Raw genomic sequence first — 115,343 nt, forward strand, 5'->3', positions numbered from 1 at the left:
GCGTATCCCAATCAGATTTTAGCGGTGACTTTTACCAATAAAGCTTCAAGAGAAATGAGCGAAAGAATTGCCAGCCTTATAAATAAGCCAGTCGAGGGATTATGGCTGGGAAGTTTTCATAAAATATGTGCAAGGATGTTAAGGCAAAATGCTACACTTGTCAAATTAACCTCTAATTTCACCATTCTGGACACAGATGATCAATTACGCCTAATCAAGCAAATTACACCCGCTTATTCAATCGACACAAAAAGAGTATCCCCACAGTTAATTCTTGGTACAATCCAGTTCTGGAAAGACAAGGGTTACTCACCGGATAATTTGCCTAATGATGAAATAAATAAATCCGGAAATTCCCTAATCAAGACAATTTATGCCCATTATCAAAAACGCCTGCGGGAAATTAACGCATGTGATTTTGGCGATCTTATGCTGCATATGTTTAATATTTTTAGCCAGCATCAACATATCTTGGAAAAATATCAGCGTTATTTTACGTATATTATGGTTGATGAATATCAAGACACCAATATGATACAATATTTGTGGTTAAAATTATTAGCCCAAAAAAATGGACAAGAAGCCAATATTTGCTGTGTGGGAGATGACGATCAATCCATATATTCCTGGCGTGGGGCAGATATAACCAATATTTTGAGATTTGAAAGGGATTTTCCAGGGGCTAAAATTATCCGTTTGGAAAATAATTATCGTTCAACCTCCTCTATCCTTGGTGCCGCATCAGGCTTGATATCATTTAACTCGCAACGATTGGGAAAAACTCTTCACGCTGCCAATGCCACCGTTGAAGGAGAAAAAGTTAAAATTCTCTCAACCTATGATTCCGATGAAGAGGCAAGAATCATTTGTAAAAATATTATTGATTTTCACAAAAAGGAACAACAATTTGGCGATATGGCAATCCTGATGCGTACCAGTTCCCAAACCCGTCCTTTTGAGGAATGCATGATTAGATTGGGAATACCCTATAAAATCATTAGCGGGGTAAGGTTTTATGAACGTGCTGAAATACGCGATGTCATCGCTTACATGCGCACTGTCGCCCAGCCGTCAGATGATTTGGCATTTGAAAGAATCATTAATGTTCCGAAACGCGGAATTGGCAAAGCCGCCCTTCAGAAATTGCATCTGCTTTCCCGAGAATCCAATATTTCCCTAACGATGGCAGCACAGCAAGCATTAAATCAGGGAATAATCAGGGGTAAGGTAGCGAGTGAACTGAATCAACTGATGCTTCAACTTGAAATGGCAAGATCCACGAGTGAAAAAGGTGGTCATTTCAAAGCGATTGATGACCTGATTCATCATTGCGGCTATATTGAGATGTGGCAGCAAAACAACTCTGTTGAATCAGAAGGCAGACTTGAAAACATCAGGGAACTTTTCCGGGCGATGTCCGAATTTCAATCTTTGAATGAATTCTTGGAGCATATCTCTCTTATAATGGATAATGATGAACTGAGTGGAGATGACAAGGTCAATTTAATGACACTTCACGCCGCCAAGGGCCTTGAATTTGATACGGTTTTTTTGCCGGGATGGGAGGAAGGCCTTTTTCCCTCACAACGCACACTGGATGAAAATGGATTGAATGGCTTGGAAGAGGAAAGACGTTTGGCTTATGTTGGCATTACCCGTGCCAGGCGAAATCTGGTGATATCCTATGCCGCAAACCGCCAGATTTATGGAAACTGGCAATCAGCAATTCCCAGCCGTTTCATTGAAGAATTACCCAGCCAGTTTATTGTAAATCCGTCAATCAGAATCAATAGAAACCATAGTAATCCAAATTATTTTGATAATTTGAATTTTGGAAAAAAAGAAAAAGGAACCCGAGACACCATTTCTTTTGGAAATATTTTTACACCGAATAAACAACGTCAAAATTTGCCAAAATCTAAAAATATTCCTGTAGGTGCCCGTGTGTTTCATCAAAAATTCGGTTATGGAACTGTATTAAAGACTGAACAGAATAAGCTTGAAATCAATTTCGATAAAACCGGAATTAAAAACGTTATAGACAGCTTTGTGACGGAAACATCATGACATTAAAAACTAAACGACATGCCAATGCGCTTGAAACCATTTCACTAATTGTTCCAGAAAAACATATTGAAATATTTGAACAGGCCCTGAACACGGTTTGCCCGACCGTAGGGATATTTGAGGAAAATGAAGACAAGAATCTTTGGCGATTGGAAGGAATCAAGGATACAGGCTATGGAGATAAAGAGCTTAACAATGCAATTACGTTAGCAGGCGGCCTTACCCAGTTCTTTCCAGAAATCCAAAAACATTCCACTGAAACAGAAGGATGGCTTGCAAAAACATATGAATCTTTTCCTGCTCAAAAAGTGGGTAATATGTTCATTATTCGTGGCACGCATTTAAACGATCCAATCTCTTCTTCACGTGTTGTTTTAACCCTTGATGCAGGTGTGGCTTTTGGATCTGGTGAACATGGTTCAACTCGTGGATGCCTAATTGCCCTTGAAAAGATCGCTTATAAAAAACCTCGTAAAATTCTTGATCTTGGATGTGGTTCAGGAATTTTGGCAATGGCTGCAGCTGCCTTATTCCATCAAAAGGTTCTGGCTGTTGATATTGAACCATGGTCCGTTCGAGCTGCCCGAGAAAATGTTAAAAGAAACAAACTGGGGAATTTCGTCCATTGTGAGGTTGGTAATGGTTGGCTGACACCTTCAATTCGAAAGCAAGCTCCATATGATCTTGTTTTTGCCAATATTCTTGCACGCCCCTTATGTAAAATGGCCAGAAATCTAGCCAGAAATTTACAGCCTGAAGGTATAGCAATATTATCGGGTCTACTTGTATCCCAAACAGCAATGGTATTGTCCGCACATCAAAAACAGGGTCTGAAACTTGAAGACAAAGTTTCACAGGGACATTGGGCGACATTAATTCTTAAAAAACCGAGAGAAACATGATTCAAATCCGCCATGCATTAATTACGGATCTTAACAGTATCCTCCAGATCGTTAATCGAGAGATTATTTATGGAACGGCTTTCTGGATGACAAAAGTCCGCACCTATGATGAACAGCTAGTATGGTTCGAAAACCATGAAAAAGAGGGATTCCCGATTTTTGTTGCCGTCAATGAACAGCAAAAAATCCTCGGTTTTGCAACATATGGACATTTCAGGGCCTATGACGGGTATAAACATACTGTTGAGCATTCGGTTTATCTGATTCCGGAAGCCCAGGGTCAAGGACTTGGCAAAAAACTGATGAAGCATCTTGTGAATTATGCCTCCCAAAATAATGTACATGTCATGGTCGCTGCCATAACCGCCAATAACCAGGCCTCGATACGATTACATGAATGGTTCGGATTCAAACATGCAGGTATCTTACCGCAAACAGGAATAAAATTTGAAAAATGGCTGGATCTATTGTTCATGTACAAAATAATAAATTAAGATCATTAATAACCTTGAATAAAATCATCTTATGCAACATACAGAAAAACTGTCTTCGCTTCGTTCCATACTAAAAAAAGATCATCTTGACGGATTTATAATCAATCGCGGGGATGAATTTCTCAATGAATATGTCGCTCCTTATGCCGAACGCCTTGCGTGGTTGACTGGATTTACGGGAAGTGCAGGCATAGCTGTTGTATTGCCGGATAATGCTGCTGTATTTTCAGATGGACGCTATATTCTTCAAATGCAACAGCAGCTTGACCAAGAATTATGGGAATATCATCATATTTCCCATAAATCACCTCTTGCATGGGTCTTAGATCACAATCATCTGCAAAAATTAAAATTAGGATATGACCCAAGATTAATGAGTCAAAAAAACTTGGAATCACTACAAAATAATAAAATAAGACTTGTTCCAATAACTGATAATCCAATAGACACACTTTGGCTGGATCAACCAGACTATCCTAATCAACCTATTGAACCTCATCCTCTGGAATTTTCTGGTTTATCACATCATAATAAAATTGAAAAATTGCAAAAAGAACTACTTTTCAACAATGAAGATGCTTTTATATTTTGTGATCCAGCCTCTATATGCTGGCTTCTTAATATTCGTGGTTCCGATGTTCCATATAGCCCTATCCCACTTGTTTTTGCAATTTTATATAGAGATCATGTATGTTTATATGCAGATCAGGAACAATATTCCGAAACACTGTCAGATTTTCTTGGTCACACTGTAAAATTATGTTCACGAAATGATATATATTCAGATTTAAGAAAAATCACATCTTTTGTCATAGGATTGGATAAAAATCAGACACCGATAGGATTTATTCAACTTCTCGAAAAACAAGAAATATCAATTCATTATCGTACAAATCCCATTCTGTTGCCCAAGTCATGCAAAAATCAAGTTGAACAAAAAGGTGCCATAAATGCCCATATCAGGGATGGTATTGCAATGTGCCGTTTTTTATTCTGGCTTGAGAAACAAGGTATTGATAAATCCGAAACTGTAGTGGCAGAAAAACTCAACCAGTTCAGAATAGAAACCGGGGGAAAATTTTACAAAGAGGAGAGTTTTCCTGCAATCTCTGCCACCGGTTCCAACGGTGCGATTATCCATTACCAAGCAACAAAAACAAACCACTCGATTATAAGGGAAAATCAGCTTTACCTTATTGACAGTGGCGGGCAGTACAAAAACGGAACCACAGATATCACCCGCACCATTTGGATGGGGAAAGAATTTGCCCCCTCCTCAATTCGTGAACAGGCAACAATGGTTCTAAAAGGCCATATCGCACTTTCATCAGCCGTTTTTCCAATTGGAACAACAGGGAGTCAACTTGACGTATTGGCACGTTACGCTTTATGGCAGAACGGTTTGAATTATGATCACGGAACTGGTCATGGTGTGGGAAGTTATCTTTCCGTACATGAAGGTCCCTGTCGAATATCATCACAACCCTTTCCTATTTCCCTAAAAGAAGGAATGATTCTTTCCAATGAACCAGGATACTATCTTGCTGGACATCATGGTATCCGTCTTGAAAATCTTTTACTTGTTTGCAAGGCTCCTTATGATAACTTTTTGAAATTTAAACCCTTAACGCTTGTCCCTTTTGACTGGAAAATCATAAATTCAACTTTGTTAACCCCACAGGAAAAAAATTGGTTAAACAATTATCATAAACAAATTACCGATTTGATCTATCCTCATCTGAATAAAAACGAGCAAACATGGCTCATGAAAATGTGCACGTTCATTTGATAGTTGATGCCTTTATTAACCCCGAGATCGATGATAAAAATATATGAAATTAACATAGATTTAATTTTTATTTAGAATCATTCAAAGGTACAATTATGTCAAATCAATCTCTAATTCCAGCCACCCTTATCCCAGGCGATGGAATAGGTCCCGAAATTGTTGGTGCAACTATCGAAATTCTCGATGCCATTCAGGCACCATTCAAATGGGACAGACAACTTGCGGGCATGGCTGGCGTGGATGCATCAGGCGATCCATTGCCTCAGTCAACAATCGAGAGTATTCACAAAACTGGCCTGGTATTGAAAGGACCCCTGACAACACCTGTAGGTAAAGGTTACCGTTCAATCAATGTTACCCTACGCAGGGAATTCGGACTTTATGCAAATGTTCGTCCCACCAAAACTCTTATTCAGGGTGGCAGATTTGATAATATTGACATTGTTGTAGTACGTGAAAATCTCGAAGGTTTTTATGCTGCCATGGAAAATCATATCCCTGTTGATAATGATCTGAAAGCTATCGCCACATGTGCAGGTTACACCTCACGTAAAGAATGCCGGAGAATTGTTAAATTTGCCTTTGATTATGCAGTGCAAAACAATCGTAAAAAGGTTACACTTGTTCACAAGGCCAATATTCTTAAAGAATTATGCGGTCTGTTTCTTGAAGAGGGTCGCAAGGTTGCCAAGGAATACGAAGGCAAAATTGCCTGTGAGGAACGTATTGTTGATGCCTGTTCGATGGAACTGGTTATAAAACCCGAAACCTACGATGTAATCGTTACAACCAATCTCTTCGGGGATATTCTATCAGACCTGACATCAGGTTTAACAGGTGGGCTGGGTCTTGCACCAGGCGCTAATATCGGTGAAAAAGCGGCAATGTTTGAGGCTGTTCATGGTTCCGCTCCAGATATAGCAGGTAAAAACTGCGCCAATCCTATCGCTGTGTTGAGAGCCGCAGCCTTAATGTTGAAACATGTTAAGCGTGACGATCTTGCAAAAAGAATTGATAAGGCAATTCATAAGGTTGTTGTAGAGGATAAAGTCAGAACCCGTGACTTGGGAGGTGATGTAACTACGAAAGAAATTACGGCGGCATTAAAACAAGCTGTAGCTTAATTTATCATAATCTTCGATTTATATAGATTTTCTTACAGGCATTTTGTAAAATATATTTACAGTTTTAAATAAGTTCATTTCAAATTTATTTACTTAATTTCTTGGAATGGTAATTGTTACACTTATTTACAAAATATTCATATTTAGGAGATTATAATTATGGCTAAATGTTGCAAAAAAATCTTTAAAACCCTTGTTGGTTTGGGATTTGCTGCATGTGGAACAAGCAAGGTTTTAGGCGCTAGCATCCAAGAAAAAAGATTTTCTGAAATGAATTGGTCTCAAACCAATATGAAAATAGTTGGTGGCCTTGAAGTTGCTGGGGCATCAATGCTTTTATGCAAAAAAACCTCTAAATTGGGCGCTCTTACCCTATTGGCAGCTGCAACATGCATGTTTGCTGCAGGTTTGAAACATAAAAGAAAACAGGATCTCGCTCTTGATGGTGTTGGTATCTTTGCAGCTCTCTCGCTTTTACGGTGTAAAAAAAATTAAAATCTGAATCTTAATGCCCCTTTTATTTAAGGTTAAATTACTTTAATAAAAGGGGTTTTAATATATATCTCAAGGATTTTGATGCGAATTTCTCCTAAACGTCCGGTAAAATCTGTCATTTCCATTTATTTTTTCTTGATACTTGCAAATATATTTGCATGGATTTGGGCACTGAAATCATTTTACCAATCACCTCTTCTTCTCAACACAGCGTTTTTGGCTTGGGTATTCGGTTTACGTCATGCAGTGGATGCAGACCACATTGCTGCCATTGATAATGTTGTCAGACAATTTACCCAACATAAAAAACCTTCCCTTGCCACTGGATTATGGTTTGCTCTTGGTCATTCAAGTATAGTTATTCTTTTTTGTCTGCTCGTTGCAACTTTTGCCAATCGGTTCAAAACACAAATTGATGAATTCCAATTAATTGGTGGCACCTTAGCGACTTTGGTATCCGGCAGTTTCTTGTTGATCATAGCATTTATCAATTTTTTTATATTTTTGAAAATTTGGAAAATATTCAAAGATTTTCGTGCAAATAAATCCTATTCAATCGAGGATATGGATAATATACTCGCTTCAAGAGGATTTTTATCGAGAATTTTAAAACCCGCCTTTCGCATGGTGTCCAAGGAATGGCATATGTTACCATTGGGTTTTCTTTTCGGTTTGGGATTTGATACTGCAACCGAGATCGGTTTATTGGGAATTGCCGCCATACAGGCAGCTAAAGGCATGGCCACGTGGGATATTATGGTTTTTCCGCTTTTATTTACTTGCGGAATGACCCTGATTGACACTACAGACAGTATTGTTATGACAGGTGCTTATAATTGGGCATTTAAAGAACCACTAAGGAAATTATGGTATAATCTAACCATGACTGGCCTTTCAATTTTTATCGCGACTGTCATTGGTGGAATTGAAATTCTAGGGTTGTTACAGGAAAAATTCAAGCTTTCCGGATTTTTTTGGGATCAAATTCAAGAATTACAAGAAAATCTAGGGTCTGCAGGTTTTATAATTATCAGTATATTTATACTCTGCTGGATCTCATCCTTTACAATATTTCATAAATTTAGGAAAGCTACCTAATTATTCATTACATTTTACCCAAGATTGCTGACAGAGCATTTAGATCCTGTTGTGAAGGATCATCATTTACCCTGGATCTTCTTGCATTGTAATTATCCAGCAATTTTTGTTTCTGATTTAACTGCTGTTGCGTCAAACTATGATTCGCTCGAGCATCCTGCAATTTTTTCCGTGCAGCCCAAGCCTGATTATCTATTTGAGTCAATTGATTGCGTCTTTGTTCTAACCTGGACTGCAATTCAATGGATTGTGAATGAGCCTGAGCCGCATTTTGTTGCTGGTTTACCGCATTTTGCTGTTCATATTGCAATTGATTATTCAAATTCTGGGAGCGTTTATTATAACCATTACCAACAGAACATCCCAATCCGCTAAAAAAATTTGTTTTATCAGGATCACAACTTTGAGGATTGGAACAGTTCGTTAATATCATGAATGAAGTTAAGGGTATGATAAATTGATAGAATTTCATTAATAAATCCTTTTGAAAATTTATTTTAATCAACCTGCAGGTTGATTGTTCATGCCATTCACTAGAATATTCTCGGCATATTTTAAACGGCTAACTGCTGCATCTGTTGATTGTGCTTCCTGCTCAAAACGATTATCATGAGCTATCTGAGCGTATTGGTGCATTTGGTCACTTTGTTTAGAATAATAATTTATCTTATTGTTTAATTGGGCTTTTTGATTATTAAAATGAGATAATTGTTGTTTATATTGTCTAACAGTAATTTTTTTTGATGCTATCTGTTTATTAAGGTTTGCCAGTTGTCTCTGTAACTGAGCAACCTGCAGCGATGCCTGTTGCGCGTCATTACTTGCATTCAAAGCTATCTGATGAGCGGCGGCAATTTGTTTGTTTAATTGATCTTCCTGTAACTGCTGATTTTCTGTACGATGTGCAACAGCATATCCAGCACCGGTTCCCAATGCCGCTCCACTTAATGAACCAATCAAAGCCCCCTTACCATGACCAGCCAAACCTCCCACCAAAGCCCCAAGAGCTGCACCGCTCAATGCTCCTGTCCCAAGCGTTTGATTGAATTGGGAATTTCTTTGCATTTGTCGATTTTGTTCGGGAGATAGATTTGGATTATAGGCAGGTGTACATGCCATTAATGAAAAACAGGAACAGCCAATAATAATTTTAGTAAAATAGGATCTGGACATACGTTACCTTAATATTTTATTAAATACTAATAATCTAAACCAAATGGGTTCATGATCCAATCCTTTAATAAATTTTGGAATCACGATAATTGTTGTAAGGTGATAATTATATCATAAAAGAGATATTTATTTATACTATTTGAGTTAACTGGCCTATAAACATTCAGATTTGTTCATTTCATATAAAAGTACAATACGCATGTATGAATACCCTTTTTTAAAAAAAGTAATATTTCAATTTTTTCTCACATTTTTATCATCTTTGGCACTTATTACAATGACTTCAGCATCAACATCACATCCTTTTATTGAATTAAATAATCAAGGAAAACTTCAGGGATATTTTGATAACCAACTAGCTATTTTCAAAGGGATTCCGTATGCCACGCCTCCTGTTCGTTCATTCAGGTGGTTTCCCCCACAGCCTGTTCAGCATTGGCAGGGAATCAAAACAACCACTGAATATGGACCAAATTGCAGTCAGTATCCCAATCGATGGGATAAGAAAGAAACCTTTCCTATAACAAGCGAGGATTGCTTATATCTTAATATCTGGATGCCAAAATCCTTTTTTGAAAAAAACGAAACTCCAAAAAAATATCCTGTAATGGTCTGGATTCATGGCGGTGGTTTTGTTTCCGGCGGAAGTAATCAGGAAATCTTCGATGGCAGTTCAATGGCAAATGAAGGGGTTATAGTTGTCACTTTCAATTATAGACTTGGACGTTTTGGTTTTTTTGCACGTCCGGACTTGCAGCAAGAAAATGAGGAGAACAAATGGGCAAACTATGGAATTATGGACCAAATTGCAGCTTTACAATGGGTACAGAAAAATATTTCCTCTTTTGGGGGGGATAGCGATAATATCACCTTATTTGGCGAATCTGCAGGCGGCGCCTCAATTATATCCCTAATGACCATTTCAGAGGCAAAAGGTTTATTTAATAAGGCCATTATTCAATCTGGAACAGGGCATTCACGCTTTTTCCCACCCAGAACCATTGATGACGCAGAAAAAACAGGCCTAAATTTCGCAAAAAAAAATAATATCCAAAACGATGAATATGCATTGGAAAACTTGCGTAAGCTACCTGCTGAAACCATTGTAGATAAATTGAATTTAGATGATCTACAACCTGACTATTTTTCAGGATTGGTTATTGATGGTATCATGTTGAAGCAATCCCTTGATAGTGCTTTTGAAAAAGGTGATTTTTACCCTGTTCCTACATTAATCGGTGATACGAGTGGTGATGGTTTTATGATTAACCAATCCGGTTTGAAAGATTTGGCAGAAAAGCTGGGAATGAATATAGAGGATCTCAATAAAATTTATAATCCGAATGGAAAATTATCCGAAACCAGAATTTTGCATCAATTTATGGCCGATATTCAAATTCTTGAACCGACCCGGTTATTGACACAACAAATTGCCAGTAAAAATGTTCCTGTCTATCGCTATCGTTTTTCCTATATCACCAGTTCGGCCCGTCCTTATACTTCCTATGGGGCACCTCATGCATCAGAATTACCCTATGTTTTTGGAACGTTGAACAAAGTATACTCATCCTTGACACCTCAAGACAATGCCATGTCAGAAGCAATAAAAAAATACTGGGTCAATTTTGCAAAATATTCAAAACCTAAAGTAGACGGATTATCGGAATTTTCCGAATTTAAAATTCATCCTGATAAATTACTCAATTTTTCAACAACCGGTATCAAATTTGAAACTGATCCATTTCAATCGAGATTGGATTATATTGAAAATGCATTAAAAAAATAAAAAAATCCTGACTAAGAGATCAAATCTGTATTGTCTCATGATTCTCTCTCGAGGTCTGTAACACTAAGTTTACGGACTTCAATTATTGTTTTTATTATTGATGTTCACAGAATCTCTTGCCTGATTTGACTGAATATTTTTCATATCTTGCAGGACATATACATTTGTCCACTTACTTTTTGGTAAAGAGAGCAATACCTGTATTCGATTGGCAAAAAATGCCAGATTATTGAGTTTTCTAGCTTTATATGCTGTTTCAATCATGGTGAATTGTTTTTTTCTATCAATAATCGATGATGAATCTGCTATTTTACGTATAGTTTCCAAATACCCGTCAATTGAATTATTTAAGATTTGTTTATGATTGATAATGTTTGATTTTATATCGTTTTTTTGTTTTTGGCTCAACATATTCAAAAGCGATAATTCCTTTTCCAAAATCAATATTGTATGTTGATTCTCCCAAATATTTAGTGCCAAAGCGGATGCCGCTTCAATTTGGGCACGCATGGTTGCCGCCAAGAAATCATTACGAGCTCTGGCATCCTGATCCAGTTGTGTTGATATCTGTTCAAGTCCGGCCTTTAAGGATGCCTCTGTTGTCTGTTTCTTCAGCTTATCAATCAGCTGATGCGTATTGGCTGTCACTTTTTGGGATTTTTGCAATAATTGATCAAACTCTGATGAAGCCTGATTGGTTTCTTGCAGGCTACCCAATGTAGGTGCGGAAATAACAACTCTAAAACCCATGGTTGCGAGATGTGTCGGTTGATTGGTATTTTGGTCATATAGAGGAATTTCCTCACGTAATGCCGTATTGAGATCCGATGGATTAAATGTATAATTTCCACCTTTTACTATTATTCCACCTGTTAATCCATGCTGACGTCCCACACGATTCAAATGATAATAATCCTGCATCATTTGCCCCACTTCTCCCAACATATCATATAACCCCAAAGGATTTGGTTTCATGCTACCTACCGTTTGAACCTGACCATTTGCCAGTTCCGAACCAGCCATAACATATTCTTCAATTCCTTCTGGCATTGGCCATGTTGGTGCAAGAAAATCCGTTTCGCTAACCTTGTTGCCTCCCTGAGCAGCATAATACCATTCCGCTTCTGTAGGTAAACGGATATAACCATATTTATTACCACGTTTTGGCAATGAATTTTTAGCATGTTGCAATAGCCAAATAGACCAATTTTCCGCAAAATTTTGAGCCTCAAACCATGAAATATTATTGACAGCTTTCTGTCCTGACTGATCGGGTTGTTTACATGAATCCTGATCTAGAATGGCATCATATTGATTTCTTGTAACGTCATATTTCCCAATATAATAGAAATTACTTCCATTCACCCCGCTCGAAAATGGTGCTGCAAGCTGCGCTTGCCTTATATAATCGCTATAACCTTGCTGGGTTTCAGATTGTCCTATCTGAATTGGTAAATCATCCAAAACTCCACCTTCTGTTGGCACTTCAACCTTACGAAAAACCATTTTACCTCCACAAGGCAATGGCAAGACAAAATCATCCTTCATTGGATGGATATCTATAAATTTACTTGGCCATGATGCGTTTATTGCTTTTGAAATAGTAGGAAAAAATCCAATACCAAGTCCAATAATCAAAACAATTTGTTTCATAAAGCAATTACCCCTTCCCATGGCTGTATTTTGGCAGCTCTCTTTCCCGATAAAAAACTGATTATGAAACTTGCCCCAAAGGTTAAACAGATAGTTGCCAAAATCAATTCCTTATTCAACAAAAATAAAACATGATTTTGTGGTAGAATATTTTTAAATAAATGATTGATCAGTTCTCCTGCTCCTATCGCGGCAACGAACGAGATCGCCAGACCGCAAAATGCAAGAATAAAAGATTGAAAAAGTGGAAAAAAAATTAAATCCAATGAAGAAAATCCAGAATAGCGCAATAAAGCCAGAGATCTGTGTTTACGTTCGGTATTTGCCCAAAGGCCAGATCCCAATGAAATACATAAACCGCTCCCTCCTAATGACGCGATTAAGATGAAAAGATATTGCAAGCGTTGTGTTAACGATAATAATCCAGAAACATCTCCTGCTCTTGATATGATATCTATATTGTTATTACGTAGATTCCTGTCTAATTTTGGCACATCAGTCAAATTTTTGGCATATAACCGGAAACCAGAATACATGATATTTGGCGGTATTTTGAAATTATTAACTTGAACGGGCCAGTCTTCAATACCATCCTGATAGGTTTCCACGGCAACAGCCAAAGACAAGGATACAAAGGCGCAATCCTTATCTGTAACGGAGGGTGGCAATACAGATACGACTTTCAAAGGAAAATTTATCTGCTGTTTAGTATTATGATATATTCTTTCAAGAATGGCATTTACTTGGTCTCCATCATGAATATGCAAATAGCTGGCCGCTGAGGCTGATAATAAAATTTCATCATTTTCTTGTATAAAAGCAGAAATATTACCTAACAATGGGTCACCTTTGGCTGAAGGTACTAACATGATATGCCTGCCATCACCATTATTCTTGTCAGTCATATTTTCCATAAACAAACTTGCTGCCAATGTACGGGTTCGAGGCATGATAAATGCAATATCGTTATTTGAATTAATGTTCTTTATATCATTAAGGGAAAAACTACGATTGGATATTGTGACTATTTCCCTGACATGAGGATCTTCAAGCAATGATTGCCTAATACTGGTTAATACACCACTTCTTAATCCGGCAATGACAATTAAAGGGGCCAAAACTGCGACAATGCCCAGAATATGGCATAATGATAAAATTGGTTCATTTTTCAAGTCTTTCCAGGCAAGTTTAGCGGATAAAAATAAATGCAGATTTTTATGCATGGATCCGTAACCGTGTTATTTTCGTTTTATTGTCAATATTACACGCCATCTCCTTTAAACCATATTGTAACGCCCGTTTAACATCATGTGAGGTCATGATTAAAACAGATCCAGCCTCCGTTACTGTCTCAACCAATAAATGTAAAATTTCGTCGGCTAGAGTGGGATGAACAGAAGCCGTGGGTTCATCCGCTAAAACAATCATGGGTCTATTGATTAATGCTCTTGCAACAGCCACCCTTTGACGCTGGCCAACAGATACCTGACATGGCTTTTTAGATAAAATTGGTCCAATTTCAAGAAAGGTAATCAACTGATCAAACCAGACTTTGTTCTTTTTTCCAATAATCGATAAGGGTAGAGTTATATTTTCCTTTACAGTTATAAAAGGAATTAGGCCTGCTGTTTGCGGAACAAAACCAAAATATGCTGACCTTAAATGAGCCAATTGATCCCGTCTGTAATTATTCCATAATTTTAAAATATCATTTTGTTCAAAATAGAAATTACGTCCTTTTGTCGGTTTCAAGGATAAGGATAACATTCCCAATATCGTACTTTTACCACATCCTGAAGGACCGGAAATGAGTATACGATCACCATGTTTAATTTCTGCATGATCAATATTGATTTTGATTCCGTCAGAAAATTCATATGCAACATTATCAAGAAAAATAAAGGGATTTCCCGAAAATTCTCTCATCAAGGCAAGGCTTCCAAGGGAACAGGATAAACCGCTTCACCAGGATCTTTGCTTCCAGTTAACTGTACCCAAAGATCAGGATGAGACTCATATTCCTGATAAAGTCGTAAACGGCTTTCGACATTATTCAGAACTGTTCTTTGCGCAATTGCTCCCATTGCCAGCCAATCCTGTTCCGAAATGTTCATGATATCCGACTTATAAGGTAAACCTTGCAAATATTCTCCCAGTAATCCGCCAATATTTTTAGATTGAGAAATTTTTTGCGGATCACGGGCCGCTGTTGCAAAGGCTGAACGAAGTTGGGTAAAAAATGTCTGTGGTTCGGTTCTTCCCGCTAATCCTGTTTTCAAGATGATCTGTAAGGATTGGGCTAAATCTGACAACTGGTTTTTGGTTAAGAGAACACGAACTTCAATGGCCTTTTTAACTGGATTAGTCAAATCCCGATCTGTAGTATAACTCGAAATCACATCAGGAACGGAAGTATTTTCCTCCTTACCCATATAGGCAAGACGCATAGCCTGGCTGACAACTTTGATTTGATCCTCTGCTTTTTTAGATTGAGCATTTTTCTTTGACGGATTCAATCCTGCTATAGGTCTACCTGTTGTATCCGCCACCTGTTGCAATAATGCCATTGTGAGGGTCTGAATCACTTCTGAAAAAGCCTCTGGTGTCCCCCCCCTAACAGGAAAATATAAGGATCCAGCCGTACCAAACTGACTTAGCTTTCTATATTGGCTTGCGGCCCTAGTATGATTATTGATTTTCTGACCTGCAGGCGTTAATAAATGAACAACAAATACAGCAACACCTTTCGATTCAGCAAGCTGTTTGATTTCTTCAATTCCCAGTTTAGTTATACTGTGAGGATCATTTGCCTCCCTTGCACCTGCATCCGTCACCAGAATAATATATTTACCAGCTGATTGATTCCAGTCAATTTTATCAAGTGCGGTTTTAATTCCAGCGATAGCATCCTCGTCAAAAGATTTTGACGAAACTTTTGCATCATGAACAGAAGCTATGGCATTGTTAACACTATCCACAGGTTGCTTGAAATCGGGTCTTGCAAAAACCTTTGTTTCATATTCCAGTGACGGATTATCTTTCAAACTGTCCCGAAAGGCAACCAATCCAAAACGAAAATTATCTTTAACCGCTGTATTTTTTATTGAATTAATCAATGATTTAACCGCTGCCTGAGTTTGTTCAATATAGGGTTCCATACTTACAGTCGTATCCATAACAAACACCAAACTGGCCTTGAAATTCCTCAAATTCGCTGGTGATGAATCAGGCTTGCTTTTTTGTGACGGAGCAGAAACGACATGAAGCAAACGTAATGGAGGACCACTTGGACGATCTATCTGCTGGGCATCAAGAATTGGCAACAAATAGAAATTATGAGTGATATCTACATATGTTTCAGGTTCCATGGCTATCACCGGGCCAGGATTACCGGCCAGTGCATTTTTTGCTAATTCCTTGGCTTTATCCCCACCAGATTGATCCAGCAGTATCTGTTTTTCATCCTGCTCATTTTTCATGAACAATGAACGCTCGCGTCCAGCCGGATTGGTAAAGGCACCAACCATTGTATGCGCCCAGTTAATTACTTTATCAGCTGGCACCCAGCCTACAATATGACCCTGGGTATCGCTTCCAACCTGCAACCAATCTTCATTTCCCTGTGTATCTTTCTGACGTTTATAAACATAAAAAACCTTGAAGCCCTCAATCGGTTTCGCATTCTGATTTGAGGGTGAATCTGATAAGACAACACCAGGTCTAGTTATGATTTTTTGATAAAGATTATGTTTTCCTTCCATAAGCAATGGTGTGGAGGATGGGGAAACAGCAGGATCAGCATAAATAACTGAGGAACTTTCTATTACTGAAAAATACAATAGCGAAAGAATTAATGATTTATTCAGAATTTTTCTCACTGCCAAAAGTCCTTTAACGTAAGACGGGCCATCTCGTCCCCAGTTTCAGCTTTTTTACTTAACCAGTCATACAATGCTTGACGTGGGGCACCAACTTCTTGAGACCCTTTTTGGGCAGCCATCTGGAAATATCGTGCCGCTTCACGCATATCAGGACTGGGAATGGGACCATCCACCTTGAAATTTACAGGACTGTAAAGTAAACCCAACTTGACCATTGCTTCACTTTCCCCCTTGGATGCTGCATTTTCCAATAACAAAATTCCATCATCAGCCTGCTTATTTTCTAACCGCCTTTCCCCCTCTTTAGTAATAGCCAATGTGCTGGGAGCTTTACTAAGAACATCCTGTAATGGCATCAATTCCAAATTCTCCGCCTTGTTTTGGGAATTGGATTTGGTTGATTCAGGAAAAGATTGCTTCTGGGAATTTTCAGATTGTTTTCCATCATCATTATTCTTTTTATCATTACTCTGTTTTATTACTGGTTTGTTTTCTAAAGTTTTTTCCTTAACAGAAGGATTTTTATTGGGAACATGATGTTTTTTTATATAAATTCCTGTTCCAATGCTGAATAACGACAAAAGACCCAAACCTGATCCTAAAATTATCCAGGGTAGTTTGCTTCTGGTCTTGTTTGATTCTCCATGCAGATTTTCACTATTCAATAAATCCTCTTTCTGTGGAAAAATGGGGCGTTTCTTTTGTATCTCTGGATTTATAACCGGTAAATCAGGTTTGTTTTCATTCTGATTAACTCGATTATTTTCAGTATCCATTACAACAGTTTCTATATCCGGTTCAGCTCCCGATTGATCCAGGGAAACAGTGGGTTCTTCTTGTTGCCCATTTATTTTATTAACTATTTCTAAATTTTTTTTCTCTTTCCCGGAACTGCTGACATCATCTATTTTTTTATTTTCAACAACTTTTCTGGAAACACTTCGTTTGCCGATAATGGGAGGCCAGATTACGGTTTGGACAAGATCCAGTTCCGGAACCTTGATCTGGCATGGGCTCCCCGCCTCCAGTAAATCACATAAACGGTCAGCTTCAATAAATAAAACTAGATCATTTCCTTGTTGTTCCTGACGTATAACCTTTTGAACAGGAATTGAGGGAAATTGTGGAAATGTAATATTAAAATTCTGTCCCTTCAAATCTGCCTTACTTATTACGGTAATAGCGGCTTCACCTGGTCCTGATGCTGAAATTTTTAATACCGAATTCATTTTATAAACCTTTTAATACGGTTATGATACGCCCCAGAGCTTCATTTGCAGCTGGATCAATTCCATCAAGACTGGACGCGCCAGCATTTTCTTCAAATCGCTGTACCATGGCTGAAATCCAATCTCGAACAAAACGTTCGTGATATGGAACGGGATGTTCAGGTAAAATCAATATATCATTGGGTGCCTCTCTTGGTTCGAATACATGATGCTCACCCTTTAATCCTCTTGTCATGGGTCTTTCGGATAATGGTACGGAATGATAACCCAAATAATAAACAAAATTACCAATTTCCATTTCTGCCAACAAAACCTGTGTTTCACCCTTTAATGAACCACTGGTGAAAAGCGCCGCATTGCGTCTTAATTGTTCAGCGAGCCTATCCCTGAGATTTAACCGTCTTGCAAGCAAGGATATCTCTGCCGTTAATGCGGTTAATTGTTCTGTTGAAATATAAAAATGCTGTTCAACCTGATCATTACGAGAAAAATCATCCATAATATGATTCCATTTGGACAATACTAAATCGGCATATTGTTCATGACGATCTTTTGCCTGTCCCGTATCCACTTCTTTTTCCTGTTTTTGATCCGATAAATCGGCATCTGGAAACATATCTTGAAAAAGATCGTCTACATCACTTGTTCGACCGATCAACAATCTCTGGTTGGAAAGCTGCATTTCCATACTATGCCATGCTTCCATCATATCCTCTCGCCTAACCTGGAGTGACCGTAACAAAGATCCAAACATTTGTGATTTGACGGATTGCATCAATGAAAGAGCTATTGATTGAGCCTCTGATGAAGCCTTTTTGATAGCTTCTTCCGTATTACCACTATGATAATAAGGTGAAATAAAACGTGCCAGGTTAACAGCAAGATGTTCGATCTGTCCATTAATCTGTTCAACTTTTAACCGTGCGTCACATACTTTTCCCAATGCACCGGCAAGATAGGTGATACCTCCATCATTTGGCTGCAAAACAGCATTCCATGCCTTTTCAGGATCAGCCACATAACGCTTGATTTCAGGATTACTCAAATAAGCCTGTTTCATCGTTTCAACTAGTTTTTTTGCCCGTTCCGCAATTCCAGCTTCTTGCTTATGTCCGTTAATGACCGCATAATCCATAACAGCTGGAAAACTTATAGAGGGACTGCGTAACCAGTAAAGATTATTGAAAGGATGATTATCTCTCCAATTCTCGATCCAACTGCACGTTTTAAAAAAGTCAATTAGACTTGCATTAATTCTGGCTGTCCATCTTGTGCTTGATGAAGGAGATTCTCCTGCTTTTTGTTCAAACTCCCGATCAAATTTTGTCAAAACAACAAACAAATTATCTCTTTGTCTATTACGTTCTTCTTCCGTCGCACCGATACTGTTTCTTACCCATCCATCAATCATGCCTGGCAGGGTTGAAACATTCTGTATGGAATCACCAATACACAATAACATTGCCGAAATTTCACGTTCGGCTTCATAGCGTTGAAAAAGATAGGCCACCTTTCCCCGAAGAAATAAACGTCCCAAAGCTTCTGGTGCCTGGAGAAACGCTTGTGGATCGTAAATCATTTCTCTTGATCTTGCGCCAGGAAAATCAAGCAAATCCGTTTCCTTGAGAAATGCCCATGGAGCATCACTTCCTATTGGAACGGTTAATTCTGCCGTCAATGCCGTTACAATTGAACGGTCAATTGATTGTCTTTCCCCTTTTGAAGTCAAAACGGTAATTTTATCCTGGGAATTCATTCCAAGCGTGAATAGGGTTTCAACATTCAATATACTTTTTTCTCTTGGCTTCAGTGCTTCTGTAGAGCAATAGACATTTTCCGTTTTTCCCAAATTTCCTAAAACTGTAAATAAATTTCTTCCTAAATTAGTAAATTGTCCCAGATTGTTCCATAATGGTGAAAACAAGACAGCCGATTCATGAGCTGGAATATACGGAACGGTTTCCCTCAGTTGCTGCCAGTAAATTTCTCTTAATTTTTCAAATCTATGATGATCGGGATATTGTTTTTTTAAATATTCATATAGAACCTCTATATCATCAATATCTATAATTGAATTAATGATCTTGTCTTGCATAAAAGGTTTCATGGAATGAAACAAATTCTGTAGTGACTGATCGTCAATTTCGGCATCTTTTGTCTTAAAATCCTCAATTGATGTATTGGTCAATATTTTTATGACATCAACCGCTGACAACAATCGTAATGGAACAGGCATATTTTCATCAATAACGTCAATTTTCCGCGTTGTAAAACGAGATACAAGCCCCGTTGATTCATTACCACCTTGTGGATTCATATCCGTTAAGAAATTAAGATTTTCTTTTTGATAATACGCTATCAATGCCTGTCTTGGTTTTGTCGCCAAACTTGAAACAAGATAGGATTTACCAGCCTGAGACGCTCCAAAAACCGCCACGGCAGGTGGCTGGTAAGCAGCATTGTCAAGTTGTCTGGCCTGCCGACGAAATCGCCTAAGGGTATATTTGACTGCATCCCCATCTCCCCTAATGGCTTTTGGATTATCTTCAAACCAGTGTAAAGCCATATCAGCAGAACATAATACATTCCCGGTTCTTTTTTGTAGATGCCTGGTCATTTCTTGAATATCGTTTGGCATATTAAATAATCTTTCTCTAGGCTAAGGTAAAGCGACCTGTATCACGCCAATAACCTTCGGAATTCATCATGGTTTGCAATCTCAAGACCAAAAGTCGGGTGGGATATTGCTCGCCATTCCGATCTGTTATTTCAACAATCCTGAATTGTTCGCGATCTGAATAATCATTTTTTAGATTTTCCTTTTCTTGATCGATATCCTGACGCTTAATTGTTACCGTCAAAGGCAGGGCAATTTTATTCAGAGCATTGAAATTATTTATTTCCAAAACATATAATGGCGACGCTGGCCATCTTTCAATTCCAAGCTGACGAAAACCAATCTTGGTGGTATTTTCAAAATCATCAATCTTGAAACCTACATCTTCTTGAGGTTTCCTTTCGGGTAAATCTATATTTGAAAGCCAAACATTTTTATTCCTCAACTGACCATTTTTTTCCAAACGACCAATAAAACGTACAGTGGAATACATATGCAAATCACGTGATCGTAATACAAAATTCTGTAACTTCCCTTCCGCTTGCAAACATAAAGATGCACCAACTACAACGGTGGTTTTTGGATCACTTATACGGTTCTGAGCATCACGGAAAGGATAATATGCACCAACACGATAATGGTACATACCTATAATACGGTGAACCGGAACCGGCATGGCGGCCATAATCATATCAACAATTCTGCGTAATCTTGAAGGTCTACCTGATATCAACAAGACATCACAATCATAGGTCCAAATTGCTTCGCACAATTTCGCTATGACATCACCCATAACATATGTGATCGAGGCCTCAACCTGTTGCACCTTGGCTATGATTTCCAAGTCGGTTATTTTAAAATTTTCTGCTCCTGCCTTTTTGGCAAGAGTCTGAATGTAATTTTGGGATCGCTCGATATTTTCCTTGTCCTCACCAAGAACATCGCCAATATGGAATGCATCAAGTATATCGATTGTTCGATCAATTACATTTTCATAACGGGACAATATTGCCAATGCAACCGGTTCCAAAACATTATTGACAAAAAGCTGTCTTAAATGACGCTCCTGTTCTGATTGCCCTCCCCAGTCCTGTCCAATGGCGGAACTAAAAAATGCCTGGGTGTCAATTACCCCCGCTTTACGTAGGGAATTTTCCATTATGGGTAAAATGATATGCGTTATGATATGTTCAAGAATATCATCCCCTGCTATTTTAAAGCTTTCCCTAAATTCCTGATGTGGACAAATTGTCTCACCCACAGGCACAGAATAGGAACTTATCATCAAGTCAGTCGTTCCACCTCCAATATCCAAGCTTGCTATCCTAATTTTCGGTATCCGGTTATCAGTTTCCCTATCTTTATCGACATGACCGTTTAATTGCATGAACTCATCCACATTTCCACCGAGACGTTCGGTAATCTCGTTATATAACCAAACGATTTGGGTTGCTGTTGCCTCATCAAGATGCGTGTGAATTTTTGGCCGTTCATTTGTAGATATACCCAGCATTTCGCAATATAAATCAATGGCTGCAATCGCACGATTACGTAAGATTTTCTGTTCCGCTACCGGCATACCGGGAGGTAAAGTCAATGTTACAGACCGAAGATGTCTCATTAAAGTTTTATTTTGTCTTTGTTCACGATTTTGAGGCGAGTTCATCTGTAATCTCGCTTGAAACAAAATTTCCACAAGCATAAAGGTAAATAATGAACTCCGTGAAAAATTTGGTTGTGTGGTGATATTCTCCCCTATTAAACGTTCCTCCTCAGTCAAAACACGACCATCCGGTGAAATCATTGCCATAAATGCCCCCGTAACTGGAGGATCAATTATTCTGCCCGAAATACCCATGGAACGGCTATTGTAACGCCAGTTTTGTAAAGATAAACGCGTATCCCATATATATCTTTTAGGAGATGTAATACCGGTTATACCTTCATTTCCAATTCTTGTCCCTGCCAAATGTGCTGCCTCATAACCGACCCTGACCGGACTTGGCCAATAAAAGGCAGACACCCTTCCGGAACGACGAGAGAGAAGATCACTTCCAAAATTTGCACGAGCAAATTCTATACAGCTTGGAAATGGTTTGTCATATTTAAGATTGGGACGTGAAAGATCTCTAAGAATCAAAGGATAGCTATTTGAAAAATTAACATCCTGTCCCGGATGATCCTCAACTAAAATTCCACAGCTCCTTGAATTTCCCAAATCCAGAATTAGGTCTACCTCAACCGGGACTTGTGATGTTATTCCCTTACCACCATCCAGCAAATGCACTGATGGTAAGGTTTGCAAGGAGGTTAAAATCTGTAGGAATGCCTGATAGACGGCATAATGCCAACAATATCGTTCTTCATATAAAGAACTATTGACAACATTTTCCTGTTTGATTTTCAAAAGCCAATCACCAACCCATCCTTCATTCAAAAACCATGCCACATCAGTAAAATTAGAAACGAATTTATAACAGTCCTGTCTTTGGCTATCTTCTATAGTGGGTGCATTATAAATTTCATTATTATCCTGTGTTTGCAAACTTGTATCGAATACAAGATCAAATTGATACAAATCCTCCCTTATCTGTGTAAGATATCCACGTACCCAATTTGCCGGTCCATTTCGAAAATGCTCATTACCTGTTTCTTCACCCGATATGAGCGCAAAAAAAGGCAAGGGTATCCATTGATGCAGAAACATTTGCATCATCCCTTTCCAGGAAACCTCATAAATCTGATTTTCAGGTGGAACCTGACCGGATTGAACATCCCTCAACACACCTGTTTCGGGATCCTCCCTAAGGGAATGCAAGATATAACGTGGTGTACCATCATCATATTCACCATTACGCTCTTCCCAAAACCAGCAATGAACATTTTTTAATTGCGCAACAGGAATTTTTATAGACCAAAACTGTATTCCACTGTCAGGAATTAAAGTGATGATACGAGACATATGATTCTCAATCCCCTGAGAAATATTAGGACACAAATTGATAGATTAAACTATAACAGCTATTATAAAATAAAAAATAAATAATTGAATTGTTTTAACGACCGAATTTTTATGAAATAATTTTGAAAATCTATTTAAATATAAATTTCAACCAATTAAAAAATAAATAATATTCTGAGTATGATTGAACATTATATTTATTAAGTTTCATATCTTGACTATATAAATCAAATACCGTACCTAAATTACTAGGTATATTAATAATCATGAACATTCCGATTGAAAACAATCAAAAACGGTTTTTACCCATTGTCGCAGCAATATCATTTTTCATGGCTGCACTTGATTCAACTGCCGTCAATACAATAATTCCCTACTTATCCAATTTTTTTAACACACCTTTATTCAAAACGAAAAATATCATTATTTATTATATGGTGGCTGGATCCCTATTTATTCCTCTTACGGGATATCTATGCCAAAAACATGGATGTCGCATAATTTTTTGTCTTTCACTGGCAATTTTTACATCTGGCTCTCTTTTATGCGGACTTTCCCATAACTTGAATGAATTGTTAATCGCAAGGATTATTCAGGGTTCTGGAGGAGCACTTATGCTGCCGATCGGTCGATTGGCAATTATCCAGACCTTTTCCAAAGACGAACTGGTAAAAGCATTAAGTATGGTAACCCTTCCCGCTTTGACTGGTCCCTTGATCGGTCCCATTGTTGGGGGGATGATCACTTCTTATTTTCATTGGTCTCTAATATTTTTAATCAATATACCCTTCGGTATTCTTGGAATTATATTTGCCTTACGAATTTTTCCCGATATCAAGGATAAATCAATTAAAATGGATTATACAGGGTACGGAATATTTGCCATTTCAATAGCCTTTCTTACCTATGCACTCAGTCTATTTAGTGAAACAAAACAATTTAAAATTCCAACCCTGATTCTTATTCTGGGCATCCTTTTAATGATATTTTACTGGATAAAATCCTATAATCATAAACACCCCTTATTTCATCACAACCTTTTTAAAGTAAGAAGCTTCACAATTGGAATTTTGGGTAACATCGTTGCACGTATCGGATGCGGCGCCGTGCCATTCATGCTGCCATTGATGTTACAAATTCTATTGGGACTTTCACCCGTAAAATGTGGTTTTGCAATGTTACCATTGGCCATTGCTTCTTTTGTAGGAAAATCTTTCGTCGATCAGATTATAAGACAGACCGGTTACCGACGTTTTCTGTTTATCAACACTATATTGCTCAGTTTTTCATATATTTCGTATGTAACTGTAACAAGTTCATCCAGCTGGACATTATTGATTGTTCTAATGCTCATTACTGGATTTATAAATTCCATTCAATTTACAGCCATGAATACAGTTACCGTTATTGATCTATCTTTTAGTAAACAACCTTCAGGAAGCGGTTTATTATCCACAGTCATGCAACTTTCCATGGCTTCTGGTGTTGCCGTCTCTGCAATACTTTTAAATGTAGATCAATCTTTGCATCCCAATTCCGCTCCTGCAATACATTTTCATTTTACATGGTTTTGGTTGGGTATAACGACACTTTTCAGCTCTTTTATCTTTTGGTTTTTGCCAAAAGGAAAATAATTATTCTTCTTTATTATTTATAAAATACAATTTTTCCCGTTTATAGGATATCCATATTTTATTTAGTGCAAACCAGTCTGAACCAATCAGCATATCTGCTTCATCATGCAATGGGGATACGGTCAATGTAGGTTTGATTTCAACCTGTCCACCAATTTCGAAACGCTTAAATTGATACCAGTGATAAACAACCTCTTTTGAACCAATCGAGCTTGCCAGTCCACCCGGACGTGTGGCCAGCTCATCTTCATGAATTCCCATTTCTTTTACTTTTTGAAGGGCAACTATTCGGGATCGTGCACCACTGTCAATTAGGGCTTCTAGGGGAAACTGATCAATTCTTATCTTTGTAAACACACGAAAACCTTTTTTGTCCAAATCAGTAATATGACCTTTTTCTTGCCAAAAAGGTGGTACCATACATAATAATGAATGGCTGTTCACCTCCCATAAATTCAGCTTTCCTGTTTTTAATGAAAATTCAACATCAAAATTTGATAATATATCTCCACCGATCAATCCTGAAATGGCAGGTTTAATTCTAGGAAATTGAGGTAAATTACCAACTGGTATAGATAAAGCGCCCAGATTGTACGTTCCTATGTGCATATTTCGGATAAAAACATTTTGTACTGTTTTACTTCCCCCTTTTGAACCCAGTATTATTGTTTTTTGGCCTGGATCCACAGGTAAATGCAGCCTTGAAGCTCCATCCAAAGAAATAAGACTTCCTTCTGAACCTGTGTCAATAATCAGGGAAACCATTTGTCCATTAATTTGAAAATCCCCTATTATATATCCTCCTATATTTCTGAGAGGAATTTGCGCAATTTTTTCATAACTGCATAAATTCCTTTCGGCTTTGGCTGAATCAAAAGACCATAAGCCTGTAAAAAAATAAAATGTCAGAATGAGTTTTTTCATATTTTTCTATTTATATTCGCTTTGGGATGGGCTTTATTCCATACTTCCAGTAAATGAGATTCATCCATCAATGTATAACGCTGCGTTGTAGACAGGCTTGCATGTCCTAACAACATCTGTATTGTTCTTAAATCTCCTCCGTTTTGTAAAATATGGGTGGCAAATGAATGACGTAGAGCATGAGGTGTTGCCAATTCTGACAATCCCGTCATGCGTCTGTATTCACGCATATTTTTTTGGGCAATCGATGGATTTAACCTTTTGCCTTTAACACCGACAAAAACTGGTGATTGAGATTTTATCATAAAAGGGTAATGTTTTTCCCATTTTATTAATGCCTCAGCCACATAGGACAAAATCGGCACAAGTCGTTCCTTATTTCCTTTACCGGTTATCCTTAGGGTTGCACCCTCACGGGTCAGATCTGCATTTCTGAGATCCCCCCAATTTAAGGATAAGGCTTCAGACAACCGCAAACCACAACCATACAACAATGTAAATAAAGCGATGTCACGATTTTGAGTCATTGGGAACTGATCAACAATCGCAATATTCCTAGTCAACTCTGAAGCCTCTTTTTCCGTCAATGGATGAGGTAAAGGTTGATTGACCTTTGGAATCTTTATTAATGAAGCAATATTATTCTCAATATAATAAAACCTTGCCAAAAAGCGATAAAATGACCGCAATGCGGATAAACGTCTTTTACGTGTACGGATTGCGGCATCTTGCGTATGTCGACCCTGACCAAGATAATGACTTTTAAGGGCTTTGTTATTTTCATCCGCCATCCATGCTCTGACATCCTTATATGAAAGATCGGCAAGATCATGCCCGGTTATTTCTTTACCCCTATAATTTGCAAAAAATTGTAAAAAAAGGGTTAAATCTTGTTGATAGGCAATAATACTATTAGATGAGGCTCTTTGACTGTCCCTCATCCATTTCAAGAAATGCTTTAAATAATCTTCTGCCAGCATGATTGGATCCTTTTCAACACGATTCTGTCACTGAAATGATAATTTATTATAAATTCCATATTCTGTAAAAATGATTGACCGGCCCATGTCCCTTACCCACTTGCAGCTGATTGCCAGCCTTAAGTGCATGCCCTAGATAAGTCTTGGCCTCTCTGACCGCATCAGGAATTTCCATAACGGGAATCAAGGCTGTTATGGCAGAAGACAACGTGCATCCTGTACCGTGATTATTATTTGTCAGCACTCTTTCATCCTCATAATCGAAAATTTCATTCTTGTTACATAATACATCTAAACAGTTAAATCCCTCGAGATGTCCCCCTTTTAACAAAACCCAATGAGATCCAAATGAAAGTAATTTCTGTGCCTCCTCTTTCATTTCCAGCATTGTTATTGGATCATTTCTATTCAATAAAACACATGCCTCCGGGATATTCGGGGTAATAAGCGTGGCAAGAGGAAATAGTTCGTCCTTCAATGAATTAACTGCCGCATCATTGATCAAATGATCACCGCTTTTTGCCACCATGACAGGATCAATAACGACCTTGGCAACATTATATTCTCTCAGTTTCTGGGCTACAATCCTGACAATAAGCTCATTGCCAAGCATTCCGATTTTGACAGCGTCAACATGGATATCCTGAAAAATCGCATCGATCTGATCTGCAACCATTTTAGGATCCATAATCTGAAAAGATCTTACCCCTTGGGTGTTTTGCGCAACAACCGCCGTTATAACTGACATTGCATAGGTTCCCAATGCGGAAAAAGTTTTGATATCAGCCTGGATTCCCGCCCCTCCACTTGGATCGGTTCCAGCAATTGTTAAAATATTTTTAATCATGTAGATCCCAATTTATGTCTAATATTTTATGATTATAGTTTTAATTCATTCTAGAGATATATTTTATCTTAAATCCAGAACATATAGTTTCAAACAATGCTATACTATCCTCGTAAAATAAGATTTTGCCTCAATTTCAATTGAGTTTGTCAAATGAATCCTGATATTTTATCTGATATGCCTCTATCTTACCGTAAAACAGTCCCGGTTCTTCTTCCTTACCCATTCAAGGAACCTTTTGATTATATAATTCCACACGACCTAAAAGTGGAAAAAATCATTCCTGGTACCCTGGTTATTGTACCGCTCAATCAACGTAAGGAAATAGGGGTTGTCTGGCAAGATCACGTTCTATCAGGCAATTTGTCTTTATTATCCACCTCCAAAAAAGAAAAAAGAAAATTAAAAGAAATTATTTCCATTTTACCCATTCAGCCCTTACCGAGAGTTTTAATGCAATTCATTGATTGGATGGCAAATTACAATTTTACGGAATCAGGTTCGGTTCTGGCAATGGCAATCCGTAATATCAGAACTCTCACCGTTCCCTTAAAAAAAGAATATGGATGGATAAAAACTTCACCTTTGCCAACAAACTTAAAAATTACCGAAAAAAGAAAAAAAATTCTGGATTTCATGAATATTCCAGATCAAGCCTATACAACAAGGGAATTGACAGAAAATTTACATATAAAACCTTCGGTTATTTATGGACTGGAAAAATCAGGGGGCATTTTCAAACAACCCCTTACCAATTTTACGCAATTTTCGAAACCTGATCCCAATTTTCATCAACCTAACCTTTCCGAAGAACAAACCAAAGCAACAACTTTTTTAACGAAACAAGTCGATAAGAAAAAATTTTCTGTAACTTTACTGCAAGGCATTACCGGTTCAGGAAAAACAGAAGTTTATATGCAAGCCATAGCTTCCTGCATCGAACAGAATAAACAAGTTCTGGTTTTATTGCCAGAAATCGCTTTGTCAGCTCAATGGACCAACCGGTTTTACAAACGTTTTGGCGTAAATCCTGCACTATGGCATTCCGATCTAGGTTTAAAACACCGTAAACAAACCTGGATGGCTATATTAAAAAATGAAGTTTTCGTGTTAGTTGGCGCGAGATCCGCCCTATTTCTCCCTTTTTATGATCTGGGATTGATAATTGTGGACGAGGAACACGAATCTTCCTTCAAACAGGAGGAAGGTGTTATCTATAATGCCAGAGATATGGCCATTGTCAGGGCTAAACTATCCTCGTGTCCTATTATTTTGGTTTCCGCCACCCCTTCAATGGAAACCCTGATAAATGCGCATCAGGGAAAATATTTTCATCTCACCTTAACCAAACGACATGGTGGGGCTATCATGCCACGAACCAAACTGGTTGACATGAAAATACATCCACCAGAAAAAGGACATTTCCTGTCACCACCTCTTGTAAAGGCAACACAGGAAAAACTTGACAAAAACGAACAGGTCTTGTTTTTTTTGAACAGGCGCGGTTACGCCCCTTTAACTTTATGCCGTGCTTGTGGTTACCGTCTTGAATGTCCACATTGTTCAGCATGGTTGGTTGAGCATCGCAGCACTAGAAAACTGGTATGTCATCATTGCGATTATTCTATACCCGTTCCGCTGGAATGTCCCCATTGCAATACCAAGAATAGTCTGGTTCCCATTGGTCCTGGAATTGAACGCATTACCGAAGAGGCAAGAATTACCTTTCCTGACGCAAAAATCCTTGTCATGTCCAGTGACCGTTTAAACAGCCCCAAAATGACAGCCGAAGCCGTTCGCAAAATCATACGAAAACAAGTCAACCTTATTATCGGCACCCAAATTGTTGCCAAGGGATGGCATTTCCCTGATCTTACTCTTGTTGGAGTTATAGATGCCGATTTGGGATTAACCGGCGCAGATTTACGTGCGGCTGAAAAAACATTACAGTTATTGCATCAGGTCGGGGGTAGAGCCGGTCGAGCCAGATTTCCCGGTACAGTTATAATTCAAAGTTTTTTAACAGATCATCCCGTAATGGAGACGTTAATCAAAGGTGATTTCAATCAATTCATGATCGAAGAGGCGCATGAGCGTAAAGCCGGATTTTGGCCTCCTTACGGTCGATTAGCCGCCATAATCGTAAGTGCAGATACAAATCAGGATGCTTTGGAAACAGCTCAAGAACTCGGTCTAAATGCACCCAGCCGAGATGGGGTCATCGTTTTGGGACCTGCCCCAGCTCCCCTATCTCTGCTTCGTAACCGTTATCGACAGCGTTTATTGTTAAGAACACATAAATCCATCGCCATACAGCCGATCCTACATCAATGGTTGGATCCAATTAAACCCAAAAAAAACGTAAAAATAACTGTGGATATCGATCCAATATCGTTTTTGTAAAATCGATTAAGATTTATAGTCTGAATATTTTCATAATTAGAATTCATATAAAATATTCTGTATGAAATCCTAATTAATCGCTCGCATCCAATGATGTTTTTATTTATTATGTTTTTTCGTTATTAATTTATTTGTACTGATCAGGAGATCCCATGCCTAACTCCCCTACAATTCATTCTGATTCTCTTACAGAAGGATTGATGGATTATTCAAAGGAACTTTTAATCGTCACACATAACGGACGTTTTCATATTGACGATGTTTTCGCCTTTACAACCTTATTTCTTGCATTGGATTTAGAAAATAGACCCTTTCGGCTGGAAAGAACACGTAACCCTGAAATCATTGAAAAAGCTGATATTGTTTTTGATGTTGGGGGAATTTTTGATGGCAAGCGTTATTTTGACCATCACCAGATTGGTGCTCCTGAAAGAGATATCAAACAGACACCCAAAAACATGGAAGGAACTATTCCCTATAGTTCTGCCGGTCTTATATGGACCGCTTTTGGCTTGGATGTCATTAAAAAACTAGCCCCTGACCTGGATGAGAAATCACATCGTGTTGCGCATAGTGTAATTGAAAAAGCGCTAGTCATTCCCATAGATGCAATCGATAATGGAAAAATGCAACCTGAAAACGGATTAAATTTTTCATCAATCATAAATATTTTCAATCCTGCGTGGGATTGCGACGACCCGTCAAACCAGCTGGAACGTTTTTTTGAGGCAAGTAAAATCGTTCAAACTGTTTTGATTTATCAACTCAATATTGAATTTGCTCGTAACAGAGCCATCAGCTGTTGTGAAGAAGCATACAAGAACAGCCCCGATAACCGTATTTTGATGTTGCCTCGCTGGATGCCACATATATATCCGATTTTTGCCAATGGTTGGAACACACAACTGGTAATTTACCCTGCAGAAAATGAATGGCGTGTCGGGACAGTTCCGATCCGTATGCACGGAAACGATCGACGTAGATTGTTTCCTGCCAGCTGGGGAGGACTAGAAGGTGAAAACCTAGAAAAAGAAACAGGAATTCAAGGGGCGAAATTCGTTCACAAGGGATTGTTCATAGCTGTTGCCACATCAAAAGAGGCAGCAATTGCACTTGCGCACAAAACCCTGGAATAATTTATAAAAACTATAATTAAGGATTAGAATTCGTGTTAATCCTTAATCTTGTCTAATCTAATTTACAGGTGAATACCCAAGCATAAATATTTGATTTCAAGATAATCATCTATACCATATTTGGAACCTTCCCTTCCAAGACCTGATGCCTTTATTCCGCCAAAAGGTGCCATTTCATTTGAGATCAAACCAGTATTAATTCCCACAATCCCGTATTCCAAGGCTTCTGATACACGTGTTATTCTTGAAATATTATTGGCATAAAAATATGATGCCAAACCAAATTCCGTATCATTGGCCAGATGAATAACCTCTTCTTCAGTTTCAAAGCGATATACAGGCGCCAAAGGTCCAAAAGTTTCCTCTTTCGAAACCAGTGCATTAAATGGTACATTCGATAAAATTGTCGGCTCGAAAAAACATCCCTCAAGAGCTTCACCACCCATGACAACAGTTGCGCCTTTATTTACAGCATCATCAATATGATCTTTCACCTTTTTCAAGGCATTTCGATCAATCAAGGGGCCAATGGTTACATCTTTATTCAATCCATTGCCAACCTTGAGTTTGGTAACGGCATGTTTAAATTTTTCAATAAATTGATCATAAACTGAATCATGAACATAAAATCGATTTGCACAGACACAAGTTTGACCCGCATTTCGATATTTGGACATCATTGCCCCTTCCACCGCCGCATCAATATCTGCATCTTCAAAAACGATGAAGGGTGCATTCCCCCCCAATTCCATTGATAATTTTTTTACCGTACCAGCTGATTCCTGTATTAATTGAGCGCCAATTTCTGTTGATCCTGTAAAGGTTAGTTTACGAACTATTGGATTAGTGGTCAACTCTCCACCAATTTCCCCTGAGGATCCTGTAATGATATTGAAAACCCCTGGCGGTAATCCAGCTTCTTCAGCAAGCACACCCAAGGCCAAGGCAGAGTAAGGGGTCATACTTGCGGGTTTAAGTACCATTGAACATCCAACTGCCAATGCTGGACCAGCCTTGCGGGTAATCATCGCGTTGGGAAAATTCCAGGGGGTAATTGCTGCCGTAACCCCAATTGGTTGTTTGATAACCGAAATCCGTTTATCTGCCGCGTGTCCGGGAATAGTATCGCCATAAACCCTTTTTGCCTCTTCGGCAAACCATTCCAGATAAGACGCGCCATATTGAATTTCCCCCTTAGCCTCCGCCAAAGGCTTCCCCTGTTCAAGTGTGAGAATTAATGCAAGATCATCCTTGTTTTCTTCCATTAATTCATACCAACGACGCAAAATGACAGATCGCTCTTTTGCGGTTTTTTTTCGCCACGCAATCTGGGCGGTTTGTGCGGCTTTAATAGCCTTTTTTGTTTCGTTACCACCCATTTTCGGAACAGTTCCAATAATTTCATCAGTTGCAGGATTGACAACCTGAATTACTTGACCATTATCTGCATTCAACCATTGACCATCAATGAAACATTGCTGTTTGAACAATGACTTGTTTTTTAAATCGTCAAGACTTTTTTGAACCATGCCTGTTGCTTTCTATCATATGGAATAATTAATGTTATTGAGATTATAACAAAGCGAATTCTGTTTTGTTATAATTTACATTATCATAACAAAGAATTGTTTTTGATTTATATTTTATAATAGATCCATATTAAAATTTTACTGAAAACAACTTGCATAACAATCTATTTTGCTGTTGTATATTTTGTAACAAAATTACTTAAAACTAAAGATAAAAGAAAGATAAGAAAATGAATTCCGGAAAACAATTTCCGATTAAATTCTCCCAAAATCCAAACAGCCTGTCAAAAAAGGAACGTGAGGCAATTTTAAAAAAACCTGGTTTTGGGCAAAAATTCACAGACCATATGTTGGTAATTCATTATAATGATGAAAAAAAATGGCATGATGCGGAAATCAAGACTTACGGACCAATTAGTTTGGATCCTGCCGTTTGCGTTTTTCATTATGCACAAGAAATATTCGAAGGCATGAAGGCCTATAAGGCAAATGATGGTCGTATTCTTTTATTCAGACCAGAAGCCAACGCAAAACGTTTTGCCAATTCGGCCAAAAGGCTTGCCATGGCCCAACTTCCTGAATCACTCTATTTACAAGCCATAAATGAATTTGTTAAAGTGGAAAAGAACTGGATCCCAGACCAGGAGATAGGTTCTCTATATCTCCGTCCTTTCATGATTGCCAGTAAACCTTATCTTGGTGTTAAACCTTCCCCGGAATATCTGTTTATGCTGATTGCCTCGCCAGCCGGTTCCTATTTTTCCAAAGATGCACAATCTGTATCTGTATGGGTTTCTGAATTCTATACAAGGGCGGCCCCCGGTGGAACTGGAGAGGTTAAATGTGGTGGAAATTATGCAGCCAGCCTTGCCGCCCAACAGGAAGCTACAAAAAATCAATGTGACCAACTTATTTTTCTTGATTCTGTAGAGCATAAATGGATTGAGGAAATGGGAGGGATGAATATCTTTTTTGTATTCAAAGATGAAACTTTACTAACCCCCCCCTTAAGTGGAACCATTCTACCTGGGGTCACTCGTGATTCTCTTATTACCTTAGCAAAAGATAAGGGACTGACCGTTAAACAGGAAAAATATTCAATCCATCAATTGATTGACGATATTCAATCAAAAAAAATCTCTGAAATCTTTGCCTGTGGCACTGCCGCTGTCATTACGCCTATTGGAAAAATAAAAAATTCAAAAGGCGAATATATTATAAATGAAGGTAAATCAGGAAAAATTACCCAAGACCTTCGTAAAAGTTTGATTGACATTCAATTCGGAAATGTCATTGATCCTTATCAATGGGTAAAAGTAGTAAAATAAAAACTTTTTGTTTTTCTTATCTTTAATAACCATTTTCCAAACTAAATAAATATATTTTAGGGAAAATGGTTTTCATTTTTCTGAAAATCCGAATTTAGCATGGCTTATACAATAATTAAACTTACTTAACATGGATGGCAGTCCAAGCAAATCAACAATATTTACGGGTTGCTGACCATATTCAACAACAACCAAATCTGCATAGGATAATTTTTGTAACAAATAGTTGAAATCCTTTAAATTCAAACGATTCATCAACATATTCTTATCCATCGCTTTCATCGTGAACAAAAAATGTTCCTTATTAATTGTCAAGGCTATATTTTTATTTTTACCCGGAATTTGCTTACCTTTTGAATCCCATAAAATCAAACCAACATTATTTGCATCCCTTTCAAACCCAAGAACCAGATCATTTGAAAGAACATGACATGAATCAATTTGCTGTTTCATATGTGAGTAATGAAACGCTGTCCAATTTCCTTCATGTCCATCCAGATGATATGTTTGTTCCGCAGCTTTCACTTGCAAGCAAAATAAAAATAAACTGTAAACTAGAAATAAATAATTACGAAACATCATCTTGATTATCTTTTAAATATACCTGTGGACTGATGACCATTTTCGTCTATATATGTACATCTTGCTTCGCGATCATTCAATCTTGTACAAACATTTTTACCACTGATAAGATGAAAATCCCCCTGACAGTCCTCTGGTTGATTCAGTACAAGCTGTTCGCCCTGAAACCCGGCATATAAAGGTCCCTGACATGTCCCACCATCTCGCCTTGTTAAAACCTGATGACCCGCCGCGTTCGGATTAAAACACAAGGACCAGTTTGTTACAGGTTGATGAGAATTGAAAAATAAACCGTGCGTATATAATTCTAGATGTGTTGTCAAATGCCAACATCCCTTTAACATTGTCGTGTCTTTCTTGTTCCATGATTCCTTTGGAAGATCAACATTGTTATTGGATTTAACATCTGTTTTTGGTGGAACAGTTGAATTTACGGGAGGTTTTGGAACATTTTTTTTCTGTAAATTGTCTATATCAGGTAAATTCGGATTATCTTTCAGGGATGGTATTTCAGGTAATGGTTCAGAAGATGGTAAAGGGTCAATTTTTGTTGGATCAATAGGTACTAAGGGTTTTACCGAAGGAATTCGACATTGATTTTGTAAAATATTCCACTGTTCAAGCAACTTATTTCGTTCATCCGCCAATTGATCCTGACGTTTTTTGTCATTCATAACATGCCTGACTTTATTTTTTGAAGGATAAATGATTTCACATTTTTTTCCATTTAAATCTTCATCCGTCCAAAATATTGACGTCAATAAACCTAATGCAAAAGCACTCAATGCTGTAATCCAAGGAAATCTGTTCCAAAAAAACAAATGATTTCTCTTTTTTCTCTCAATACCCATCAATGGATCATAGGTTTTCTGGTCACATGAAAAACCCCATGCAGTGATTACAGGTTTTCCATCAACCGCATACAAAAAATCCAAGCCAGGAAATTGACGGCATTGATTGAAAAATCTTGAAAGCGTGAGACCAGGATAACGTTGAATGATTTCCTCAATATCCAGCAAAATTGAACGTGTTGCCTGTAATAATTTTTGCTGCTGATTTTGATCAAGTTCTTTCCATGAAAAACTTGTTTGTCCCTCCGCATTCCAACGAACGATATCGTTATTGAATTCTGGCTGAGCAAAAATTTTTGCGTGATCCGCATCACTATAGGTTAATATTTCATTATATATCTGACGATAAAAATTCTGTTGCCGATTAAAAAGAGGTTTTAACCGATTGATTTTTTGTCGACTTAATACCAAAACCATCAGGTTCATTCCTTATTGACCAAAGAATGAAGATCATTTTGTTTTTTTAGTATCACGCCAACAACAAGCAATGTCAAAAAAAACAACACCAAAGGTAAAAGCCAATAATAACGACAATAATTTATTGATATGATTCCTTTCCACCATGGCAATATCATCAATAACAGTAAAATGAGACCACTAGTTATCCATGGCCAAAAATTTTTGTTCTCAATGCGATTATTAAATGGTGAAACTGGAGGAGGAAGAATTGTCATAACTTTCATATTCCTCTCCTTTCCCTTGGCGGACAAAACTTCCTTTTTTGAATAAGGCTGATTTGATTCATGTCCCCATTCCAATATGGCTGGTCCATGAGGGGTTGCGATTATGAATTCGTCATTGGGAAATTGTAATGCATCCAAAAGAAGCTTGCCTTTTTGCTTTTGCAATGAATCTGGAGAGTTTATCAAACACTGAGCGTATTTTTTCCCTTCTTCGATATAATCATACGCCTCTTTTAAATTCTCCTCTTTTGATAAATGTTTGACAGGGAGATTTTGGATGTCGACAGGCAAATACCAATCAACCTCTCCTCGTCCCCGATCCAATTGAGGTTCAAGCAATAAAGCGGCACATTCAGGACCGACATTCTTCTTCAAGAGATCATACAGAATATGCCAGTTTTCCAATATCAACTGACCATTCATTCCAAGGGGTTTTGCCTTATTGAAATTGGTTGTAACAATCGGTCTTCCTGGAATAAATTGCAATTTCATTTTGAATTATCCTTTTTAGATTCAATAGGATCAGAAGATGATTGATTATTATCCTGCTCGGATTTGTCAGATTTAGATGCGGGCTTGTCAGTCGATTGGTCTTTTTTTTCAACCGGCTCAGGCTGGCAGGCTCCCGATTGAACCTGGATAGGTAGATTTGAGGATTGTAAGACTCTAACAATCATGTCGGATTTTTGGGCATAATTACCATGGGAGGATGTATACTGATCCATCGTTACAAACGTGTTTACTCCAACTACCCTTCCACAAAGATCAACCAGTGGACCTCCAGAATTACCCGAGGAAACCATTGCGCTATGAGGCATTATTTTTTCGCCATTGTGATTATTCTGAATTCCGTTAATCTGTCCCTTGGTCAATATAACACCAGGAATTGCTTGTAGATCACCCTTCATCAGTCTTTGCATCGCATCATCCTGGCTTATCATGATTCCCGGATAACCTGCAGCGACAACATCCTGTAAGGGTCGTGCATCTAATGAAAAACTCAGAGGTTGTTGCGGTGGCGCATTTTCAACCTTAAGAATTGCCAGGTCCAGTCCTCCATTTTCTGTAGTCTGACTTACAGAAACAACATGAGCAAGTTTCAACTGTCCCAAGGATTTATTGGTAACCATTACAGAATTGTTCTTGGCATTTTCAACCACATGTCGATTAGTCACGATTGTGTCGGATGTGACGAAAAATCCTGTACCCGAAGCGGCAGATACATCATCGTCCTTTAACACCATTATAAAAACAGTACTTTTTTCAAGCAATTCCGGTAAACTACCTTCAAAAATTTTTCCGGTTGAAGTCATTGGTGTAAATGGATGTTCTAAACTTTTATTTAATGATGGATCTGCACGAGATTCCCTTATGTTACAGGGTGGATTTTTTAACCTATCCTTCAAAATCTTAATTTCTGTTTCCAGATCATGATTGGATTTCTCTATTTGCGGATATTGTTTAACAAGATTATGAGCTTCCCGAACTGTAATTCCATTAATTTTGATTGGATGTTCAGCAAAAATTATTCGCCAACCCAACAATAAACCTATAAAAAAAAACAAAATCGCCGCTATTAATCGAGATAAAACAAATTGATTATTGAAATTTGTCAAAAACCGAAAACGTGATGATATTTTAGGATTTACCGTAGAATTTTCTCGTGATTTAATAGATGACTTTATTTGTCCATTTACCTTTTTTTCATCAGAGAAATGTGAAATAGCGTCTTTTGCAGGTTTGGGCTCAGATGAAAATTGAAACAATGATGGTAAATATATTCCTGATTTTTTATTGTCCTGAAAAGAATTTGCTCCCCAATTCTTAATAATTATCTTATCCCCGCTTATAAGAATATCCCTAAAATCCGTAATATGTAAAACAGCTTCAACAATTTTTCCGCTCGAACTGTCCCTGGATATATTTTCAAACAAATTTTTAAATGAAATAGCCATTTTCTGATAAATTTGCTGCTTTTGCGGCCCAGTTATTATTTTTGGCTCTTCAAAGGTATCCACATACCAGGAAATCAATAACGTATCTTTATTTTGATTTTCTGTAACAACAGGTTCAGCCAATTGTATATCTGGACAATACTGAGAAAAAATTTTGATGATCAAATCGTATTTTTCATAAATAATTTGATCATTTATAGTCATTATTTCTGATTTTTTTAGATTCTGTTTGTCAAGAAGAAATAATGTCATATTTGCTCGCAAATTTTATGAAATATCTTTTAAACTTAATGATAGTAATCCAATGTTATATTCTTGCCAAGTATGGCATAGCAAAGCCAAGCTTTGAGTCCCGTATAACAAGTAATTATCAATAAAATAAAATCAGGCAAAACTTGCCAAAACTATTCATTTTTAAAGACAAAAAACAAAAAATAATTTAAGATAATTGAAAAATCAAATTGGGATTTTTAAATAAACCTTTTTACCAAATTATATTATAATAATTTCGTATGTAAAAAAAATAACGGAATGATTTTCCAAATCGGATACACCAATGCTAACTATCAAAAATTATTTGAATTTGAATATCATTATCGGAATTACATTGGCATTAATCCCCTTATCTGTTCATGCAAAAAATGACAAATCTTTGACAACAATGGAAATTCGGACTTTACAGACAAGGGAATTCCCGAATTTATCTTCTTCTCAAGCCTATCAAATTGCTTTGTCTACCTTTCAGGATCTTGGATTTATTATTACAGAAACTTCACCTGCCATGGGGCTTATCGCAGCCAACCAGACTCACCCTGATTTAAATCAGGTTATTTTGGCAACTTTAACTTTAAGTTCAAAAAATGATTCTGTTCATACAATCATTGCACGCCTATCCTTAAGTGCCTATCCACTTTATAATGGTGAAGAAGGTGCAAATTTAAACGGTGGTCCTCCAAGACAATCTGAAATCATTCGATCCCCTGTAACATATCAACAGTTTTTTGATGCCTTTTCCTATTCACTATCCCTTCACCAAAATTACACATCCCGATGAAAATGACACTTAAATTTTTTCTTTGCATATTGGGGTTGTCATGTTTCTCACTGACAGCTTGTTCAAACAATAATGAATCTGTGCTTCCCGCCACTCAAAAACGTGTAAATGAAACGCGTACATTCGAGGCACCTAATCGAGATATTTTGTTGAAAAGCATTATTACAACACTGCAGGATCAAGGTTTTAATATTGTAAAAGTCAATTTGGACAGTTCCGAGGTAACGGCACAACAAAACAGCAATATAATATTGAGTGTAATGACATATCCCATTGATAGAAATAAATTTGCTGTAAGAGTCAATGGACAAATTTACAATAATTTCAGCGCTTCCTCAACCGGATACGAAAATATAGCAGACCCTGTTTTTTATCAAAAGAATTTTTTTGAACCACTATCCCGGTCACTTTTCTTGCAAAATCATCCATTTTAACCTTACTGTAAATAATGGCTTTTCTATTTAATAATGGACAAACATCATGCGCTTTCTCAAATATGTGATTATTCCCACCACAGTTTTACTCATGGCTGGTTGTGAATCAGCATCAAAACAGGCCCAAGATGCTCAGACGGCTCAAAATACAGATGCCCATCTGACTCTTGGAACCATTGAAAGCCAACTTCATAAAGGTATGAGTAATGCCTCGGTTGTTGAAATTTTTGGGCCACCCAATATTGTAACTTCCGATGATCAACATCAGGAAGTATGGGTGTATGATCGAATTTCAACCATGCGTACACATTCCAGTTCGGGAGGATGGGCAACCATTGTTATCCTCGGGTTGGGAAACAAAGCCAATACATCCAGCACGTCACAACGAACACTCACCTTGATTGTTAAATTTGACCATAATCAAAAAGTTAGAGATTATTCTTATAGATATAGCAATTTCTAGGAATGCAAACATTTTCTCGTATATATATTTCTATATCCCTTTGGGGCCAAATCTTCATTGGGATCATGGTTTTATTAAATCCGCTTCAAACTGTTTTGGCAAAACCGCAACAGACTCTTGCACTAAGGGCTGTTCAGAGTCGATCATTTGAAACTACGGATCAGCAAAAAATGATCCAGGCCATTTCATCTACGCTGCAAGACATGGGATATATCATTGTGAGATCAAATGATCAGATCGGTTTTGTCACGGCAACCCATTTTACAGATGACATAATTGAAATTACCGTTACGACACAACCCAATAAAGATCATATTATCGTCAGGGCTATGGCTCGTATGAATAACTTGCCATTGGACAAAAACCCTGAATTCTATCAAAATTTTTTCAATCAGTTATCTCAAGCCACATTCTTGAACGCCAACGCCATTTATTAAAGATCAGGATAAATTACGTGACAACGTATCAAAAAATTCCTGATAAACTTGGGGTGACGTTACGGGATATTGATTGTAGCGCAAAGCTATACGAACTGTCGTACCATGGTTCACCATTGATATTAACATTATATTTGCCTGCATAATATGTCCGTTTTCCAGACGTATGACTTCAATCAGATGGCTTAGATCATCCACCCTGACAATTTGAAAATCCAGACTGACCAGTGTTTTAATTACGGCTTGATTAACCCTATTTATATCTGACTGATCAAATTGCCGCATTTGCATATTACGAAGCTGACCTGTCGGTAAATCAGTTAATCTCAGGCTTGTTGGTATGGAATTCCCATTACATCCTGCCAACAATAAAACCACGACCACAGAAAATAAATGAAAAATTTTCATTAGGATTGAGCCTGTAAATAAATCGCTTTTGACAAAGCATCAAAGAAATTCTGATAAATTTTTGGATCCCGGACTAACCAGATTTCACCGACATGTCCGTCATTGTAAAAATCACGCATTTCAATTGAAACATGAATTTGAAATCCTTTTTTATTATTTTCCAAAGGCAAAAGCACAACAGAAACAGAACTGTTTTTCTTGGCAACATATAAACTATTTTGTCCACCAGCCAGTTCAAACGGTCCCAGCTGAATTGCCAAATTTCCACCCGCCCACGGTTTTTGATGAAAATGAGTGATCGGAATTCCAAAAAAACTCAAAGGCTGACCAATATCATATGTCTGGTCTGCATATAAGGTGCCAACCCCCGCATTCACCTCTCTTATAACATAATGCTGATCTTGGACAACATTCATTACAGCACGCATAAGCTCTGATCTATCAGTTATATCGAAATCCCTGCTTTGCATCGAAAAACGAGCGACCCTGTCTGAGGTTAACCTCATACTATTTTGAGGAGGTGTATCAGAAGCTGAACATGCACTTAAAAAAATTAAGATGACAACCAAACTGTCTAGACAATAAGAAATTAGGTTTTTCTTATCCATATTCACATAATCCGTCTTGACTTCTGAAATCTTGAAACGAATTTCCAATATTTAAAAGCCTATATTTAATAACTGTAACAAATATTGTAATCATAAAATATACAGTTTCATTTTACATTAATATTTTCCCATATTAAAATAAACAAGATATATTTGTTTGGATCGTTTCGTTATAAATTCTTTACCGTTTTACCATGGATTCTTTATGAGTGATAAATCAAACTTCAGGGCAGGTTCAATCTAAAGGGTAACTCCTAGCAATAAGCAGGGAAGTTTTCCTTTAAAAATTGATTCTGATTCAGTCATTGGTTCCAAAAATACTTTTTTTACTTAATTAACCCACTCTTTTGCCAGAATCCCTCTTGGAAAAACATGTTTGTGCCATTATTAATTTACCTTTCAACCATCAGGGATCAACTGCATTCGACACGATAGTGCTTTGTATGCCTGATTCCAAAAGTTATTACATTCCTATTCAGCCAGATTACTCAATTCCAAATGGAGGTTCTTTATTTTAATGGCTACCAAATATATGACCGTTTCCTGGGATCAATTACACAAAGATGCCCGTATATTATCTGAACGCTTGAGCAATTTTAATTTCAGAGGAATTATCGCGATAACACGTGGCGGGTTAATTCCCGCGGGAATTATTGCACGTGAATTGGAACTTCGTTTGATTGATACAATATCAGTTGTCACTTATGATGAAGAAAAAAGAGGTGAATTAAATATCATTAAAAATCCCTCCATTACCGAAGATGGTAATGGTTTTCTAATTATTGACGACCTTGTTGATTCGGGAATTACTGCCAAAGCTATTCGTAAGTTGTTACCAAAAGCTTATTTTGCCTGCCTTTATGCCAAACCTGCCGGCAAGGAATATACTGACCAATTTATCATGGAAGTTCAACAGGATATGTGGATCCTGTTCCCATGGGATATGGCCCCCGCCTTTGCACCCCCTCTTATCAAATCCCAAAAAAAATAAAAAAAAGCATATTTTATAAAAAAATAACTTGCCTTATAGCGCAGAACAGGATAGCTATAGGGCCATTCGGGGTGTGGCGCAGCCTGGCTAGCGCGCTTGTTTTGGGTACAAGAGGCCCCCGGTTCGAATCCGGGCTCCCCGACCATTAATAAAGACCTTGGGTTAAAATCCTTGGGTATTTTTTAATAAGCAAAAGAGGTTTTCATGACACGGGCGCGAATTTATAAATGCCCTCAAAAGGCTACACAATCTGGTAAAATTCGCAGTCATAGATGGATTCTTGATTATGGACAATCCTCCCCTCGATCACACGATTCCCTAACTGGATGGGTAGGATGTAGTGAGACACAAACTGAAGTAAAACTCAGTTTCCCTACAAAAGATCAAGCAATTCAATATGCAGAAAAAAATTCAATTGCTTATGATTTGGAAGAACCAGGTAGTCATCATTATGTTGTCAAAAATTATGAAGATAATTTTCACAACAATCGGAAAATGAACTGGACTCACTGAAATTATTTTTTGCGCCCTTAGCTCAGCTGGATAGAGCAACAGCCTTCTAAGCTGTGGGCCGCTGGTTCGAATCCAGCAGGGCGCATTTCCAATTTTTCGCAAAGCTGCTTAATCATTTTTTATAGATGGCAAATTCCAAACCTGTTGTTTCTGATGATAAACAACTTTAGGTAATAATACATAAATTGGATGATAATCAGGATTAAGCCATCTAAGAATTTGTGTCATATCCTTTTCATCCATTGCTGTACAACCTGAAGTCACCGCATTCGCATTTTTTCTTAAATGTGCAAAGATACAGCTTCCATAATGAGGAATATTCTTCTCATTATGCTCAATGACAAAACCTAATTTATAAAGTTGGTCCCCTTTAAAATGAATATCCCTACGCATAGGTTCAGACAAAATAAATTTTTCTTTTAAAGAAAAATTTTGTTTATCAATAATTTGATTGTATTGAGACGATGTAGGATCATCAATACAGTAATCATATTGTGTCATGACATGGTAAGGATAATTTATAGAAAGATTATTCCTATAACCAAATGCAAAGCCTATTTTGAATATTCCAACAGGACTGCGCTTATCACCCTCTTTTTTGTACAGACCTTCTTGGATAAATGGATGCAATCCCCTGCCCCAAGCCAATCCTTGACTACCTAGAGATACAGAAACACCATTTCCTTTTTTGTGCCATTTTGAATGCAAATATTCAAATTTGTATAACTTTCCCCTATTACTATACCATCCATCAGTTATAACAACGATCATTTGCTGTTTTTTTTGCCAGTGATACAAAATTGATTTTTGTGAATGATTACAACTTGAAAAAAATAAACAACCTATTAATGGAATGATTTTTTTTGAAAATAAATTAAACAAATTATTCAATATCCATTTTTGATGAACACCATATTCTCAAACAGAATCGAAAACAATTTTTACTATAAAAATACAATAATAACGTATCACCAAATATACGATTCATTAAGCTGTCACTTTTAATCAATATCTCAAATAATATGTAATATTTTCAGTTGCTTCCATAAGGTAAAACCAACAATCGCTGATTAAATTACAATATAATAATTTCGTTGCAGTTAAATACATAATTACGTAAACATAATTCATATCCTGTTTTTTCATTATTAAATTAAAACAATAGCTCAATAAATAAACATAAAATTTATAATAAAATTATCATATTTATATAATTCTTGTTTTATTCAATGGATAAATTATGTAAGAAGCGACATAATCTTAAATATTATATTTTCAGTTTCGAGGATTTTTATGTCTGTTTTTTCTCAATTTGACAATAATATACGCACTCAGAACTCTTTAAGAGATAAAATTACGGCGACAATACGGCTTCCAGAAACGGAATGTGTCAAAACCCTACTTCCACAAGCTACCCTATCTGATGAAATGAACAGACAGATATCGGAACATGCAAGATCATTAACACAATATTTAAGAGAACATCGTAACCTGAAGGGTGTCGAGACTCTTGTTCAGGAGTTCTCATTATCTTCCGCAGAAGGCGTTGCACTTATGTGCCTTGCCGAAGCTCTTTTACGCATTCCTGATACTGAAACACGTGATGCATTAATCAGGGATAAGATCAGCACTGGTGACTGGATATCACATGCAGGTTTCAAGAAACCTATTTTCACCAACGCCGCCGCATGGGGACTTGCTTTGACAGGAAAACTCGTTACGCCTGTAAAAGAAAAAAATCTTGCAGCAACCCTTACAAAATTGGTACAGCGGCAAGGTGAAAGCATAATCCGTATCGCCCTTGATCGGGCTATGCGCATGATGGGTGAACAATTTGTTCTTGGCCAAACAATGGAAGAGGCTTTAAATCAAAGCAGAAAAATGGAAGATATCGGATTTCGTTATTCGTACGATATGCTTGGCGAGGCTGCGATAACAGAAGAAGATGCGGAACGTTACAGGGTTGATTATGAAAATGCTTTGCATGCAATCGGCCGTTCAACACATGGAAACTCGGTTTATGAACGTGCTGGATTATCCATTAAATTATCCGCTTTACACCCCCGTTATTCTCGTTCCCAATATGACCGAGTCATGAAAGAACTCCTTCCGACTTTAACGAATTTGGTTCGTCTTGCACGCCAATATAATATTGGCATCAATATTGATGCAGAAGAGAGTGAACGCCTTGAAATCTCTCTTGATTTGATGGAAGCCTTATGTAATCACCCAGATCTGAAAAACTGGAACGGTATTGGTTTTGTTGTCCAAGCTTATGGCCGCAGGGCTCCCTATGTCCTGGATTATTTGATTGATCTGGCTCGTCGAACAAACCGCAGATTGATGGTACGTTTGGTAAAGGGTGCCTATTGGGACAGTGAAATTAAAAAAGCGCAGGTTGAAGGTCAATCCGATTTTCCTGTCTATACCCGCAAAATTCATACAGATATTAGTTATATTGCATGCGCGAAAAAATTATTGTCCAATAGAGACGCAATTTTTCCACAGTTTGCCACACATAATGTTCGAACACTTGCAACAATTTATGCACTTGCAGGAAAAGATTATGATATTGAACAATATGAATTTCAGTGTCTCCATGGTATGGGTGAACAGTTATATAGCAAAATCGTACAAGCGGGTGATCTTTCACGACCATGTCGTATATACGCCCCTGTAGGAACACATGAAACTTTGCTTGCTTATCTTGTTCGCAGATTATTGGAAAATGGAGCTAATTCTTCATTTGTAAACCAGATTGGCAACAGTGATATTTCAATTGATCAACTGATTGCAAACCCTGTGGATGAAGCTCTGAAAGTAAATCCTGTTGGCAGTCCTCATCCAGCCATCCGTTTACCACGCTCCATTTATGGTCAGGAAAGACTGAATTCAAGAGGCATTGATTTCAATAATGAATTTACCCTACATGATCTTTCTAAGGCCCTTAAAGATTCTCCAGCATCTTGGGAAGCATTTCCAATTCTTGCAGGAAAAAAAACTAAGTTCAAAAACAAACCATTGGATGTTTTAAATCCTGCTGATCATAACGATAAGGTAGGGACAGTTATCGAGGCATCACAAGCGGAAATTGATCGTGCGTTCAAATCGGCAGTAAAGGGTGCCAAGGACTGGGCTGGATTGGATCCTGATAAAAGGGCTGTTCCCTTGCTGAAAGCTGCAGATCTTTTGGAAGAGCAATTGTATCCTTTATTGGGATTGATTATTCGTGAAGCGGGAAAATCTTTTCCCAATGCCCTGGCTGAAGTAAGAGAAGCGATTGACTTTCTCAGATACTATGGTTCAACAGTTGCCAGAACTTTCAATAATAATACTCACGCACCATTGAGTGGACCCGTTGTTTGCATCAGCCCATGGAATTTCCCACTGGCCATTTTTATCGGGCAAATTTCTGCAGCTCTTGCTGCCGGAAATCCTGTTATTGCCAAACCAGCCGAGGAAACGCCTTTAATTGCCACTAAGGCAGTTCAAATTATGCATGAAGCGGGTATACCGGAAGAAATTCTTCAATTATTACCCGGTAAGGGAAATATTGGGGCATCTCTTATTTCAAATAAGGAAGTCCATGGAGTAATGTTTACAGGATCAACAGCAGTTGCCCGTGAAATTTCTAAAAATCTTGCCAGCAGAAGATCTCCATCAGGCAACATTATTCCTTTTGTGGCTGAAACAGGCGGACAAAATGCACTTATCGTTGATTCCTCTGCCCTCGCCGAACAAGTTGTTGTTGATATCATCAGTTCTGCATTTGACAGTGCCGGTCAACGATGCTCTGCCCTAAGGGTATTGTACGTTCAGGAAGATTGCGCGGATCGGGTTATTACCATGTTACGGGGTGCAACCAAGGAGCTCATTATAGATAATCCTCTTTCTCTCAAAACCGACATAGGTCCTGTAATCAGTCAGGATGCATTAAATCGTCTAAATAATCATGTCGAATATATGAAAAAGAAAGGATTTAAGATCTGCTCCCTACCTTTACCTGAAAAAACAGAAAATGGTACATTTATGATGCCGACCATAATCGAAATCAATCAGATATCCGATATTCCTGATGAAGTTTTTGGTCCTGTCCTTCATGTTGTTCGATTTAGACGAGATCAGATTGACAATATAATTAAATCGATAAACCAAGCAGGATTTGGGTTAACGTTTGGTATTCATTCCCGTATTGATGAAACCATTGAAAATGTAACAAAAAAAATTAATGCCGGTAATATATACATTAACCGTAATATCATTGGGGCGATTGTTGGCGTACAACCTTTTGGAGGAAAAGGTCTTTCCGGAACAGGACCAAAGGCAGGTGCACCCTTCATTCTAAGAAGGATGTTGCAACAAAGCCCCGTTTTCGATGAATTCCCCAAACAATCTCTACCCCTTATTGCACAGCAGTGGCTGGACTGGTTGACAAGCAATCAAAAGAATTTTGTTTCTACAGCAAAAAATCTATTATCCCATACAATAGTAAATTCAAATATTGAATTAAATGGACCAGTAGGTGAAAAAAATATTTATTCTCTCTCACCACGAGGAACAGTATTATGTATCGCTAAAACACGAGATATCTTATTGAGACAAATTTCCTTATCCCTGAAATGTGGAAATTCAGTCCTGATTTTTGCACCTGATCAGATCACAGAATGGTATTCACAATTGCCCCATGAATTGTCATTACACATCAGAAAGGTTAAATCAATGAATGAGCAACCTTGCACGATCATTCTGGGTGAAAAAGATGTTCCCGAATTTGAAGAGGCTCGTCAGAACATGGCATTTTCAGACAATGGAATTATTTCTGCACTAGATGTAGATGAAAATTTCGAAAATACAGATCTTCTCATGGAAGAGATCTCCATAAGCAATAACACGACTGCTGCAGGGGGAAATGCCTCTTTAATGACAATAGATTAATATCAATTTTGATTTATAAAACACAAACCCTTATTATTTTATATAATAGGGGTTCAATAAAGACCGATCCTATTTACAGAATAAAAAAGATATGGTTTTCATTTATTAATGTTTTCAATTATTTACCATACCCAAAACATTAAAACCCATGCCCCAACAACGGGTATTACAGATACAGTATAAAGGATAAACGATAAAAACATTTGATAAAAATATTTATTATATTTCCGAAGAATTTTATAGCCCAAGTATAAACTCCAAATACTGGCACCCCCCAGAATAATCGCACGCATATCCTTTAGCCACCAAAAGACGATCCCCTCATATTGAAGTAATTTGACACTTGTTGCGTTGAGACCGAGAAAAAGACCTGCCGCTGCCAAAGGTATGAGCGCTTGGGAAAAATATAGATAAAAATCAGGTTTATGATAAAGTCTGGCCAAAAATTTGTAGATCAATGTTAACCACACGCCATAAAGGATTCCGGATCCAAGAATGTAGAAACTGACACAAAAGCCATCCAGCAAATTGAAACTATCATTATTGGCAGGGTAATTCGTTAAAATCCACCAGGGAGCCGTTGCATTCAATGGCCAAAATATTTCATGATTAACCATCCATTCTGCCAAATATTGTTTAAAATAAACGAACCAAGGCGAAACCGTCCACGTAAATGCTCCAATAGCAACGCCAATCATACCGAATAACAATAGTCTGATCTGCCAAATATTTTGCTGTTCATTACCGTAAACAAGAATTTCTTCATTCACGGACCTCGTCTGCAAACTGACCGCATTTCTATAGCCTGCACAACGTCCACACATATGGCAAGCTGAAACGCCATGAAGCTGTCGAATATTAATCATTGGTGGGCAATGCGGATTTGAATTTTCTTTTTCTTGAAATTCTGACCATTTTTGCTGATCTGTCTTAAAAGTAAAAGGAGAAAGCCGAGAAAGAAGATTAAACACACCATTAACCGGGCACAGATAACGACACCAGACACGGTTACCATTTCCATATAGATAGCCTATAACTATTGCTGCTGCTGTTGAACCTCCCAGTATCAATAATGCAGGTATCGCATAATCATAAACACTTATAAGTTGTCCATACAAAGTGGTTAATATAAAAGCAATCGCCGGCCAACCTCTCCATTTGAGTAAACGGGGGATTTTCTTGTTTCGTCCGAAATTTTTGGATGTCCATTCCGTCAAAGTTCCCTCTGGACAAAATACACCACACCAAATTCGTCCAATAAATAACATTGACAATATTACAAAGGGCCACCAGATCCCCCAAAAAACAAATTGGGCAAATAAAACAATATTGTTAAAAATGTGCGAATGTTTTGGGGGTAAATGCATTAAGGCGGGAATAATCAGAAGCAAAAAATAAATTGCAACAACAAACCATTTAATTCCCTGAATAATGGTTTGATGACGTTGCATAGCAATTCCCGTTTGATTAATTGCCTTTTTCAGCAAAACCCTCATTATTTGTTCCAATGTTATTTATTGTATTAATAAGTTTTTTTAAAAGTTACGTTGCACAATAAAATGGCAATGAACCAGTAAATAACAAGAGCTGAAATTTGCATTAATGAAGGTTCCGCATGATAACCTGTCAAACCTGTTAAGGTACTGTTGTCAGGAATAAACCCTGCGGTACTCCATACAGGATTATCCATAAAATTATAAATCCATTCCGGAATATCATAAGCGGCAATCTGGACAGAGGCTTTATCAATGGCGCTTATAAAAAGTCCACCACCAATTAGAAGCAAAAGAAATTCACTGACAATGAAAAACCATTTCCATGAAATGAATTTAAATGATTTCTGTAAACACCAAAATGTTAGCAATGCCAAGATTAATCCCAAAAAACCGCCAAGTATAAATAATCCCAATGAAGATCCCTTTTGTTCCGCACCAATACCTGCCAAAAATACAACTGTTTCTGATCCCTCTCTTGCGACTGCCAGCATGGATAAAAGAAGAATCCCTATTCCACTTCCGGATTTCTGTACACTTTCGGCTGCCTCCTGTTCAAGATGCTTTTTCATACCTCGACCATGATGATGCATCCAGATTACCATTTGCAATATCAAACATGCCGCGACAAACATCATAATGGTAAAAAACCATTCTCCACCTGCACCGGCAAACCAAGTGCTGGCGATCCAAAATGCAACAGCCAATAATCCTGCAAGCGCCAGACCAAGTCCCGTCCCAATCCATAGCTGTCTTGTCAGGGATACCAGATTTTCCCTTCTCAACCATGCATATAAAATGCCTATAACCAGTAATGCCTCAACGCTCTCACGCCATACAATAAACAAAGGCGCACCCATAATAAAAACTCCTATTTGGAAATAATGTCAAAGCCTGGCATATTGACGTGAAAATCATCGATAAAATGATATTTCCCCGTTTTAAGCGGATGTATAACCACGAAAGAGGTCACATCAGGCCCCAAGACCTTTTCAACCCTTAAAGAAAGATTTTCAAATTCAGCCGGTACTTTACCTGTATTTTTAATGGTAATTTTAAAACGCTGGTTTGCCGGCACTTCTATTGATGAGGGTTTAAAAACACCATCCGTGATGGTGATATCATAATTTTGTAGTGGTGCACCGAAAACGTATACTGGCCAAATGGAAAACAATGACAAAACAGCATAAAATTTTTTCATTCTGAATATCCGAAAATATGCTTTTAATGATTGGATTATCAATAAACAATCTAAAATTATTAAGATGTAATATTTATTTATAAATATGTTGAACGTCTTAATAATTTATATTTAATCGCTGGTTTAAATATTAATACCCACCCTTTTTACCAGTTCCGGCATATGTAAAGTCATATTGTGTGACACATTCTCCAAACCAGGATGCAACACCCGTTTCCTTGTCAACATGACGACCAAACATGGATTCTCTGGCCGGTGGAAGAAGCGTGAGTTTTAAATGATATTTTCCCGCTCCCAGAAGTTTGATATTCTCGCCATAATGCGGTCCATCATTTGCAACCATTGGATGAAGTATACCTTGTAATTTTTTCTCATCACCAATTTTGGTTAACTCATAAGATACTTGTAGATAAGGCATCCAGCTGCCTTCTTGAAAACCATTTTTATTATTGGCTGTTGCATGAATATCCGCTTCAAGATGAACATCAGATTTTGCCGCTGACAACATGATACCGTCAGGCTCCATTTCAATTGGCTGCAGATAGACAGCCGCAATTTCCATATTTCCACATATCTGTGGTTTGCCAATGGGATATTCTACGGCAAAGGCTGGTGTTGACAATAGGATTGTACTGCCTATCAAAAGATATTTTTTAAACATTATAAATTACTTTCCTTAATCAAATATGTGATCGAATCAATGAGTTAGAGCATAAAATGAGAATAGGAATCAATTTTATATGCAAATAAAAATTAATAGCAACTGTTTATATTAAAATATCAATTTTATTCATAAAAGTTTATAACAATGCATTCATATGGATGTTTGACCAGACCTGTATATTCAAAAAGAATTGCCTGATTATCAGAAATCTTGGACAAATACAACCTAACATCTTATTTCAATAAGAAAACAATTATTAGCATTTTACAAAATATAAAATGTGAATTACTTAATAAAATTTATGTAATGTTAAAAAATTATTTAACAAGATATTTATGTAATTTTTTATTATTGATATTAGATAAATATTTTAATTAATTTATTATATATAATTAGGAACAATTTAATTGTTTTTAAAATTTATTATCAGGGATTTTTTATATTTCCATGATAATAAATTTATTTTCTGGTAGAATCATTCTTTATTTATATTTGAAATCAGTTTTTGAATGACTTGAATAACAAAAGTTGAAGTTATTGATTTCGTACATTCATAATGTCTGGGCGTATCACGATATCGCGGACACCACGTATAATTATCATGTTCGAATTCATATTTCATATCATTCCAGCAAGAATTACAAACATGCCAATTTATAATCCGATAAGGCGTATAGAATTCGTTCATGGGATGGGTAAATCCGGAAATCATGACAACAGGAATATTCATTGTCCACGCCATCCAGGACAATCCTGAACTCAATCCAACAAAAAATTCGGCATGTTTCAACCACCTTGCGCGTTCTGATAAAGGCCGGTTTCCTGTTTCATTTTCCGCATTGTAAGGTATGGAATTAAATATTATACCATGTCCCGAAATGGTATTCTGATCAATGCAGATCACCCTGTAGTTTTGACTTTTCAAATAATCAACAACAAGTTCCCAACCTTTGGGATTGTTCCAATATTTACATTGAGAGCTTGCTTGAACGGCAATACATACATATTTTTCTTTGATAGGCCTGGATTCATCAGGTAATCTAAGGGTTAGTTTCTCATCTTTTTCTGTCGATAACCCCAAAATGTAAGCTGCTGTTTTATGCAACCCCACCAACCTGAAATCACATGGCTGATATAAATTTTGTTCGTCCTTGAAAAACAGACCAAAATAATAACAGGCATAACTATCAGAAAATATGTTATTTTCCTCGGCCTTTTTCATTGTTGTAAAATTGATTTCTGGATATGATCTTTTTAAAAGATCAATAAATTTTTCATCAATTATACAGTGCAGCTTACACGAATGTTTTTTCTTGAATTCAATGGCGTAGGGTAACCAGGCAAAAGTATCACCGATTGTTCCAACCGGACATTGAATGACAACCTTTTTATCTTTTAGATCAAGTTGATGATTGAACAATTGTCTGGTTACGTTATTTTCTATTTCCTCCACAGTAATTTTAAAATTGACATAAAAACGTTTGGAGGAACTGACCGTTCCCCCAGCGACTTGACCTTGGAACAGGATATTGCCGGTATCAAGATCTTGCAATGTAACTTTCCATAATCCCTTTTCTCTTTTGGGGAGCATTACTCTGGCACCCAAATTGAAATCGTATCGGATTTCTTTGGCTGCCGACTGAGTAGGTACTGGTGTCACATTTACATAGGATTTTTTATCCTTTGATGATGCAGACGTCATGTAAATCCGATTTTACTGTTGTACCGCTTTTCTGTGTTCTTCATTTTCCTCAAGAACATAGGGACCTGCAGAAACAATTTCCAGAACGAGAACACATTTATCGTCTTTGCAACAATCCTCCAAAGGTAAAAAGGCATTGCCATTTGTCCATCTGACTGAATCACTGTCCAGTGCATGCCATCCATCAAGATTTTCTTCACTGAGATGAATATCAATATCAAAACTCTTATTTTTATTGAAAAGCTTGATGCTCTTGATCAATAGACCGAGATAGCGTCTATCATCAACAAATGGACCAATAACATCACTTGGTCGGCTTGCACGGGAAACAATCCGGACATTCTTGGTATTTTTTGGAATAACGAAGGTTACTTTTCCATTATCAATTCGTTTTTCGATCACATTGCCATTATCGGCTATAAGGCAAATATCATGATCATTTGTAATTAGGGGTTTTCTGCCTTTTCTATCAATATGTTTGGCCAAAGCCTGATCCAAGAGGGAATTATATACTTTTTCCACACTATCACGATCAACGTTTAATGGAGCCGCGGCATCATTTACCCAATTTTTAGGCAACCGGATAACATTATTTTCAACATCCTTGATGGTGTCCCTAGTATTCAAATAACTTTCAGTAAGCATTCCATTCGCCGTGATGACAGAATGTTCTCCTGTTTCAATATGATAGTATCTGTACATTTTCTGTGAATGATCGTAATAAATGGAATGATTATTGACCAACATACGCACGGGTATAAATTTACCATCAATAAACAGGCAATGTTCAGGTGTTACATAAGTATCTTGATATGGAATATTCTTGGAAATGGCATCTTTCAGAATACAGACAGGATATCCACCCTCATCATCGGGCAAATGCGTGTTAACAAAATGTGTATCACTGACTATGGAGGTTATGAGCTGTAATTGCAACCCGTTTTCTGTGTGAATATAAACCCTGTCATTCACCCCAAGATTTTCAACCGCGATATCACCCCTATCAGTTTTGATTAAAGTTCCGGCTAAAAAGCATGGATATGTTTCATCACCTTTAACGGGTAACGTTATATCAGTGGTCCCTTTTGAATTTGCTGAATTATCAATATGAGGATTAACAAACCCAGCGCCATTTTCTACAGTATATTTACCTACACCGTCTGTTGTACGAAAAGAGCTTGATCCCCCCTTCAAATTGGGATTTTTTAATGTACCTCCGCTTTTATAATATTCATCTTTAATAATACCATCATCAGTAATAGTAGGATTATAAAAAGTATCATTATCAGATATTCCACCATTTTTAATTACGGAATTTTCTGATATATAGTGATTGTTTTGTGAAATTCCCCCACTATATATATTAAGAAAACCATTAAAAACCGTGGAATTTGTCAGTTTACCACCTGACTGAATATTTATAGTTGGATTTGCATCTCCAGAAAATCCACTCACATTAGCTAATTGATAGAGACCATCAACGACTGCCCCGCTATGAATAGTCAATATGCCATGAATCATATCTACTGGACCATAAATCCTTTCGGAGTTGGGCTGTCCTTCCCGTTGAAAATAGGTTTTACCTTCTTCATCCACATCCGCGATCCAGTTGCCACCTGTTAACAGAGGATAGTCATTTTCTATCGGATAATTTGTAAAATCAGGCGGGACATAGTTTTCAGGTTCATTATATACAGCCCCACTTGCTATATGTAATCTAACATTTTTGGTGCCTGAATTAATGGAGGTAATATCAGGCATATGATGATCGGTCATAACGGCACCTGACGCGTAGTAAATGTCCGACCTGTTTGCCGCAGTTCTGAAAGAGCTTGATCCCCCCTTCAAATTGCGATTAATTAATGTACCGCCACTTTCTGCTGTATCACCTGGATTGTAGAATGTATCATTATTTGAAATTCCGCCATTATCTATCGTCACTTTTTCTGATACCATAGAGTTATCGGATGAGATACCGCCATTATAAATATGAATATCACCATTTATAAGATTGGAATCTTTAATCACACCACCTGACTTAACATTAATTAATGGATTAGCATGATCACCATTGAATCCACTCATATTCGCTATTTCATTTAACCCACTTACGACAGCACCACTTTCAATATCCAATATGCCATGAATCATGTTTACTGGCCCCTTGACACTGATACCACTGCTTACATAGACAGTATTCCCGGCATCATCTAGTTTTGCGGTCCAACGGCCACCGGATAATATTGGATAATCATTCTTAATAACAAGATGCCTAAAATCCGTATCACTTGAAATAATATTATTACCAGCCATAACAGTTTTATCCCTATAAAATAAAAAATTAAATAATCTAAATCAATCTTTCCAATTGTTTAATATTTCACTTAAGCAATATGAAACCAATTTTCAATATATAATTATAATTTTACCACAATTATAATTATGATGTAATTAATGAAATTATTAACATAATAATTATTTTTAAGATACTGATTTTATTCAAAATTAAAATTCAACTTAAATTTATATAGGTAAATCGGACAAATTCAGTATAAATTTAACAAATTCATGACGTTTTTGAAAACGTAAATAATCCTAAACAAAAATAATATGTGAATAATACATATATATTATTGATAAATATGTAAAAAATTTAATAATCGATCATATCAAAAAATTAGTTAGCATTTTTTAGCCTAGAATATATTAAAATATCATTAAAAAATTTTATTCTTTTTTGAATTGTAACATTTCATGGGACTAATTAATTTCTTTATTTACAAATCCCAGTACAGTAATATGCTGACCGATTTAATTTGAATAGTAATATAATTTAATTTTTAAATATAGGGCCATATTCATGACAATATTAGTTACAGGTGGTTGCGGTTATATTGGAAGCCATACTTGTATTCAACTAATAAAACAAGGTATTGATCCAGTTATCATTGACAATCTTTATAACGGCAAGGAAATCGTTCTTGATCGCATTAAAAAGATTACTGGAAAACGACCAAGATTTTATCAAGGGGATATTAGAAACAAAGATCTTTTAGACACCATATTCAAAGAAAACAATATAAAGGGAGTTATTCATTTTGCAGGACTGAAAGCCGTTGGTGAATCGGTACGCAAACCATTGGAATATTATGATGTCAATGTTTATGGTACTATCAATTTGCTTGATGCCATGAAAAAGGCCAACGTCAAAAAATTTATTTTCAGTTCATCCGCAACTGTTTACGGAACCCAGCCGATTATTCCATATATCGAAACCATGGAAACCGGAGAGCCAACCCAACCATACGGTCGCAGCAAGCTCTTCATTGAGAAAATTCTTCAGGATCTATCAATCGCGGACCAGGACTGGTCAATTACAATATTAAGATATTTCAATCCCGTAGGAGCGCATCCATCAGGATTGATTGGCGAGGATCCCCAGGGTATTCCCAATAATCTCATGCCTTATATCACTCAGGTAGCTATTGGAAAATTGGCCTCCCTTGCAGTATTCGGCAATGATTATGAAACCAGAGATGGAACGTGCATCAGGGATTTTATTCATGTTATGGATTTGGCTGATGGACACTTGGCCGCACTCAACTATAATGACACCCAATCAGGAGTTAATATTTTCAATTTGGGTTCCGGTCAGGGAAATAGTGTACTGGAGGTCATAGCCACTTTTGAAAATGTGTTCAGAAAAAAATTGCCATATCATTTTGCCCCACGCCGTGATGGAGATCTACCCGCATATTGGGCTAATGCTGATCGTGCCAAAAAATTATTGAATTGGGAAACGAGATTGAATCTGCATGATATGGTACAGGATTCTTGGAACTGGCAAAGTAAAAACCCCAACGGTTTTGAAGGGTAGCTTTTAAATTAGCGATATATTGATCAAATTATCACAATCTGTAAAACATTGATTGTGATAATTCATTCAACCTTTTAAATGACAGATCAATTGTGCAGAAGCCAATGAATGATGATGCACGTTAAAACCGACGAAAGCTGGGGTTGAGGAAGGTGTCACATCTATTCTTGCTATATTCAATGCATGAATCGTAATTATATAACGATGCGGTTTTCCAGGTGGTGGTGCTCCACCCCCGTATTCCTTTTGACCAAAATCATTTCGAATCTCGATTGCACCTTCAGGCAGCAATTTATTGGAGGAAGCCCCTTCAACCAGATGTGTTATGTTGGGTGATATATTGACAACAACCCAATGCCACCATCCAGACCCGGTTGGAGCATCAGGATCGTACATGGTTATAACAAAGCTTTTTGTATTATCTGGAGCATCCTCCCAAAATAAAGAGGGGGAAAGATTACCTCCATTCTGTCCCATGCCATGATAACGTTGGGCATTGGGCATTTCATCACCTTCTTTATAGGAATGGCTCCAAATTCGGAAAACCATATCAATCTCCTTTAATATGTCATTATATGACAGTTATATTTTATTTTTCTAAGACTGTATATGGTTTTAATTTTGCAGAGATTACAAATAATTTGATATTACATGCAAATTCTTTACATTTTTTATTTCATAAATCCTGGAAAATGAAATTGAATATCAAAAATTGTCAATATTTGCCGCCACTCTTTCTTCAAAATTTTTTCTTGCCCTGGGCAAGTCTTTATTTATTAAGGAAAACACATTTTTCTCTAGAAAATAACGGGATAATTTCAAACCATTCATCCAATCTTTCAGATTGCCATTTTCTTCCTCATTCAGAAAAAAAGATGGAAAAGGGAATAACTTTGGTTTCCACTTTCCTGCCATAACTTCCGTAACCACTTTTCCCGTACGTGGAGACACAAAAAAAGATTGACACTTGTCAGATTCATAACAGATTGATATATCCAACGCATACCCTAGTGCCGCAAGAAAATTTAATTCCCATCGTAATAGCCGAGGAACAATTTCTTTATTTGAATCTGTAGGGTTTTCCGCGACAAAATCAAGATATTGAAAAGATGATTTTGCAATATATTCCACCGGTTGACGCTCGAGTAATCCACTTTCGGCTACAGCACATAAGGACAGCATGGCTGAAAATGCCAATGGACAAGGCGATAGAATTGCAAAATTCGAACGTATCAATTCGCCCTTGAAATATCCCAACTGATCTGATAGTTTCGCTGACCAATCGACATTGACAAAATTTCCCGTCTGCCAAATGGAAATTTGACGACGGGAAATCATACCCTTGACAAGCCCCCTGAATAATCCCTGCTCTAGCGAAAGAACAGACACTATTCCATCAGTTTCTCCATAAGGGCGTGTATTCAAAACAATAACCGGGGAAGACCATTCCCGCATTCTATCTCCCCCACCCTGTTAATTGTAATCAACCCTTGGCAGCTTGGGCAACTTCAGCAGCAAAATCGCTTTCTTCTTTTTCAATGCCTTCACCCAGATGGAAACGTTCAAAGGCAACAAGTTTTGCTCCATTTTTGTCAACAACAGCCTTGACTTTGCTTTCACCATCATGAATCCACGTTTGTTCCAAAAGAACAACTTCTTCATAGAATTTACGTAAGCGACCCTCAACCATTTTTTCAATGATATTGTCCGGTTTACCTGATGCACGCGCCTGTTCAATAAAAATGCTTTTTTCACGTTCAACAGCGGCAGGATCAATTTCTTCAACACTTAATGCAATTGGACGTACAGCGGCTACCTGCATACCAATTTTACGACCGAGGTCCTCAATTTCATCAGATGCTTCAGGTGCCTCCAAAGCAACCAGTACACCAATTTTTCCTAAACCTGGACGCAAGGCGGAATGAACATAGCTTGCTACAACACCAGAAGAAACTTCAAAAACACGCACACGTCGAATGGTCATGTTTTCACCAATTGTGGCAATCAAGTTGGTTAGATTTTCTGCAACAGTTTTTCCATTTTCCATTATGGCATTTTTCAAGGCCTCGACATCTTCACCCACTGTCAATGCAACTTTGGCGACATCCTCAACAAATTGTTGAAACTGTTCATTTCTGGCGACAAAATCGGTTTCAGCATTAATTTCGACCATGGCGGCCTTGTTACCCGCTGTCGCAATTCCTACCAATCCCTCAGCAGCCACACGGCCGGATTTTTTTGCAGCAGTAGCCAATCCCTTTTTACGTAACCAATCAATAGCTTCCTCGATATTGCCAGCTGTCTGATTAAGCGCCTTTTTGCAATCCATCATGCCGGCACCGGTTTTTTCACGTAATTCTTTTACTAATGCAGCTGTAATCTCTGCCATCATTTTTCCCTTTTCTTAACACACGAACGTCTCGATCAATATCGAGACGTTATGCTTGTATCATTTAATATAAATTGATTTTTTGACGAATTTCATATTGAATCGTCAACAATCAGAAAACTTATTGGCAATTAAGCTGGAACGTCTGGTGTCTCTTGTACAGAAACAGATTCCATAATAATTTCAGGAGGCAACTCCTCTGCCGCACCAATATCTTCACCTGCGGCACCTAATTCCTTGGAAATACCATCCAACACAGCACCGGCAACCAAATCACAATATAAATTGATTGAACGTAATGCATCATCATTTCCTGGAATTGGATAGGTAATCCCATCAGGATCTGAATTGCTATCCAGGACAGCTACAACAGGAATACCCAATTTGTTAGCTTCCTGTACAGCCAATTTTTCCTTATTCGTATCAATGATAAAGAGTATGTCCGGCAAACCACCCATTTCCTTGATACCGCCAAGTGAACGTTCCAATTTATCTCGTTCACGGGTCAACTGAAGAATCTCTTTCTTGGTCAACCCAATTGTATCGCCATCAAGCGTTTCTTCGATCTGGCGTAAACGCTTGATAGAATTGGTAATGGTCTTCCAGTTTGTCAGCATACCCCCTAGCCAACGGTGATTGACATAGTACTGCCCACAACGTTTGGCTGTTTCCGCAACAATCTCAGAAGCTGTACGTTTTGTGCCAACAAACAATACTCTTCCACCATTGGCAACTGTATCACGAACGGCATGCAATGCGCGATCCAGCATAGGAACCGTTTGTTGAAGATCAATAATATGAACCTGGTTACGGACACCAAATAAGAAAGGTGCCATTTTAGGGTTCCAGCGACGTGTATGATGTCCGAAATGAACACCCGCTTCCAATAACTGACGCAAAGTAAAATCTGGCATTGCCATAAATATTATCCTTATAACTGGTTAAACCTCCGTAAAGTACCGATTACCTTTTTCAAGCACCAGCGGTCGAACCTTTACGTGTGAATTGTCGAACAATTTCGATCATATCGTATATGATAGATTTTTGATAAAAATTCAAGTGAATCTTTAATAAAGAAACATATGCAAAAATATTGATCTTTATGAAAACATTTTTTAAATTTCTTTATTCTTGATTGTCAAAAAAAATAATGAATAATTAGTGTAAAATAAATGACTTCATTATCATTTAGTCTTATGCGTAAAATCATCCAATATAAATAATCATTATCTATTATTTTGAAACTCCTTGATTATTTCTAATAATTTCAATCCATAATGTTCCAATTTCATATTCCCTACACCTTTTATATCCTTAAAATCTTTCAAGGTTTGGGGATTACAAAGAGCTACCTCCCTTAACACCGAATCATGAAAAATGATATAGGGAGGAACCTGTTGTTTACGCGCCTCATCTGATCGCCATTTTTTTAATTCATCAAATAATTTATGCCGGTTTTGTGTTATTAGCAATGTATCGTCTGTATTTTGACATTTATATATTTCAGATTTTTCAATATCTTCACGCAGAAATAAACTCTTTTTCCCCCTTAACAACGGACGGGCTTTTTCCTGGTTTAGAAACAAATTTGAAAATTCCTCTCCCTGACGCAAAACATCTCGGGCCATCAATTGGTGAATAACAGAACGCCAAAAATTGTGTGATTTATCTTTCCCAATACCAAATAAAGAAAGTCGATCATGCTGGAAATTTTCAACTTGAATATTATATTTGCCTCGCAATACATTAATAATATGCATTGCTCCAAAACGTTGTCCGGTGCGGTATACTGCAGAAATCACTTTCTGAGCCGCTATAGTTCCATTTAACAGTCTTACAGGATTTTTACAATTATCACAGTGATTACAAGACTTATCCAGGTTTTCTCCAAAACAATGCAACAAAAGTTTTGTTCGGCATTCAGCCGTTTCAGATAATGCCACCATCATATCAAGTCTTGAACACGCGATTTTCTTCTGTTCATCTGTAATCGTAGAATGTTCAAGAAAATATCGCGCCTTAGCAACATCAGCACCATTATAGAATAAAACGGTTTCGGCAAGGTCACCATCCCGTCCAGCTCGACCTATTTGTTGATAATAATCTTCTGGTCCCCTGGGCATATCCAAATGTACAACCAATCTGACATCCGGACGATCGATTCCCATTCCAAAAGCAACCGTCGCAACGATAATTAAAGGCTCTCCTGATCGAAACCTTAATAGGATACCCCTTTTTTCAAGTGCGGATAAACCGGCATGATAAGCCAAAGCGGTAAAACCATAACGAACAAGATTATGAGCTGTTCGTTCAGATTTATTACGACTTCCACAATACACGATACAAGCCGCATCCCGATATTTTTTCAATAATTCCCTTAGCTGTTTGGATTCGGTATTTTTTTGTATTACACGTATAAATAAATTAGACCGATGAAAACTGGATCGCAAAATCTTGGCTTCAGGCATATCCAAAGCCTGAATGATATCCTTTTGCGTGACTGGATCAGCTGTTGCTGTAAGGGCAATTCTTGGAACATAGGGAAATATCCGAGGTAAATCACATAAAAGGCGATATTCCGGACGAAAATCATGCCCCCATACGGATATACAATGGGCTTCATCAATTGCAATCATGGAAATTTGAATTTTTTCCAAAAATTTCAATGTATCGTTATGGAGCAAGCGTTCTGGGGAAACATATAAGAGCTTGAGTTTTTTTGAAGCAATATCATGACGGATATTGTATGCTTCCTCATTTTCCAATTCTGAGTGTAATGCACCTGCACTTATACCTAATTGCCTTAAAGCTGCTACCTGATCATCCATCAATGCAATTAATGGTGAAATAACCAAGCCCATTCCAGGACGACACAAAGCCGGGATTTGATAACAGATACTTTTACCTCCCCCGGTGGGCATCAATAACAAAACATCCTGATTTTGCATTACAAGATCAATCGCCTGTTTTTGCAAACCACGAAAACACTGATACCCAAAAACTGTTTCTAGTATTTTTTGGGGGTCTCTCTCATCATGTAATCTAACTTTATCAAACAAGTTAAAAAAGATTATCCAGATAGAATTTATTGAACTATAATTTCCACACGTCTTGCCGCCACTTGACTTTTACGATTTTCTGGCGGACGGGGAATATCATGAACACGGTTTGACAGAACTCCATCATCCACAACCTTTTGTGCAACAATTTTGGCACGCTGAATTGCCATCATTTCATCTTTGGATAAATCGCCATAAATTGCTGCATAACCTTTGACATAAACCTGTTTTTCAGGAAATTTTTTCGCATAAGTAGCAGCTTGAGAAATGGTTTTGTTAGCCGAATCATCCAGATCCGTGGAAGCAAATGGAAAAAATACAACATAGGTTCTGTCATTCTTTTGCGTTAAAGAACCGGATTGGGAACATGCCCCCAACAAAATGGATGCTAGTAAAACAGGAACAAATCGACGCATTTAATTACTTTCTTTCAAGGCAACATTTTCAAATCAATATATAATATCAACAAGTAATAAAATATATAATTTTCTTTTATTCTGCAACTAGTTGTCCATTAGATAACCGCCATACCTCATCTATGTTTTCAACACCCGTTAAACGGTGCATTATCAAAATCACCGTTCGGTTGCCTGTTATCTGATTTAGGGTTTGAAAAAACGCTTTTTCAGTATCGCCATCTAATCCTGATGTTGGTTCATCCAAAAGTAAAATCGGGGCTTTTAGTAACAATGTACGTGCCAATGCAATCCTTCTTCCCTGTCCTCCGGAAACCTTTACACCACCCTCTCCAAGCCAGGTATCCAGTCCATCCGGCATCTCACGAACAACATTTGCCACTGCAGCATCAGAAAGGGCTTGCCACAAATCTTCCTCTGTCGCATCAGGGTTTCCAAGCAAAAGATTCTGACGAATTGTATCATCAAATAAATGGGTGTTTTGAGAAAGCCATGCTATTCGTTTGCGGACTGATTCATTATCAAACCAGTCAAGATTTTGATCAGCCAATGTTATTGAGCCCTTTATTGGCTGAATGACCTTTAATAACAAGGCCGCCAGAGTGGATTTTCCCACACCGGATGATCCTATAATGGCAATTTTTTTTCCTTGTGCAATCGTCAGGTTCAGATTCCGATAAAGCCATGGTTGTGACTCTCCCCAACGAAACGATACATCCCGAAACTTGATATCCCCGGTTTCAGGTGCAACTTTACTAGATTTAGAATTGTCTTCAACTTTTTTATTGTCATTAATATTCACAACTCTTATGGCGGCATTGACGATTTGACCTGCCAAACCTCCTGCCTTGCTCAAAGGAACGACCAATTCAAATGCTGTAATAGTCAGAAAAAGACAGAAAACCGTGTGAAAAGCGTTCAATCCATGAAAACCAATGTTCAATCCGCTCATCAATACAAATAAAACAGCAACTTGACCAAAAAAATATGCGATGACTCCTATTAACGCTACTTCCCTTGCCTGAATATATTGTTGATCAAAAAATTCATTCTCGTTTTTTTTGATTAGTATGGAAACTCGATGTTCTGCTCCAAAGGCTCTTATTTCCCTTAAACCATGAATAAAATCCAGAACTGTTATTCTCAGCTGTGCCGTACCCTGAACAAGTTTTTTCCCTCTTTTCCGGGTTATGAAGCCCGCACCAAATGGGCATAAAAATGCAGAAATTCCATAACAAATCACGATAGATACAGCCAATGCCAAATTATAGTGGGCTATGACTGTAAAAAGCACAAAAAATGTCAATATGGAACCGAAAAACGGTAAAATAAGACGCAAATATAATCCGTCCAATGTTTCAATATCAGAAACCAATCGGGATAATATATCCCCACTATGACGGAAACCCAATCCTGCCGCACTCCCCATAGCAAGTGTACGGAAAAACCATATCCTTAAGTCTGCTAAAGCATGAAACATGGCATTATGGGTAAACAATCTTTCCACATATCGCATAATCATGCGGGAAACCCCGACCATTTTAAAAAACAGCGAGCTGGTTATGATCGCACCCATAGCTGTCAAGGCAACCTTGCCCCCGGCAAAGCTCATTAAAGCCAATCCCAATAATACGGCTATCAAGGAGATAAAAATTCCAAAAAGTAAAGCGGGCAACCGTTTATACCATATCGAAAATATTGTTTTAAACGCTGCCGTCACGGAGGATTTTTCAGATCTGGTAATATCTTGAATATTTTGCATATTATCCTTCCTTCTGACAGGAAATTATAAATCCATGATTTAAATTGATGTGTATACCAGGCAATTTTTGCCCCTGTTCCGAATGGGTGGCCATAATGACTGTTCTATTTTCAGTCAGTTTCAACAATTGATTGAAGATATCCCTCTCCGTTTCGGGATCAAGATGAGCTGTAGGTTCGTCAAGCAATAATAATGGAGCGTTTTTCAGATATGCTCGTGCAATAGCAATTCTTTGGGCCTGACCACCCGATAATCCATAACCGTTTTCACCAATTACCGTATCAAGCCCATGCGGTAAATCTAACAAATATCGATCTATCGCCGCCGCTTCAATGGCTTGTTGAAATTCTTGCTCGGTTGCGGAGGGTTTGGTAAACATAATATTCTCACGAATAGTACCGCAAAAAATCACAGGTTTTTGTCCGATCCATGCCATTAATTTTGACAATGAAGCAGCCGAATATTCGGTGATATCCAATCCATTTACCAAAACCTGCCCCTCATTCGGCTTTATAAATCCGAGAATCATTTCGATAATGGTTGATTTTCCTGCACCAGACTGACCTATCAATAAAGCTCTTTCCCCTGCCTTGATGTCGAAATTCAGGGAATGTAATATACGACCTCTTTGAGCGTCCCAATGATAGGAAACATTTTTAAAGCTTATTTCCACTTTATCATTGAAAGGAATATCCTTTACATTGGTTGAAAATTCATTTTTGACAGGCAATTCAACGATAGATGCAGCCGTTCCGCCAAGTCGTGCCCTGTCTTGATAGGCCAGAGCCAAACTGCGTAGAGGACCAAAAAACTCCGGAATAATCAATAAAGTAAAGAGAATATGCGTGACAGGAATAGATTGTATTGAATGAATTTGGACAAATTGACTTCCATCCATCAACACTACCAGAATAATCGCGATAATCATCGCACAATCAATAGAGGCAGACGACAAGAATGCAACCCGTAATATTTTCATCGTTCTCTTACGCAATTCATCTGCTGATAATGCAAGTCTATTGGCCATGTCATCTGATCGACCAGCCAATACAATCGTTGCAATTCCTCTTACTCTATCAAGAAATTGAGCCTGCAAACGGGTCATTGCCAAAAATTGCTTTCTTGCAGCCATGGCTGCTCCAATTCCAAAAATTGCCTGTGCAATAGGAACCATCAAACCACATAAACCCATAATCAACGCTGACCATGGTTGAACCAAATACACGAAAAAAAGAATAAGTAGTGGTGAGGCAATCCATAAAACCGATGCCGGCAACCATCGTGAAAAATAACCATCCAAAGATTCAACCTGATCAACCGCCAATGCTGTCAAAGCGCCACTTGATTGTCGCCTTAATATCGAAGGACCGATTTGCATAATATGATTGATAATCAAATTACGTAGGCGATGCCGTGCTTTAAGACCGATTTTGATCGTAAAGTCACCTTCCAAAAAAAATACGCATCCTTTGAGAAGCGATAGTAACAGATAAAATAATATCAGTATTGAAATTGGAAATTGTATTGGTATGGATGGAACCAAGATTTTTCCGATAATTTCAGCAATCACCCATGCCATACCGACAGCAATCAAGCTTGAAAGCAATCCTAAAATTACAAGAGGGAAAATTGCCTTTTTGCCAATTTTCGTTTGTAATCTTGTCCAGTTTTTAATTTTTGTTTTTTTATCAGGCATATAATCCACTCTTTATCACGATAAAAAGATGCATTGGCAATTCAATCTGGGTAATTTACAATTTAAAAAGTAAAATAAAAAAATTATCAGATTATTCAAAATTTCAGTAATTTTATTTATTCCCAAATTTTTAAAAACAAAATCAATTTATTTTCAAAATTTTGTCTATTTAATAAAAATATTTACATCTTCATATTTAATAAATATGTTCTAATATACAAATTTTCTTATATAGCAAACACTCTGTTAACCACATTATCTCATTATATGTCATCTCCACTTTTGCTTATACAAAATCTCTCTTACAGTTTTGGAGGTCACCCCCTTTTTACCGACCTGAATTTCAATATTGCAAATAATGAAAAATTATGTCTGGTCGGTAGAAATGGATCAGGGAAATCCACCTTATTCAAAATTATAATGGGATTGCAAAATAGAGATTCAGGAAATCTTTTTATACAGCCTGGCACTACCATTCAATGCCTATCCCAAGAACCTGATCTTTCTTATTTCACAAAAACCATTGATTATGTTTGTTCAGAATTACCCAGTCCGGATGATCATTTTCGTGGGCGAATTCTGCTTGAGGCACTGGGATTAACTGGTAATGAAAATCCTGCACATCTATCAGGGGGTGAAACAAGACGCTGTGCACTGGCCAAGGTTTTAGCTCCAAGACCAGATCTATTACTGTTGGATGAACCCACAAATCATCTGGATCTTCCAACAATAGAATGGCTGGAATCTGAATTAAAATCTTTATCTTCTGCGGTTTTAGTGATCAGCCATGACCGTCGATTTCTGGATAATATGGCAAAAGGCATTATCTGGCTGGATAGAGGACAGGCAAGGCAACTTTCCATGAGATTTTCCGAATTTGAATTATGGAGGGAGAATTTTTTCGAACAGGAAGCACTGGAGTATCATAAGTTAAACCGTCAAATTGCAAGAGAGGAGGATTGGGTGCGTTACGGCGTTACCGCCCGACGCAAACGTAATGTTAGACGAATGGCGGAACTTTCAGAACTTCGTCTAAAAAGAAAAAACCATATACAGAATCCTTCCTTGGACACCCTACAATCAAGTGATGCAGAAAATTCCGGTAAAATTGTCATAGATGCAAAAAACGTAACCAAATCCTATAATTCAAGAACAATCATAAATAATTTAAATTTACGTATTGTACGTGGAGATCGGCTTGGCATTATTGGTTCAAATGGTGCCGGCAAAAGTACGTTGCTGAAATTATTGACAGAGCAGGAACTGCCTGATCAGGGAGAAATCAAACTTGGAAGCAAACTTGAGATCAATTATTTAGATCAACACAGACAGATTCTTGATCCTGAAAAAACATTGGCAGAAACGCTTACACGTGGACGTGGTGATTATGTAGATGTCGGAGAGGAAAAAAAACACGTTATCGGATATATGAAACAGTATCTTTTTCAACCAGAACAAGCAAAAACACCCGTGAAGGTTTTATCTGGTGGAGAAAAAGCTCGATTATTGCTTGCTTGTGCTTTGAGCCAACCTTCAAACCTGATGATTCTGGATGAACCTACGAATGATTTTGATTTGGAAACGCTTGATTTGTTACAGGAAGTGTTGTCCACCTATAAAGGGACCCTTATTCTGGTCAGTCATGATCGAGATTTTCTTGATCGAATTGCCACTTCAGTTCTTGTAGCTGAAGGTGATGGTATCTGGACAGAATATGCCGGTGGATATTCTGACATGATGGCACTTCGTGAATATAAACAGGAAAATCTTATCAGGAAGACACAAAATAAATCGCAAAAATCAACATATTCAAAAATACCCATTAAACCAAAACCTAAAAAACTTTCATACAAAGACCAGTATGAACTGGATCATTTACCAGAAAAGCTTCAGAAACTTCAAATCTCTATAATGCAGCTGAACCAACATCTCAATGATCCAGGATTATATCAGAAAGACCCTGATTTATTTGAAAAATTCACACGGCAATTACTGGATAAACAAAAAGAACAAGAAAAACTTGAGGAAAGATGGCTTGAATTGGAAATTTTGCAGGAGAATTTGAAGTCAAATGATGAATTAAGTAATTCATCTAATCAGTAAAACCTGTAATTTTAAATTATTTGTTTTACCTGATTGAATTGTCTGTCATGACAGCCATATATTTTGTAATATGTTATAGGAATGATATGAAATATCAAGCAACTGCCGGCTTTAAATATCAACAATTTGAAAATCACGTATAATCATAAGGAGGAACCCTCTTCATGGAAAATCATAACCATCCATTTTACAATCCAAGGTTAAGTTATGAGGAAAACTACCAGAAAGGCCCTTTTGGAGATTTTACACAAAAACCGGAAATTTCTATTGTAAACCAACCTTCTGTTCATTTTCTGGGAAATAAGATTAATCTACCATTCGGTATTCCCGCCGGACCTTTACTTAATGGCAAATATGTAAAGGCGGCACTGGACTGGGGATATGATTTGTGCGTCTATAAGACGGTCAGAACAAAAAAATATAAATGCCATCCCCTTCCCAATGTCTTGGCTGTCCATCCGGAACATAGACTTTCAGAAAATGTTGATACAGTATTAGCTGATCAAAATTATGATTTGCCTTTATCCATAACAAACTCTTTTGGTGTCCCCTCTTTTGATCCAGATATATGGCAACCTGACATGGAGGACGCAGTTAATTATGCAAAACCTGGACAGGTTGTAATCGGCAGTTTCCAGGGCACATTGGGTGTTACCAATCATATCGAGGAAAATTATGCAGAAGCGGCCCGTTTGGTCGATGAGACAGGTGTTCCCCTTCTAGAGGCAAATTTGAGCTGTCCCAATGAAGGGGTAAATAACCTTTTATGTTTTGATATTGATAAGGTTGAACGGATTGCCCACGCGATCAAGAATGCTGTACCAGATAAACCATTGATGCTTAAATTGGCTTATTTTAAAGATAACAAACTTCTTTATTCTTTTCTTGAAAGATTGGCTCCTATCGTTGACGGCTTCTGCGCAATAAACACCCTTTCGGCAAGACCTGTGACCTCTCAAGGTAAACAGGCTTTGGGAGAGGACCGTCCAACAGGAGGAGTTTGTGGTGATGCAATTCGTTGGGCCGGAGAAGAAATGGTTTCCCGGCTATATGAATGGAGAGCCAATCATAATGAAAAATTTGTCATTACAGGTGTTGGGGGAGTCAATAGTCCTGAACATTATCGAACATATCTTTCCCTGGGTGCTGATGCTGTCATGAGTGCAACCGGCGCGATGTGGAATCCTGCGCTAGCATTACAAATAAAAAAGGCGCTTCAATAATTTTTTACATTAAATCAAGTTATCAAAATAAAAATACTTTCGATAACTTGATTTAAAGACTTCTCATGCTAATTTTTTATTTATTTCAAAAACAATAACCCTGTATTATTATAAATGTCATTTAATCTATATTATGACGATTTAACAGTTCATTTTTTAGTAAATGATTATATAATATTGTCCTGTTTAAAAATCTTAAAATGTAATCCTAGATAGCATAAAATCATTTGCCACTGGATCATATCATTTTCACATCAATATTAATTTTTATGGAAAATTAATTGTGAAACTTCAAAAATTAATACTGCAAAACTTTTTATCATGCTGATCATTTCCGTCGATGTGAAAAAAGCATTATTTACCATTTCTTCATAACAATTAGCACAAATCATCAAAACTGCTTTGTTACATCATGATAAATTACAGAACTATATCCCTTTAAAGATATATTAATATTAAAAGCTATTTGTTTTAGAATTCAATAATCCAGAAGCCTGCATTCGCTCTCTTGATTCTTTTATACTTTTGATCACTGCCAATGCTGCATTCAAAGCCCTTCGCCCCGCAACCCCATCCACGAGAACTGGTATTCCATCAAGACAGGATTTTACAAAAGCATGATGCTCAGCCTCGATATTATCATGATCTTTCCATTTCACCACTTCTCTTCTAAATCCATTGGTACCAGGTAAAGGCATACCCTTTTCTTTTCCAATCATGACCAATTGATTTTCCATAAAATCAGCCGATAAATACCCTTCTTCGGAAAAAATTCGCATTTTACGCTCAGTTTTTAAGGAAATACGACTGGCTGCAATGGTCGCAACGCATCCATTTTCAAAAGTAACCCGAGCATTTGCTATATCTTCGAATTCTGATGTCACAGATGCACCCAACGCATCCACTTTTCGTATATGAGATGGTACAATAGCTAGAACAAGATCGAGATCATGGATCATTAGATCAAGAATAACAGAAACATCAACCCCTCTCGGCTTGAAAGGTGCAATTCGCATGGTTTCAATATATAAAGGCTTCTTTATACGTTCATGTATAACTTTCTGTTCCGCTGAATAACGTAAAAGATGCCCAACTTGCAAGACAAGTCCACGACTATTTGCCAGATCAATGAGATGATCAGCCTGATCAAGCGTTGAGGCAATCGGTTTTTCTATTAGAACATGCCTACCTTTTTCAAGGGCCTCAAGGGCCAATTCATAATGAAATTCGGCAGGTGCGGCAATAATCAAGGCATCACAAGATTGTAACAGCTGATCAAGTGGCATATAGGGAACATTACCGGCTTCTTTTCCAACTTTTATTGCATTGCCAATTACTGGATCATAGATACCGATCAGATTTTCACGCTCTGCTTTAAAAGATTTTAAAGCATGAAAACGACCAAAATATCCCGCCCCAGCAATACCCACACGCAAAATCGACTGTTCTGCCATTTGTTTTCTCGCTTTATATTAAATTTAAACTTACAATTTTTCTTAAATTTGGATAGAAAATAAAATATTCTTAAACGTATTTAAACATTGTTTTTATTTATAATGCTATATATACCTTGCCATATAATAGTATTATAACCAAAACATATTGCATCGAATAACATGACAACGACCCTGTTGTTAAACGTTCCCTTTAACCATTTTCAGTCCATCGGGACAAAAAGGATTTAGTCGTTACTGCGATGATGTATTACAGTCGAACAAAACTTGCCCTGGTTTTCGCCACTTGTTTCATGGGGCTATTATTATGTTTACCCAATTTTGTTAAACATCCATCTTTTAAGATACCTTGGCATCAGATCCATCTTGGCCTTGATTTAAAAGGAGGATCCTATTTACTGATGCAGGTGGATGTGGAGACCATCAGCAAAAACCGTTTACAGACGTTGAGTGACAATGTTCGGCAAACCCTTATTTCCAAAAATCTGGGTTATCGCAATTTACATATGGTTCCCAAAGATCATACCATTGTTTTTAATTTGCGTGATCCAAGTGAAAAAGAGGGTGTTTTATCTGCATTGAGATCAATGCCAAAAGCGGTTCCCAATGAATTTGAGGTTAGTAATAACAATGATCAAATTAGAATGGAACTTTCAACTGATGCAATGCAGCACCGCGCAAGCGAGGCGGTAACTCAATCCATTGAAATTGTTCGCAAACGTATCGATGCAACAGGTGCTGTCGATCCATCCATAACCCGTCAGGGTACAGACAGAATCATTGTTCAGCTACCGGGCGTCAGTGATCCGAACCGGATTAAGCAATTACTTGGTACAACAGCTAAAATGACATTTCACTTATTGGATGAAAATGCAAACCCAAACCTACCTCCACCCGGTGTAACATTTCTCCCAACAGCTGGAAATGAAAATGAAAAATTACCAATACGTGATCATATTGAAGTTGACGGTGCCGACCTAACAGGAGCAAGTGCTGGATTTGATCAGCAAAATGGCGAATATGCAGTGAATTTCAGTTTTGACAATGCAGGCGCACAAGCTTTCGCAAATGTTACCCGTGCCAATATTAACAAACGTTTCGCTATAGTGTTGGATAATAAGGTTATAGAGGCACCTGTCATTCGGACTCCAATCACAGGCGGGAATGGTCAAATTACAGGCGGATTTGATGCGCAAAAAGCCACTGATCTTGCCTTACTTTTACGAGCGGGTGCCTTGCCTGCTCCGCTAAAAGTGATGGAAGAACGTTCAATTGGTCCATCACTGGGGGCTGATGCTATCAGGGCTGGAGGATTGAGTCTGGTAAGCGGTTTTGTCCTTGTCATTATTTTTATGCTTCTATTTTATGGTCGTTTTGGTCTCTATGCGAACATCGCTTTATTTGCAAATCTCGTATTGATGAGTGCCATTTTATCTCTTTTCGAAGCGACACTAACCTTGCCAGGTATGGCGGGAATGCTTCTAACCCTTGGAATGGCAGTTGACGCAAATATTCTTATCAATGAACGCATTCGCGAAGAAACACGTAATGGCCGTACGCCCCTTAACGCTTTACAAACTGGATTTGATCGTGCTCTCAATACAATTATCGACAGTAACGTCACCGCTTTCATTGCACACGTCATGTTATTCATATTTGGAACGGGTGCGGTCAAGGGATTTGCATTGACTATCACCATTGGTATTGTTACGACCCTTTTCACCACCTTATGCCTCTCCTGGATGCTGACAATTCGCTGGTATGCTGTCACCCGCCCTAAAGAACTTCCGATTTGAAAGAAAGAATATGCTTGGTCGTCCTTTATTACATCTCGTCCCACATGGCACAAAAATTCATTTTATGCGTGGACGCTTTGCCGGCCTGATAACATCAGCGGTTTTATCTGTTGCATCAATTATTCTTTTCTTTCATCCCGGCTTGACATTGGGACTGGATTTCCGTGGCGGTATTGTGGTTGAAGCGCAAACTCCTGAACCTGCTGATTTTAGCAAATTGCGCAAATTTTTATCTGATGCCGACATTACAGCAGCTGGATTACAACAATTTGGTGGGAAAAATAATGTCCTGATCCGGCTTGACGCACCCAAAGAAAATAATGGCGATGCAACCCAGATCTTGATCAAAAAAGTCAGATCAGCCGTTACAAATTATGAAACTGGTACAAAAATTGTACGAGCCGATGCTGTTGGTGCCTCTGTTTCCTCTGAATTATTCAGAAATGGGCTTTTGGCACTTGGAATCAGTCTTTTTATGATTATGATTTATATCTGGTTTCGATTTGAATGGGAATTTGCACTTAGCGCCATTATAACCTTGCTTCTTGATTTAACAAAAACAATCGGATTTCTTGTAATCACACATTTTGAATTCGATCTGGTCATGGTGGCTGCCATCTTGACAATTCTAGGCTATTCAACAAACGATAAAGTTGTCGTATATGATCGAGTAAGGGAAAATCTAAGAAAATATCATTCCATGCCATTTCAAGAATTGCTTGACCTATCAATTAATGAAACGTTAAGCAGAACCCTTGCCACTTCGTTTACCGTGTTTTTAGCCGCCTTACCTCTTGCTCTGTTCGGTGGTGCATCTCTTTCCGGTTTTGCGTGGGTAATGTTATTTGGTATTGTTGTGGGAACGTCTTCCTCCATCTTCATTGCCGCTCCCCTGCTTCTATTTATGGAAGAGGGAAGCTTGAGAAGAAAAACCAAAAGATCATCCTAGAATTATTTCATGAGCAGTTTAAAAGAACTGCTCAATTTTTAACGAATATTATTTTTATTCAAAGACTGTATCAGTATTTCCACAGAATTTTTTGCATTTTTCAAATTATGATTATTCGGTTTCGATAATGCCATCATAACGTAATGTTTTGCATTTTGATCCTTTAAAAAAATATCCTGGAAATCAGTCAATGAAACAGAAGATAAACTACCTAGATAACCAATACACATACCATGAGTAAATATGTAATTGTAGGCAATGGAATGTGGGGTTAAGCGTTCAGATGACTTTAATGAATTCTCTTGTGATTGACAGGCACTCAAGGGAAACAAAAAAAGGGTTAATCCTAATAAAACATATCGCTTAAACATTTAAAACTTCTTTGTTCCCATAGACTTGTGATCAATTTATCAAAAATTGATCTAGGATTGTTTTCTGTTTGCAAGAATGTCTCTTATTTCCTGCAGTAAAACTTCCTGTTTTGTTGGTTGTGCGGCTTTAACTTCTTGCTGCGTCTTGATGCGATTATAGATATCATTCAACCCTCTGACAATCAGGAAAACAACAAATCCGATAATTAGAAACTGAATAATCGTGTTGAGAAAAACTCCAAAGTTTAAAGTTACCGCACCTATTCTTTGTGCCTCGGCCAGTGTTTTAACATGAGGTCCCTTTAAGGTGATAAATAAATTACTGAAATCGACACCACCTAGAAACAAACCAATAATGGGATTGAAAATATCATTCACCAAACTTTTAACCACACTTGTAAAAGCGGCACCAACGATAATACCCACAGCCAGATCAACAACATTACCCCGCATGATAAAGGATTCAAATTCATGTATCCATTTAATGCTCCTACTTTTTTTAGCCATATTTTCATTACTCATTTTCATTTCCATTCAATTGCTCTAAAAAATAGTTACGTATCAATTATATTTGAAAAAAGAATTTTAAATAAGAAAAAAATGTCAAACAGTAAAAAATAACAAAGAAGAGATTGATTTCGAGCAGTAAAATGACTATAAATACATTTTCTTTCTCCGTCTGTTAACGGAGTTTTTTTTACAATCTGTTAAGAGAAAATCATGAAAAACGATATCCATCCAGATTATCACGAAATTACAGTCGTCATGACAGACGGTACTGAATTCAAAACCCGTTCCTGTTATGGCTCTAATGGCGATACATTGCGTCTTGACGTAGATCCCAAATCTCATCCTGCATGGACCGGAGTTCAGCGTATCAATGATACACGAGGTCAAGTTGCGAAATTTAACAAGCGTTTTGCTGGTATCGGGCAAAAAAAGGTTTAAATAATTAGATTATTTTATTAACCTTATTGAGATAAGGGTGACTTCATCACCCTTATCTCAATCAAATAAAATTACTAAATTACAGCTTTTAAAATAGTCTATATTGTTTTAACTTAAAATTTACAGTTTTAAGTTTTTAATAATATTCTACTCTATTTTTATCATACAGGATTGTCATGACCTTACCTCTTATGCCTAAGGCTACCGCAGTATGGCTTATTGAAAAAACTGCTTTAACCTTTAACCAAATTGCAGAATTTTGTGGCATGCATCCTTTGGAAGTCCAGGCAATTGCCGATGGCGAGGTAGCTCAAAGTATCATTGGCTATGATCCTGTTGCTAATGGCCAGTTAACCCAGGAAGAGATTAATCGCTGTGAGGCTGATCCAGATCGAAAGCTAAAACTATCAGCAAATCGCATGCAAATCGTCAAGCGATCAAAAGGCGCAAGATATACTCCCATTTCAAAGAGAAATGATCGTCCTGATGCAATTGCCTTCCTGTTAAGAAACTATCCCCAATTGCTAGATCAGCAAATTGCCAAGCTTTTGGGAACGACTAAAGATACAATTGCCAAGGTAAGAGATAAACAGCATTGGAATTCCGCCAATATTAAACCACGTGATCCAATCATACTGGGATTATGCAGTCAAATGGATTTAAACAGTGCTGTTGCCGAAGCGAACAGACGTGTTGAGAAGGATGAGACGGATACCTCTTCCCTTAATCCCTCAGAAACAACAGAACATCAGGAATCTTCAGAAACAAAGAAAGAAGAGCTAGATATCAATCATATATTTTCCAATTATTCTGAAAAAAACAATCAATCCGACGATCTAAATTAATTATGCCATTATCCCATCCCTCTTCATCAAATATCTCCCTTGCTGTTGGTGTTATTATGGGCAGCCAGTCGGACTGGGATATTATGAGTCACAGTGCTGATATATTAAAAAAACTTGATATATCACATGAAGTAAGAATTGTATCGGCTCATCGCACACCCGATCGATTAAGGGAATATGCAACATCCGCTGTTGAACGGGGGATCAGGGTTATTATTGCAGGCGCAGGTGGCGCTGCACATCTTCCCGGTATGGTTGCCGCCTGGACACATTTGCCAGTTCTTGGTGTACCAATGCAAACCCATGCCCTAAACGGCAAGGACAGTTTGTTATCAATTGTGCAAATGCCTGCAGGTATTCCGGTTGGCACCCTGGCCATCGGAAAAGCTGGAGCTATTAATGCCGCGCTTTTGGCAGTATCTATCCTATCCATCGCTGATCAGTCAATCGCCCAACGCTTAGTTTCCTGGCGCAAAACACAAACAGATTCTGTCGCTATTTCTCCACTTTAATTATACATTATTAATAAGAGGGACTTATGCTCTTACCTAATTCAACCATAGGAATCGTTGGAGGCGGACAATTAGGCAGAATGTCTGCTATAGCGGCGGCACGTCTTGGATTTAGAACACATATTTTATCTGACATTATGGATGCCCCTGCCGCTCAAGTGGCTTCTGGCATTACGGTTGGATCTTATCATGATCAATCAATTTTAAAACAATTTGCTGAACAGGTTAATGTAATAACATTTGAATTTGAAAATATAAATATAGAAGGAATAGAATATCTTGCCACCGTACGACCTGTTCATCCTTCCAGCAATGTCTTAAAAATCAGCCAAGACAGGTTTCTTGAAAAAGACTTTTTAAATCAACATGATATTCCAACCACTCAATGGATTTCTGTTTTTCAGTTAGAAGATGGCATAAATGCGGCAGAAAAACTGGGATTTCCTTTTATCCTTAAAACCACTAGATTGGGATATGATGGTAAAGGTCAGGCCGTTATCCGTACCGACGAAGAATTCAAAAAAGCCTTTAAAAATTTGAATCCTCATCCTCTAATTGCTGAAAAAAAAGTAAACTTTTATAAAGAAATCAGCGTGATGGTTGTTCAGAATGAACATGATGAATTACAAACATTCGATGTTACTGAAAACCGACATAAAAATGGAATTCTTGACCTCAGTATCGCACCAGCCCGAATTACCTCAGCATTGCAAAATAAAGCCAAAGAGATCGCAGTTAAGATAGCCCAGGCTCTCAAACTTGTTGGTATCTTGGGAGTTGAAATGTTCATTGATGATCAGGATAATATTCTTGTCAATGAAATAGCACCCCGTCCTCACAATTCAGGACATTGGACAATGAATGCCTGTCCCTTTGACCAATTTGAAATGCATATTCGTGCTGTCGCAAATCTTCCCTTACCGCCTATAGCTCGACATTCGGATGCCATCATGAAAAATCTTATAGGCCCCCAAACACTGGAATATTGGCCAAAAATTTTGGAAAATGATCGAATGATAGGACATTTATACGGAAAAAAGGAAGCAAAACCGGGTCGAAAAATGGGACATGTCAATATAAATTTTCCATATAATGGTTTACCCGGAGAATTCGGAATTAAAGCGGCATTATCATTTCTTTGTTCTGGGGATTAAGCAATCCACTTTCCACAAAAGAAAAATAGATACCATTCCCGATTATTATATGATCGGCGATATCAATACTAACTGCTTCCAAGGCTTCAACTAATATATATGTTAACTTTTTATCCGCCTCCGAAGGTAACGCTATTCCACTGGGATGATTATGTACCAGAATCAAGGATTCAACATCGAATTTAAGAGCATATTTCGCTATTTCACGGATATGGATGGATGTGGTAGTCACGGTTCCTGAAGCTTGATGACTGATTGAAATGATATGGGCATTCCTATCGAGAAGAATAATATAGAAATGTTCAATCGTTTCTCTTGATAAGAAAGCAATTAGATAATCGGTTAAATATTTTTTAAACTGTAGAATGTTTTTATTATAAATTTCTGATTTCAAAATACGTATGCTTGCTGCATAAATAAGGGAAATAAACGCTATATCCTTTTCAGATAAATTGAATTCCTCAATTAACTGATTTTTGTCATAGGTAAAAAGATGCGGAAAAGATCCAAGTTTTGTTAGAATATTTTCTTGCCAATTTTCATTATGTTGTTCAAATTTCATCCATTGGGATAACAAAGTTAAATATTGTGAATCAGACTTTATATTATCTTGTTTTTCTTTCATAAAACTGTGCATTTTCATATTGAAAACATCCTCAATTCTCAAAATATTGATTCTTTATGTTCGAATAGGATAAGTTCTTCATTAATACAGTTTAAATATTAATTACGTAAGATTAAATACTAACAAATTAGGAGATTGAATTCTTGAACCAAAAAACTGCCAACAAACAGTGGGGAGGACGTTTCACCTCTGGACCTTCAGCCATTATGGAGCAAATAAATGCCTCTATCGGCTTTGATAAAAACTTATGGAAACAGGATATACAAGGGTCAATAGCTCATGCAGAAATGCTGGCCAAACAGAAAATAATTTCCGAAACGGATAAAAACAGTATTCATCAAGGCCTTAGGGAAATTGAGCGAGAAATTCAATCTGGTCAATTCGAATTTAGCAGAGCCCTTGAGGATATTCATATGAATATCGAAGCCCGTTTGGCAGAACGTATCGGTGAGGCGGGAAAAAGGCTTCATACAGCACGTTCAAGAAATGACCAAGTTGCGACAGATTTTCGTTTATGGATCAGACAAAATATCGATGAATTAATTCCAATGATAAATCATCTGATGCTGACCCTTGCTTCCCGAGCTCTGGAATATGCGGAAACAGCTATGCCCGGTTTCACTCATTTGCAATCTGCCCAACCGGTAACGTTCGGTCATCATTTACTGGCTTATACAGAAATGTTGAATCGGGATCGGGGACGATTGATAGATGCACGCAGACGACTAAATGAAAATCCCTTGGGTGCGGCGGCTTTAGCTGGCACCTCATTCCCAATTGACCGCCAATTGACTTCTAAATTATTGGGATTTGACCGTCCCATGGCAAATTCACTTGACGCGGTCTCTGATCGTGATTTTGCCCTGGAATATCTTTCCGCTCTTTCCATCATGTCGATTCATCTTTCACGCATGGCGGAAGAAATTGTAATTTGGTGTTCACCTCCTTTTTCTTTTATCCAGCTTTCAGATGCCTATACTACAGGTTCATCCATCATGCCACAAAAACGAAATCCAGATGCCGCCGAACTGGTCCGGGCCAAAGTTGGACGAATTTCAGGGGCGCTTACAGGACTTTTGACCGTCATGAAGGGTCTTCCTCTCGCATATGCTAAAGATATGCAAGAAGACAAGGAACAGGTTTTTGCTGCAACCGAAACTATTATTCTGTGTTTAGCCGCTTGTTCAGGAATGATTGCAGATTTAAAGGCCAATCAAGACAATATGGCCTATTGGGCAGGGTCCGGTTTCTCTACAGCCACAGATCTCGCAGACTGGCTGGTTAAAGAATTAGAATTACCCTTCAGATCAGCTCATCATGTAACAGGAAAAATTGTCAGCTATGCCGAAACACATAATCTTGCTCTTGAGAATGTGCCTTTACAAAAAATGCAGGAAATCGAACCTTTGATTAACAATGATATATATTCAGTTTTAGGAGTTCAGTCCTCACTTGCCTCTCGAACCAGTGAAGGTGGCACCGCTCCCAAAAATGTAAGAAAATCTGCAAAAATATGGATCGATAAATTAAAGGATATATCATGAAACGTTTTTTTTCTCTTTTTTTCGCTCTTGGTAGTCTTGCAATCCTCACAATCACCCTATCTGGATGTGGCAAAAAAGCATCTCCTAAACCGGTTGGTCCCCCCGAAAAAGTAATTTATCCCCGAGCCTATCCACCTCAAGACTAATCCATTAATCCCTGGGTGGAGTGGTGAGTAACACGGCCATGCCACCGGGACGATCTGAATAAGCGGCAATCTGAATGGCCGTTATAACCCATTCCTTATTTTTATTTACTGTAAACAAAGGGGCACCACTACTTCCATATGTGGCTTGACAGTCATGCGCAAGAATGGTTTTACCCCCATTATTTTTTAATATATCGGTTACATGACATTCTTGATCAGCATATAAGACTTCCTGACGGTCCTGATCATAACCAGCCAGATATATATTCATACCGATATAGGGTTGATCTTTATTAAAACCGAAAAAATCCTCTTGATTTGTTTTTTTATCATTAAGCACAAGATAGGCCCAGTCATGGTGAATATTGTCCAATGTGGCTTTTTCCGAACCCTCTCCCTTATAATTTTCTGATTTAATAATATTAAGGACATTATAAGCTGATCGATAAGTTTGTCGCTGGTATCCCAGAAGAAAATGAACAGAATGTGGGTTGACAAAATGATTGGTTTTTCTAATCCATAAACAATGAGCTGCAGTTATCACCAATCTTGAACTGACAAGAAATCCCGTACAATGCGTACCAAGCTCTGTTTGTACACGTCCCAAAATCTGCCAAGGTTTCTCTGCAGCATTTACCAATTGTCGATGATTGTTTTTTTGGCTAATGCCTGGCAAATCTTTTGCGGGAACGGAATAGGATAAGGTTGAAATCGATATAAATATCGTACATGCAAATATCCTGATAAAAATATTCAATTTTCCATCCCTTATCGCTATTTCTTTTTTCCTTAATAAAGAATAATTATATTATTCTATCCTACTGTTTTTTATAGATTGTTATAAAATCAGTATAATATTATTTTTTTCCGACTAAAGGCTTTTTGATTAATGTCATCTTCTAAAACCGAACCTGAAACAAATTATCAAACCCTTTTACAAACGCATCCAGACTTTATTATTGATGAAAAGAAGGGGCTCTGTTTTGGTAAAGTTTCACTTCAATCTCTTACTGATCATTATGGTAGTCCGGTATGGGTAATCAATGCAGATATATTAACATCACGTTTTCAAAAACTTTCTAAAGCATTTCTGCAAAACAAAATGGACATTTCTATTCATTATGCCGTGAAAGCAAATGATCATCTGGCCATACTTGATCTTTTGGCAAAAGAAGGAGCGGGAGTTGACATTGTCAGTCTGGGTGAATTAAAGAGAGCACTAAAAGTCAATATCAACCCACGAAAAATTTGTTTTTCAGGAGTGGGAAAAACAGAGGAAGAATTAAAAGCCGCCATTCAATTAGAAATAGGCCAAATCAATGTTGAGAGCCGTGAAGAGCTTCATCTTATTTCTAAAATAGCAATGGATACAGGAAAAAAAGCCGCAATTTGTTTAAGAATCAATCCTGATGTCGATGCCAGAACGCATCATAAAATTACTACAGGTTTGGCGGAAAACAAATTTGGTATCGCTTATGAGCAAGCTCTTCAGGTTTACAAAGAAGCAAGCCAACTGGATAATATTCTCCCATTGGGATTTGATGTCCATATTGGTAGTCAGATTTCATCTGTAGAACCCTATAAAAAAGCTTTTTTAAAAATGGCGAAACTTGTTAAACAAGCACGCAAAGAAGGATTAGAAGTCTCTGTTCTAGACTGTGGAGGTGGTTTTGGCATTTCTTACTATGACGAAAAAGAGTCCGACCCATATGCTCTAGCTAATTTAATGCAAGGAATTTTCTCTTCCCTTAATATCCGTATTTGCATTGAACCTGGCCGCTGGCTGGTTGGTCCGGCAGGCATCCTGATCAGCAAAGTCGTCAGAAGAAAAAACAATGGGCCTGAGGCGGCCCCTTTCATTATTCTTGATGCTGCCATGAACGACCTTTTGCGCCCAGCGATGTACGATGCGTGGCACGGTATCTTACCTATACAGGCTGAAATATATAAGCGTCCCATGGAAAAACAGAATATTGACGGTCCAATATGCGAATCCAGTGATATTTTTGCTCGCCAACGGTTACTTCCCCAATTAAGGGAAAATGATGAAATTGCCATTCTGGATGCCGGTGCCTATGGACACGTCATGAGTTCCTCTTATAATGCCCGTCCCCAAGCTTTACAATTGATGATCAAGGATAAAAGATTATTTGTTATCAAACCACGACAAACATTTGAATCCTTATGGAATAATGAAACTATACCCAACGGATAATTGATTTATATTATACCGAACATGTAAGCACAGTCAGTCATTATGGCATTCAGATTGGTTTTCTTTTATTTATAAAGGTCAATAAATAAAAATATATTTAATAAATATGTTTTTATTTCATTAGGTTTTAATCAAAAAAAGCACTTTATTTTTTTAGTGCTTTTTTAAAAATTATTTCAGTCTATAGCTCACACCATAATCGCATCAAATTATGATAAACATTTGTCAACTCTAAAATCTGAGGATCATTATCATCCATTCTGGTTCTTAACTTAATAATCGACATATCCAAATCAAATAAAACCCGCCTCTTGTCAGAATCTCGAATCATTGACTGGGTCCAGAAAAAAGATGCCCAACGACTGCCACGCGTTATTTTGCTGACAGAATGCAAGCTGTAGGTTGGGTAAACAATCATGTCGCCAGCAGGAAGCTTGATTGATTGCGCACCACTTGGATCATGCATGATCAGCTCTCCACCATCATAATCCTCAGGATTATTTAAAAACAAAGTCGAGGATACATCCGTTCTGATACGCATATTGGCTTCATGAATTGGACGTAACGCATTATCAACATGATCGGGAAACTCCATGCCTTCATCATAACGGTTGAATAAAGGCGGGCAAACCCGATAAGGAACAACTGCGGAATTGAAAATCGGATTACGTCCCAGAGCTTTCAATATAATTTCTCCCAATTCTTTACTTTCGGATGATTTCTGGTCAATTTGTATATTACGCTTGACCTGGGCAGATTGTTCACCTGCTGTTACCTTACCATCTACAAAAGGCGCCCGTCTATAAACAGACTGAACGTAAGCCAACTCTTCTTTATTTAAAACTTGAGGAATATGAATGATCATCAAACTAACCTAATTATATTTTGAAGTTATTCTAACATGTTCAAACTGAACATAAATGCTCTACCATTAGATGGTGTCACACGATTACTGAATAAAGAGTCATAGTTCAAACGGTTGGTCAGATTGTAAATATTGAACGACACTTTCCAATGATCGTCGAATTTATGAGAAAGCATGGCATCAATCGTTACATTTGATGGTACTTTTGCATTGTTTCTGTTATTCAAATAAACTGGTCCACGCCATGTTACACCTCCACCAATCAACAGGTTGTATGGTGTATTGGGCATTATATTATACGTTGTCCATAAATTTCCCTGATGAGAGGGAACATAGAACATGCGATTTCCCTTGACATTAGGCGTTAAAGAACCTGTAACTTTGCTATGATATGCAGCAAAGGCACCATAAACGCTCCAATTATTCGTAATATTACCGGATATACCCAATTCAATCCCCTGATTGTAACCTTTGTCACCCGTACTTGTCACCGCTCCTGACAATGGATCACTAACCATCTGGTTGCTTTTTTCAAGATGGAACAAAGATGCTGTCAGTCCCAACCGCTGATTCAAAAGACTCCATTTTCCACCCAGTTCATATAAATGGCTTTTTTCCGGTTTCATTCCGTTTTGACCATCCTTCATCGGTGCATACGAATTCGTCAAATACATACCTAATGGCGTTGTAGAGGATGACCATGTGAAATAGTAGGCCTGATTTTCATCAGGATTGAAGAGCAAACTTACTGTCGGATTGAACACATTATCGTTCGTCGACATACGGTGCGTTGTAAAGGATTTGCCCCCTTGGGTATTATAAAACGCTTCCCAGTTGTCATAACGGAAACCACCCTTAATTGACCAGGCTTTGGTGAACCATATCTGGTCATACAAGAAAACACCAACATCACGGGAATGCCCATATCTACGGGATGGATCCCCTACTTTACTGTTGGGATCACCAGGCATGATATGTATTGGATAATCAATCGCATCCGTTGGATGAACAAGATTGTTGTTTGGCAGGGATGCGGAAAATTGCCCGTAATGACGGCTTTCATGAGCATAGGCAATGTCAACACCAGCCGTTAATTGATGTTTGATAAAACTTGTATTGAAATTGGCAATTGTTGATAAAACGTTTTGGAACGACCAAGTGCTCTGTTCATATGGACTTGGACCTGCCGTTTGAATAATAGCATCCTGAGGACGACCATCAAAATATGGGTCACTACAATCTGCTGGCGTACATTTAGGTCGTGTAACAGAAAACTGACGTTGATAATTACCATATCGAGTATCGTTATGGATAACAATATCAGGAGTGATGTTATAGGTTAAGCGTCCCGTAACCTGGTTATCCTGGGTTTGGTCCTTATCCATTTTGTTACCATACCAATTTCCCCTTCTTATTCCATATTCAGTCGCAGGTCTACCAATTGTATGACCAGGTTTTGTAATTACAGGAACACCATAATCAGGAATGCGATCATCCTGTTGATGTACAAATTGCAAAACATAACTTAAATCTGTTCCCAGACCAAAAGCTATGGATGGCGCCAGACCCCAACGATGGGAATATAAATTATCTCTTCCCACAACATTATTGCTGTTGGCCATACCTTCCATACGAACAGCAATATTATCATTAATCTGCTTGTTCAAATCAAAAGTGCCACGGTAATAATCACCGTTTCCACCAGTAAATTCAGCTTTATATTGATCTTTCAAAATTGGTTTTTTTGTTACAACATTAATGGCACCACCCGTAGTTCCATTCCCAAATACAGATGAAGATGGACCCTTAATAACCACAACATTTTCATAATTGAAACTGTCACGGCTATAAACACCGAAATCTCTCAGGCCATCTTCATAAATATCATTCTGGGCCTGAAAACCGCGGATGAGAAACTGATTTCCGGACATGCCGCCACGTCCCTCCCCAACGGAAGAGGTTACCCCCGGTACATTTTTTAATGCTTCATCAAGAGATTTGACATTTTGCTCTTCCATAATTTTGGCCGGAACAAGATTGATATTCTGAGGGGTATGCATGATATCCTGTGGCATCAAACTGACACCTGTATTCTGCGTCAGAATATTATCATTCTTTTTTCCACGAACAAGAATATGCTCATTCGTTGTTGACTGGTTATCTGTTGTTTGATCTTTTGTTATTTGTTGATTTACTTTATTTGCTGATGCTGCAACAGCATTGTTCGATTTTTCTGCATTTGCAGATTTGGTGATAGCGGCATTCCCTAATAATCCGACCATTACTGCCAATGATACAGGTTGAAGCGTCCTTTTTATTCCTGACAATTTAAAAATCCATCCAATAAAATACTGATAATGATAATTAATAACATGAGATATTGAGAATCATTATCAGTATACAGATACAATTGCAACTGGCGGAAATCAAATAAATCATGATGGTTTGCAAATGAATAAATGGACAACAAATATTGTAAAATTGTTTTTTACATATTTTTAAAGAGTTATAATAAATTTCATCCGTTTGAGATTGACTGAATTTTAATTCAAATTTTCAAAATATGTGATAATAATACAATAGGTATAAAAAATAAATGTTTTATAAATATGACAAATTATTGGTTAATTAAATCGGAACCTTCTGCTTTTTCATGGCAGGAACAATTGAGAAACAAAATCGAACCCTGGACAGGGGTGAGAAATCATCAAGCGAAAAAAAATCTACAATTAATGAAAAAAAATGATCTGGCTTTTTTCTACCATTCCAATGAAGGTAAGGAAATTGTTGGTATTGTAAGAATTGATAAAGAGGCCTATCCCGATCCGACCGATACAGAACACAGATGGTTTTGTGTGGATGTAGAGACAATATGTTCGGTACCTGTACCCATTACCCTAAAAAAAATCAAATCCATTCCTGAACTGGAAGATATAACACTTATTAAACAATCCAGATTGTCAGTAATGCCAATCAGTTCAGAACATTGGAAAATTTTATGTGATCTTGGAAATGTGAAATTATAAGTCAATTCATTTTTTCTTGCTAAAATTTAATAAACACTTGGACAAATTATGAAAAATAACAATAAACAAATTCCCGATCATATTCATCTTTACCAGCATGATATACCTTCCGGACTAGATCTTGGAAAAATAGTCGCAATTGACACTGAGACCATGGGATTAAATCATGATCGAGACCGGCTTTGTTTGATTCAGTTAAGCAAAGGGGATGGACAGGTTCATATTGTCCAGTTTGTACCCGAACGGCTTGGTGGTAAAGGGTTCAATTCCTGCCCCAATCTAAAAAAATTACTTACTGATCACTCCATTGCAAAATTAATGCACTTTGCCCGATTTGATGTCGGGATATTACAAAAAACCTTTCAAATAAGTATGAAATCCGTAATTTGTACAAAAATTGCAGCTAAATTGGTCAGAACTTTTACGGATAAACACGGACTGGCTGTTCTATGCAGAGAATTACTCAATATTGAATTAAGTAAACAGCAACAAACTTCAGATTGGGGTTCACCAACCCTGAGCATTGAACAATTGACCTATGCAGCTGCAGATGTTCTTTATCTTCACCAATTGTGGGAAATCTTGAAAGTTTTATTAATCAGGGAAAACCGTTTGGAAATTGCAGAAGCCTGTTTTTCATTTTTACCAACAAGAGCCACCCTGGATCAGCTCGGATATCTAGATCCTGATATATTCGATCATCGTGGTTAAGAATTTAACAGTTTCATTTCATTTTGAAACTCTATATATATTATTATATCTGTTTTAATAATAATTAAATTTAATCAAGTGCATTGAAATGACCAAAATTGCCTCATCAGAGATTGATACAGCTCTTGAAGCTCTATCTATAGAATCTAATGGCATCCTGGATTTGATTAATGCACTTCGAGACAAAACCGAACTTACTCAATCTTTCTTGGAAACCGCCAATCTCATATCTGAAATTAATGGTCGGGTGGTATTAACCGGAATTGGCAAATCTGGGCATATTGCAAAAAAAATTCAATCAACACTGGCTTCCACTGGTACACCATCTCTCTTTGTTCATCCTTCTGAGGCCTCTCATGGAGATCTGGGAATGATTCAAAAAGATGACATCATTCTGGCTGTATCCGCTTCTGGTGAAACCCAGGAATTATTCAATATAATTATTCATGCAAAACGATTCAGCATCCCATTGATTAGCATAACAACCAATCCGCAATCGACCTTGGCAAAAAATTCCAGCATAATTCTCTCACTTCCCCATTCAAGGGAGGCATGCCCACTGGGATTGGCACCAACGACCAGCACGTTAATGCAACTGGCAATGGGAGATGCCCTGGCAATAACGTTATTGAAAATGAGGCACTTCACCGCATCAGATTTCGGTATTTATCATCCCGGAGGTAGATTGGGCAGCAGACTTAAGATTGTTGAAGATTTAATGCACACAGACAAGGATATCCCCTTGGGGCATTCAAGGATGCCTATCACAGATGCAATCATGGAAATGACTCAAAAAGCCTTGGGTTGCATTGGTATTATTTCTGAAAATGGGAGACTGATCGGGCTGATAACAGATGGCGATCTAAGGCGAGCATTCAACAAAGATATAAGAAAATTGACAACTCAAGAAATCATGAATCCCTCGCCCCTGACCATTAAATCCGATATGCTGGCTGCTGAAGCGCTGAAACTCATGAATAATGATAGTCATCCCATTACCTGTTTATTCGTCGTGGATTCCAGAAATCATCCAATAGGGGTTTTGCACATTCATGACCTTTTACGAGCGGGCATTGCATGAATATGTCAACAAACAGTCAACCGAATGAAGAATCTAGTTCTAAAAACAAAATTGAAAGAACCGATTTTCAGGACAAGGAAAAATATTTAAATCATAGATCACAAAATATCATTGAAAGACGGCATATTCCTAAACCCGCAGAAATGGAACGCCGGAACACCATTATGAAGTGGGTTAAATGGGGCCTACCAATTACAGCCCTTGTTTTGTTAAGTTCCATTGCTGTCTGGCCGGAGATTGATCGGGCTTTGCATACCAACAAGGAAGTGATGAAACAGCTTTCCCGTATCAAGATTGAAAGTGGAACCATGATTGACGCTACTTTTCATGGCTTGGATACACATAATCGACCCTACACCATAACATCTGAAAAAGTTGTTCAGAAATCTAACAATAGCAATCTTATCCATCTAGGCAATCCAAAAGCTGATATTTTATTGCAGGACAATGTTTGGATGATGGTCACGGCAGACAAGGGAAATTATACACAGCATGAACAGGATTTAGGATTGATAAAACATGTTGTTTTATACCGAAATGATGGAGTTTTCATGTATAGCGATATGGCAGACGTTGCTTTAAAGTCTTCTGTTGTGACTGGCAACAACTGGATTCATGCTGAAGGACCCTTTGGCATCTTGGATGCCCAAACCTATTTCCTTGACTTGCATGCCGGAATTGCTCAATTTAAGGGACCAGGCCGATTGGTCTTGAATGATGATAAAAAAAATAATTCCTCCAATCCTACTCAAGCTAAATCATCGGAATAAAATTGATGAATAAACGCAATTTATTACCTTTTGCCATTTCAAGTATCTTTTATGGTTTTTTCAACATCCATACTGTCCATGGTCAAAGTATAGATCTATCACATGGTGGACAGATTACGGTTACAGCTCTTGGAGGATTTGACTGGGATCAAAACGCCAAAAAAGTGACCGCCTATAATCAAGCCAAGGCAGTTCGTGAAAATGTAACGGTCACAGCAGACAGACTTATCGCCTATTATCGAAAAAAAGCTGGCGATACAGAATCAAAGTCCTCCCAAAACCCCAATCCTCAACAAAAAAGCGGTGATATAACTCAAAGCGATTCAGGTTCAAATGAAATATATCGTCTGTACGCTTATGGTCATGTTCATATTTATACGAATACCGATCAGGCCTGGGGAGATAAAGCAGTTTATGATATTGATCAGGCAACCCTGGTTTTAACGGGTAAACATATGAAATTAACCACCCCTCAAAATGTCATGACCGCAAAAGATGCCATGGAATATCACTCCCAAACCAGAATGTCAGTTGGTCGGGGTGATGCAACCGTAATTAATATCAAGGATGGTCGACAAATCAATGCGGATGTACTGGTTGGCTATAGCAGCCCTGATGATCAAAAAAAACCTGAACAAAAAAATAACGTGACTGACAGTAAGAAATCTGATGACCTTACCAAATCCGGAAAGTTGGAAAAAGTCAACGCATTTGGTAACGTTGTCGTGCGAACCCAATCTGAAACTGTTCGTGGAGACCGCGGTGTTTATGTTCCCAATACAGGAATCGCCCGCATCGTGGGCAATGTTCATATCACAAGAGGCCAAAACCAGCTAAATGGTCATGCTGCCATTATCAACATGCATACCGGTATTGCTCACATGACAGAAATGCCTGGTCAAAGAGTCCAGGGACTGGTCGTTCCAAACCAAGCAAATCAAAATAATCAACCAAGCGATAAAAAATAGTTTTTAATTTTTATAAGTGAGTTTCAAATTCCATGCCTGAAACCGAATCTGCTTCCAATAATACATCATCAACCAAAAATTTACCTGATAATGAAGGGCTATTTGCAGACAACATAGGAAAAACCTATAAAAAACGACAGGTTGTCAAAAACGTGTCTTTACGCGTTCATCGAGGAGAAGCTGTCGGTCTTTTGGGCCCAAATGGTGCTGGCAAGACTACAAGTTTTTATATGATTGTTGGGTTAGTTCAGCCAGATACAGGATCAATTCGTCTTGATAACACAGATATTACCAAATTGCCAATGTATCGGCGAGCAAGACTTGGCATTGGTTATCTGCCTCAAGAGGCAAGTATATTTAGGGGGTTGAATGTAGAACAAAATATTATGGCAGTTCTGGAAGTTGTTGAATCCAATGCCGATAAAAGACATGAAACGCTTGATGGATTATTGGCGGAATTCGGAATTTCACATTTACGACATTCCCCCTCCCTTTCCCTATCTGGTGGAGAAAGACGCCGTTTGGAAATCGCCCGAGCGCTTGCCAGCGATCCGAATTACATTCTTCTGGATGAGCCCTTAGCTGGAATTGATCCAATTGCTGTCGGAGAAATTCGTGATCTTGTTTCCCATCTCAAGGATCGTGAAATTGGTGTGTTAATTACGGATCATAATGTAAGAGAAACCCTGGAAATTATTGATAGGGCATATATCATGAACAGTGGCCAGCTTCTTATGGAAGGACGTCCTGAAGAAGTGGTCGCTCATGAAGATGTACGTAGAGTTTATTTGGGGGAAAAATTCACATTATAATTCACCTTAACGGTTAAAAGTTAACTATAGATCTTACCGTTAATCAAAATGATAGAACAATTACCACCCACGCGTTGATAAAGCTTTAATTTTGAAAAATTAGATACTAGAATAGTAAGGAATATAACTAAGGGAGAACCGTAATGGATATTTCCATCTTTGGTAATAAAATTGATATTCCTGATTGGTTTAGAAACAAGATTAATCAAAATCTTCAAGAAATCACGCAAAAATATTTTAAAAATATCGTTGATTGTTCAGTAACATTTAACAAATCCCTATCCGATTATCGTTGTCAGATACATATCCATGCTTCTCGATCCCTTTCATTACGTGGAGAGGCAAATGCAGATAATGTACAAGAATCTTTTAATATTGCCCTTGAACATTTACATAACAGACTGAAAAAATATAAGGGAAGGTTGATTACAAAAAGAGATCATGCCCCTCCCGCTCATGAATTATTCGAAGGCAACCAATATATTATTGATAATGATATCCCCTTGGAAACATCGGTGGAATCTCAAAAAGATGCAAAAATCATTGATAAAAAAACGACTCATATAGACACATTATCGCTTCAAGATGCCATCATGGTTCTAGATTTATCAGAAAGACCGGTATTGATGTTTAAAAATCTGGATAATAACCGTATCAATGTCATATATAAGCAAAATGAAGATAGGATAATCCTACTGGATTCAGGAATGATATCTTGAACAAAAAACAGGGAGTTATCCCTGTTTTTTATATTGAATATTATCTTGTTATTATCAATTAATGAACCATGATAGGCATCATTTCCTGCTGCAAGATCGCAGCATATGCTGTCTTGGCATTATCTGTCACTGCCATAGGTGTCCCATCAGCCGCATGAATGGCAAATGCCTGTTCACCATTGATCGTGATTTCCTTTACGTAAGCCAGTTGGGACACACCCAAGGCTTTTAGCTGATTGTCTGTTAAATGACGAACATCAACAACGTCACTACCTTCCTTGGTCGCAATTAATTTAGATTTTTCCTTGATGTCGAAATCTTTCATAATTGATCAAGACCTCCTTTAAAAACAGATGGCAAGATAATCCTGCATCTTTTAATATAATATCATTCTTTTTCTGTAAGTTGCAAACTTCGTATCGCACCAGAGCGATAGGCATCTGATGTGCCAACTTTCTGTGACATAACTTTATTATATGATTTACGCCTTGCATTGGAATTTTGTACTATTTCAATATGGCGAATTCTTGTCTCCGGTTTGGGACGGATAATATCAATATGAAGCAAACCATTATCCAGCCATGCTCGTTCAACCTTGATACCCTCAGCCAAAATAAAAGCTCTCTGAAATTGCCTTGCCGCAATTCCTCGGTAAAGAAATACACGCTCTTCATTATCTTCAAGCTGCCTGCCACGAATGACCAGCTGATTATCTTCCTGCGTTATTTGCAAATCTTCCATCATAAAACCAGCCACAGCCAAGGTAATCCGTAAACTGGAAGATCCAATTTGTTCTATATTATAGGGCGGATAACCATCAGAAGTCGATTTTGCCGCTCGTTCTAAAATCTGTTCCAAATGATCAAAGCCCAGGAACATAGGCGATGTAAAAAGCCTTCCTGACATGAAAGCCCCCTCCTTTAATATATTGAAGCGAGACATATAACTAGGCCCAAAATGGCACCTATCTATATTTATTATATGGAATAATCGCCAAGGACTACAAGTATTATATCTTTTAAAATTAGATTTCGCACTATAACAAAATATTGTATTAATATATTAAATCTTTATATAGACAATGATAGAATAATTTAAACTATGGCACAAATTTAGAAAATGAATGACGATATTGAAACAAGACCTGTTTTACTTGCAACCAACCCTTTTTTACGTAAAAAAACCAAAATCGTTGAAAAAGAGGATTTGAAAGACGTAAAAGAACTTTTACCCATGATGTTTGAAACCATGTACAAGGCAGGTGGTATCGGTTTGGCTGCTCCTCAGGTTGGAATTGGGCTGAGATTTTTCGTTATTGATCTCATGCAGAATAATCAGTCAGAAAAAATTGTCATTATAAATCCTGAAGTTATTGAGAAATCAGAAGAATTGGAAAGTTATAAAGAAGGTTGCTTGTCTTTTCCAGATCAATATTCCGATGTAATTCGCCCTGAAAAAATTAAAATCAGCTATATGGATATTAATGGAAGTCGCCAAGAAATGGAGGCTGATGGATTGCTTGCACGTTGTATTCAACATGAAACAGATCATCTTGATGGAATATTGTTTGTGGATCATATTTCAAGCCTTAAACGTAACATTATTATGCGTAAAATTATCAAAGAGCAAAAAAGACACCGCTAATTATATATACGAGAAGCTAGGATGCGTATTGTCTTCATGGGAACACCGGATTTTGCTGTTCCCGCTTTACAGGCACTTTATCAAGCCGGACATGAAATTGTTGCCGTATATTGTCAACCTCCCCGCCCTGCTGGCAGAGGGAGGAAAATAACTCCCTGTGCCGTGCAAAATATTGCCGAGCAATTGCATATTCCCGTCTTTTCACCCATCAAATTAAAAAACCAGCCAAAAGAATTTGAACAGTTCGCTTCTTTTAATCCTGATATAGCCATAGTTGCAGCTTACGGACTTATTCTACCTGAGGAAATACTTACACTACCTAAATTAGGCTGTATCAATATCCATGCAAGTCTTCTTCCACGCTGGCGAGGAGCCTCGCCCATTCAGACGGCAATCTGGTCAGGTGACCAAAAATCAGGTGTCAGCATAATGCAGATGGACAAAGGTCTTGACACAGGAGCCGTTTATATTGAAAAGTCTATTCCAATTACAAAAAAAACGACAACTCAAATTCTTCACGATCAACTTGCGCAATTAGGGGGTGAACTCATACTTGAAACCCTTTCAGAATTGACAGAAAATCCAAATTCAAAACCAGTTCCACAATTATCAGGGCTCGCAACCTACGCTAGGCAATTGACAAAAGAGGATGGCAAAATTGATTGGAATCAATCAGCTGAATCTATTGATCGACAAATTCGTGCCTTGACACCCTGGCCTGGGACATTCTGCTTTCTAGAAGGAAAATTACTTAAGATTCTTAAAGCTGAGCTCAGCTCTCAATCAAGCATGGCAGAATCTGGAACAATTATACATCCTGATTTTTATGTGGCATGTGGTGAAAATCAGGTCCTTAAAATTCTGGAATTACAATTGACTGGAAAGAAAAAAATGCCAATCAATGAATTTCTCAAAGGTTATCATCTCAAATTAAATACAAAACTTGTCTAATGAATTTTACCATACAGAGATGGGCCGTCAAAATCGAATATGATGGTACAGGTCTTGTTGGATGGCAACGGCAGGATAACGGCCTTTCTGTTCAGCAAATATTAGAAGAGGCTGCCTGCAAACTATGCAACGGTCAATTTAAAATAGCCAGCATTACCGCCGGTCGGACAGATGCCGGTGTTCATGCCTTGGGACAAGTGGCCCATCTTGATTTTCCGGCACATATACCCTTAACAGCCAAAAAAATTCGCGATGGCTTAAATTACTATATGAAACCTCATGCCGTTACAATCTTGCAATCAGGGCTGGTTAATGCAGAATGGAATGCACGTTTTTCTGCAATAAAACGAAAATATATTTATGTCATTCTCAACCGTCAGAGCCGTCCTGCTTTGGATATTAATCATGTATGGCATGTACGAAAGAAATTAAATGTCGATGCTATGAACGAAGCTGCTCAAACCTTATTGGGAAGCCATGATTTTACATCATTCAGAGCTACTGCATGTCAGGCAAAGTCACCAATCCGTATTTTGGACAAATTTAACGTTTATCAAATTGATGATAAAATTTATTTTGAAACACAGGCCCGTTCATTTTTACATCATCAAGTACGTAATATGGTAGGAACCCTTAAAATGATTGGAGACGGATATTGGCCAATAAAACAGGCCTATGCAATTTTACAGGGTAGAGATAGAAAATTGGCAGGAATCAAAGCTCCTGCAACTGGTTTGTTCCTCAAGGAAATAACCTATCCAGATGACCCTTTTCAGTGAACAGCTGACAATTCATGTGATAATCTGACAAGTGTATCACTGTTACAAATTGACAAAACAAACAACAATATTACTTCTGAAAAAAACAAACTGATAACAACGATTAGAGATTGTTTATTGTTAATCTGTAATCCCACTTTAATCGTCATCCATGATATCCAGATCATGTAAGCCAGATATAAAATCATTAAAACCGCCATAAAGCCCAATATAATTGATGGCGTAAAACCAGGTAACGATACAATCATCATACCTATAATCAAATCTAAAATTGGCATCCATTGACACCAACAATAACTTGAAACTGTTCTTTTCCAAAATCTTTCCTTATGCCAAAGGACGGAAAAAGAATGAATCAAAATCGGTATAAGTAATACTGTACATAATTTATATAAAAATAATGATATGGTAAAAATAAATAAATATGCTTTTTTTGCCTGAACAATACTTAATATATTAAAACCATCAATGACCACTAATAATGCTATCCACGGTGCCAGAGCACTTAACACTCCATCTGTTGAAGAGGGAAACAAATTTATCCCTTCTTCTTTACCACCCCCCAGAGCAAGCATTCCCTTGAAAATATCTTTGAGCTTTGAATCAGAAGATTTCTTTTGATTATTTGAATTAAGTGTCATAGGAAATAATTTTTCAAAAACTGTGTGTAAATTGAACTTAATTTTTTTAAATCTTCAATGGGTACAGCTTCATTCACTTTATGCATAGTTTGCCCGACAAGACCAAATTCAGCAACATTACAATAATTTGAAATAAACCGGGCATCGGAGGTTCCCCCCCCTGTATCCAGACGTGGTTTGACAGATGATATTTCTTCAATTGCCAAACGAATTGCCTGCACTTCATTTCCTGGTTCTGTCAAAAATGCCTCACCAGATACAACTATATCTATTTGACAATGTTCTGCAACACGTCTTGCTTGAGTTTCAATCCAGCCTATTAAAGAATTTCCATTATGTAAATGATTGAAACGAATATTTAACCGCGCCGTCGCAGTGGCAGGAATTAAATTTGTCGTTTTATTCCCTACATCAATAGATGTCACTTGAACAGATGAAGGCTGAAACCATTTATTCCCCTTGTCTAAAGATAATGTTGTTAAAGAGGATAATATTTCTATCAATTTATGAATTGGATTATCTGCAAGATGAGGATAGGCGACATGTCCCTGGATACCTTCAACAGTAATAACCGCATTCAAACTACCCCGACGCCCAATTTTAATTACATCACCCAACTCCTGTGCTGATGTTGGTTCACCCACCAGACAAAAATCAGGAATATGTTTTTTTTCCTTCATCCACTCAAGTACTTTAACAGTACCATTAACACCGGGCCCTTCTTCATCTCCGGTAATCAAAAAACTTAATGACCCAGTAAAATTAGCTTGAAGAGATAGGAAATTTTCAACCGCTGTTACAAATGCAGCAATGCCACCTTTCATATCACAGGCACCACGTCCGTAAATGATATTATCTTCAATAACGCCTTGAAAAGGATTGTGTTGCCAATGATTATTCCCCGCAGGAACAACATCTGTATGACCAGCAAAACATAAATGTGGCTTTCCTGTCCCGTAACGCGCAAAAAAATTCAAAACGTTGTCATTACCTTCACCATAAGGCAAATCATATATTTCAAAACCGATCTTTTTCAGTCTTGTTTTTAAAATATCCTGCGCTCCAAGATCTTGTGGTGTAACTGACGGACAACGAATCAGATCTTGCAATAGCTTCACGGGATCGTGCATATTAAATGGAACCAATCTTTTTCAGTATTTAACTTCTTAACAGCTCATTGATTGAAGTTTTTGAGCGTGTCCTTTCATCTACACGTTTGATAATAACCGCGCAAGCCAATCCAGGTAAAGTATTGCCGTCTTCACTTACCGCTTTTTTAGGCGGAAGGGTTCCGGGAACAACAACTGAATAAGCTGGTACCCGTCCCATGAACACTTCTCCGGTATTACGATCAATTACTTTCGTTGACGCACCTAAAAATACACCCATTGAAAGGACACTGCCTTTTTCAACAATAACTCCCTCTGCCACTTCACAGCGGGCTCCGATAAAACAATCATCTTCAATAATGACTGGAGCAGCCTGCAGGGGTTCCAATACTCCACCAATACCCACACCACCACTGATATGACAGTTTTTACCGATTTGTGCACAGCTCCCAACCGTTACCCAAGTGTCAATCATGGTTCCACTATCCACATAGGCACCCACATTGACAAAACTTGGCATCAAAACAACATTTGAAGCAATATAGGCTGAACGACGTACAATTGATCCTGGAACAGCACGAAAACAGGCTTTTGCAAAATCGGCATCCCCCCAGTTGTTGAATTTTAATGAAACTTTATCATAAGCGGCAATGCCAATTTCACTTTTCATGGCATGATTATCGTAAAGACGAAAAGACAAGAGTACCGCCTTTTTAATCCATTCATGTATTGTCCATTTTTGATCGGCTTGTGTTGCAACCCGTAACTTGCCAATATCAAGAAGATTTAATACTTGATCGACCGTTTCCCTTGCAACTCCCTGTGTTGTGGGCGATAATTGGGCCCGATTTTCCCATAATTTATCAATTTCATTTTGCAAGGCATCTATATCTGTCATAAATTTTTTCCCTTATCAAATAATAAAATAATTTATATTATAATACTCTACCAGAACGAATTAAGGTCCCTGATCCACCTTCAGTAAATAATTCCAGTAAACAGGCATGTGGTACTCGTCCATCCATAATTACTGCAGCTTGGGCGCCAGCTTTAACTGCCTCTAGACATGTTTCAATCTTTGGAATCATTCCACCTGTTATAATTCCTGATGCTATTGCTTCCTTGGCTTCCTCTTCCGTTAATTCAGAAATAAGATTTCCATCTTTATCCAAGACACCCGGTACATCAGTTAACATAAATAATCTTGATGCCCTGACTGCTCCGGCAATTGACCCTGCGGCAATATCGGCATTAATATTATAGGTTTGCCCCTGTTTATCGGTTCCAATAGGTGCGACAACAGGAATTAGTCCAGAACCAGATAAAGCATATAAAACCCTAGGATCAATATGAACAGGTTCACCAACCAGTCCCAAGTCAATTGTTTTCTCACACTTGAGAGTTTCATCCCAGACATGTTTAACAAGCTTGTGCGCCTCGATTAAGCCGCCGTCTTTACCTGATATACCCACTGCCAAAGCGCCAGCCTGATTAATGAGGGTCGCAACCTGCTTGTTGACTGTCCCGGCCAGAACCATTTCAATCACATCAATTATAGCCTCACTCGTAATACGCAAACCATCAATGAAATTCGATTCAATTTCCATCCGCTTCAGCATTTGATTTATTTGGGGACCTCCCCCATGAACAATTATTGGATTGATTCCAACCTGTTTCAAAAGCGCAATATCATGACCGAAATCGTTTGACAAGTGATTGTCAACCATGGCATGACCACCATATTTGATAACAATCGTATCACCCGTATAGCGTCTTAAATATGGCAAGGCTCTTGCAAGCGTCTTGGCTTGTTCATGCGCCTCTTTGGCAGCTTCCTTAACTGACTCTAACGATTGATGATTACCCATAATAGTTAAATCCTGATGATTCTCTTAGATAAGCTGAGCCAAATCAGCCCGAAGTTCTTGAATACCTATATTTTTTTGACTGCTTGTAAAACGTATATAAGGATAGGCAGCAGTATGTTTTGCAATCAAGTCCTTTATCTCTTGTTCTTTTTGTGAAAATTGAACCGAGCTCAAACCATCACATTTTGTCATTACAATCTGAAATGTAACAGCCGCTCTATCCAATAAATTCATAATCTGATGATCACTTTCTTTAAGCTCTATACGAGCGTCAAGCAAAAGCATAACCCTTAAAAGCGTTGGTCTTCCCCTTAAAAAGGAAAACATCATCTTTTGCCAATCTTTTTTAACGGATTGAGAGGCCTTGGCATAACCATAGCCTGGCATATCAACAAAGACCAAACAACCACCAATATTGAAAAAATTCAATTGTTGAGTTCTTCCTGGCTCTGAAGAAGCTCTTGCCAGCATTTTTTGTCCTGTTAACGCATTAATCAAACTCGATTTACCTACATTTGAACGTCCGGCAAAAGCAACTTCCGGTAATAAGGAGGGTTCAAGCTGATTTAACCGTTGTGCACCAAAGAAAAATTTTGCTTCTCGAGAAAAAAGAAGCCGCCCAGCTTCAATAAACTGGGCATTTTCATCATTTTGATGAGTGGATATGCCATCTTTTGAAAACATGGCCACCTATCCTTTTTTTGATTTAGAAATGGCTTGCTTTTCCTTGATTGCCATATGTTTTTGAATAACAAGCTGCTGAATTGCTGTTAACAGGTTATTCCAACTATAATAAATTACCAATCCAACAGGTTGCGTAGCCAGTACAACCGTAAAAATAACTGGCATCAATTGAAACATTTTCTTCTGGACAGGATCAATTACTGCAGGATTCAATTTTTGCTGCAAGAACATTGTTGCCCCGAATAACAAAGGCCAAATACCGACATGCAACAAAGGTGAAATAACAGAAGGATCAAAAGGAATAAGACCAAATAAATTCAGTATATTCGTTGGATCCGGTGCTGACAAATCATGAATCCATCCAAAAAACGGCGCATGTCGCATTTCAATTGTGACGTACAAATCCTTATACAAACACCAGAAAATCGGAATCTGAATTAACATCGGCAAACAACCACTGGCAGGATTTACCCCCTGCTCCTTGTACAATAGCATCATCTGCTGATTCATCTGTGCCTGGTCGCCTTTATAGCGTTCACGAATTTCTTTCATTTTTGGCTGCAATTCTTTCATCTTGCCCATCGAATGAAATTGTTTTGAAGCCAAAGGATAAAAAACAAGCTTTACAATCAAGGTAAATGTTAATAAAGCAAGACCGAAATTACCCCATAAACTATTTAACCAATCCAGAACGATAAAAATTGGATAGGTAAGAAATGAAAACCACCCGAAATCAACAGATTTCCAGAAATTGGGAATATGATATTCTTTTTCATAGCGGTTAAGAAGGTGAAGTTCCTTCGCACCAGAAAATACATTTCCATCCGTTACGACAACCTCACCAGGTCCTACAGAAATTGGCTGTTGTGAAGTGAAACCAACCTGGTATGTCCCTTTTTGATTTTCTGAATCTCCTGAATTATTCGCATGATCTTCTGGAACAAATCCATAATGAACTGTCACATTCTTATCCTGTTGTGGAACAATGGCATTTAACCAGTATTTATCGGTTATACCCGCCCAGCCCCCTTTACTGTTCTGACTCCAGGCAATATGATGTTCCCCTTTGGAATTTTCCCGCAGATATTTATAGGAATTTTGTTCCAGACGATCATTTATAATTCCTAATGGCCCTTCATGCATTAAATAGCCGCCAACCTCTTTTGGTGCATATCCACGATTAACACGTCCGTAAAAAACAAAATGAACGGGTTGACTTGATTTATTCTTAACCTTTTGCTCAATATGAAAAAGATATTCCTTATCAAGTGAAATAATTTTCTGGAATTCAATTCCTGCACCATTATCCCAAGTCAGGGTTAAAGGGTGGCCAGGAGTTAATTTTTCTTCATCCGCCTTCCATACAGAAGTTGAATCAGGAAATTTAACAGACGTATTATCCGTATTAAACCAACCTGTTTCAATATAATTGGGTTTTTTACTATCTGCCTTGTCAAGGACTCTAACCAATGGTGAATCAGCTTTAACCGTTTCATGATAGTTTTTTAAAACCAAATCATCGAAAACAGCACCCCGAAGATTGATTGATCCTTTTACAGCGTTTGCCTCAAAAGGAATTCTCACTTCAGGACCAGTCACTTTTGCTATTGTTTTAATTTCATGAGGAATATTGGACTGGGACTGTCCGGTTCCAGTTTGTTGAGTCACCTGTTTTTCATTTTCATGCACTGAAGACGTTTGAGGCGTAAAATATTCAAATGCGAAAAGAATTAAAACAGAAAGTAAAGTCGCCAGAAAAAAGCGCTTATTATCCATTCAAAGCCAGCCAATCATTCTTTGTTTTAGAAAACTAATAACTTGTTTTTTTTGGAGGAACAGGGTCATTTCCACCCGCATTCCAAGGGTTACATCGCAAAATGCGCCATCCACCAAATAAAATGCCCTTTACAACACCATGTTGTTCTATAGCTATCTTCATATATTCACTACAACTTGGATTAAAACGACAATTATGTCCCAAAAATGGGCTTATACACAACCGATAAAAATCAATTGAATGAATAAGCAATTTTTTCATTTACGCATCAAATTTCATGCCAGCCTTCTTTAAAGCATGGTAAAAATCGTGGACGATATGGGGATAAGGTTTTGAAAAAGTTTTGTTACGTCCTATTAGAACCAAATCAACCCCACATAGACATATTTCTTTTCCAGCTTGATAAATCACGGCTCGCAATCGACGTTTTATACGGTTTCGCACAACCGCGTTTCCTACTTTTTTTGTCACGGTAAACCCTACCCTTCCCGGTTGATTATCATGCCTGTTCAAGAATTGTAATACCAAACTGGATGTAGGGATTTTTTGCCCTTGAGCAGCCACTTTCAAAAAGTGCACTCTTTTTTTCAAGTGTAAAAGCTTAAAATCTGATTGAATTGACTGAACCCTTTGTAACCTTATCTTTCTAAAAAGTCGTTCTGACAAAGCAGATCTTACGCAGAAAGACGTTTACGACCTTTGGCCCTACGACTTGAAATAACCTTGCGACCGCCAACAGTAGCCATACGTGCACGAAAACCGTGGCGATGTTTACGAACAATTTTGGAAGGTTGATAGGTACGCTTCACGAAATTTCTCCTTAAAAATATTGCAAATTGTATTTATTCCAGAATAAGCCATCAAAGGTCAACAGAATAATAACTCTTAAAAAGCTGTTTATAATCTGATTATGGGAAATCGTCAATCAAACTCAATAGCCATAAAATGTTTTTTATGATATTTTAAGAGAATTACTCAATATATATAATGCTTGAAAATGACATTTCATAAAAATCAATTCCATTTATGCAAAAATTTATTAAATTATGTTGTCTATTTGCTTGAAGGCGTTTTGGTTTATTTAATTTTAATGTTACTCTATAAATACAATTTAGATATAAAGCTGATTTTGCTATCTGGTTGCCTGATTTTTTGTGCAACTCTTTTTCTAATGAATTTCTTGTTTCAATCGCAAATATATAAAGTTAAAAACAATCATTATCGACAACTTTCACTTTTAAGACATGATGTTAAGGGCTTGTTATCACCAGCCTTATTACAGGCCGATCGCATCATCCTCAATAAGTCTGCTGATAAAAAAATTATTCAATCAGCAGAATCAATCGCCAGTTCTATTGAAAAAACTTCTGATTATCTAAATTCCACAAAAAAGATTGATAATTTATTCTAATTATTTTGAATGAGTTCAATTTTGTAACCGTCTGGATCCTCCACAAAAGCTATGAATGTTTTCCCAAATTTAACGGGTCCTGGTTCACGAGTAATTTTGCCACCCGATTGTCTAATTTTCTCAACCAATTGGGTAACATCATCAACACCAAAAGCAAGATGACCAAATCCTGTTCCCACATTATAGGGCGTTTCACATCCCCAATTATAGGTCAGTTCGAGTTCTGCCCCACCTTTGTCATTACCTTGATAGGCCATATAAACCAATGTATACTTACCCTCTGGCACATCCTTACGACGCACTTCATGAAGCCCCAGTGTTTTATAAAATGAAATGGACTTGTCAAGATCGAAAACCCGAAGCATTGTATGTAAAAACATTGACATTCAATTTTCCTTACGCAAATATTTTTGTTCAAATGTCACAGGATTATAGCTTAACAGAAACAGGCCTTTTTGATTTGCAATTGCAACCATTTCGTCTTTGTGGATTAATAACGTTCCCTCTGCCTCGAAGGCGATACCTCTTAATCCGGAATAATGGGCATTATATACCGTTTTTGGACCAATGGTTGGCATATCGGCTTTTCGTTCCTGATTCGGTTTGACCTGTTTGATCAAAATGCCGCCCAAACCTGGTTGCTGACAGTCTTTCGCCCGTTTTAACATGGCATCAGTTCCTTCCATGGCTTCTACAGCAATAACCAATTCATTTTGAACAATACAAGCCTGTCCAATATCAAGCTCTCCTATAACTTTATTAATTTTAATTCCTTTAACAATATCCTGTAAAGCCAATTTATCTGGAATAACATCTCCTAAAATTCCCTCATATACAGGCTGTAAAAATTCATGAGCTCCTCGTACCGTAAACCCTTCCTCATTTAGCACACGAACAAGGGAGGCAAGCAATCCATCATCTCCAGCAAAAAGGGCCTTACCTATTTTTCCTAATATTCTTACCCCTTCCGAGTCTGGACGAAGATCAAAAAACGATGGTCGTTTCACTGGTCCAATCAAGACAAGTTCTTTACAATTATTCTGGCGTAAAATATTTAGAATATGTCCTGCAGCGGCTAATCTTACATATTCATGTGGCCAAGAGCTGACAATATGAGGTTCTGCAAAATCCTTAAAAGCCACAATAAAAATAGAATATCCTTTTTTCTTTGCAGCTTCTGCAACCTTTCCTGGCAAAGGTCCTCCTCCTGCCAAGATACCTAAAACAGGCTGTTGTCGGTTTTTATCCATCTAATATTTAATCATCATTTTCAGAAGAGGAAATCATGCGTCCAACTTTAACCAATCCACGTCGGCTCGGATTCTGAATAAAATCCAGTATTTCCTTTACACGCTCAATATGTCCATATTTTTCGTGCGCTAATTTCAACCGTTCATCAAAAACCATTTCTTGTTCATTTTCTTTCGGGAAAAGTATTCGATAAACACCTCTTAAAGCATGCAACTCCTGATTTTTAACCCCATTTCGTTTCAGCCAAATCCAATGCATTCCCACCAAACGGGCCCGATTACCTATTACACTACCGTAGGGTATGACATCAGATTCAACTCCTGTTACACCCCCTACCAAGGCCCCTCTACCAATTCTTACGAATTGATGAATAGCTGCACATCCCATAATTCGGGCATCATCATCTATGTGAACATGCCCCCCTAGGACAACATTGTTCACAATGATCACTCTATCTCCTAAATAGCAATCATGTGCAATATGAGAGTTAACCATTATCAGACAATCGGAACCTACGCGGGTCACCCCATTTCCGATAGCTGTTCCGCGATGAATTGTCACTTGTTCCCGAACAATGGTACGGGCACCAATGATACAGCTTGTCAACTCACCTTTATATTTCAAATCTTGCGGGGCCAAACCAATTGTAGAGAATGGATAATAGACTGAATCTTTACCCAAAACAGTTTTTCCCTCGACAATGACATTTGCTATAAGTTTTGCACCATCTTCAACAACAACATCATCACCAACAATACACCATGGACCAATATGTATTCCCTGTCCCAACTTAGCTTTTTCAGACACAATTGCCGATGGATGGATATAACAATCACGAGAGGAACGATTTTTTTGTATATTTTTTGTCAGAGTTTCCTCCATCCCCTTAAAATACTTTAAAAATAACTCAATATCTATAATTATGATAAAATTAAGTTTATATTTTAAATATTTCCATAAATGAATTTTTAGCCAACAATCATGGCACTGAAAATTGCCTCAGCCACTGAAACTCCATTAACTTTTGCTATACCGCGAAATTTCCAGACATTTGCACGGTTACGTTCTTTTTCCACATGAATATGCAATTGATCCCCTGGAACAACCGGCTTTCTGAATTTCGCGCTATCCACAGTCATAAAATATACAAGTTTACCTTCGAATTCACTTCCGAGTGTTTTTACAACCAAAACCGCTGCCGTCTGAGCCATAGCTTCAATTATTAAAACACCAGGCATAACAGGATGTCCCGGAAAATGCCCAATAAAAAACTGATCATTTACCGTAACATTCTTAATTCCTGTTGCAGAGCTTCCCAATTTTACATCAACTACACGATCAATAAGCAAAAATGGATATCGATGCGGAATAGCCTTCATTATTCCCTCGATATCAATAACAGATATATCGATTTCACTATTTATTGTATCTGATTGAACTGTAGAATTTTCTAGATTTTTATTCACGTTTTCAAACCATTATAAGAACGAAAAAATTAATTATTATTGCAAAACAAGAATGTTCATTCCTTTTCTTTTGAAGACGACTTAACAAGACGCCTTAAAAAAGCAACATTTCTGAAAAACTCTCGAAAAGGCATTGCCGGACTACCAATTACATCGGATTTAGCATCAATATCCGACATTACACCACATTGTGCACCTATTCGGGCATGTTCCCCAATATGGATATGTCCAATCAAACCTGCCTGTGCAGCAATTGTAACGAAATCCTCCAATCGGGTCGAGCCGGATATTCCAGCCTGGGCTACCACAATGCAGCATTTTCCCATTTGGACATTATGTCCGATTTGAACTAGATTATCTATTCTCGATCCCTCACCAATAACCGTATCTCTTACCGATCCCCGATCAATTGTTGAGTTAGAACCAATTTCAACATCATCTTTCAGGATAACTTTACCTATTTGAGGCACACTTAAAAAACCATGTTCACTAATGGCAAAACCAAATCCATCCTGTCCTATCCTAACTCCTGGATATAATGTAATTCTATTCCCCAGAATTGCACAGCTCAAAGAAACATGACTTCCAATTCGACAGTTTTCACCAATTTCCACACCCTGTTCAATAACAGTATGGGACCCAATAATTGAACCCTTTCCAATTTTCACGTTTGCCTTTATCACTACAAATTCTTGGATTTCAACTTTATCATCAATCTGGGCAGTTGAGTCAATACAGGCAGAAGAATGAATACCGGCTTGAACCGAACTTTTAGGATAAAACAAAGATGCTATTCTCGCCCATTCCAAATACGGGTTTTTTGTTACCAATGCATGAGAATGATGGGGTATTTTATCTGCAAAAGCAGGTGAAACAATTATTAATCCGGCTTTTGTTTGAGATAGCAAGTCAATATATCGTTTATTATCAAGAAAACTAACCTCATTTTGCGTGGCTGATTGCAAAGGTGCAATTCCCATTAAATCAAAAGATTTATCTCGACCATTGCATGCTGGAACAAATTTGGCTTCAGAAGTCCCAATAATCTGTTCCAAGGCAATAGGCGCAGACTTTTTAAAAAAACGAGAATCACCAGGACAATTATTAATTGTATTCAGATTCACTTTATAATAACACCTGATTTTATTAATTATTTAGTTGTTTTCTTTGGTTCAACCGCTTTGGTCTGAGGTTTTTGAGGTTCAGGGTTCGCTGTTGTTGGCATTGTTCCACTTTTTGCCAATTCTTCAGGATCGACATTTGCCGCAGGCACAAAAACAGATGGTAGATTTTTATTAAGCTCTTTTAAAACATCATTTGTAATATCGAGCTCATTAACGCTTAATGCGACTTGCTCACGATGTAGTACCAAATTCATATTATGACTGGAAGCCACATTCTGAATGATCTGAATCAATTCACGTTCAATCTGTCCAAAAGAAACTTGTGCCGCCTCTTGAATAATCCTGCTTCGATTGCGAAAATCCTTTTGTGCCTTTAAAACACGTGCCTGTAACTGACGTGCACGCGATTGAATTTGTTCAGAAGTCATTGTTCTAGCTTTTGCCTGAATTTGCTGCTGTTCCGAACGCCAAACTTTTTGTTCTTTTTGAACATCCTGTTGCAGATTGTCCCTACGGGCTTCCAATAATTTTGAGGCTTCAAGATAAGCGGTTGATTGACGCATAACATCCGGAACACTGATTACCCCAATTACAGCCTGTGGTGGTGGATTGGATTTTGCAATAGGGGCTGGTGTCGGAATTGGTGGTAATGGCAAAACAGGCTGATTTTGATTCTGCATGTCGGTTTCATCGGAATCATCCGTGTCAGGAACAGAAGCAACCGGTACAGCTTTACTAACATTAGCAGTGGAATGCTTTACTGTTTTTGGCGTATTGATAACAGGTTTTGTCTGGCTCCCTTTAGGAATGAACCATCCATTATTCTCGTCCGCGGCATGGACAGAATTATTAAATCCAGAAAATGAAGGAATAATCATTAACCCTGTCACCGCCAAAAAAAGCTTTAAATTTTTTGCCATTATAAATCCTTAAAACTGTTGTCCAAAACCAAATCTTAATAGTTGTACCCGGTCACGTCTCTGTTTGACAATAGGTATACCAACATCAACATTCAACATACCGAAAGGACTTTTCCATGAGATACCAGCACCAGTACTTACACGCGGTGTCATTGAATTTCCCCAAATCGGTGTATAACGATCTCCATCAGTCGCTTTATTGGTATAACGGCGTTTGACACGCATTCCTCCCAAAGCACCCATATCCACAAAATAACGACCCATTAAACCCAGATCACGTGAAGCGGGCATGGGAAAATTAACTTGTGCTGAAGCCGTGTACATGAAACGACCTCCCAGGAAATCTTCCTCACCATGGGATTTACCCTCAACCACATGACTGATTGGATGGGTTCTTGGTCCAACTCCACCATCATAGAAACCACGCAGATTGTTACCACCAAGATAAAAGTTATCAATAACGCTTCTATGATTATGTCCTGAAATATCGCTTATATACCCTGCACCACCACTGATACTCAATGTCCAATCACGATTACCGGTAAAATCATCCAGGGGGAAATACTGGGCAGCATCAATTTTACCGCGAACATATTTCGTGTCACCACCGACACCAGCAAAATCACCACCCAGGCGAACCAAGGTTCCACTGTGAGGATTCATTCTTGAATCTCTCGTGTCATAAGTAATCGTCGTACCAATTTGCGACAAGAATGAATAGCCTTTTTGATCAAGAATATAGAAAGATGAGTGGCTCCAAATATCATGAACCCTTCTTTCCATAATCGAATATGTCCATTGCTGTGACAGAACGTTATTAAACGCGTATCCGATACGGAAAGTTGCGCCATACCTGTTTTCGGCATAGTTCTGATAAGTCTGATAATTATTTTCAAGATAGAATATATCAATTCCCGCAACCATATTTTTACCCAGAAAATATGGATCTGTTATCGAAAAATCAGCTTGTCGAGCATAATAGGCCATCGTACCGTTAATTCCCGCATCAACCCCTGTTCCAAGGAAATTACGCTGCCTTAACCCTATATTTCCCAACACACCGGAATCCGTAGAATATCCTCCCCCTAGTGAGAATTCACCTGTTGGTTTTTCCTGAACATTTACAGAAACCATTCGTTTATCAGGAGCGGAACCTTTACTTTTTTCTACTTTGACAGTTTTGAAATATCCCAAATCCTCAACTGATTGCTTTATATATTTCTCGGTTGTATCAGTAAAAGGATCATTTTCAGCTATAGGCAACTCACGACGGATAACCTTATCCTGAGTCACCGTATTACCGTTAATGTCTATCCTCTCAACATAAACCCTCGGCCCTTCCATAACATCAAAAAGCAGATCAACAATCTTTTTTTCCGGGTTACGCGCAATTTCAGGTCTTACCACAGCAAAGGGATGCCCCTGTGACTGCAATGTCTCCTGAATATCTTTAGCTAAGTCATCAATTTCCTTGCCATCATAGATTTGCCCTTTACGTATTGGAATCATCCGTTGAACTTTTTCAGCTGTCACATTTTCAACATTTGAGCGGGCATCAACCTTACCCAGACGATATTGAGGCCCCTCTTCCATTGTATAGGTGATGTAAAAAGATTTATGGTCAGGTGATAATTCACCCGTAGCATTGATCATTTTGAAATCGACATAACCGTTACGTAAATAAAATCTTCGAATCAATTCCGCATCATAACGGACACGTTCCGGATTATACTGATCGGAAGAGGAAAAGAATCGATACCACGCAGCTTCTTTTGAAGAGGTTACCTGACTTAAACGTGCCTCACTGAATGCATGGTTACCAACAAAAGTAAGTTTTTTAATTAAGGTTTTAGGACCCTCATCAATTCTAAAAACAACATCAATACGATTATGAGACAGGTTGATAATTTGTGGCGTAACAGTTACTGAATAACGTCCTTTTGCACCATACATGGCTAAGATACGCTGACGATCAGAAGCAATCAGTGAAGGGGAATAAACAGAACGCGCCCTCAAGGAAGTGTATTTCTGAATATCCGTATCCTTGAGTTTGGAATTACCCTCATAAGCTACACGATTGATAATCGGATTCTCTATAACCTTGATTTGTAACGTACTGCCGGAACGATGCAGACTTATATCTTTGAATAAACCTGTGGCATAAAGTGTTTTTAAAGAACGATCCAATAAATCCTTATTAAATGGATCACCTGGTTGAGCCAGCATATAAGAAAGAACTGTCGGGGTTTCAACTCGATCATTTCCATATACTTCAATTGATTGGATAATGCCGCCCTGTTTCGTTATTTGATTATCAACAGAACGCTTTTTATTACGGGATTTTTTTATAAAACTTCGACGATAATCCGCTTTTTTATGATGAGATGCATAAGAAGTTTTACTTGTTGTTTGAGCATGTAACGATACGCACATAAAAGGAAATATGCATACAGAAGCAAACAACGCCGAACGTTTACCGGACAAATCAGCCACCCTTTATTACCAAAACAAATCCATTCAATTCAATATCACAAGAAATACAACAATTAAATCAAATTTTATTTCTTAAACTAAAGGGGTAACGATTTTTAATCCTTTTTACAAGTTTTTGATTACAGAAATTGAATAGAATTTATTTACTGTGGCTTGTAAACCAGCTTATCAAACCCAATTGTGATATATCGTTATATGTTGAAAATAAAAAAAGCAACAAAATCAATCCGAAACCGATTTGAAATGCCCATGCCTGAATTTTTTTATGCACAGGTTTACGACATACAGCTTCAATAACATAAAATAATAACCGTCCTCCATCCAACATTGGAATCGGAAACAAATTGATAAGACCTAAATTAATGGATAAAACTGCCATCATTAATATTAATTGATCAAAACCTTTTTCTGCAACTTGACCAGAAATCTGGGCTATTTTTATTGGTCCGCCCAGTTCACTCAAGGAACGTTGTCTGGTGACCATCTGCCCCAGTCCAATAACAGTGTCAGCGGTTATATTCCATGTTTCACGGAATGCATACACGACAGAATCTTCGATTGACAATCGATGTTTTTCAACAAAAATTCTGCCCATGACAATCCCCAACTGCCCTACTGATTTATGGTCAATTAATTTTGAACTAATTGTGATCGGCAATGAAACTCCCTTACCTTCTCTCTTCACAATCACCGTTGTCGTCATTCCCGGATGCTTTTTCGCAAATAAAGCCAGGGATTGAGCATCAGGATTTTTATATTTGTCAATTTGAATAATTATATCATGAGGCTTAATACCAGCTTGACTGGCAGCACTATTGGGAACAATATTTTCCACCACTGGTTTAATAAAAGGTTTACCTGAAATTGCGAATACACCGGCAAACAGGATCACGGCTAAAACAAAATTAAAAAAAGGTCCTGCAAAAATAACGATTGAACGATCCAATACAGGTTTTGCATGAAATGTCTTCCCCGGAATCCAATTTGCTTTTTGTTCATCCGTGGTATCTTCCGGATCTTCAAATCCATGCGGTTTTACGTAACCACCCAACGGAATAGGACATAACCGCCATTCGGTTCCAACTTTATCACGCCATTTATATAGCGGTTTGCCAAAACCAATTGAAAATACGTCGACATGAACCCCACGCCAACGTGCAGCCAAATAATGACCAAGTTCATGAATGAATACAAGCACTCCTAATACAAATATGAAAGAGATAATTGTTACTATAAACGCATGCATCCAGTCTTACCCTATATTTCTTAGATTAGTTATTGTAATTGTTCAGCCACTCTTTTGCGCAACGACGAGCTTCCATATCCCAATGCAACACATCTTCTAGTGAATTCGCCGTCGGTGCACCAAGTTTTTGCATGACGGTTTCAACTAGAACCGCTATATGGAGAAAACGAATTTTTTCATGAAGAAATGCATCAACTGCCACTTCATTGGCTGCTGATAGAATAGTTGGCGCACATTTACCAGCTTTCAAGGATTCACGCGCCAATCTTAAAGCTGGAAATCTTGTTTCGTCAGGTGCTTCAAAATCCAACTTTCCTGCCTTGGCAAGATTCAATCGTTCAACATTTGAATACATTCTCTTCGGCCACGCCAGAGTATGAGCAATTGGAATTCTCATATCTGGAGAACCCAGTTGCGCCAAGATACTTCCATCTTCATATTGTACCATACTGTGTACAATGGATTGAGGGTGGATTAAAACATCAATTTTATTCTCGCTTACGGAAAACAACCTGGCCGCCTCAATAATTTCCAACCCTTTATTAAACATTGTTGCTGAATCAATGGTAATCTTGGCACCCATCGTCCATGTCGGATGTTTTAAAGCCTGATCTAGTGAAACATTTTTCATCTCTTCAAGGGAAAATTTTCGAAATGGCCCACCAGAAGCGGTTAGAATGATTTTTTCAATTGCATTATATTGTTTGTCCGCCATTGACTGAAAAACAGCATTGTGCTCGGAATCAACAGGAAGTAATGTCGCGCCAGCCTCTTTCACGGCCTTTAACATCACATCTCCAGCTGAAACCAAGGCCTCTTTGTTAGCCAAGGCGACATAACGACCATTTTTAACGGCGGCCAAAGTTGGTTCCAAACCAATGGCACCAGTAATAGCCGCCATTGTCCAATCAACAGGAATAGCTGCCGCTTCCAAGACAGCCTGACGCCCTCCCATTACCTTTACAGGGAAAGAATTCAGCAATTCTTTCAATTCTGGTAAAAATTGATCTTCTGCAATAACAGCATATTCAGCATTAAGCCTAATTGCCTGTTCAGCAAGTCTTTTATAATTCTTGCCCCCAATCAAGGCAACCGTTTTGAACGCCTGGGGATCTTGCAACAAGAGATCAACTGTCGAACACCCAATACTTCCTGTACAACCCAATATTGAAACCGTCTTCATTTCCTGAAAATCCTCTTCATGTCCAAAACCAGAATGCTCCCTTAATTATTTAAACAAATATAAAGGTATATTAGGTTTTATATTAAATATTAATTGATTATTAGCTAGCGATCCACCATTCCATTTGACACCCTCTATTTCAGATGGCAGGAAGAAAGTAAGAAGAGCAACCAAAATTGATACTGTCAACAAAGCATCGCAACGATCCAGAACCCCCCCATGTCCCGGAATGATTTTGCCTGAATCTTTAACACCTAAAATACGTTTAAGTTTACTTTCAAGCAAATCACCAATTTGCGCCATAATACCGATAAGAACACTCAAGACACATCCGATAAGATAGGAATGTTCAATTCCTTGATTCAAATATCCAATGATACAGGCACCGACGCAGCCAGCACCAATCAATCCACCTATAGCCCCTGACCAGGTTTTGCCAGGAGAGACAGAAGGAATAAGTTTGGGACCACCAACAAGTTTTCCAACAAGATAGGCACAACTGTCACTTGCAATAACAACCGAAACAATCCAGATGACCATCCAGGTTTGAAAGCCTGTCATAAACCGTAGCCATAATAAAGATAAACCAGCGCCACCGATAATCACTGATCCCAACCATAATTGCGGTCCAAAGATAAAGGCAAACCCCAATATGATATAAAGTGATTGTGTCCACATCCCTTCAAGGGCGGCGCAATAGGCTAAAACGGGCCAAAATAAAAACAGACATCCTTTAAAATTTTTATAACTTATTTTAAAAAGATTTTCCCATTCATATACCATTACGATACTTATAATGGAAATCATACCGATGTAATACCATTCACCCCATACGATACAAATCAAAGCAACAGGAACAATAATCACTGCAGAAACAATTCGTACAGGCAAATCCTGCCAGGAAGCTTGCTGATTACTATTCACTATCTTCTAATCCCGGTCTGACACCAAAACGTCGTTCCCGACGAATATAAATATCTATAACCCTATCAAAATCCTTTTTGTCAAAATCTGGCCAAAGCGTATCAATGAAAATTAATTCAGCATAAGCGGCCTGCCATAAAAGAAAATTCGATAATCTGCTTTCACCACTTGTTCGTAAAATAAGATCTGGATCTGGTATATCTGCCGTAAAAAGATATGATGCAAATAAATCTTCTGTTATGTCCCGTGAATCAAGCAACTTGTCAACCCGATCCTGACAAATTCTCTTAACTGCCTGAATAACCTCTCCTCTCCCTCCGTAGGAAAGAGCCAAAGTCAGGACAAGCGCATCATTATTCTTTGTCAAATATTCCACTGCATGCAAATCGTTTTGAAGATTTTGGTCAAAACGTGTAATATCACCAATTATACGAATACGAATATTCTGCTTATGAAGCTTTTTAACTTCACTTTTAAGGTAAAATTTCAAAAGGCCGGTTAAATCTGATACTTCCTCTGGAGTTCTTTGCCAATTTTCAGAAGAAAACGCATAAAGAGTCAACCATCTTATCTTTTTTTCAATAGCAAATTCTATACTTCGCTTAACCGCCTGTGCACCTGCACGATGTCCGGCAATTCTCGGCAATCCTCTTGCAGCCGCCCAACGACTGTTGCCATCCATAATGATCGCAACATGTTGGGGTATTTCACAATCATCCATAGTTGATGATATTTTGACATTATCATGAACAGTAGGTAAAACCATTAATTATCAACCTGATGTTTATGATCTATACCTGTTTAATGTCACGTTCTTTTTCAGCAAAAACCTCATCAATTTTATTGACATACTGATCTGTTATTTTCTGAATTTCATCAGACCAATCTTTTACATCATCTTGGCTGATTTCACCTTTTTTTTCAGCAGCTTTGGTTTTGTCCATTCCATCACGACGAACACCCCTCACCGCAATTTTTGCATTTTCAGCATACCGGCTTGCAGCCTTAACCATTTCATTACGTCGCTCTTCGGTTAACTGTGGAATAGGCACTCTAATTAATTGCCCGTCAGGAATAGGATTCAATCCCAACCCACTTTCCCTTATCGCCTTGTCTACAGCGGATGCTAGCGTCTTGTCCCATACTTGAACAGATAACATTCGTGATTCTGGCGCTGTAATGGAAGCGACCTGAGTAATTGGTGTAATGCTTCCATAAGCATCAACGCGAATAGGCTCCAGCAAGGCCGGAGTTGCACGTCCCGAACGCAACCCTGCCAGATCATGCTTAAAAGATTCAATAGCGCTCTGCATACGTCGTGTCAGATCCTGCTTTAAACTATTAATATCATCAACCACATCAACACCTTTTAAAATTATTAAGATTATTTAATTTATCTTTTACTTATGATTTGAAGAAGAAGCAACCACTCTGGTACAAACACCATTACCCAACAACACATTTTCAAAATTGCCCTCTTTGTGTACATTAAACACTATCATTGGCAACTTATTATCCTGAGCCAGACTGAAAGCCGTCGCATCCATGATATTTAATTCCTTGATGAGAGCCTCAGAATAGGTGATTGTATCATATCTTTTGGCATCAGGATTGTTCTTGGGGTCGCTATCATAGACACCGTCAACCTGTGTCCCTTTCAGCATAATATCACATCCCATCTCAATGGCTCGCAACGCTGCAGCTGTATCCGTAGTAAAATAGGGATTTCCCGTACCCGCCGCAAAAATAACCACCCGTCCCTGTTTTATATGTGAAATGGCCTTGTTTCTTACATAATTTTCTGCAATCTGAGGAATATCAATCGCCGACATGATACAGCTTTCAATATGATGCTGTTCCAAAACATTATGCAAAACAATTGCGTTAATCACTGTAGCCAGCATTCCAGCATAATCACCATGAACACGATCTATTCCCTTGGAGGCTGCAGTCATGCCACGAAAAATATTGCCACCACCGATTACCAAACAAACTTCCACACCAGACTTAACAACATTGGCGATATCGCTTACAATAGCGTTTGCAACTTTGGGATCGATACCATAACTACCTTCACCCAGTAAAGCCTCACCTGAAATTTTCAATAAAACTCGTTTAGGAACAATTTTTTCTGAAGAAACCATTATAAATTCACATTGTAAATAAAGTTTTTTTAAGTGGTTAAAGATATTATATCAGCCATTAAAATTTTGAAAGAATGAAAATAAATTTTAATTGATTAACAAACAATGCTTATCCTATGAAAGATCAAGCCCTATGGCTTTTAATCGATTATTTTCACTATCCCAATTCTTTCTTTCCTTAACTGTTAAAAAAACGTGACATGGCCGTTCCAATAAACGAGAAAGTTCTTTTCGGGCCCGTTCACCGATCATTCGTATTTTTTGTCCTTGATGCCCAATTATAATCGCTTTGTGATTGGGTTTAGAGACATATATTACCAAATCAACCCGTATTGAATGATCAGATTTTTCTTTGAAACTTTCTGTTTCAACGGTTATTGCATAAGGAATTTCTTCATGAGTCTTCATAAAAATTTGTTCACGCACCAACTCGGCAGCAAGCAACCGGTCTGGCAAATTGGTCAAATCATCATCTGGATATAGCCATGGCCCTTCAGGAACCTCTTTTGCCAGTGCTTCCATTAAATCATTTACACCATTCCCCTTTTTCGCACTCACCATAAAACTACGTTCTATTGAAAGTAAACTATTAACCTGATCTGCAAGAGGCAACAGTTTCTGGGGGATAATTTTATCAATTTTATTTAATACCAGCCAAATACGGCGG

General features: G+C 37.8%; 108 protein-coding genes and 2 tRNA genes (2 of these 110 cut by a window edge). 44 read left to right on the forward strand and 66 right to left on the reverse strand.

The features are described from left to right. The 7 genes from GM552_RS04790 to GM552_RS04820 all read left to right on the forward strand — a co-directional run. A protein-coding gene (locus tag GM552_RS04790; RefSeq protein WP_155565511.1) for an ATP-dependent helicase crosses the window boundary here: on the forward strand, window positions 1-2,067 show its 3' portion. Its footprint begins 147 nt before the window's first position; the window shows 2,067 of its 2,214 coding nt (coding positions 148-2,214); the start codon falls outside the window, past its left edge; its stop codon occupies window positions 2,065-2,067. Beyond that, window positions 2,064-2,969, forward strand: coding sequence for a 50S ribosomal protein L11 methyltransferase (locus tag GM552_RS04795; RefSeq protein WP_155565512.1), 906 nt, complete (start codon window positions 2,064-2,066; stop codon window positions 2,967-2,969). Before GM552_RS04790 ends, GM552_RS04795 begins: the two co-directional genes overlap by 4 nt. Continuing rightward, a complete protein-coding gene (locus tag GM552_RS04800; RefSeq protein WP_110438061.1) occupies window positions 2,966-3,463 on the forward strand; it encodes a GNAT family N-acetyltransferase in 498 nt (165 codons plus the stop codon). Before GM552_RS04795 ends, GM552_RS04800 begins: the two co-directional genes overlap by 4 nt. Before the next feature lie 31 nt (window positions 3,464-3,494). Beyond that, window positions 3,495-5,252 (forward strand): aminopeptidase P family protein, encoded by a 1,758-nt coding sequence (locus GM552_RS04805; protein WP_155565513.1) that lies wholly within the window; start codon window positions 3,495-3,497, stop codon window positions 5,250-5,252. 95 nt (window positions 5,253-5,347) lie between these two features. Next, window positions 5,348-6,376 carry an isocitrate/isopropylmalate dehydrogenase family protein gene (locus tag GM552_RS04810; RefSeq protein ID WP_155565514.1) on the forward strand — a complete coding sequence of 343 codons (1,029 nt, stop codon included), beginning with the start codon at window positions 5,348-5,350 and terminating at the stop codon, window positions 6,374-6,376. 159 nt (window positions 6,377-6,535) lie between these two features. Next, window positions 6,536-6,871 (forward strand): DoxX family protein, encoded by a 336-nt coding sequence (locus GM552_RS04815; protein WP_110438064.1) that lies wholly within the window; start codon window positions 6,536-6,538, stop codon window positions 6,869-6,871. An 81-nt stretch (window positions 6,872-6,952) separates the two neighbouring features. Then, complete coding sequence (locus GM552_RS04820) at window positions 6,953-7,969, forward strand: HoxN/HupN/NixA family nickel/cobalt transporter (RefSeq protein ID WP_155565515.1); 1,017 nt, start codon at window positions 6,953-6,955, stop codon at window positions 7,967-7,969. Window positions 7,970-7,976: 7 nt separating this feature from the next. On the opposite strand, the gene GM552_RS04825 is transcribed toward GM552_RS04820, so the two are convergent. Together GM552_RS04825 and GM552_RS04830 are read right to left on the reverse strand one after the other, a co-directional pair. Continuing rightward, on the reverse strand, window positions 7,977-8,441 hold the full coding sequence (locus GM552_RS04825) for a hypothetical protein (protein WP_155565516.1): 465 nt from the start codon (window positions 8,439-8,441) through the stop codon (window positions 7,977-7,979). 29 nt (window positions 8,442-8,470) lie between these two features. Continuing rightward, the gene (locus GM552_RS04830; protein WP_230882757.1) at window positions 8,471-9,142 is read right to left on the reverse strand and encodes a glycine zipper domain-containing protein; all 672 of its coding nucleotides are present in this window, start codon (window positions 9,140-9,142) and stop codon (window positions 8,471-8,473) included. A gap of 277 nt (window positions 9,143-9,419) precedes the next feature. On the opposite strand from GM552_RS04830, the gene GM552_RS04835 reads away from it, so the two are divergent. Next, window positions 9,420-10,928 carry a carboxylesterase/lipase family protein gene (locus GM552_RS04835; RefSeq protein WP_196424854.1) on the forward strand — a complete coding sequence of 503 codons (1,509 nt, stop codon included), beginning with the start codon at window positions 9,420-9,422 and terminating at the stop codon, window positions 10,926-10,928. Window positions 10,929-11,006: 78 nt separating this feature from the next. On the opposite strand, the gene GM552_RS04840 is transcribed toward GM552_RS04835, so the two are convergent. The 7 genes from GM552_RS04840 to GM552_RS04870 are packed head-to-tail and all read right to left on the reverse strand — an operon-like array spanning window position 11,007 to window position 23,270. After that, window positions 11,007-12,581, reverse strand: a complete 1,575-nt coding sequence (locus GM552_RS04840) for an SUMF1/EgtB/PvdO family nonheme iron enzyme (RefSeq protein WP_196424855.1) — start codon at window positions 12,579-12,581, stop codon at window positions 11,007-11,009. Continuing rightward, window positions 12,578-13,804, reverse strand: coding sequence for an ABC transporter permease (locus tag GM552_RS04845; RefSeq protein WP_155565519.1), 1,227 nt, complete (start codon window positions 13,802-13,804; stop codon window positions 12,578-12,580). The genes GM552_RS04840 and GM552_RS04845 overlap by 4 nt, the downstream gene beginning before the upstream one ends. Further along, window positions 13,797-14,507: an ABC transporter ATP-binding protein gene (locus GM552_RS04850; RefSeq protein ID WP_155565520.1), complete on the reverse strand. Its 711-nt coding sequence runs from the start codon at window positions 14,505-14,507 to the stop codon at window positions 13,797-13,799. The genes GM552_RS04845 and GM552_RS04850 overlap by 8 nt, the downstream gene beginning before the upstream one ends. Next, the gene (locus GM552_RS04855) at window positions 14,507-16,459 is read right to left on the reverse strand and encodes a vWA domain-containing protein (protein ID WP_370533594.1); all 1,953 of its coding nucleotides are present in this window, start codon (window positions 16,457-16,459) and stop codon (window positions 14,507-14,509) included. The genes GM552_RS04850 and GM552_RS04855 overlap by 1 nt, the downstream gene beginning before the upstream one ends. Further along, window positions 16,456-17,691, reverse strand: a complete 1,236-nt coding sequence (locus GM552_RS04860) for a sel1 repeat family protein (protein ID WP_155565521.1) — start codon at window positions 17,689-17,691, stop codon at window positions 16,456-16,458. The genes GM552_RS04855 and GM552_RS04860 overlap by 4 nt, the downstream gene beginning before the upstream one ends. A gap of 1 nt (window position 17,692) precedes the next feature. Beyond that, window positions 17,693-20,329, reverse strand: coding sequence for a virulence factor SrfC family protein (locus tag GM552_RS04865; RefSeq protein ID WP_155565522.1), 2,637 nt, complete (start codon window positions 20,327-20,329; stop codon window positions 17,693-17,695). Window positions 20,330-20,345: 16 nt separating this feature from the next. Further along, the gene (locus GM552_RS04870; RefSeq protein WP_155565523.1) at window positions 20,346-23,270 is read right to left on the reverse strand and encodes a virulence factor SrfB; all 2,925 of its coding nucleotides are present in this window, start codon (window positions 23,268-23,270) and stop codon (window positions 20,346-20,348) included. 266 nt (window positions 23,271-23,536) lie between these two features. Here GM552_RS04870 and GM552_RS04875 point away from each other — a divergent pair, with 266 nt between their 5' ends. After that, a complete protein-coding gene (locus GM552_RS04875; RefSeq protein ID WP_155565524.1) occupies window positions 23,537-24,904 on the forward strand; it encodes an MFS transporter in 1,368 nt (455 codons plus the stop codon). Here GM552_RS04875 and GM552_RS04880 read toward each other — a convergent pair whose 3' ends face one another. The 3 genes from GM552_RS04880 to thiD are packed head-to-tail and all read right to left on the reverse strand — an operon-like array spanning window position 24,905 to window position 27,655. Beyond that, window positions 24,905-25,828 carry a retroviral-like aspartic protease family protein gene (locus GM552_RS04880; protein ID WP_155565525.1) on the reverse strand — a complete coding sequence of 308 codons (924 nt, stop codon included), beginning with the start codon at window positions 25,826-25,828 and terminating at the stop codon, window positions 24,905-24,907. Further along, the gene (locus GM552_RS04885) at window positions 25,825-26,808 is read right to left on the reverse strand and encodes a tyrosine recombinase XerC (protein WP_155565526.1); all 984 of its coding nucleotides are present in this window, start codon (window positions 26,806-26,808) and stop codon (window positions 25,825-25,827) included. Before GM552_RS04885 ends, GM552_RS04880 begins: the two co-directional genes overlap by 4 nt. Window positions 26,809-26,854: 46 nt before the next feature. Further along, entirely contained in the window at window positions 26,855-27,655 is an 801-nt protein-coding gene (gene thiD / locus GM552_RS04890; protein ID WP_155565527.1) for a bifunctional hydroxymethylpyrimidine kinase/phosphomethylpyrimidine kinase, read from the reverse strand. A 153-nt stretch (window positions 27,656-27,808) separates the two neighbouring features. On the opposite strand from thiD, the gene GM552_RS04895 reads away from it, so the two are divergent. Then, window positions 27,809-30,058, forward strand: coding sequence for a primosomal protein N' (locus GM552_RS04895; RefSeq protein WP_230882758.1), 2,250 nt, complete (start codon window positions 27,809-27,811; stop codon window positions 30,056-30,058). Window positions 30,059-30,210: 152 nt separating this feature from the next. Next, complete coding sequence (locus GM552_RS04900) at window positions 30,211-31,194, forward strand: MYG1 family protein (protein ID WP_155565528.1); 984 nt, start codon at window positions 30,211-30,213, stop codon at window positions 31,192-31,194. Window positions 31,195-31,256: 62 nt separating this feature from the next. Here GM552_RS04900 and gabD read toward each other — a convergent pair whose 3' ends face one another. Beyond that, complete coding sequence (gene gabD, locus GM552_RS04905; RefSeq protein WP_155565529.1) at window positions 31,257-32,723, reverse strand: NADP-dependent succinate-semialdehyde dehydrogenase; 1,467 nt, start codon at window positions 32,721-32,723, stop codon at window positions 31,257-31,259. A 230-nt stretch (window positions 32,724-32,953) separates the two neighbouring features. Here gabD and GM552_RS04910 point away from each other — a divergent pair, with 230 nt between their 5' ends. Beyond that, window positions 32,954-34,051: a branched-chain amino acid aminotransferase gene (locus GM552_RS04910; RefSeq protein ID WP_155565530.1), complete on the forward strand. Its 1,098-nt coding sequence runs from the start codon at window positions 32,954-32,956 to the stop codon at window positions 34,049-34,051. Window positions 34,052-34,123: 72 nt separating this feature from the next. Here GM552_RS04910 and GM552_RS04915 read toward each other — a convergent pair whose 3' ends face one another. Genes GM552_RS04915 through GM552_RS04930 form a run of 4 tightly spaced genes read right to left on the reverse strand, consistent with a single transcriptional unit; the run spans window position 34,124 to window position 38,374 of the window. After that, window positions 34,124-34,633 (reverse strand): hypothetical protein, encoded by a 510-nt coding sequence (locus GM552_RS04915; protein WP_155565531.1) that lies wholly within the window; start codon window positions 34,631-34,633, stop codon window positions 34,124-34,126. 5 nt (window positions 34,634-34,638) lie between these two features. After that, window positions 34,639-35,901 carry a hypothetical protein gene (locus tag GM552_RS04920; protein WP_155565532.1) on the reverse strand — a complete coding sequence of 421 codons (1,263 nt, stop codon included), beginning with the start codon at window positions 35,899-35,901 and terminating at the stop codon, window positions 34,639-34,641. A gap of 5 nt (window positions 35,902-35,906) precedes the next feature. After that, entirely contained in the window at window positions 35,907-36,659 is a 753-nt protein-coding gene (locus GM552_RS04925; protein ID WP_155565533.1) for a hypothetical protein, read from the reverse strand. Then, window positions 36,656-38,374: a serine protease gene (locus GM552_RS04930; protein ID WP_155565534.1), complete on the reverse strand. Its 1,719-nt coding sequence runs from the start codon at window positions 38,372-38,374 to the stop codon at window positions 36,656-36,658. Before GM552_RS04930 ends, GM552_RS04925 begins: the two co-directional genes overlap by 4 nt. 304 nt (window positions 38,375-38,678) lie before the next feature. Here GM552_RS04930 and GM552_RS04935 point away from each other — a divergent pair, with 304 nt between their 5' ends. The 4 genes from GM552_RS04935 (at window position 38,679) to GM552_RS04950 (ending at window position 40,510) form a co-directional block, all read left to right on the forward strand. After that, window positions 38,679-39,176, forward strand: a complete 498-nt coding sequence (locus tag GM552_RS04935) for a hypothetical protein (RefSeq protein WP_155565535.1) — start codon at window positions 38,679-38,681, stop codon at window positions 39,174-39,176. A gap of 2 nt (window positions 39,177-39,178) precedes the next feature. Continuing rightward, entirely contained in the window at window positions 39,179-39,610 is a 432-nt protein-coding gene (locus tag GM552_RS04940; RefSeq protein ID WP_155565536.1) for a hypothetical protein, read from the forward strand. 46 nt (window positions 39,611-39,656) lie between these two features. Beyond that, the gene (locus GM552_RS04945; RefSeq protein ID WP_155565537.1) at window positions 39,657-40,073 is read left to right on the forward strand and encodes an outer membrane protein assembly factor BamE; all 417 of its coding nucleotides are present in this window, start codon (window positions 39,657-39,659) and stop codon (window positions 40,071-40,073) included. 65 nt (window positions 40,074-40,138) lie between these two features. After that, window positions 40,139-40,510, forward strand: a complete 372-nt coding sequence (locus tag GM552_RS04950; protein ID WP_146206640.1) for a DUF1499 domain-containing protein — start codon at window positions 40,139-40,141, stop codon at window positions 40,508-40,510. A 3-nt stretch (window positions 40,511-40,513) separates the two neighbouring features. On the opposite strand, the gene GM552_RS04955 is transcribed toward GM552_RS04950, so the two are convergent. After that, window positions 40,514-40,918, reverse strand: a complete 405-nt coding sequence (locus GM552_RS04955) for a hypothetical protein (protein ID WP_110438090.1) — start codon at window positions 40,916-40,918, stop codon at window positions 40,514-40,516. Then, window positions 40,918-41,526 carry a hypothetical protein gene (locus tag GM552_RS04960; protein WP_155565538.1) on the reverse strand — a complete coding sequence of 203 codons (609 nt, stop codon included), beginning with the start codon at window positions 41,524-41,526 and terminating at the stop codon, window positions 40,918-40,920. Before GM552_RS04960 ends, GM552_RS04955 begins: the two co-directional genes overlap by 1 nt. 517 nt (window positions 41,527-42,043) lie before the next feature. Between GM552_RS04960 and gpt the strand changes: the two genes are divergently transcribed. The 4 genes from gpt (at window position 42,044) to GM552_RS04980 (ending at window position 43,115) form a co-directional block, all read left to right on the forward strand. Further along, window positions 42,044-42,517 carry a xanthine phosphoribosyltransferase gene (gene gpt / locus GM552_RS04965; protein ID WP_110438092.1) on the forward strand — a complete coding sequence of 158 codons (474 nt, stop codon included), beginning with the start codon at window positions 42,044-42,046 and terminating at the stop codon, window positions 42,515-42,517. A 67-nt stretch (window positions 42,518-42,584) separates the two neighbouring features. Continuing rightward, a tRNA-Pro gene (locus GM552_RS04970) sits at window positions 42,585-42,662 on the forward strand. 59 nt (window positions 42,663-42,721) lie between these two features. Beyond that, window positions 42,722-43,030 carry an NADH dehydrogenase ubiquinone Fe-S protein 4 gene (locus GM552_RS04975; protein ID WP_122123665.1) on the forward strand — a complete coding sequence of 103 codons (309 nt, stop codon included), beginning with the start codon at window positions 42,722-42,724 and terminating at the stop codon, window positions 43,028-43,030. 11 nt (window positions 43,031-43,041) lie between these two features. Then, window positions 43,042-43,115, forward strand: a tRNA-Arg gene (locus GM552_RS04980). Between the two features lie 23 nt (window positions 43,116-43,138). On the opposite strand, the gene GM552_RS04985 is transcribed toward GM552_RS04980, so the two are convergent. Further along, window positions 43,139-43,801, reverse strand: a complete 663-nt coding sequence (locus tag GM552_RS04985) for a L,D-transpeptidase (RefSeq protein ID WP_155565539.1) — start codon at window positions 43,799-43,801, stop codon at window positions 43,139-43,141. A gap of 522 nt (window positions 43,802-44,323) precedes the next feature. Here GM552_RS04985 and putA point away from each other — a divergent pair. Beyond that, window positions 44,324-47,965, forward strand: a complete 3,642-nt coding sequence (gene putA, locus GM552_RS04990; RefSeq protein ID WP_155565540.1) for a bifunctional proline dehydrogenase/L-glutamate gamma-semialdehyde dehydrogenase PutA — start codon at window positions 44,324-44,326, stop codon at window positions 47,963-47,965. Between the two features lie 122 nt (window positions 47,966-48,087). Here the strand turns inward: putA and GM552_RS04995 are convergent, their stop codons facing one another. The 6 genes from GM552_RS04995 to GM552_RS05020 all read right to left on the reverse strand — a co-directional run bounded on the left by GM552_RS04995 (window position 48,088) and on the right by GM552_RS05020 (window position 55,338). Further along, window positions 48,088-49,461, reverse strand: a complete 1,374-nt coding sequence (locus tag GM552_RS04995) for a 4Fe-4S binding protein (protein WP_155565541.1) — start codon at window positions 49,459-49,461, stop codon at window positions 48,088-48,090. Between the two features lie 26 nt (window positions 49,462-49,487). Beyond that, on the reverse strand, window positions 49,488-50,318 hold the full coding sequence (locus tag GM552_RS05000) for an FTR1 family protein (RefSeq protein ID WP_110438097.1): 831 nt from the start codon (window positions 50,316-50,318) through the stop codon (window positions 49,488-49,490). Between the two features lie 11 nt (window positions 50,319-50,329). After that, window positions 50,330-50,659, reverse strand: a complete 330-nt coding sequence (locus tag GM552_RS05005; RefSeq protein WP_155565542.1) for a cupredoxin domain-containing protein — start codon at window positions 50,657-50,659, stop codon at window positions 50,330-50,332. A 130-nt stretch (window positions 50,660-50,789) separates the two neighbouring features. Then, on the reverse strand, window positions 50,790-51,320 hold the full coding sequence (locus GM552_RS05010; protein WP_155565543.1) for an iron transporter: 531 nt from the start codon (window positions 51,318-51,320) through the stop codon (window positions 50,790-50,792). A gap of 478 nt (window positions 51,321-51,798) precedes the next feature. Continuing rightward, window positions 51,799-53,025 (reverse strand): autotransporter strand-loop-strand O-heptosyltransferase, encoded by a 1,227-nt coding sequence (locus tag GM552_RS05015; RefSeq protein WP_155565544.1) that lies wholly within the window; start codon window positions 53,023-53,025, stop codon window positions 51,799-51,801. 12 nt (window positions 53,026-53,037) lie between these two features. Then, window positions 53,038-55,338, reverse strand: a complete 2,301-nt coding sequence (locus GM552_RS05020) for a Hint domain-containing protein (protein WP_155565545.1) — start codon at window positions 55,336-55,338, stop codon at window positions 53,038-53,040. A 547-nt stretch (window positions 55,339-55,885) separates the two neighbouring features. Between GM552_RS05020 and galE the strand changes: the two genes are divergently transcribed. After that, complete coding sequence (gene galE / locus GM552_RS05025) at window positions 55,886-56,902, forward strand: UDP-glucose 4-epimerase GalE (RefSeq protein ID WP_155565546.1); 1,017 nt, start codon at window positions 55,886-55,888, stop codon at window positions 56,900-56,902. Between the two features lie 66 nt (window positions 56,903-56,968). On the opposite strand, the gene GM552_RS05030 is transcribed toward galE, so the two are convergent. The 8 genes from GM552_RS05030 to cydD form a co-directional block, all read right to left on the reverse strand. After that, window positions 56,969-57,451 carry a YbhB/YbcL family Raf kinase inhibitor-like protein gene (locus GM552_RS05030; protein ID WP_110438103.1) on the reverse strand — a complete coding sequence of 161 codons (483 nt, stop codon included), beginning with the start codon at window positions 57,449-57,451 and terminating at the stop codon, window positions 56,969-56,971. 156 nt (window positions 57,452-57,607) lie between these two features. Beyond that, window positions 57,608-58,357: a DNA repair protein RecO gene (gene recO / locus GM552_RS05035; protein WP_155565547.1), complete on the reverse strand. Its 750-nt coding sequence runs from the start codon at window positions 58,355-58,357 to the stop codon at window positions 57,608-57,610. A 28-nt stretch (window positions 58,358-58,385) separates the two neighbouring features. After that, window positions 58,386-59,291 carry a translation elongation factor Ts gene (gene tsf / locus GM552_RS05040; RefSeq protein ID WP_155565935.1) on the reverse strand — a complete coding sequence of 302 codons (906 nt, stop codon included), beginning with the start codon at window positions 59,289-59,291 and terminating at the stop codon, window positions 58,386-58,388. A gap of 131 nt (window positions 59,292-59,422) precedes the next feature. Then, the gene (gene rpsB, locus GM552_RS05045) at window positions 59,423-60,211 is read right to left on the reverse strand and encodes a 30S ribosomal protein S2 (protein ID WP_110438106.1); all 789 of its coding nucleotides are present in this window, start codon (window positions 60,209-60,211) and stop codon (window positions 59,423-59,425) included. A gap of 306 nt (window positions 60,212-60,517) precedes the next feature. Beyond that, window positions 60,518-62,350, reverse strand: a complete 1,833-nt coding sequence (gene recQ / locus GM552_RS05050; protein ID WP_155565548.1) for a DNA helicase RecQ — start codon at window positions 62,348-62,350, stop codon at window positions 60,518-60,520. Between the two features lie 26 nt (window positions 62,351-62,376). Next, window positions 62,377-62,766 (reverse strand): OmpA family protein, encoded by a 390-nt coding sequence (locus tag GM552_RS05055; protein WP_122123676.1) that lies wholly within the window; start codon window positions 62,764-62,766, stop codon window positions 62,377-62,379. Window positions 62,767-62,842: 76 nt separating this feature from the next. After that, window positions 62,843-64,528: a thiol reductant ABC exporter subunit CydC gene (cydC, locus tag GM552_RS05060; protein ID WP_155565549.1), complete on the reverse strand. Its 1,686-nt coding sequence runs from the start codon at window positions 64,526-64,528 to the stop codon at window positions 62,843-62,845. 1 nt (window position 64,529) lies between these two features. Then, entirely contained in the window at window positions 64,530-66,224 is a 1,695-nt protein-coding gene (cydD, locus tag GM552_RS05065) for a thiol reductant ABC exporter subunit CydD (RefSeq protein ID WP_155565550.1), read from the reverse strand. Between the two features lie 267 nt (window positions 66,225-66,491). Between cydD and GM552_RS05070 the strand changes: the two genes are divergently transcribed. Beyond that, window positions 66,492-68,327: an ABC-F family ATP-binding cassette domain-containing protein gene (locus GM552_RS05070; protein WP_155565551.1), complete on the forward strand. Its 1,836-nt coding sequence runs from the start codon at window positions 66,492-66,494 to the stop codon at window positions 68,325-68,327. Between the two features lie 164 nt (window positions 68,328-68,491). Next, the gene (locus GM552_RS05075) at window positions 68,492-69,550 is read left to right on the forward strand and encodes a tRNA-dihydrouridine synthase (RefSeq protein ID WP_155565552.1); all 1,059 of its coding nucleotides are present in this window, start codon (window positions 68,492-68,494) and stop codon (window positions 69,548-69,550) included. A gap of 455 nt (window positions 69,551-70,005) precedes the next feature. On the opposite strand, the gene GM552_RS05080 is transcribed toward GM552_RS05075, so the two are convergent. Continuing rightward, on the reverse strand, window positions 70,006-71,004 hold the full coding sequence (locus tag GM552_RS05080; RefSeq protein ID WP_155565553.1) for a Gfo/Idh/MocA family protein: 999 nt from the start codon (window positions 71,002-71,004) through the stop codon (window positions 70,006-70,008). 242 nt (window positions 71,005-71,246) lie between these two features. On the opposite strand from GM552_RS05080, the gene secD reads away from it, so the two are divergent. Both secD and secF read left to right on the forward strand, forming a co-directional pair. Further along, window positions 71,247-72,800, forward strand: a complete 1,554-nt coding sequence (gene secD / locus GM552_RS05085; protein WP_155565554.1) for a protein translocase subunit SecD — start codon at window positions 71,247-71,249, stop codon at window positions 72,798-72,800. 10 nt (window positions 72,801-72,810) lie between these two features. Beyond that, window positions 72,811-73,749, forward strand: coding sequence for a protein translocase subunit SecF (gene secF, locus GM552_RS05090; protein ID WP_155565555.1), 939 nt, complete (start codon window positions 72,811-72,813; stop codon window positions 73,747-73,749). A gap of 38 nt (window positions 73,750-73,787) precedes the next feature. On the opposite strand, the gene GM552_RS05095 is transcribed toward secF, so the two are convergent. Together GM552_RS05095 and mscL are read right to left on the reverse strand one after the other, a co-directional pair. Then, window positions 73,788-74,120 (reverse strand): hypothetical protein, encoded by a 333-nt coding sequence (locus GM552_RS05095; RefSeq protein ID WP_155565556.1) that lies wholly within the window; start codon window positions 74,118-74,120, stop codon window positions 73,788-73,790. A gap of 51 nt (window positions 74,121-74,171) precedes the next feature. Continuing rightward, window positions 74,172-74,642, reverse strand: a complete 471-nt coding sequence (gene mscL / locus GM552_RS05100) for a large-conductance mechanosensitive channel protein MscL (RefSeq protein WP_230880500.1) — start codon at window positions 74,640-74,642, stop codon at window positions 74,172-74,174. 198 nt (window positions 74,643-74,840) lie between these two features. Between mscL and rpmE the strand changes: the two genes are divergently transcribed. The 4 genes from rpmE (at window position 74,841) to GM552_RS05120 (ending at window position 77,579) form a co-directional block, all read left to right on the forward strand. Continuing rightward, the gene (gene rpmE, locus GM552_RS05105) at window positions 74,841-75,068 is read left to right on the forward strand and encodes a 50S ribosomal protein L31 (protein WP_110438117.1); all 228 of its coding nucleotides are present in this window, start codon (window positions 74,841-74,843) and stop codon (window positions 75,066-75,068) included. A gap of 176 nt (window positions 75,069-75,244) precedes the next feature. Continuing rightward, window positions 75,245-75,913 (forward strand): DUF1013 domain-containing protein, encoded by a 669-nt coding sequence (locus GM552_RS05110; RefSeq protein ID WP_155565557.1) that lies wholly within the window; start codon window positions 75,245-75,247, stop codon window positions 75,911-75,913. Window positions 75,914-75,915: 2 nt separating this feature from the next. Then, window positions 75,916-76,425: a 5-(carboxyamino)imidazole ribonucleotide mutase gene (gene purE, locus GM552_RS05115; RefSeq protein WP_155565558.1), complete on the forward strand. Its 510-nt coding sequence runs from the start codon at window positions 75,916-75,918 to the stop codon at window positions 76,423-76,425. Between the two features lie 26 nt (window positions 76,426-76,451). Continuing rightward, window positions 76,452-77,579, forward strand: coding sequence for a 5-(carboxyamino)imidazole ribonucleotide synthase (locus GM552_RS05120; protein ID WP_155565559.1), 1,128 nt, complete (start codon window positions 76,452-76,454; stop codon window positions 77,577-77,579). On the opposite strand, the gene GM552_RS05125 is transcribed toward GM552_RS05120, so the two are convergent. Further along, window positions 77,542-78,204 carry a RadC family protein gene (locus GM552_RS05125; RefSeq protein ID WP_196424856.1) on the reverse strand — a complete coding sequence of 221 codons (663 nt, stop codon included), beginning with the start codon at window positions 78,202-78,204 and terminating at the stop codon, window positions 77,542-77,544. The two genes, GM552_RS05120 and GM552_RS05125, sit on opposite strands and share 38 nt — an antisense overlap. Before the next feature lie 143 nt (window positions 78,205-78,347). On the opposite strand from GM552_RS05125, the gene argH reads away from it, so the two are divergent. After that, window positions 78,348-79,748 carry an argininosuccinate lyase gene (gene argH / locus GM552_RS05130; protein WP_230882759.1) on the forward strand — a complete coding sequence of 467 codons (1,401 nt, stop codon included), beginning with the start codon at window positions 78,348-78,350 and terminating at the stop codon, window positions 79,746-79,748. Further along, entirely contained in the window at window positions 79,745-79,894 is a 150-nt protein-coding gene (locus GM552_RS08875; RefSeq protein WP_196424512.1) for a hypothetical protein, read from the forward strand. Before argH ends, GM552_RS08875 begins: the two co-directional genes overlap by 4 nt. A gap of 4 nt (window positions 79,895-79,898) precedes the next feature. Here the strand turns inward: GM552_RS08875 and GM552_RS05135 are convergent, their stop codons facing one another. Then, window positions 79,899-80,651, reverse strand: a complete 753-nt coding sequence (locus GM552_RS05135) for a serine protease (RefSeq protein ID WP_155565561.1) — start codon at window positions 80,649-80,651, stop codon at window positions 79,899-79,901. A gap of 132 nt (window positions 80,652-80,783) precedes the next feature. On the opposite strand from GM552_RS05135, the gene lysA reads away from it, so the two are divergent. Continuing rightward, on the forward strand, window positions 80,784-82,109 hold the full coding sequence (lysA, locus tag GM552_RS05140; RefSeq protein ID WP_155565562.1) for a diaminopimelate decarboxylase: 1,326 nt from the start codon (window positions 80,784-80,786) through the stop codon (window positions 82,107-82,109). A gap of 181 nt (window positions 82,110-82,290) precedes the next feature. On the opposite strand, the gene GM552_RS05145 is transcribed toward lysA, so the two are convergent. Both GM552_RS05145 and GM552_RS05150 read right to left on the reverse strand, forming a co-directional pair. Then, complete coding sequence (locus tag GM552_RS05145; RefSeq protein WP_110438124.1) at window positions 82,291-82,974, reverse strand: Fe2+-dependent dioxygenase; 684 nt, start codon at window positions 82,972-82,974, stop codon at window positions 82,291-82,293. Between the two features lie 26 nt (window positions 82,975-83,000). Further along, window positions 83,001-85,301 (reverse strand): TonB-dependent siderophore receptor, encoded by a 2,301-nt coding sequence (locus tag GM552_RS05150; RefSeq protein ID WP_230882760.1) that lies wholly within the window; start codon window positions 85,299-85,301, stop codon window positions 83,001-83,003. A 282-nt stretch (window positions 85,302-85,583) separates the two neighbouring features. On the opposite strand from GM552_RS05150, the gene GM552_RS05155 reads away from it, so the two are divergent. From GM552_RS05155 to hpf, 7 genes are all read left to right on the forward strand, one after another. After that, entirely contained in the window at window positions 85,584-86,000 is a 417-nt protein-coding gene (locus GM552_RS05155) for an EVE domain-containing protein (protein ID WP_155565563.1), read from the forward strand. A gap of 48 nt (window positions 86,001-86,048) precedes the next feature. Beyond that, window positions 86,049-86,711, forward strand: a complete 663-nt coding sequence (locus GM552_RS05160; protein WP_155565564.1) for a ribonuclease D — start codon at window positions 86,049-86,051, stop codon at window positions 86,709-86,711. Between the two features lie 88 nt (window positions 86,712-86,799). Next, window positions 86,800-87,792, forward strand: a complete 993-nt coding sequence (locus GM552_RS05165) for an SIS domain-containing protein (protein ID WP_155565565.1) — start codon at window positions 86,800-86,802, stop codon at window positions 87,790-87,792. Then, a complete protein-coding gene (gene lptC / locus GM552_RS05170) occupies window positions 87,789-88,562 on the forward strand; it encodes an LPS export ABC transporter periplasmic protein LptC (RefSeq protein WP_230882761.1) in 774 nt (257 codons plus the stop codon). The genes GM552_RS05165 and lptC overlap by 4 nt, the downstream gene beginning before the upstream one ends. A gap of 5 nt (window positions 88,563-88,567) precedes the next feature. After that, window positions 88,568-89,530, forward strand: a complete 963-nt coding sequence (locus tag GM552_RS05175; RefSeq protein WP_155565566.1) for an LptA/OstA family protein — start codon at window positions 88,568-88,570, stop codon at window positions 89,528-89,530. Window positions 89,531-89,562: 32 nt separating this feature from the next. Beyond that, complete coding sequence (gene lptB, locus GM552_RS05180; protein ID WP_122123696.1) at window positions 89,563-90,342, forward strand: LPS export ABC transporter ATP-binding protein; 780 nt, start codon at window positions 89,563-89,565, stop codon at window positions 90,340-90,342. Between the two features lie 143 nt (window positions 90,343-90,485). Beyond that, a complete protein-coding gene (gene hpf, locus GM552_RS05185; protein WP_155565567.1) occupies window positions 90,486-91,061 on the forward strand; it encodes a ribosome hibernation-promoting factor, HPF/YfiA family in 576 nt (191 codons plus the stop codon). Between the two features lie 58 nt (window positions 91,062-91,119). On the opposite strand, the gene GM552_RS05190 is transcribed toward hpf, so the two are convergent. Together GM552_RS05190 and GM552_RS05195 are read right to left on the reverse strand one after the other, a co-directional pair. Next, window positions 91,120-91,386 (reverse strand): DUF1150 family protein, encoded by a 267-nt coding sequence (locus tag GM552_RS05190; protein ID WP_110438132.1) that lies wholly within the window; start codon window positions 91,384-91,386, stop codon window positions 91,120-91,122. Between the two features lie 62 nt (window positions 91,387-91,448). Next, window positions 91,449-91,967 (reverse strand): Hsp20 family protein, encoded by a 519-nt coding sequence (locus tag GM552_RS05195; protein ID WP_122123698.1) that lies wholly within the window; start codon window positions 91,965-91,967, stop codon window positions 91,449-91,451. A 213-nt stretch (window positions 91,968-92,180) separates the two neighbouring features. On the opposite strand from GM552_RS05195, the gene def reads away from it, so the two are divergent. From def to truA, 3 genes are read left to right on the forward strand one after another with little or no spacing between them, the layout of a single operon-like run. Continuing rightward, entirely contained in the window at window positions 92,181-92,705 is a 525-nt protein-coding gene (gene def, locus GM552_RS05200; protein WP_155565568.1) for a peptide deformylase, read from the forward strand. Between the two features lie 21 nt (window positions 92,706-92,726). After that, window positions 92,727-93,656, forward strand: coding sequence for a methionyl-tRNA formyltransferase (gene fmt / locus GM552_RS05205; RefSeq protein ID WP_122123700.1), 930 nt, complete (start codon window positions 92,727-92,729; stop codon window positions 93,654-93,656). Next, window positions 93,656-94,435, forward strand: a complete 780-nt coding sequence (gene truA, locus GM552_RS05210; protein WP_155565569.1) for a tRNA pseudouridine(38-40) synthase TruA — start codon at window positions 93,656-93,658, stop codon at window positions 94,433-94,435. The genes fmt and truA overlap by 1 nt, the downstream gene beginning before the upstream one ends. On the opposite strand, the gene GM552_RS05215 is transcribed toward truA, so the two are convergent. Genes GM552_RS05215 through rpmH form a run of 9 tightly spaced genes read right to left on the reverse strand, consistent with a single transcriptional unit; the run spans window position 94,429 to window position 101,323 of the window. Further along, a complete protein-coding gene (locus GM552_RS05215) occupies window positions 94,429-95,076 on the reverse strand; it encodes a hypothetical protein (protein ID WP_155565570.1) in 648 nt (215 codons plus the stop codon). The genes truA and GM552_RS05215 overlap by 7 nt on opposite strands. After that, complete coding sequence (gene dapE, locus GM552_RS05220; RefSeq protein WP_155565571.1) at window positions 95,073-96,206, reverse strand: succinyl-diaminopimelate desuccinylase; 1,134 nt, start codon at window positions 96,204-96,206, stop codon at window positions 95,073-95,075. Before dapE ends, GM552_RS05215 begins: the two co-directional genes overlap by 4 nt. A gap of 28 nt (window positions 96,207-96,234) precedes the next feature. Then, complete coding sequence (gene dapD, locus GM552_RS05225; protein ID WP_155565572.1) at window positions 96,235-97,083, reverse strand: 2,3,4,5-tetrahydropyridine-2,6-dicarboxylate N-succinyltransferase; 849 nt, start codon at window positions 97,081-97,083, stop codon at window positions 96,235-96,237. A 37-nt stretch (window positions 97,084-97,120) separates the two neighbouring features. Next, entirely contained in the window at window positions 97,121-98,053 is a 933-nt protein-coding gene (gene argB, locus GM552_RS05230) for an acetylglutamate kinase (protein ID WP_155565573.1), read from the reverse strand. A 24-nt stretch (window positions 98,054-98,077) separates the two neighbouring features. Continuing rightward, entirely contained in the window at window positions 98,078-98,737 is a 660-nt protein-coding gene (yihA, locus tag GM552_RS05235) for a ribosome biogenesis GTP-binding protein YihA/YsxC (protein WP_155565574.1), read from the reverse strand. 6 nt (window positions 98,738-98,743) lie between these two features. Beyond that, complete coding sequence (gene yidC / locus GM552_RS05240) at window positions 98,744-100,513, reverse strand: membrane protein insertase YidC (RefSeq protein WP_155565575.1); 1,770 nt, start codon at window positions 100,511-100,513, stop codon at window positions 98,744-98,746. A 34-nt stretch (window positions 100,514-100,547) separates the two neighbouring features. Continuing rightward, window positions 100,548-100,775, reverse strand: a complete 228-nt coding sequence (yidD, locus tag GM552_RS05245; RefSeq protein WP_155565576.1) for a membrane protein insertion efficiency factor YidD — start codon at window positions 100,773-100,775, stop codon at window positions 100,548-100,550. Then, window positions 100,776-101,132 carry a ribonuclease P protein component gene (rnpA, locus tag GM552_RS05250; protein WP_198185369.1) on the reverse strand — a complete coding sequence of 119 codons (357 nt, stop codon included), beginning with the start codon at window positions 101,130-101,132 and terminating at the stop codon, window positions 100,776-100,778. 56 nt (window positions 101,133-101,188) lie between these two features. Next, window positions 101,189-101,323, reverse strand: a complete 135-nt coding sequence (rpmH, locus tag GM552_RS05255; RefSeq protein WP_110438144.1) for a 50S ribosomal protein L34 — start codon at window positions 101,321-101,323, stop codon at window positions 101,189-101,191. Window positions 101,324-101,694: 371 nt separating this feature from the next. Between rpmH and GM552_RS05260 the strand changes: the two genes are divergently transcribed. Next, the gene (locus GM552_RS05260; RefSeq protein WP_155565578.1) at window positions 101,695-101,925 is read left to right on the forward strand and encodes a hypothetical protein; all 231 of its coding nucleotides are present in this window, start codon (window positions 101,695-101,697) and stop codon (window positions 101,923-101,925) included. On the opposite strand, the gene gloA is transcribed toward GM552_RS05260, so the two are convergent. From gloA to era, 14 genes are all read right to left on the reverse strand, one after another. Then, entirely contained in the window at window positions 101,922-102,311 is a 390-nt protein-coding gene (gene gloA, locus GM552_RS05265) for a lactoylglutathione lyase (RefSeq protein ID WP_155565579.1), read from the reverse strand. The genes GM552_RS05260 and gloA overlap by 4 nt on opposite strands. Then, the gene (locus GM552_RS05270; protein WP_155565580.1) at window positions 102,312-103,175 is read right to left on the reverse strand and encodes an LpxI family protein; all 864 of its coding nucleotides are present in this window, start codon (window positions 103,173-103,175) and stop codon (window positions 102,312-102,314) included. A gap of 7 nt (window positions 103,176-103,182) precedes the next feature. Then, window positions 103,183-104,058 carry an acyl-ACP--UDP-N-acetylglucosamine O-acyltransferase gene (gene lpxA / locus GM552_RS05275; protein WP_155565581.1) on the reverse strand — a complete coding sequence of 292 codons (876 nt, stop codon included), beginning with the start codon at window positions 104,056-104,058 and terminating at the stop codon, window positions 103,183-103,185. A gap of 86 nt (window positions 104,059-104,144) precedes the next feature. Further along, a complete protein-coding gene (gene fabZ, locus GM552_RS05280; protein ID WP_347400847.1) occupies window positions 104,145-104,600 on the reverse strand; it encodes a 3-hydroxyacyl-ACP dehydratase FabZ in 456 nt (151 codons plus the stop codon). A 98-nt stretch (window positions 104,601-104,698) separates the two neighbouring features. Then, the gene (lpxD, locus tag GM552_RS05285) at window positions 104,699-105,766 is read right to left on the reverse strand and encodes a UDP-3-O-(3-hydroxymyristoyl)glucosamine N-acyltransferase (protein ID WP_370533595.1); all 1,068 of its coding nucleotides are present in this window, start codon (window positions 105,764-105,766) and stop codon (window positions 104,699-104,701) included. A 26-nt stretch (window positions 105,767-105,792) separates the two neighbouring features. Beyond that, window positions 105,793-106,644 carry an OmpH family outer membrane protein gene (locus GM552_RS05290; RefSeq protein ID WP_122124277.1) on the reverse strand — a complete coding sequence of 284 codons (852 nt, stop codon included), beginning with the start codon at window positions 106,642-106,644 and terminating at the stop codon, window positions 105,793-105,795. A gap of 51 nt (window positions 106,645-106,695) precedes the next feature. Beyond that, window positions 106,696-109,119, reverse strand: a complete 2,424-nt coding sequence (gene bamA / locus GM552_RS05295) for an outer membrane protein assembly factor BamA (RefSeq protein WP_155565941.1) — start codon at window positions 109,117-109,119, stop codon at window positions 106,696-106,698. Between the two features lie 199 nt (window positions 109,120-109,318). Continuing rightward, window positions 109,319-110,425, reverse strand: a complete 1,107-nt coding sequence (gene rseP / locus GM552_RS05300) for an RIP metalloprotease RseP (RefSeq protein ID WP_155565582.1) — start codon at window positions 110,423-110,425, stop codon at window positions 109,319-109,321. Window positions 110,426-110,450: 25 nt separating this feature from the next. After that, window positions 110,451-111,608, reverse strand: coding sequence for a 1-deoxy-D-xylulose-5-phosphate reductoisomerase (dxr, locus tag GM552_RS05305; protein WP_155565583.1), 1,158 nt, complete (start codon window positions 111,606-111,608; stop codon window positions 110,451-110,453). 45 nt (window positions 111,609-111,653) lie between these two features. Then, window positions 111,654-112,532: a phosphatidate cytidylyltransferase gene (locus tag GM552_RS05310; RefSeq protein ID WP_155565584.1), complete on the reverse strand. Its 879-nt coding sequence runs from the start codon at window positions 112,530-112,532 to the stop codon at window positions 111,654-111,656. Next, window positions 112,525-113,298, reverse strand: a complete 774-nt coding sequence (locus tag GM552_RS05315; RefSeq protein WP_155565585.1) for an isoprenyl transferase — start codon at window positions 113,296-113,298, stop codon at window positions 112,525-112,527. Before GM552_RS05315 ends, GM552_RS05310 begins: the two co-directional genes overlap by 8 nt. A 25-nt stretch (window positions 113,299-113,323) precedes the next feature. Further along, window positions 113,324-113,845, reverse strand: coding sequence for a ribosome recycling factor (gene frr / locus GM552_RS05320; RefSeq protein WP_155565942.1), 522 nt, complete (start codon window positions 113,843-113,845; stop codon window positions 113,324-113,326). Between the two features lie 87 nt (window positions 113,846-113,932). Then, on the reverse strand, window positions 113,933-114,676 hold the full coding sequence (gene pyrH / locus GM552_RS05325; protein ID WP_110438157.1) for a UMP kinase: 744 nt from the start codon (window positions 114,674-114,676) through the stop codon (window positions 113,933-113,935). A gap of 114 nt (window positions 114,677-114,790) precedes the next feature. After that, window positions 114,791-115,343, reverse strand: the 3' portion of a protein-coding gene (gene era / locus GM552_RS05330; RefSeq protein WP_155565586.1) for a GTPase Era. Its footprint extends 332 nt past the window's final position; 553 of the gene's 885 nt are visible here — the last part of the coding sequence; its start codon lies beyond the right edge, outside the window; its stop codon occupies window positions 114,791-114,793.

Source organism: Commensalibacter sp. ESL0382 (assembly GCF_009725775.1).
Classification (GTDB): domain Bacteria; phylum Pseudomonadota; class Alphaproteobacteria; order Acetobacterales; family Acetobacteraceae; genus Commensalibacter; species Commensalibacter melissae.

What these genes read in the sequence shown, in the direction of transcription:
- GM552_RS04795 (WP_155565512.1), top strand. Translation starts at nt 2,064, where the DNA reads ATGACATTAAAAACTAAACGACATGCCAATGCGCTTGAAACCATTTCA.
- GM552_RS04800 (WP_110438061.1), top strand. Translation starts at nt 2,966, where the DNA reads ATGATTCAAATCCGCCATGCATTAATTACGGATCTTAACAGTATCCTC.
- GM552_RS04805 (WP_155565513.1), top strand. Translation starts at nt 3,495, where the DNA reads ATGCAACATACAGAAAAACTGTCTTCGCTTCGTTCCATACTAAAAAAA.
- GM552_RS04810 (WP_155565514.1), top strand. Translation starts at nt 5,348, where the DNA reads ATGTCAAATCAATCTCTAATTCCAGCCACCCTTATCCCAGGCGATGGA.
- GM552_RS04815 (WP_110438064.1), top strand. Translation starts at nt 6,536, where the DNA reads ATGGCTAAATGTTGCAAAAAAATCTTTAAAACCCTTGTTGGTTTGGGA.
- GM552_RS04820 (WP_155565515.1), top strand. Translation starts at nt 6,953, where the DNA reads ATGCGAATTTCTCCTAAACGTCCGGTAAAATCTGTCATTTCCATTTAT.
- GM552_RS04825 (WP_155565516.1), bottom strand. Translation starts at nt 8,441, where the DNA reads ATGAAATTCTATCAATTTATCATACCCTTAACTTCATTCATGATATTA.
- GM552_RS04830 (WP_230882757.1), bottom strand. Translation starts at nt 9,142, where the DNA reads ATGTCCAGATCCTATTTTACTAAAATTATTATTGGCTGTTCCTGTTTT.
- GM552_RS04835 (WP_196424854.1), top strand. Translation starts at nt 9,420, where the DNA reads ATGACTTCAGCATCAACATCACATCCTTTTATTGAATTAAATAATCAA.
- GM552_RS04840 (WP_196424855.1), bottom strand. Translation starts at nt 12,581, where the DNA reads ATGAAACAAATTGTTTTGATTATTGGACTTGGTATTGGATTTTTTCCT.
- GM552_RS04845 (WP_155565519.1), bottom strand. Translation starts at nt 13,804, where the DNA reads ATGCATAAAAATCTGCATTTATTTTTATCCGCTAAACTTGCCTGGAAA.
- GM552_RS04850 (WP_155565520.1), bottom strand. Translation starts at nt 14,507, where the DNA reads ATGAGAGAATTTTCGGGAAATCCCTTTATTTTTCTTGATAATGTTGCA.
- GM552_RS04860 (WP_155565521.1), bottom strand. Translation starts at nt 17,691, where the DNA reads ATGAATTCGGTATTAAAAATTTCAGCATCAGGACCAGGTGAAGCCGCT.
- GM552_RS04865 (WP_155565522.1), bottom strand. Translation starts at nt 20,329, where the DNA reads ATGCCAAACGATATTCAAGAAATGACCAGGCATCTACAAAAAAGAACC.
- GM552_RS04870 (WP_155565523.1), bottom strand. Translation starts at nt 23,270, where the DNA reads ATGTCTCGTATCATCACTTTAATTCCTGACAGTGGAATACAGTTTTGG.
- GM552_RS04875 (WP_155565524.1), top strand. Translation starts at nt 23,537, where the DNA reads ATGAACATTCCGATTGAAAACAATCAAAAACGGTTTTTACCCATTGTC.
- GM552_RS04880 (WP_155565525.1), bottom strand. Translation starts at nt 25,828, where the DNA reads ATGAAAAAACTCATTCTGACATTTTATTTTTTTACAGGCTTATGGTCT.
- GM552_RS04885 (WP_155565526.1), bottom strand. Translation starts at nt 26,808, where the DNA reads ATGCTGGCAGAAGATTATTTAAAGCATTTCTTGAAATGGATGAGGGAC.
- thiD (WP_155565527.1), bottom strand. Translation starts at nt 27,655, where the DNA reads ATGATTAAAAATATTTTAACAATTGCTGGAACCGATCCAAGTGGAGGG.
- GM552_RS04895 (WP_230882758.1), top strand. Translation starts at nt 27,809, where the DNA reads ATGAATCCTGATATTTTATCTGATATGCCTCTATCTTACCGTAAAACA.
- GM552_RS04900 (WP_155565528.1), top strand. Translation starts at nt 30,211, where the DNA reads ATGCCTAACTCCCCTACAATTCATTCTGATTCTCTTACAGAAGGATTG.
- gabD (WP_155565529.1), bottom strand. Translation starts at nt 32,723, where the DNA reads ATGGTTCAAAAAAGTCTTGACGATTTAAAAAACAAGTCATTGTTCAAA.
- GM552_RS04910 (WP_155565530.1), top strand. Translation starts at nt 32,954, where the DNA reads ATGAATTCCGGAAAACAATTTCCGATTAAATTCTCCCAAAATCCAAAC.
- GM552_RS04915 (WP_155565531.1), bottom strand. Translation starts at nt 34,633, where the DNA reads ATGATGTTTCGTAATTATTTATTTCTAGTTTACAGTTTATTTTTATTT.
- GM552_RS04920 (WP_155565532.1), bottom strand. Translation starts at nt 35,901, where the DNA reads ATGGTTTTGGTATTAAGTCGACAAAAAATCAATCGGTTAAAACCTCTT.
- GM552_RS04925 (WP_155565533.1), bottom strand. Translation starts at nt 36,659, where the DNA reads ATGAAATTGCAATTTATTCCAGGAAGACCGATTGTTACAACCAATTTC.
- GM552_RS04930 (WP_155565534.1), bottom strand. Translation starts at nt 38,374, where the DNA reads ATGACATTATTTCTTCTTGACAAACAGAATCTAAAAAAATCAGAAATA.
- GM552_RS04935 (WP_155565535.1), top strand. Translation starts at nt 38,679, where the DNA reads ATGCTAACTATCAAAAATTATTTGAATTTGAATATCATTATCGGAATT.
- GM552_RS04940 (WP_155565536.1), top strand. Translation starts at nt 39,179, where the DNA reads ATGACACTTAAATTTTTTCTTTGCATATTGGGGTTGTCATGTTTCTCA.
- GM552_RS04945 (WP_155565537.1), top strand. Translation starts at nt 39,657, where the DNA reads ATGCGCTTTCTCAAATATGTGATTATTCCCACCACAGTTTTACTCATG.
- GM552_RS04950 (WP_146206640.1), top strand. Translation starts at nt 40,139, where the DNA reads ATGGTTTTATTAAATCCGCTTCAAACTGTTTTGGCAAAACCGCAACAG.
- GM552_RS04955 (WP_110438090.1), bottom strand. Translation starts at nt 40,918, where the DNA reads ATGAAAATTTTTCATTTATTTTCTGTGGTCGTGGTTTTATTGTTGGCA.
- GM552_RS04960 (WP_155565538.1), bottom strand. Translation starts at nt 41,526, where the DNA reads ATGGATAAGAAAAACCTAATTTCTTATTGTCTAGACAGTTTGGTTGTC.
- gpt (WP_110438092.1), top strand. Translation starts at nt 42,044, where the DNA reads ATGGCTACCAAATATATGACCGTTTCCTGGGATCAATTACACAAAGAT.
- GM552_RS04975 (WP_122123665.1), top strand. Translation starts at nt 42,722, where the DNA reads ATGACACGGGCGCGAATTTATAAATGCCCTCAAAAGGCTACACAATCT.
- GM552_RS04985 (WP_155565539.1), bottom strand. Translation starts at nt 43,801, where the DNA reads ATGATCGTTGTTATAACTGATGGATGGTATAGTAATAGGGGAAAGTTA.
- putA (WP_155565540.1), top strand. Translation starts at nt 44,324, where the DNA reads ATGTCTGTTTTTTCTCAATTTGACAATAATATACGCACTCAGAACTCT.
- GM552_RS04995 (WP_155565541.1), bottom strand. Translation starts at nt 49,461, where the DNA reads ATGAGGGTTTTGCTGAAAAAGGCAATTAATCAAACGGGAATTGCTATG.
- GM552_RS05000 (WP_110438097.1), bottom strand. Translation starts at nt 50,318, where the DNA reads ATGGGTGCGCCTTTGTTTATTGTATGGCGTGAGAGCGTTGAGGCATTA.
- GM552_RS05005 (WP_155565542.1), bottom strand. Translation starts at nt 50,659, where the DNA reads ATGAAAAAATTTTATGCTGTTTTGTCATTGTTTTCCATTTGGCCAGTA.
- GM552_RS05010 (WP_155565543.1), bottom strand. Translation starts at nt 51,320, where the DNA reads ATGTTTAAAAAATATCTTTTGATAGGCAGTACAATCCTATTGTCAACA.
- GM552_RS05015 (WP_155565544.1), bottom strand. Translation starts at nt 53,025, where the DNA reads ATGACGTCTGCATCATCAAAGGATAAAAAATCCTATGTAAATGTGACA.
- GM552_RS05020 (WP_155565545.1), bottom strand. Translation starts at nt 55,338, where the DNA reads ATGGCTGGTAATAATATTATTTCAAGTGATACGGATTTTAGGCATCTT.
- galE (WP_155565546.1), top strand. Translation starts at nt 55,886, where the DNA reads ATGACAATATTAGTTACAGGTGGTTGCGGTTATATTGGAAGCCATACT.
- GM552_RS05030 (WP_110438103.1), bottom strand. Translation starts at nt 57,451, where the DNA reads ATGGTTTTCCGAATTTGGAGCCATTCCTATAAAGAAGGTGATGAAATG.
- recO (WP_155565547.1), bottom strand. Translation starts at nt 58,357, where the DNA reads ATGCGGGAATGGTCTTCCCCGGTTATTGTTTTGAATACACGCCCTTAT.
- tsf (WP_155565935.1), bottom strand. Translation starts at nt 59,291, where the DNA reads ATGGCAGAGATTACAGCTGCATTAGTAAAAGAATTACGTGAAAAAACC.
- rpsB (WP_110438106.1), bottom strand. Translation starts at nt 60,211, where the DNA reads ATGGCAATGCCAGATTTTACTTTGCGTCAGTTATTGGAAGCGGGTGTT.
- GM552_RS05055 (WP_122123676.1), bottom strand. Translation starts at nt 62,766, where the DNA reads ATGCGTCGATTTGTTCCTGTTTTACTAGCATCCATTTTGTTGGGGGCA.
- cydC (WP_155565549.1), bottom strand. Translation starts at nt 64,528, where the DNA reads ATGCAAAATATTCAAGATATTACCAGATCTGAAAAATCCTCCGTGACG.
- cydD (WP_155565550.1), bottom strand. Translation starts at nt 66,224, where the DNA reads ATGCCTGATAAAAAAACAAAAATTAAAAACTGGACAAGATTACAAACG.
- GM552_RS05070 (WP_155565551.1), top strand. Translation starts at nt 66,492, where the DNA reads ATGTCATCTCCACTTTTGCTTATACAAAATCTCTCTTACAGTTTTGGA.
- GM552_RS05075 (WP_155565552.1), top strand. Translation starts at nt 68,492, where the DNA reads ATGGAAAATCATAACCATCCATTTTACAATCCAAGGTTAAGTTATGAG.
- GM552_RS05080 (WP_155565553.1), bottom strand. Translation starts at nt 71,004, where the DNA reads ATGGCAGAACAGTCGATTTTGCGTGTGGGTATTGCTGGGGCGGGATAT.
- secD (WP_155565554.1), top strand. Translation starts at nt 71,247, where the DNA reads ATGATGTATTACAGTCGAACAAAACTTGCCCTGGTTTTCGCCACTTGT.
- secF (WP_155565555.1), top strand. Translation starts at nt 72,811, where the DNA reads ATGCTTGGTCGTCCTTTATTACATCTCGTCCCACATGGCACAAAAATT.
- GM552_RS05095 (WP_155565556.1), bottom strand. Translation starts at nt 74,120, where the DNA reads ATGTTTAAGCGATATGTTTTATTAGGATTAACCCTTTTTTTGTTTCCC.
- mscL (WP_230880500.1), bottom strand. Translation starts at nt 74,642, where the DNA reads ATGAGTAATGAAAATATGGCTAAAAAAAGTAGGAGCATTAAATGGATA.
- rpmE (WP_110438117.1), top strand. Translation starts at nt 74,841, where the DNA reads ATGAAAAACGATATCCATCCAGATTATCACGAAATTACAGTCGTCATG.
- GM552_RS05110 (WP_155565557.1), top strand. Translation starts at nt 75,245, where the DNA reads ATGACCTTACCTCTTATGCCTAAGGCTACCGCAGTATGGCTTATTGAA.
- purE (WP_155565558.1), top strand. Translation starts at nt 75,916, where the DNA reads ATGCCATTATCCCATCCCTCTTCATCAAATATCTCCCTTGCTGTTGGT.
- GM552_RS05120 (WP_155565559.1), top strand. Translation starts at nt 76,452, where the DNA reads ATGCTCTTACCTAATTCAACCATAGGAATCGTTGGAGGCGGACAATTA.
- GM552_RS05125 (WP_196424856.1), bottom strand. Translation starts at nt 78,204, where the DNA reads ATGAAAGAAAAACAAGATAATATAAAGTCTGATTCACAATATTTAACT.
- GM552_RS08875 (WP_196424512.1), top strand. Translation starts at nt 79,745, where the DNA reads ATGAAACGTTTTTTTTCTCTTTTTTTCGCTCTTGGTAGTCTTGCAATC.
- lysA (WP_155565562.1), top strand. Translation starts at nt 80,784, where the DNA reads ATGTCATCTTCTAAAACCGAACCTGAAACAAATTATCAAACCCTTTTA.
- GM552_RS05145 (WP_110438124.1), bottom strand. Translation starts at nt 82,974, where the DNA reads ATGATCATTCATATTCCTCAAGTTTTAAATAAAGAAGAGTTGGCTTAC.
- GM552_RS05155 (WP_155565563.1), top strand. Translation starts at nt 85,584, where the DNA reads ATGACAAATTATTGGTTAATTAAATCGGAACCTTCTGCTTTTTCATGG.
- GM552_RS05160 (WP_155565564.1), top strand. Translation starts at nt 86,049, where the DNA reads ATGAAAAATAACAATAAACAAATTCCCGATCATATTCATCTTTACCAG.
- GM552_RS05165 (WP_155565565.1), top strand. Translation starts at nt 86,800, where the DNA reads ATGACCAAAATTGCCTCATCAGAGATTGATACAGCTCTTGAAGCTCTA.
- lptC (WP_230882761.1), top strand. Translation starts at nt 87,789, where the DNA reads ATGAATATGTCAACAAACAGTCAACCGAATGAAGAATCTAGTTCTAAA.
- GM552_RS05175 (WP_155565566.1), top strand. Translation starts at nt 88,568, where the DNA reads ATGAATAAACGCAATTTATTACCTTTTGCCATTTCAAGTATCTTTTAT.
- lptB (WP_122123696.1), top strand. Translation starts at nt 89,563, where the DNA reads ATGCCTGAAACCGAATCTGCTTCCAATAATACATCATCAACCAAAAAT.
- hpf (WP_155565567.1), top strand. Translation starts at nt 90,486, where the DNA reads ATGGATATTTCCATCTTTGGTAATAAAATTGATATTCCTGATTGGTTT.
- GM552_RS05190 (WP_110438132.1), bottom strand. Translation starts at nt 91,386, where the DNA reads ATGAAAGATTTCGACATCAAGGAAAAATCTAAATTAATTGCGACCAAG.
- GM552_RS05195 (WP_122123698.1), bottom strand. Translation starts at nt 91,967, where the DNA reads ATGTCAGGAAGGCTTTTTACATCGCCTATGTTCCTGGGCTTTGATCAT.
- def (WP_155565568.1), top strand. Translation starts at nt 92,181, where the DNA reads ATGAATGACGATATTGAAACAAGACCTGTTTTACTTGCAACCAACCCT.
- fmt (WP_122123700.1), top strand. Translation starts at nt 92,727, where the DNA reads ATGCGTATTGTCTTCATGGGAACACCGGATTTTGCTGTTCCCGCTTTA.
- truA (WP_155565569.1), top strand. Translation starts at nt 93,656, where the DNA reads ATGAATTTTACCATACAGAGATGGGCCGTCAAAATCGAATATGATGGT.
- GM552_RS05215 (WP_155565570.1), bottom strand. Translation starts at nt 95,076, where the DNA reads ATGACACTTAATTCAAATAATCAAAAGAAATCTTCTGATTCAAAGCTC.
- dapE (WP_155565571.1), bottom strand. Translation starts at nt 96,206, where the DNA reads ATGCACGATCCCGTGAAGCTATTGCAAGATCTGATTCGTTGTCCGTCA.
- dapD (WP_155565572.1), bottom strand. Translation starts at nt 97,083, where the DNA reads ATGACAGATATAGATGCCTTGCAAAATGAAATTGATAAATTATGGGAA.
- argB (WP_155565573.1), bottom strand. Translation starts at nt 98,053, where the DNA reads ATGGGTAATCATCAATCGTTAGAGTCAGTTAAGGAAGCTGCCAAAGAG.
- yihA (WP_155565574.1), bottom strand. Translation starts at nt 98,737, where the DNA reads ATGTTTTCAAAAGATGGCATATCCACTCATCAAAATGATGAAAATGCC.
- yidC (WP_155565575.1), bottom strand. Translation starts at nt 100,513, where the DNA reads ATGGATAATAAGCGCTTTTTTCTGGCGACTTTACTTTCTGTTTTAATT.
- yidD (WP_155565576.1), bottom strand. Translation starts at nt 100,775, where the DNA reads ATGAAAAAATTGCTTATTCATTCAATTGATTTTTATCGGTTGTGTATA.
- gloA (WP_155565579.1), bottom strand. Translation starts at nt 102,311, where the DNA reads ATGTCAATGTTTTTACATACAATGCTTCGGGTTTTCGATCTTGACAAG.
- GM552_RS05270 (WP_155565580.1), bottom strand. Translation starts at nt 103,175, where the DNA reads ATGGATAAAAACCGACAACAGCCTGTTTTAGGTATCTTGGCAGGAGGA.
- lpxA (WP_155565581.1), bottom strand. Translation starts at nt 104,058, where the DNA reads ATGGAGGAAACTCTGACAAAAAATATACAAAAAAATCGTTCCTCTCGT.
- GM552_RS05290 (WP_122124277.1), bottom strand. Translation starts at nt 106,644, where the DNA reads ATGATTATTCCTTCATTTTCTGGATTTAATAATTCTGTCCATGCCGCG.
- bamA (WP_155565941.1), bottom strand. Translation starts at nt 109,119, where the DNA reads ATGTGCGTATCGTTACATGCTCAAACAACAAGTAAAACTTCTTATGCA.
- rseP (WP_155565582.1), bottom strand. Translation starts at nt 110,425, where the DNA reads ATGCATGCGTTTATAGTAACAATTATCTCTTTCATATTTGTATTAGGA.
- dxr (WP_155565583.1), bottom strand. Translation starts at nt 111,608, where the DNA reads ATGAAGACGGTTTCAATATTGGGTTGTACAGGAAGTATTGGGTGTTCG.
- GM552_RS05315 (WP_155565585.1), bottom strand. Translation starts at nt 113,298, where the DNA reads ATGGTTTTACCTACTGTTCATGATAATGTCAAAATATCATCAACTATG.
- frr (WP_155565942.1), bottom strand. Translation starts at nt 113,845, where the DNA reads ATGCAGAGCGCTATTGAATCTTTTAAGCATGATCTGGCAGGGTTGCGT.
- pyrH (WP_110438157.1), bottom strand. Translation starts at nt 114,676, where the DNA reads ATGGTTTCTTCAGAAAAAATTGTTCCTAAACGAGTTTTATTGAAAATT.